The sequence below is a fragment of the Pseudomonas sp. MWU12-3103b genome (assembly GCF_023100615.1).
Taxonomy (GTDB): domain Bacteria; phylum Pseudomonadota; class Gammaproteobacteria; order Pseudomonadales; family Pseudomonadaceae; genus Aquipseudomonas; species Aquipseudomonas putida_A.
In genome coordinates this window covers 57,672-171,699 of record NZ_JALMEY010000014.1, presented here as the reverse complement: position 1 = coordinate 171,699, position 114,028 = coordinate 57,672, and the positions used below count along the sequence as shown (strand labels likewise).

Annotated in this window: 109 protein-coding genes and 4 pseudogenes (2 of these 113 only partly in view); 56 read left to right on the top strand and 57 right to left on the bottom strand. The window is 60.3% G+C overall.

Annotated elements, in window-relative coordinates; genetic code table 11:
• From M0808_RS21410 to M0808_RS21400, 3 genes are all read left to right on the top strand, one after another.
• Positions 1-421: the final stretch of an alginate O-acetyltransferase gene (locus tag M0808_RS21410; protein ID WP_135295000.1), read on the top strand. 752 nt of this gene lie to the left of the window's left edge; only the last 421 of its 1,173 coding nucleotides appear in the window; its start codon lies off the left edge, out of view; the stop codon is at positions 419-421.
• A gap of 15 nt (positions 422-436) precedes the next feature.
• A complete protein-coding gene (locus M0808_RS21405; protein ID WP_247842353.1) occupies positions 437-1,093 on the top strand; it encodes an alginate O-acetyltransferase AlgF in 657 nt (218 codons plus the stop codon).
• A 215-nt stretch (positions 1,094-1,308) separates the two neighbouring features.
• Positions 1,309-2,760, top strand: coding sequence for a mannose-1-phosphate guanylyltransferase/mannose-6-phosphate isomerase (locus M0808_RS21400; protein ID WP_103369095.1), 1,452 nt, complete (start codon positions 1,309-1,311; stop codon positions 2,758-2,760).
• Between the two features lie 75 nt (positions 2,761-2,835).
• On the opposite strand, the gene M0808_RS21395 is transcribed toward M0808_RS21400, so the two are convergent.
• A complete protein-coding gene (locus tag M0808_RS21395) occupies positions 2,836-5,688 on the bottom strand; it encodes an RHS repeat-associated core domain-containing protein (RefSeq protein WP_247842352.1) in 2,853 nt (950 codons plus the stop codon).
• A gap of 178 nt (positions 5,689-5,866) precedes the next feature.
• Between M0808_RS21395 and M0808_RS21390 the strand changes: the two genes are divergently transcribed.
• From M0808_RS21390 to M0808_RS21380, 3 genes and pseudogenes are all read left to right on the top strand, one after another.
• Positions 5,867-6,331 carry a multidrug transporter gene (locus tag M0808_RS21390; protein WP_098967290.1) on the top strand — a complete coding sequence of 155 codons (465 nt, stop codon included), beginning with the start codon at positions 5,867-5,869 and terminating at the stop codon, positions 6,329-6,331.
• A gap of 36 nt (positions 6,332-6,367) precedes the next feature.
• Positions 6,368-7,192 (top strand): SDR family oxidoreductase, encoded by an 825-nt coding sequence (locus tag M0808_RS21385; protein WP_097093075.1) that lies wholly within the window; start codon positions 6,368-6,370, stop codon positions 7,190-7,192.
• Positions 7,193-7,256: 64 nt separating this feature from the next.
• A pseudogene (locus tag M0808_RS21380) lies at positions 7,257-7,442 on the top strand (short-chain dehydrogenase); the annotation flags it as partial.
• Positions 7,443-7,542: 100 nt separating this feature from the next.
• Here M0808_RS21380 and M0808_RS21375 read toward each other — a convergent pair.
• The gene (locus M0808_RS21375; RefSeq protein WP_247842351.1) at positions 7,543-8,424 is read right to left on the bottom strand and encodes a LysR family transcriptional regulator; all 882 of its coding nucleotides are present in this window, start codon (positions 8,422-8,424) and stop codon (positions 7,543-7,545) included.
• Between the two features lie 109 nt (positions 8,425-8,533).
• Between M0808_RS21375 and M0808_RS21370 the strand changes: the two genes are divergently transcribed.
• Positions 8,534-9,904: an MFS transporter gene (locus M0808_RS21370; RefSeq protein WP_247842350.1), complete on the top strand. Its 1,371-nt coding sequence runs from the start codon at positions 8,534-8,536 to the stop codon at positions 9,902-9,904.
• Positions 9,901-10,299 (top strand): DUF4440 domain-containing protein, encoded by a 399-nt coding sequence (locus M0808_RS21365; protein WP_247842349.1) that lies wholly within the window; start codon positions 9,901-9,903, stop codon positions 10,297-10,299. The genes M0808_RS21370 and M0808_RS21365 overlap by 4 nt, the downstream gene beginning before the upstream one ends.
• Before the next feature lie 129 nt (positions 10,300-10,428).
• On the opposite strand, the gene M0808_RS21360 is transcribed toward M0808_RS21365, so the two are convergent.
• The 4 genes from M0808_RS21360 to M0808_RS21345 form a co-directional block, all read right to left on the bottom strand.
• On the bottom strand, positions 10,429-11,295 hold the full coding sequence (locus M0808_RS21360) for an HlyD family secretion protein (protein ID WP_027610912.1): 867 nt from the start codon (positions 11,293-11,295) through the stop codon (positions 10,429-10,431).
• A 10-nt stretch (positions 11,296-11,305) separates the two neighbouring features.
• Positions 11,306-11,506 carry a DUF1656 domain-containing protein gene (locus M0808_RS21355; protein WP_003221811.1) on the bottom strand — a complete coding sequence of 67 codons (201 nt, stop codon included), beginning with the start codon at positions 11,504-11,506 and terminating at the stop codon, positions 11,306-11,308.
• Complete coding sequence (locus M0808_RS21350) at positions 11,496-13,688, bottom strand: FUSC family protein (protein WP_247842348.1); 2,193 nt, start codon at positions 13,686-13,688, stop codon at positions 11,496-11,498. Before M0808_RS21350 ends, M0808_RS21355 begins: the two co-directional genes overlap by 11 nt.
• 213 nt (positions 13,689-13,901) lie before the next feature.
• On the bottom strand, positions 13,902-15,407 hold the full coding sequence (locus tag M0808_RS21345; RefSeq protein WP_247842347.1) for an efflux transporter outer membrane subunit: 1,506 nt from the start codon (positions 15,405-15,407) through the stop codon (positions 13,902-13,904).
• 297 nt (positions 15,408-15,704) lie between these two features.
• On the opposite strand from M0808_RS21345, the gene M0808_RS21340 reads away from it, so the two are divergent.
• The 4 genes from M0808_RS21340 to M0808_RS21325 all read left to right on the top strand — a co-directional run bounded on the left by M0808_RS21340 (position 15,705) and on the right by M0808_RS21325 (position 19,910).
• Positions 15,705-16,673, top strand: a complete 969-nt coding sequence (locus tag M0808_RS21340) for a LysR family transcriptional regulator (protein WP_027610909.1) — start codon at positions 15,705-15,707, stop codon at positions 16,671-16,673.
• A 151-nt stretch (positions 16,674-16,824) separates the two neighbouring features.
• Complete coding sequence (locus tag M0808_RS21335; protein WP_247842346.1) at positions 16,825-17,337, top strand: hypothetical protein; 513 nt, start codon at positions 16,825-16,827, stop codon at positions 17,335-17,337.
• Positions 17,338-18,277: 940 nt separating this feature from the next.
• Complete coding sequence (locus M0808_RS21330; protein WP_134785472.1) at positions 18,278-19,252, top strand: D-glycerate dehydrogenase; 975 nt, start codon at positions 18,278-18,280, stop codon at positions 19,250-19,252.
• A 148-nt stretch (positions 19,253-19,400) separates the two neighbouring features.
• A complete protein-coding gene (locus M0808_RS21325; RefSeq protein WP_139053814.1) occupies positions 19,401-19,910 on the top strand; it encodes a DUF2165 domain-containing protein in 510 nt (169 codons plus the stop codon).
• A gap of 19 nt (positions 19,911-19,929) precedes the next feature.
• Here M0808_RS21325 and M0808_RS21320 read toward each other — a convergent pair whose 3' ends face one another.
• Positions 19,930-20,832, bottom strand: a complete 903-nt coding sequence (locus M0808_RS21320) for a DMT family transporter (protein ID WP_027610905.1) — start codon at positions 20,830-20,832, stop codon at positions 19,930-19,932.
• A 254-nt stretch (positions 20,833-21,086) separates the two neighbouring features.
• On the opposite strand from M0808_RS21320, the gene M0808_RS21315 reads away from it, so the two are divergent.
• Positions 21,087-21,962, top strand: coding sequence for an AraC family transcriptional regulator (locus tag M0808_RS21315; protein ID WP_247842345.1), 876 nt, complete (start codon positions 21,087-21,089; stop codon positions 21,960-21,962).
• Between the two features lie 142 nt (positions 21,963-22,104).
• Here the strand turns inward: M0808_RS21315 and M0808_RS21310 are convergent, their stop codons facing one another.
• The 6 genes from M0808_RS21310 to M0808_RS21285 all read right to left on the bottom strand — a co-directional run bounded on the left by M0808_RS21310 (position 22,105) and on the right by M0808_RS21285 (position 28,514).
• Positions 22,105-24,534 (bottom strand): TonB-dependent receptor, encoded by a 2,430-nt coding sequence (locus tag M0808_RS21310; protein WP_247842344.1) that lies wholly within the window; start codon positions 24,532-24,534, stop codon positions 22,105-22,107.
• A 214-nt stretch (positions 24,535-24,748) separates the two neighbouring features.
• On the bottom strand, positions 24,749-25,738 hold the full coding sequence (locus M0808_RS21305; protein ID WP_247842343.1) for a FecR family protein: 990 nt from the start codon (positions 25,736-25,738) through the stop codon (positions 24,749-24,751).
• On the bottom strand, positions 25,735-26,301 hold the full coding sequence (locus tag M0808_RS21300) for an RNA polymerase sigma factor (protein ID WP_003221797.1): 567 nt from the start codon (positions 26,299-26,301) through the stop codon (positions 25,735-25,737). Before M0808_RS21300 ends, M0808_RS21305 begins: the two co-directional genes overlap by 4 nt.
• A 1-nt stretch (position 26,302) precedes the next feature.
• The gene (locus M0808_RS21295; protein ID WP_247842342.1) at positions 26,303-26,629 is read right to left on the bottom strand and encodes a DUF3325 domain-containing protein; all 327 of its coding nucleotides are present in this window, start codon (positions 26,627-26,629) and stop codon (positions 26,303-26,305) included.
• Positions 26,629-28,212: a PepSY-associated TM helix domain-containing protein gene (locus M0808_RS21290; protein WP_247842341.1), complete on the bottom strand. Its 1,584-nt coding sequence runs from the start codon at positions 28,210-28,212 to the stop codon at positions 26,629-26,631. The genes M0808_RS21295 and M0808_RS21290 overlap by 1 nt, the downstream gene beginning before the upstream one ends.
• A complete protein-coding gene (locus M0808_RS21285) occupies positions 28,209-28,514 on the bottom strand; it encodes a DUF3649 domain-containing protein (RefSeq protein ID WP_025109395.1) in 306 nt (101 codons plus the stop codon). Before M0808_RS21285 ends, M0808_RS21290 begins: the two co-directional genes overlap by 4 nt.
• Positions 28,515-28,692: 178 nt before the next feature.
• Here M0808_RS21285 and M0808_RS21280 point away from each other — a divergent pair, with 178 nt between their 5' ends.
• From M0808_RS21280 to fecA, 3 genes are all read left to right on the top strand, one after another.
• Positions 28,693-29,181: a sigma-70 family RNA polymerase sigma factor gene (locus tag M0808_RS21280; RefSeq protein WP_204896164.1), complete on the top strand. Its 489-nt coding sequence runs from the start codon at positions 28,693-28,695 to the stop codon at positions 29,179-29,181.
• Complete coding sequence (locus tag M0808_RS21275) at positions 29,178-30,110, top strand: FecR family protein (protein WP_247842340.1); 933 nt, start codon at positions 29,178-29,180, stop codon at positions 30,108-30,110. The genes M0808_RS21280 and M0808_RS21275 overlap by 4 nt, the downstream gene beginning before the upstream one ends.
• Before the next feature lie 177 nt (positions 30,111-30,287).
• Positions 30,288-32,618 carry a TonB-dependent Fe(3+) dicitrate receptor FecA gene (gene fecA, locus M0808_RS21270; protein WP_247842339.1) on the top strand — a complete coding sequence of 777 codons (2,331 nt, stop codon included), beginning with the start codon at positions 30,288-30,290 and terminating at the stop codon, positions 32,616-32,618.
• 282 nt (positions 32,619-32,900) lie between these two features.
• On the opposite strand, the gene M0808_RS21265 is transcribed toward fecA, so the two are convergent.
• Both M0808_RS21265 and M0808_RS21260 read right to left on the bottom strand, forming a co-directional pair.
• Positions 32,901-33,305 (bottom strand): HPF/RaiA family ribosome-associated protein, encoded by a 405-nt coding sequence (locus tag M0808_RS21265; RefSeq protein WP_027610895.1) that lies wholly within the window; start codon positions 33,303-33,305, stop codon positions 32,901-32,903.
• 200 nt (positions 33,306-33,505) lie between these two features.
• The gene (locus tag M0808_RS21260) at positions 33,506-34,453 is read right to left on the bottom strand and encodes a LysR substrate-binding domain-containing protein (protein ID WP_007914183.1); all 948 of its coding nucleotides are present in this window, start codon (positions 34,451-34,453) and stop codon (positions 33,506-33,508) included.
• Between the two features lie 135 nt (positions 34,454-34,588).
• Between M0808_RS21260 and M0808_RS21255 the strand changes: the two genes are divergently transcribed.
• The 3 genes from M0808_RS21255 to M0808_RS21245 all read left to right on the top strand — a co-directional run bounded on the left by M0808_RS21255 (position 34,589) and on the right by M0808_RS21245 (position 37,986).
• The gene (locus M0808_RS21255; protein ID WP_247842338.1) at positions 34,589-35,965 is read left to right on the top strand and encodes an L-serine ammonia-lyase; all 1,377 of its coding nucleotides are present in this window, start codon (positions 34,589-34,591) and stop codon (positions 35,963-35,965) included.
• Positions 35,966-36,051: 86 nt separating this feature from the next.
• Positions 36,052-37,353, top strand: a complete 1,302-nt coding sequence (locus M0808_RS21250; protein ID WP_115988185.1) for an HAAAP family serine/threonine permease — start codon at positions 36,052-36,054, stop codon at positions 37,351-37,353.
• Between the two features lie 315 nt (positions 37,354-37,668).
• On the top strand, positions 37,669-37,986 hold the full coding sequence (locus M0808_RS21245) for a DUF3509 domain-containing protein (RefSeq protein ID WP_247842337.1): 318 nt from the start codon (positions 37,669-37,671) through the stop codon (positions 37,984-37,986).
• On the opposite strand, the gene M0808_RS21240 is transcribed toward M0808_RS21245, so the two are convergent.
• Positions 37,983-38,483, bottom strand: a complete 501-nt coding sequence (locus tag M0808_RS21240) for a phosphate-starvation-inducible PsiE family protein (protein ID WP_003221775.1) — start codon at positions 38,481-38,483, stop codon at positions 37,983-37,985. The two genes, M0808_RS21245 and M0808_RS21240, sit on opposite strands and share 4 nt — an antisense overlap.
• A 325-nt stretch (positions 38,484-38,808) precedes the next feature.
• On the bottom strand, positions 38,809-39,528 hold the full coding sequence (locus M0808_RS21235; protein WP_183785872.1) for an autoinducer binding domain-containing protein: 720 nt from the start codon (positions 39,526-39,528) through the stop codon (positions 38,809-38,811).
• A 155-nt stretch (positions 39,529-39,683) separates the two neighbouring features.
• Between M0808_RS21235 and M0808_RS21230 the strand changes: the two genes are divergently transcribed.
• The 5 genes and pseudogenes from M0808_RS21230 to M0808_RS21210 all read left to right on the top strand — a co-directional run.
• Positions 39,684-40,238, top strand: a complete 555-nt coding sequence (locus tag M0808_RS21230) for an acyl-homoserine-lactone synthase (protein ID WP_027610891.1) — start codon at positions 39,684-39,686, stop codon at positions 40,236-40,238.
• A gap of 156 nt (positions 40,239-40,394) precedes the next feature.
• Positions 40,395-41,639: an AfsA-related hotdog domain-containing protein gene (locus M0808_RS21225; RefSeq protein ID WP_027610890.1), complete on the top strand. Its 1,245-nt coding sequence runs from the start codon at positions 40,395-40,397 to the stop codon at positions 41,637-41,639.
• Complete coding sequence (locus M0808_RS21220; protein WP_247842336.1) at positions 41,636-42,784, top strand: NADH:flavin oxidoreductase; 1,149 nt, start codon at positions 41,636-41,638, stop codon at positions 42,782-42,784. Before M0808_RS21225 ends, M0808_RS21220 begins: the two co-directional genes overlap by 4 nt.
• Positions 42,785-42,797: 13 nt before the next feature.
• Positions 42,798-43,568, top strand: coding sequence for an SDR family NAD(P)-dependent oxidoreductase (locus M0808_RS21215; RefSeq protein ID WP_247842335.1), 771 nt, complete (start codon positions 42,798-42,800; stop codon positions 43,566-43,568).
• Positions 43,569-43,756: 188 nt separating this feature from the next.
• Positions 43,757-43,996: pseudogene (locus tag M0808_RS21210) on the top strand (YebG family protein); the annotation flags it as partial.
• A 193-nt stretch (positions 43,997-44,189) separates the two neighbouring features.
• Here the strand turns inward: M0808_RS21210 and M0808_RS21205 are convergent.
• Complete coding sequence (locus M0808_RS21205; RefSeq protein WP_047597781.1) at positions 44,190-45,209, bottom strand: Glu/Leu/Phe/Val dehydrogenase dimerization domain-containing protein; 1,020 nt, start codon at positions 45,207-45,209, stop codon at positions 44,190-44,192.
• 172 nt (positions 45,210-45,381) lie between these two features.
• On the opposite strand from M0808_RS21205, the gene M0808_RS21200 reads away from it, so the two are divergent.
• Complete coding sequence (locus M0808_RS21200) at positions 45,382-46,185, top strand: transglutaminase family protein (RefSeq protein ID WP_027610885.1); 804 nt, start codon at positions 45,382-45,384, stop codon at positions 46,183-46,185.
• Positions 46,186-46,368: 183 nt separating this feature from the next.
• Here the strand turns inward: M0808_RS21200 and M0808_RS21195 are convergent, their stop codons facing one another.
• From M0808_RS21195 to hmgA, 4 genes are all read right to left on the bottom strand, one after another.
• The gene (locus M0808_RS21195) at positions 46,369-47,739 is read right to left on the bottom strand and encodes an aromatic acid/H+ symport family MFS transporter (RefSeq protein ID WP_247842334.1); all 1,371 of its coding nucleotides are present in this window, start codon (positions 47,737-47,739) and stop codon (positions 46,369-46,371) included.
• A gap of 161 nt (positions 47,740-47,900) precedes the next feature.
• Positions 47,901-48,536 carry a maleylacetoacetate isomerase gene (gene maiA, locus M0808_RS21190; RefSeq protein WP_247842333.1) on the bottom strand — a complete coding sequence of 212 codons (636 nt, stop codon included), beginning with the start codon at positions 48,534-48,536 and terminating at the stop codon, positions 47,901-47,903.
• 12 nt (positions 48,537-48,548) lie between these two features.
• Positions 48,549-49,853, bottom strand: a complete 1,305-nt coding sequence (gene fahA / locus M0808_RS21185) for a fumarylacetoacetase (RefSeq protein ID WP_247842332.1) — start codon at positions 49,851-49,853, stop codon at positions 48,549-48,551.
• Positions 49,854-49,856: 3 nt separating this feature from the next.
• Positions 49,857-51,161, bottom strand: coding sequence for a homogentisate 1,2-dioxygenase (gene hmgA / locus M0808_RS21180; protein WP_247842331.1), 1,305 nt, complete (start codon positions 51,159-51,161; stop codon positions 49,857-49,859).
• 165 nt (positions 51,162-51,326) lie between these two features.
• Between hmgA and M0808_RS21175 the strand changes: the two genes are divergently transcribed.
• Complete coding sequence (locus M0808_RS21175) at positions 51,327-52,112, top strand: IclR family transcriptional regulator (protein ID WP_097090409.1); 786 nt, start codon at positions 51,327-51,329, stop codon at positions 52,110-52,112.
• A gap of 31 nt (positions 52,113-52,143) precedes the next feature.
• Here the strand turns inward: M0808_RS21175 and M0808_RS21170 are convergent, their stop codons facing one another.
• The 6 genes from M0808_RS21170 to M0808_RS21145 form a co-directional block, all read right to left on the bottom strand.
• On the bottom strand, positions 52,144-55,626 hold the full coding sequence (locus tag M0808_RS21170; RefSeq protein WP_247842330.1) for a DUF6543 domain-containing protein: 3,483 nt from the start codon (positions 55,624-55,626) through the stop codon (positions 52,144-52,146).
• A 599-nt stretch (positions 55,627-56,225) separates the two neighbouring features.
• Positions 56,226-57,137: an SDR family oxidoreductase gene (locus M0808_RS21165; RefSeq protein ID WP_007968066.1), complete on the bottom strand. Its 912-nt coding sequence runs from the start codon at positions 57,135-57,137 to the stop codon at positions 56,226-56,228.
• A 201-nt stretch (positions 57,138-57,338) separates the two neighbouring features.
• Positions 57,339-58,241: an alpha/beta hydrolase gene (locus M0808_RS21160; protein ID WP_247842329.1), complete on the bottom strand. Its 903-nt coding sequence runs from the start codon at positions 58,239-58,241 to the stop codon at positions 57,339-57,341.
• Positions 58,241-59,023, bottom strand: a complete 783-nt coding sequence (locus tag M0808_RS21155) for a class II aldolase/adducin family protein (protein WP_027610878.1) — start codon at positions 59,021-59,023, stop codon at positions 58,241-58,243. Before M0808_RS21155 ends, M0808_RS21160 begins: the two co-directional genes overlap by 1 nt.
• Before the next feature lie 131 nt (positions 59,024-59,154).
• The gene (locus M0808_RS21150) at positions 59,155-59,841 is read right to left on the bottom strand and encodes an LrgB family protein (RefSeq protein WP_027610877.1); all 687 of its coding nucleotides are present in this window, start codon (positions 59,839-59,841) and stop codon (positions 59,155-59,157) included.
• A complete protein-coding gene (locus M0808_RS21145; protein ID WP_247842328.1) occupies positions 59,831-60,217 on the bottom strand; it encodes a CidA/LrgA family protein in 387 nt (128 codons plus the stop codon). The genes M0808_RS21150 and M0808_RS21145 overlap by 11 nt, the downstream gene beginning before the upstream one ends.
• A 94-nt stretch (positions 60,218-60,311) precedes the next feature.
• Here M0808_RS21145 and M0808_RS21140 point away from each other — a divergent pair, with 94 nt between their 5' ends.
• Positions 60,312-61,199 (top strand): LysR family transcriptional regulator, encoded by an 888-nt coding sequence (locus M0808_RS21140; RefSeq protein WP_134785455.1) that lies wholly within the window; start codon positions 60,312-60,314, stop codon positions 61,197-61,199.
• Here M0808_RS21140 and M0808_RS21135 read toward each other — a convergent pair.
• Entirely contained in the window at positions 61,189-61,644 is a 456-nt protein-coding gene (locus tag M0808_RS21135; RefSeq protein WP_247842327.1) for a flavodoxin, read from the bottom strand. The genes M0808_RS21140 and M0808_RS21135 overlap by 11 nt on opposite strands.
• Before the next feature lie 152 nt (positions 61,645-61,796).
• Here M0808_RS21135 and M0808_RS21130 point away from each other — a divergent pair, with 152 nt between their 5' ends.
• On the top strand, positions 61,797-62,273 hold the full coding sequence (locus tag M0808_RS21130; protein WP_210558909.1) for a PAS domain-containing protein: 477 nt from the start codon (positions 61,797-61,799) through the stop codon (positions 62,271-62,273).
• A 55-nt stretch (positions 62,274-62,328) separates the two neighbouring features.
• Positions 62,329-62,934: a hypothetical protein gene (locus M0808_RS21125; protein ID WP_027610872.1), complete on the top strand. Its 606-nt coding sequence runs from the start codon at positions 62,329-62,331 to the stop codon at positions 62,932-62,934.
• A gap of 3 nt (positions 62,935-62,937) precedes the next feature.
• Here M0808_RS21125 and M0808_RS21120 read toward each other — a convergent pair whose 3' ends face one another.
• Positions 62,938-63,897, bottom strand: coding sequence for a MerR family transcriptional regulator (locus M0808_RS21120; protein WP_096795375.1), 960 nt, complete (start codon positions 63,895-63,897; stop codon positions 62,938-62,940).
• A gap of 212 nt (positions 63,898-64,109) precedes the next feature.
• Here M0808_RS21120 and M0808_RS21115 point away from each other — a divergent pair, with 212 nt between their 5' ends.
• The 3 genes from M0808_RS21115 (at position 64,110) to M0808_RS21105 (ending at position 65,776) form a co-directional block, all read left to right on the top strand.
• Entirely contained in the window at positions 64,110-64,679 is a 570-nt protein-coding gene (locus M0808_RS21115; RefSeq protein ID WP_098967238.1) for an antibiotic biosynthesis monooxygenase, read from the top strand.
• 179 nt (positions 64,680-64,858) lie between these two features.
• Entirely contained in the window at positions 64,859-65,569 is a 711-nt protein-coding gene (folM, locus tag M0808_RS21110) for a dihydromonapterin reductase (RefSeq protein WP_135294973.1), read from the top strand.
• 21 nt (positions 65,570-65,590) lie between these two features.
• A complete protein-coding gene (locus tag M0808_RS21105) occupies positions 65,591-65,776 on the top strand; it encodes a GTP cyclohydrolase I (protein ID WP_247842326.1) in 186 nt (61 codons plus the stop codon).
• On the opposite strand, the pseudogene M0808_RS21100 reads toward M0808_RS21105, so the two are convergent.
• A pseudogene (locus M0808_RS21100) lies at positions 65,737-65,832 on the bottom strand (GTP cyclohydrolase I); the annotation flags it as partial. The gene M0808_RS21105 and the pseudogene M0808_RS21100 sit on opposite strands and share 40 nt — an antisense overlap.
• On the opposite strand from M0808_RS21100, the pseudogene M0808_RS21095 reads away from it, so the two are divergent.
• The 4 genes and pseudogenes from M0808_RS21095 to M0808_RS21080 all read left to right on the top strand — a co-directional run.
• Positions 65,829-66,008 (top strand): annotated as a pseudogene (locus M0808_RS21095) (GTP cyclohydrolase I); the annotation flags it as partial. The pseudogenes M0808_RS21100 and M0808_RS21095 overlap by 4 nt on opposite strands.
• Positions 66,009-66,380 (top strand): dihydroneopterin triphosphate 2'-epimerase, encoded by a 372-nt coding sequence (folX, locus tag M0808_RS21090; RefSeq protein WP_007968040.1) that lies wholly within the window; start codon positions 66,009-66,011, stop codon positions 66,378-66,380.
• Between the two features lie 96 nt (positions 66,381-66,476).
• Entirely contained in the window at positions 66,477-66,773 is a 297-nt protein-coding gene (locus M0808_RS21085; protein ID WP_007968038.1) for a DUF1244 domain-containing protein, read from the top strand.
• Positions 66,766-67,104: a HopJ type III effector protein gene (locus M0808_RS21080; protein WP_003221728.1), complete on the top strand. Its 339-nt coding sequence runs from the start codon at positions 66,766-66,768 to the stop codon at positions 67,102-67,104. The genes M0808_RS21085 and M0808_RS21080 overlap by 8 nt, the downstream gene beginning before the upstream one ends.
• Before the next feature lie 182 nt (positions 67,105-67,286).
• On the opposite strand, the gene trxB is transcribed toward M0808_RS21080, so the two are convergent.
• Entirely contained in the window at positions 67,287-68,249 is a 963-nt protein-coding gene (trxB, locus tag M0808_RS21075) for a thioredoxin-disulfide reductase (protein WP_003221727.1), read from the bottom strand.
• A 311-nt stretch (positions 68,250-68,560) separates the two neighbouring features.
• Between trxB and cysZ the strand changes: the two genes are divergently transcribed.
• The 3 genes from cysZ (at position 68,561) to M0808_RS21060 (ending at position 72,349) form a co-directional block, all read left to right on the top strand.
• Complete coding sequence (cysZ, locus tag M0808_RS21070; RefSeq protein ID WP_223008466.1) at positions 68,561-69,319, top strand: sulfate transporter CysZ; 759 nt, start codon at positions 68,561-68,563, stop codon at positions 69,317-69,319.
• A 174-nt stretch (positions 69,320-69,493) separates the two neighbouring features.
• The gene (locus M0808_RS21065) at positions 69,494-71,065 is read left to right on the top strand and encodes a family 20 glycosylhydrolase (RefSeq protein WP_247842325.1); all 1,572 of its coding nucleotides are present in this window, start codon (positions 69,494-69,496) and stop codon (positions 71,063-71,065) included.
• An 84-nt stretch (positions 71,066-71,149) separates the two neighbouring features.
• Complete coding sequence (locus tag M0808_RS21060) at positions 71,150-72,349, top strand: glycosyltransferase family 1 protein (protein ID WP_247842324.1); 1,200 nt, start codon at positions 71,150-71,152, stop codon at positions 72,347-72,349.
• Positions 72,350-72,460: 111 nt separating this feature from the next.
• On the opposite strand, the gene M0808_RS21055 is transcribed toward M0808_RS21060, so the two are convergent.
• The 3 genes from M0808_RS21055 to M0808_RS21045 form a co-directional block, all read right to left on the bottom strand.
• Complete coding sequence (locus tag M0808_RS21055; RefSeq protein ID WP_247842323.1) at positions 72,461-73,564, bottom strand: NADH:flavin oxidoreductase; 1,104 nt, start codon at positions 73,562-73,564, stop codon at positions 72,461-72,463.
• A gap of 141 nt (positions 73,565-73,705) precedes the next feature.
• The gene (locus tag M0808_RS21050) at positions 73,706-74,188 is read right to left on the bottom strand and encodes a glutathione peroxidase (protein WP_027610864.1); all 483 of its coding nucleotides are present in this window, start codon (positions 74,186-74,188) and stop codon (positions 73,706-73,708) included.
• Positions 74,189-74,310: 122 nt separating this feature from the next.
• Positions 74,311-74,796: a peptidylprolyl isomerase gene (locus M0808_RS21045; RefSeq protein WP_064586001.1), complete on the bottom strand. Its 486-nt coding sequence runs from the start codon at positions 74,794-74,796 to the stop codon at positions 74,311-74,313.
• On the opposite strand from M0808_RS21045, the gene M0808_RS21040 reads away from it, so the two are divergent.
• Genes M0808_RS21040 through M0808_RS21030 form a run of 3 tightly spaced genes read left to right on the top strand, consistent with a single transcriptional unit; the run spans position 74,765 to position 78,157 of the window.
• Positions 74,765-75,091 carry a DUF3565 domain-containing protein gene (locus M0808_RS21040; protein WP_247842322.1) on the top strand — a complete coding sequence of 109 codons (327 nt, stop codon included), beginning with the start codon at positions 74,765-74,767 and terminating at the stop codon, positions 75,089-75,091. The genes M0808_RS21045 and M0808_RS21040 overlap by 32 nt on opposite strands.
• Before the next feature lie 60 nt (positions 75,092-75,151).
• Positions 75,152-77,251, top strand: a complete 2,100-nt coding sequence (pta, locus tag M0808_RS21035; RefSeq protein ID WP_098967230.1) for a phosphate acetyltransferase — start codon at positions 75,152-75,154, stop codon at positions 77,249-77,251.
• Positions 77,252-78,157, top strand: coding sequence for an acyltransferase (locus M0808_RS21030; RefSeq protein WP_247842321.1), 906 nt, complete (start codon positions 77,252-77,254; stop codon positions 78,155-78,157).
• 786 nt (positions 78,158-78,943) lie between these two features.
• Here the strand turns inward: M0808_RS21030 and cysN are convergent.
• The 3 genes from cysN to M0808_RS21015 all read right to left on the bottom strand — a co-directional run bounded on the left by cysN (position 78,944) and on the right by M0808_RS21015 (position 82,784).
• Positions 78,944-80,842 carry a sulfate adenylyltransferase subunit CysN gene (cysN, locus tag M0808_RS21025; protein ID WP_098967229.1) on the bottom strand — a complete coding sequence of 633 codons (1,899 nt, stop codon included), beginning with the start codon at positions 80,840-80,842 and terminating at the stop codon, positions 78,944-78,946.
• Between the two features lie 9 nt (positions 80,843-80,851).
• Positions 80,852-81,769, bottom strand: coding sequence for a sulfate adenylyltransferase subunit CysD (cysD, locus tag M0808_RS21020; protein WP_003221715.1), 918 nt, complete (start codon positions 81,767-81,769; stop codon positions 80,852-80,854).
• Positions 81,770-82,025: 256 nt separating this feature from the next.
• Positions 82,026-82,784: a Nif3-like dinuclear metal center hexameric protein gene (locus M0808_RS21015; RefSeq protein WP_097090396.1), complete on the bottom strand. Its 759-nt coding sequence runs from the start codon at positions 82,782-82,784 to the stop codon at positions 82,026-82,028.
• Positions 82,785-82,887: 103 nt separating this feature from the next.
• Between M0808_RS21015 and algW the strand changes: the two genes are divergently transcribed.
• The 3 genes from algW (at position 82,888) to M0808_RS21000 (ending at position 86,967) form a co-directional block, all read left to right on the top strand.
• On the top strand, positions 82,888-84,042 hold the full coding sequence (algW, locus tag M0808_RS21010) for a Do family serine endopeptidase AlgW (RefSeq protein ID WP_096795365.1): 1,155 nt from the start codon (positions 82,888-82,890) through the stop codon (positions 84,040-84,042).
• Positions 84,043-84,129: 87 nt separating this feature from the next.
• A complete protein-coding gene (locus M0808_RS21005) occupies positions 84,130-86,235 on the top strand; it encodes a TonB-dependent siderophore receptor (protein ID WP_247842320.1) in 2,106 nt (701 codons plus the stop codon).
• Between the two features lie 12 nt (positions 86,236-86,247).
• Positions 86,248-86,967 carry a DUF4198 domain-containing protein gene (locus M0808_RS21000; protein ID WP_247842319.1) on the top strand — a complete coding sequence of 240 codons (720 nt, stop codon included), beginning with the start codon at positions 86,248-86,250 and terminating at the stop codon, positions 86,965-86,967.
• Positions 86,968-87,290: 323 nt separating this feature from the next.
• Here M0808_RS21000 and hisC read toward each other — a convergent pair whose 3' ends face one another.
• The 10 genes from hisC to M0808_RS20950 all read right to left on the bottom strand — a co-directional run bounded on the left by hisC (position 87,291) and on the right by M0808_RS20950 (position 95,244).
• Positions 87,291-88,343: a histidinol-phosphate transaminase gene (gene hisC / locus M0808_RS20995; RefSeq protein ID WP_247842318.1), complete on the bottom strand. Its 1,053-nt coding sequence runs from the start codon at positions 88,341-88,343 to the stop codon at positions 87,291-87,293.
• 2 nt (positions 88,344-88,345) lie between these two features.
• Complete coding sequence (hisD, locus tag M0808_RS20990; protein ID WP_247842317.1) at positions 88,346-89,671, bottom strand: histidinol dehydrogenase; 1,326 nt, start codon at positions 89,669-89,671, stop codon at positions 88,346-88,348.
• 125 nt (positions 89,672-89,796) lie between these two features.
• Positions 89,797-90,432, bottom strand: a complete 636-nt coding sequence (gene hisG, locus M0808_RS20985; protein WP_003221711.1) for an ATP phosphoribosyltransferase — start codon at positions 90,430-90,432, stop codon at positions 89,797-89,799.
• A gap of 127 nt (positions 90,433-90,559) precedes the next feature.
• Positions 90,560-91,825 carry a UDP-N-acetylglucosamine 1-carboxyvinyltransferase gene (gene murA, locus M0808_RS20980; RefSeq protein ID WP_027610854.1) on the bottom strand — a complete coding sequence of 422 codons (1,266 nt, stop codon included), beginning with the start codon at positions 91,823-91,825 and terminating at the stop codon, positions 90,560-90,562.
• 22 nt (positions 91,826-91,847) lie between these two features.
• A complete protein-coding gene (locus tag M0808_RS20975) occupies positions 91,848-92,087 on the bottom strand; it encodes a BolA family protein (protein ID WP_007953556.1) in 240 nt (79 codons plus the stop codon).
• 116 nt (positions 92,088-92,203) lie between these two features.
• Entirely contained in the window at positions 92,204-92,509 is a 306-nt protein-coding gene (locus M0808_RS20970) for an STAS domain-containing protein (protein ID WP_025109450.1), read from the bottom strand.
• Positions 92,506-93,159, bottom strand: coding sequence for an ABC transporter substrate-binding protein (locus M0808_RS20965; RefSeq protein ID WP_202370168.1), 654 nt, complete (start codon positions 93,157-93,159; stop codon positions 92,506-92,508). The genes M0808_RS20970 and M0808_RS20965 overlap by 4 nt, the downstream gene beginning before the upstream one ends.
• A gap of 11 nt (positions 93,160-93,170) precedes the next feature.
• Entirely contained in the window at positions 93,171-93,638 is a 468-nt protein-coding gene (gene mlaD / locus M0808_RS20960) for an outer membrane lipid asymmetry maintenance protein MlaD (RefSeq protein ID WP_007967220.1), read from the bottom strand.
• Positions 93,638-94,435, bottom strand: a complete 798-nt coding sequence (mlaE, locus tag M0808_RS20955; protein WP_027610851.1) for a lipid asymmetry maintenance ABC transporter permease subunit MlaE — start codon at positions 94,433-94,435, stop codon at positions 93,638-93,640. The genes mlaD and mlaE overlap by 1 nt, the downstream gene beginning before the upstream one ends.
• On the bottom strand, positions 94,435-95,244 hold the full coding sequence (locus M0808_RS20950) for an ATP-binding cassette domain-containing protein (protein ID WP_003221703.1): 810 nt from the start codon (positions 95,242-95,244) through the stop codon (positions 94,435-94,437). The genes mlaE and M0808_RS20950 overlap by 1 nt, the downstream gene beginning before the upstream one ends.
• 275 nt (positions 95,245-95,519) lie before the next feature.
• On the opposite strand from M0808_RS20950, the gene M0808_RS20945 reads away from it, so the two are divergent.
• The 10 genes from M0808_RS20945 to M0808_RS20900 all read left to right on the top strand — a co-directional run bounded on the left by M0808_RS20945 (position 95,520) and on the right by M0808_RS20900 (position 102,546).
• The gene (locus M0808_RS20945) at positions 95,520-96,494 is read left to right on the top strand and encodes a KpsF/GutQ family sugar-phosphate isomerase (RefSeq protein ID WP_027610849.1); all 975 of its coding nucleotides are present in this window, start codon (positions 95,520-95,522) and stop codon (positions 96,492-96,494) included.
• Positions 96,494-97,018: an HAD family hydrolase gene (locus M0808_RS20940; RefSeq protein WP_007967216.1), complete on the top strand. Its 525-nt coding sequence runs from the start codon at positions 96,494-96,496 to the stop codon at positions 97,016-97,018. Before M0808_RS20945 ends, M0808_RS20940 begins: the two co-directional genes overlap by 1 nt.
• An 8-nt stretch (positions 97,019-97,026) precedes the next feature.
• Positions 97,027-97,599 (top strand): LPS export ABC transporter periplasmic protein LptC, encoded by a 573-nt coding sequence (gene lptC / locus M0808_RS20935; protein ID WP_027610848.1) that lies wholly within the window; start codon positions 97,027-97,029, stop codon positions 97,597-97,599.
• A complete protein-coding gene (lptA, locus tag M0808_RS20930; protein WP_096795357.1) occupies positions 97,586-98,131 on the top strand; it encodes a lipopolysaccharide transport periplasmic protein LptA in 546 nt (181 codons plus the stop codon). The genes lptC and lptA overlap by 14 nt, the downstream gene beginning before the upstream one ends.
• Entirely contained in the window at positions 98,131-98,856 is a 726-nt protein-coding gene (gene lptB, locus M0808_RS20925) for an LPS export ABC transporter ATP-binding protein (RefSeq protein ID WP_007967211.1), read from the top strand. The genes lptA and lptB overlap by 1 nt, the downstream gene beginning before the upstream one ends.
• A 186-nt stretch (positions 98,857-99,042) precedes the next feature.
• A complete protein-coding gene (locus tag M0808_RS20920; RefSeq protein WP_027610846.1) occupies positions 99,043-100,536 on the top strand; it encodes an RNA polymerase factor sigma-54 in 1,494 nt (497 codons plus the stop codon).
• A gap of 73 nt (positions 100,537-100,609) precedes the next feature.
• Positions 100,610-100,918 carry a ribosome-associated translation inhibitor RaiA gene (gene raiA, locus M0808_RS20915; protein WP_025109458.1) on the top strand — a complete coding sequence of 103 codons (309 nt, stop codon included), beginning with the start codon at positions 100,610-100,612 and terminating at the stop codon, positions 100,916-100,918.
• Positions 100,919-100,930: 12 nt separating this feature from the next.
• The gene (ptsN, locus tag M0808_RS20910) at positions 100,931-101,395 is read left to right on the top strand and encodes a PTS IIA-like nitrogen regulatory protein PtsN (protein WP_027610845.1); all 465 of its coding nucleotides are present in this window, start codon (positions 100,931-100,933) and stop codon (positions 101,393-101,395) included.
• A 2-nt stretch (positions 101,396-101,397) separates the two neighbouring features.
• Positions 101,398-102,255 carry an RNase adapter RapZ gene (gene rapZ / locus M0808_RS20905; protein ID WP_027610844.1) on the top strand — a complete coding sequence of 286 codons (858 nt, stop codon included), beginning with the start codon at positions 101,398-101,400 and terminating at the stop codon, positions 102,253-102,255.
• A 15-nt stretch (positions 102,256-102,270) separates the two neighbouring features.
• Complete coding sequence (locus M0808_RS20900) at positions 102,271-102,546, top strand: HPr family phosphocarrier protein (protein ID WP_003221684.1); 276 nt, start codon at positions 102,271-102,273, stop codon at positions 102,544-102,546.
• A 51-nt stretch (positions 102,547-102,597) separates the two neighbouring features.
• Here M0808_RS20900 and M0808_RS20895 read toward each other — a convergent pair whose 3' ends face one another.
• The 6 genes from M0808_RS20895 to pmbA form a co-directional block, all read right to left on the bottom strand.
• Positions 102,598-103,491 (bottom strand): ZIP family metal transporter, encoded by an 894-nt coding sequence (locus M0808_RS20895; RefSeq protein WP_247842316.1) that lies wholly within the window; start codon positions 103,489-103,491, stop codon positions 102,598-102,600.
• 30 nt (positions 103,492-103,521) lie between these two features.
• Complete coding sequence (locus M0808_RS20890; RefSeq protein ID WP_115986705.1) at positions 103,522-104,133, bottom strand: superoxide dismutase; 612 nt, start codon at positions 104,131-104,133, stop codon at positions 103,522-103,524.
• 1 nt (position 104,134) lies between these two features.
• Positions 104,135-104,575 carry a hypothetical protein gene (locus M0808_RS20885; RefSeq protein WP_139053851.1) on the bottom strand — a complete coding sequence of 147 codons (441 nt, stop codon included), beginning with the start codon at positions 104,573-104,575 and terminating at the stop codon, positions 104,135-104,137.
• Positions 104,576-104,602: 27 nt separating this feature from the next.
• On the bottom strand, positions 104,603-105,979 hold the full coding sequence (locus tag M0808_RS20880; protein ID WP_247842315.1) for a class II fumarate hydratase: 1,377 nt from the start codon (positions 105,977-105,979) through the stop codon (positions 104,603-104,605).
• Positions 105,960-106,367: a hypothetical protein gene (locus M0808_RS20875; protein ID WP_027610839.1), complete on the bottom strand. Its 408-nt coding sequence runs from the start codon at positions 106,365-106,367 to the stop codon at positions 105,960-105,962. Before M0808_RS20875 ends, M0808_RS20880 begins: the two co-directional genes overlap by 20 nt.
• 242 nt (positions 106,368-106,609) lie before the next feature.
• Complete coding sequence (pmbA, locus tag M0808_RS20870; RefSeq protein WP_247842314.1) at positions 106,610-107,962, bottom strand: metalloprotease PmbA; 1,353 nt, start codon at positions 107,960-107,962, stop codon at positions 106,610-106,612.
• 102 nt (positions 107,963-108,064) lie between these two features.
• On the opposite strand from pmbA, the gene yjgA reads away from it, so the two are divergent.
• A complete protein-coding gene (gene yjgA / locus M0808_RS20865; protein WP_003221672.1) occupies positions 108,065-108,589 on the top strand; it encodes a ribosome biogenesis factor YjgA in 525 nt (174 codons plus the stop codon).
• A 51-nt stretch (positions 108,590-108,640) separates the two neighbouring features.
• Here the strand turns inward: yjgA and tldD are convergent, their stop codons facing one another.
• From tldD to M0808_RS20850, 3 genes are all read right to left on the bottom strand, one after another.
• Positions 108,641-110,083: a metalloprotease TldD gene (gene tldD, locus M0808_RS20860; RefSeq protein ID WP_007961588.1), complete on the bottom strand. Its 1,443-nt coding sequence runs from the start codon at positions 110,081-110,083 to the stop codon at positions 108,641-108,643.
• A gap of 4 nt (positions 110,084-110,087) precedes the next feature.
• Positions 110,088-110,948: a carbon-nitrogen hydrolase family protein gene (locus M0808_RS20855; protein WP_096795350.1), complete on the bottom strand. Its 861-nt coding sequence runs from the start codon at positions 110,946-110,948 to the stop codon at positions 110,088-110,090.
• 136 nt (positions 110,949-111,084) lie between these two features.
• On the bottom strand, positions 111,085-114,028 hold the 3' portion of the coding sequence (locus tag M0808_RS20850; protein ID WP_247842313.1) for a YhdP family protein. 860 nt of this gene lie beyond the right edge of the window; only the last 2,944 of its 3,804 coding nucleotides appear in the window; its start codon lies off the right edge, out of view; the stop codon is at positions 111,085-111,087.

The window sequence follows — 114,028 nt, the reverse complement described above, 5'->3', positions numbered from 1 at the left end:
GCCGGCGCAAGAGCCGCTGCAAAAGCGCAACACCGTGGCGGCCGAGCAGCCTGCCGGTGACGACGCGCTGTTCGCCAGCAGCGAAGTACCGGTCGCACTGATCGGTACCAGCTACAGCGCCAACCCCAACTGGAACTTCGTCGGTGCGCTGAAACAAGCGCTGCACAGCGACGTGGTCAATTACGCCGAGGACGGCCACGGCCCGATCCTGCCGATGCTCAGCTACCTGAAAAGCGATGACTTCAAGAACAGCCCGCCACAGGTGCTGATCTGGGAGTTTCCTGAACGATATCTGCCTGTGAACAACGAAATCGGCGACGCCGACCCACAGTGGGTCGCAGAGCTCAAACAAGCCGGTGCTCGCCAACAAAACGTAGCCATCAACACTAAATCCGAGACGCCCGATCGGGCGCAAAACTGAAAGAGAGGTAACACCATGACTTTCACAACTACTCCTCGTCGTCTCGCAAAACGCTTCGCACTGGTTGCAGGCCTCAGCGTGCTTTCCGTCCAGGCCTTCGCCGGTGGTGACGCCGCGCTGTACGGCCCGACCGCGCCGAAAGGCTCGACCTTCGTGCGCGTCTACAACGCCAGCAACGCCGAAGTCAGCGCCACCGTCGGCAGCACCAACCTGAGCGACGTTGCACCACTGGCCAGCAGCGACTTCAGCTTCATGCCGGGCGGTGACTACAGCGCCAAAATCGGCAGCCAGACCCTGCCGGTCAAACTCGCCGGTGACCACTATTACACCCTGGTCAACAACGCGTCCGGCGCGCCGCAACTGATCGAAGAACCACCGTTCAAGAACAAGCAGAAATCCCTGGTGCGCGTGCAGAACCTCAGCGACAAGCCGCTGACCCTGAAGACCGCCGACGGCAAGACCGACGTGGTGCCGAACGTGGCGGCCAAGGGCCGTGGCGAACGTGAAATCAACCCGGTGAAAGTCAGCCTGGCGCTGTACGAAGGCGACAAGAAAGTCGGCGACGTGAAACCGGTCGCGCTGGAGCGTGGTGAGGCAGCGGTGCTGTACGTCACCGGTTCCGGCAACAGCCTGTCGCCAGTCTGGGTGAAACGCCCGGTGTCGACTCGCTAACCAATTTCCAGACTGACCCCGCCCCCACTGTGGGAGGGGGCTTGCTCCCGAAAGCGGTCTGACATTCAACCGATATGTCGACTGATAAACCGCCTTCGGGAGCAAGCCCCCTCCCACCCTTGATCGGGTTGTCAGTTCGGATACGAGACAAAAACAAGAGTGAAACGACACAACGTTCGTGCCTCTAACCAATCGATTTTTATGGAGTAAACAATATGATTCCGGTGATCTTGTCAGGTGGTAGCGGTTCACGTCTTTGGCCGCTTTCGCGCAAGCAGTTTCCTAAGCAATTCCTCGCCCTGACCGGCGAACACACGCTGTTCCAGCAAACCCTGGAACGCCTGGTGTTCGAAGGCATGGACACGCCGATCGTGGTCTGCAACAAGGATCACCGCTTCATCGTCAACGAACAGTTGGCCACCCGTAACCTCGAATGCCAGCGCATCCTCATGGAGCCGTTCGGCCGCAACACTGCGCCAGCGGTAGCGCTGACCGCGATGATGCTGGTCAACGAAGGCCGTGACGAACTGATGCTGGTGCTGCCGGCCGACCATGTGCTGGAAGACCAGAAAGCCCTGCAACGCGCCCTCGCCCTGGCCACCGTCGCCGCCGAAAACGGCGAGATGGTGCTGTTCGGCGTGCCGGCGACCAAACCGGAAACCGGTTACGGCTACATCAAATCCACCGGCGATTCGCTGCTGCCGGAAGGCGTCAGCCGTGTCTCGCACTTCGTCGAAAAACCCGACGTCAAACGCGCCACCGAATACGTCGAATCCGGCGGCTACTACTGGAACAGCGGCATGTTCCTGTTCCGCGCCAGCCGCTTCCTCGAAGAGCTGAAAAAACACGATCCGGACATCTACGACACCTGCCTGCTGACCCTCGAGCGCAGCCAGCAGGACGCCGACACCGTCACCCTGGACGAAGCCACTTTCGCCTGCTGCCCGGACAACTCCATCGACTACTCGGTGATGGAAAAAACCCAGCGCGCCTGCGTGGTGCCGCTGAGCGCCGGCTGGAGCGATGTCGGTTGCTGGTCGTCGCTGTGGGAAGTCAACGAGAAGGATGCCAACGGCAACGTCAGCAAAGGCGACGTGGTGATCCAGGACAGCAAAAACTGCATGATCCACGGCAACGGCAAACTGGTGTCGGTGATCGGCCTGGAAAACATCGTCGTGGTCGAGACCAAGGACGCGATGATGATCGCCCACAAGGACAAGGTTCAGGGCGTCAAGCAGATGGTCAACACCCTCAACGAGCAGGGCCGCAGCGAAACCCAGAACCATTGCGAGGTCTATCGTCCGTGGGGCTCCTACGACTCGGTGGACATGGGCGGGCGTTTCCAGGTCAAGCACATCTCGGTCAAACCGGGCGCATGCCTGTCGCTGCAGATGCACCACCACCGCGCCGAGCACTGGATCGTGGTCAGCGGCACCGCCGAAGTGACCTGCGATGACAACGTGTTCCTGCTCTGCGAAAACCAGTCGACCTATATCCCGATCGCCTCGGTGCACCGCCTGCGCAACCCGGGCAAGATCCCGCTGGAAATCATCGAAGTGCAATCGGGCAGCTACCTGGGCGAAGACGATATCGAACGCTTCGAAGATATCTACGGTCGCTCCACCCCGATCGAACGTGGCGTGTCGGTGAAAACCATCGCGCAGTGATCACCCGGCAATGAGAAGCCCCCGTCCAGCCCGCTGCGTCCCCTATCCGCAGTGGGTTGGGCGGGGGCTTTTTTTTCAACTCAACGAATGTTGTCGAGTCAGCCTTGGCCGGGAATATCCCCCCAGCGATTGCTGCCTTCCCGCGTAAGGAGCCGGTGCGAGCAGTCCGATAAAGTCCTGGGTCCGCTGCAGGCTCTGCAGCGTACTGGACGTTTGCATCGACAAGTCGGAGACCGCTTCGAAAAGCTCCGGATCCGCGCTGCCGGTGGTTGCCAGCTCGGTAAGGATGGCCTGCGTCCTGAACTCGACCATGTCGATGCCTGCCGAAAGATGTTCGTAAGTGTTGCTTAACGCCTCAGCATTCAGTCCCTGCGCTGCATGGATGAATTCCCGCCCCGTCTGGAACAGCCCCCGAGTTTCTGGTCCCAGTTTTTCAGAGACTGCCTCGATCACTTTGCCCTCGACCTTGGCGCGCGCCATTTGGGTCAATCGTGATCGACCGTCGGCTGTGCGCGGATCATGCGCTGCCAATTGCAGTTTCACTGTGGCAAGACTCAGCTTCTTTTTCGGCTCGACGCTTTCAACCAGAGCCTTGGGATTCAATTCGCTGCCCTTGAAATGGATAGGTCGGTTCAACTGATAGGTGTCCACCACCTTGTCGATGGCTGCACCCGCCAACTTATCGGCGACCTTCGTGCCAATCTTGCCCCCAAGCGAACCGGCTACCGGTCCGAACACGGTGCCCATTGCAGTGCCAATCGTGCCCCCTGCGGCTTGAGCGCCTGCGCTGAACATGCTGCTGGCCAGTTGCGTCCCGACGCGCCTGACCAGGGCCTGAAACCGGTGTCGCGCCTGAGTGTGGTTGAGCAATGAGTTTCTGACGTCCGCTGCCGCCGAGGTCATCGTGCTCATTAATGCCTGCTGCTTTTGCACACTGTCAGCCAACTCAGATGTGGCGGTCTTCCCGCCCCCATCGGTGTCGACATGGTTCATGGGCGAGTTACCCACCATCTGATACAGGTTCGGCCCGTCGATAAAGCCTTTCGGATCAGGATTCAACCAACGCTGCAACCACGGCATGTAATAGCGATAGCCATAATAATAGAGACCTGTGGCATCGCGCTCCTTGCCCGAATAACGCAGGGTTTTGTAACTGGCCTCGGTGTCCTTGCTCCACGCCGTTTCACCGAACGGGAAGAAAGTTTCTTGACTGATGAGCCGGGCATCCTCGCCCAGTTCCAGGCAGGTCGATCCGAGATGATCCGTCAGCGTGTACCGATAATGGTCATTGGAACCGGTGGGCGGAGCACTTTCCCAGTGCAGCACGTGTACACGGCTGATGTGGCCCTCGACGCAGATCACTTGCAATTGCTCACCGGTGGCCGTGTCGGTGCGTAGCTCCAGTCCAGGCAAATAGCGCACCTGGGCCGTGACGCCGCGGGCATTCGTCTGTGACGAGCGAATCTTGCGCACACGTTGGCCGGCACCGTCGTAGCAATAGTGTTCACGGTCATTGGGGCCGCTGGCACGTTCGACCGGCGTGACCGATTGCAACTGATTACGCAGATTCCACGTCAATGAACTCCCCGCGTACAGCGCTCGCAAATTGCCACGGGGATCGAACGCCGCGGCAATCTCCTCTTCCGTCGGTGGCACGCCATTACGGTAAGGCAAACAGCGATTACTTGATCGCGCAGCTTTGAGCTCACGGCCATTGCGCACGCCAACATGCGTCAGCAGCAGCAGATTGCCGGATTCATCGTAGTCGAAGGTCTGTCGATAATTGCTCACTGCTGCCGGATCGTCACGTCCGATGGACGCCGGACCTTGAGTAGCAGCACCTGCTTCCCAACCGGTGGCCACATGCAACTGGTAGAAGCTGTCATAGTCGAAACGCCTGACAGGATCGATACGCTGGTTGGCGAAATACCGGATCGGCAGTGCCTTGTCCTCGATGCTCAGCAAGTTGCCCATCGGGTCGTAGTCGTAGATCAGATGTTGCAATACCTCGCCCCCGGCTTTCCTCGCATGGCGGGTTAGCAGAAGACCATCCTCGGGCTGATAGGTCAGCGTCGTCAGCACACCATTGCCCGCCAGTTCCTGAGTGACTTGCCCATCAGCGTTGTAACGAATGTCGCTCACCAGCGTTTGCGCTTTGGTCTGGTGCCGCAATTGCAGATGGCAGGCGCGCAACTGACCGTCCAGCGTCAACTCGCGGTCCTGTCGATTATCACGTGCATCGACTTGTTCGAGTACCTGCCCCAGCGGCCCGAAGCGCCAGCGGGTCGTTGCACCGTCACCGGGCTCCAGCAAGCGCTGGCGGTCATCAACGTTTTGCGGCCAATCGGGGACGCTGGGGTCGAGGGTGAAGTGCCGCGTGCTTTCAATGCATTGCCCACTGATTGCAAAGCTTTGCGAGCACACACTACCCGCCGGATCATCGTGCCGAATCAACTGGCCCAGCTGATTCCGGGAGGGATCACCCGCGCCGGGCTGACCGTAAGTGAAACGTTCGACGCACCGCCCAGGCTCGGATGCGCCTTCTTCGAACACGGCAATCGGACGCAGCAGCGGGTCGTGTTGCACCTCGCGCCAGGTTTCTCGACTGTCCCAGTCGCACAGCGTCTCGGCACCGAGCCCGTACAACGCCAACTGCGTACCGGCATCGACGCTGTCGGAGCGCAGCGTTTGCCCGATCAACGAATAAAGGGTGCGCAGATTCGCTGGCGTCAGCGACTCGGTCGTTTGCAGTGCCCACAGGCGCGGATCCCACTGTTCCACAACCCTTCCGGCAGCGTCGCGCGCCGTGCGATTGACGCGGGTTTGAGCTGGGCAAAGGTCGTCGGCACGCCAATAACCAACCGTCCGAACCTGCAGTCCGCGCGGGTCGCTTACTGAAAGCGTCGGTGTTTTGCCATGCTTGTTCATCAGCTTGCTCCCGGCACTAGCGTTATCCATGCTTCAGGGCATCAGAGCATCCGCGCTTTACGATTTTCAACTGTCAGAAATTACAGTACCGACTGACGGTACATTCGGAATACGCGCGAATGTCCATTGCGCCGACCCTCCGGTAGGATGGTACTCACGAACCAAGGAGCGTTCCCTCATGTTCATCGGCATCCTGCTGATCATCACCTGGTTGATTCTGCTGCTGCGCTATCCCGCCAAGGCTGTGCCGGTCTCCGTGGCCGCGGCTGTCGGTCTGGGCCTGGTGGCCATGTGGGTGGTGTGGCTGGACAACCGCGAGCTCAAGCAACTGGCGCGCCTTGAGATGCGCATCAGCTATGCACCGGAGCAATGCCCGGCAGATCGGCCGCTGCAATTGAAAATGAAAAACGGCAACGACGTGCCGCTGACTGAACTGCGCTGGCGTATCGCAGCTTACGCGCCGGGCGACACGGTCAATCTGGCCGACAACCAATACACCGCCCCGCGCTATCGCGGCCCCGGCGAACTGCAGGCCGGCGGCGACTGGGAAGACTGCCTGCCGATGCCTCCACTGCGTCCCGGTTATCGCCCACAAACCCTGGAGTTTCGTGCCGAGCGCTTGCAGGGCAGTTTCTCCGACTGATCCCCCTCCTCCCATTTTTTGCACAAGGAATGCGCCATGCCCGTTGCGTTGATTACCGGTTGCTCCAGCGGCATTGGCCGCGCCCTCGCTGACGCGTTCAAAGCCGCCGGTTACGAGGTCTGGGCCAGTGCGCGCAAGGCTGAAGACGTCGCGGCCCTCGCCGCTGCGGGGTTCAGCGCAATCGCGCTGGACGTCAATGACAGTGTGGCGCTGGAACAACTCGCTGAGCGCATCAACCAACAACACGGCGGCCTCGACGTGCTGATCAACAACGCCGGTTATGGCGCCATGGGACCGCTGCTCGACGGCGGCGTGCCGGCCATGCAGCGTCAGTTCGAAACCAATGTGTTCTCGATTGTCGGCGTTACCCGCGCCCTGTTTCCGGTACTGCGCCGGGCCAAGGGGCTGGTGGTGAATATCGGCAGTGTCTCAGGGGTACTGGTCACGCCGTTCGCCGGCGCCTACTGCGCCTCGAAAGCCGCGGTGCATGCGCTGAGCGATGCGCTGCGCATGGAGCTGGCGCCGTTCGGTATCCGCGTGATGGAGGTCCAGCCTGGGGCGATCCAGTCGAGCTTCGCCAAGAATGCCGGGCATGAAGCGGAGCAACTGATCAACGAGCAATCACCTTGGTTTCCGTTGCGCGAGGGGATTCGTGCGCGGGCCAAGGCATCGCAGGACAAGCCGACGCCGGCCAGTGAGTTTGCGGCTGAGTTGCTCAAAGCGGTGCAGCAGAACACGCCGCCACGCTTGATCCGCATTGGTAATGGCAGCCGCGCGTTGCCATTGCTGGCGACGTTATTGCCCAAGGGATTGCTGGAGTCGACGTTGATGAAGCGGTTCGGCTTGCGCGGCCAGCTCTGAGACCGGGTTGACGCTTTCGCGAGCAAGCCCGCTCCCACAGGAGAATGCATTCCAAATGTGGGAGGAGAAATCGACGCCGGCCAGTGAGTTTGCGGCTGAGTTGCTCAAGGCTGTGCAGCAGGGCACGCCGCCAAGATTGATCCGCATTGGTAATGGCAGCCGCGCGTTGCCGTTGCTGGCGACGTTGCTGCCCAAGGGGTTGCTGGAGTCGACGTTGATGAAGCGGTTCGGCTTGCGCGGCCAGCTCTGAGACCGGGTTGACGCTCTCGCGAGCAAGCCCGCTCCCACAGGAGAATGCATTCCAAATGTGGGAGCGGGCTTGCTCGCGAAGGGGTCAGATCAGCCAACACTCAGCCCCAGCCCTTCATGAAATCTATAAACGCCCGCACCTTCAGCGGCAAATGCCGGGTATCCGGATACAGCGCGTAAACACCCTGCTGAGCAAAGCGGTAATCGGCCAACAACCGCACCAAGCGCCCCGCCTGCAGATCCTCCTGAATCAGCCACTGCGGCAAAATCGCCACGCCTTGCCCGGTCAACGCAAACGCCCTGAGCGTCGCCGAGTTGTCGGCGACGATGGCGGTGGTCCCAGGTTTTGGCTGGTAGACATGCTCACGGCCGGCCGGGTCGGTCACGGTCATTTCCGGGACGCGGCCATGGCCCAGCGTCGGCATCGACTCCAGCGTTGCCAGCGTGGCAACCGGCGCGAAGCGCTCGACCAGTTGCGGCGCCGCCACCGCAAACACTTCGAACCTCGACAACTGCACCGCGCGCAAATTCGAGTCGTGCATGCGTCCCAGACGGATCGCCATGTCGAAGCGCTCGGAGATCAGATCGGCGTGGGTCGAGGATGTCGACAAGTGAATGTTCAGTTGCGGCTGTTGCTGGCGAAACACCTCCAGCGCCGGCACCACTTGGGCCAGGGCAAACTCCACAGTGGTGGTGATGCGCAACGTGCCCTTGAGTTGCGAATGCTCAGAGCGCGCTTCCTCAATCGCCAGTCGCGCTTCGTCGAGGGTGCGCAGGCAGCGCCGATAGAAGCGCTCACCGGCATCGGTCAGGGCCAGTTGCCGGGTGTTGCGTGTGAGCAAAGTGACGCCCAGTTCTTCTTCCAGGCGCTTGAGATTGAAGCTCACCACCGCACGGGTCTGGCCCAAGGTATCGGCGGCAGCCGTCAACGACCCGGCCTCGACCACGGCTTTGAAAGTGTCAAAACGGTCCAGGCTGACCATACCCAGCGCGCTCCCTGTCAAAAATATTTTGACAAACTAGCAGGCAAACCAGCGTTTTCCTAACGCCTGAAGCGCACTACCCTGCGCGTCTCATTACAGGGAAGCTGCCATGGCCTATCGCTCGAAAGTCGCGCTGGTGTATCTGTTCGGGTTCGCCCTCGACCTGCTGAACATGTTCGCCGCGAGCATCGCCTACCCGGACATCGCCCGGGAATTACAGGCCTCGGTGACGCAATTGGCGTGGATCACCAACGCCTACATGCTCGGGCTGACACTGATCATTCCGCTGAGCGTGTGGCTGGCGGTGCGGCTGGGCGAACGGCGGCTGATTCTGGGCTCGTTGCTGCTGTTCGGTATCGCTTCCGGTCTGGTGGCCCAGGCCGGGTCGATTGAAAGCCTGATTGTCTGGCGCCTGCTGCAAGGCCTCGGTGGCGGGTTGTTGCTGCCGATCGGTCAGGCCTTGGCTTATCGGCAGTATCCCGCGACACAACGCGCGCACCTGACCGGCGTGGTGCTGATGGTCGCGCTGATGGTGCCGGCCCTGTCGCCAGCAGCAGGCGGCCTGATCGTCGAGGCGTTGTCATGGCGCTGGATTTTCTACCTGAACATGCCGCTGGCGCTGCTCGCTTTCGGCCTGGGTCTGCTGTGGTTGCAAGCGGATCAACCCGGCACGGAACGCCCGACACTGGATCTGCGCGGCCTGCTGCTGGCGGTGGCAGCCCTGACACTGTTGTTGATTGCCGTGAGCCTGGCGAGCGCCGCCGCTACCCGACACCTCGCCGGCGGAGTTCTGCTGCTCGGCGTCCTGACCTTATGGCTGTACCTGCGTGATGGCTGGCACAAACCCGACGCGGTGCTCGACCTGCAACTGCTCAAGAGTCCGTCACTGCGTTTGGCAATGCTGATCTACCTGTTCGTGCCCGGGGTGTTTACCGGCACCAACATGATTGCCGTGTTGTACCTGCACGACCTCGGCTTCGGCGCCGCGCAGACCGGTGCGCTGATGCTGTCCTGGGCGGCCGCATCGGGGGTGGCGATCATGCTCGGCAAACGCAGTTTCAACCGCCTCGGCCCCAAACCGTTGCTGATCGCCGGGATGCTTTTGCAGTGCCTGGGGATTGTCCTGCTGATGCGCATCGAACAACCCGCCGCCGCGCCGCTGGTCATTGCCTATGCCTTGATGGGACTGGGCGGCAGCCTGTGCAGCGTGACCGCGCAGAGCCTGGCGTTTGTCGGCATCGCGCCAGAAAAAATGGGCCACTCCAGCGCTCTGTGGAACATCAATCGCCAGCTCGGTTTCTGTCTTGGCGCCGCGCTGCTCAGTTCGCTGTTGGGTGCACTGGGCGGCAACGGATTCAAATACTGCTTTGTCGCGGCGGCCTTGCTCACCTTGTTGCCCATGATCGCCGTGCTGCGTTTCGACGCCTCCACAGTGCTCGCCCTGCTGAGCCCACCTCCCCTTCAGGAAAAATCCACATGACTGACTACAACGAATATTTTGATGAAGTGATCCAGGCCCATCTGGTGATCGAACGCTGGTTTGCCGTGGAGCAGGATTCGGCCGAAATGGAGCGCTTGCTGAGCCGGTTCTCGGCGGATTTTTCCATGGTCACGCCGCTGGGCCGGACGCTGGATATCGAAGCCTTGCGTGCGCTGTTTCAAGCGGCAGGCGGGAAGAAGCCCGGGTTCAGGATCGAGCTCAGTGAGCTGCGCGGGATTGCGCTGCATGCGCATGGCGCGACCCTGAGTTATCGCGAGCAGCAGAGCGATGCGAGCGGGTTGCGCACCGATCGCCGATCGACGGTGGTGTTTGAAAAGACCGAGGCCGGGCGGGTGCTGTGGCGGCATTTGCAGGAGACGTTTTGCGCTGAGTGATTACTCGGTTTTGGTCTGAAAGACCGGGTTGTCCTTATCGCGAGCAGGCTCACTCCTACAAGGAATCTTCGGTGTGGCAGAGATCCAGTGTAGGAGTGAGCCTGCTCGCGATTCAGTCGGCGCGGTCTGTCAGTTATCCACAGACTCTTGCTTCACCACCACCGTGCAAGTAATCCCCGCCGCCAACAACACACCCTCCGGCACTTCGTCGATGTGAATGCGCACCGGCACCCGCTGCGCCAGACGCACCCAGTTGAACGTCGGGTTCACATCGGCGATCAGCTCGCGGCTTTCCGGGTTGTCGCGGTCGTAGATGCCGCGGGAAATGCTCTCCACGTGGCCCTTCAACACTTCGCCGCTCATCAGTTGCATGTCGGCTTTGTCGCCTACGCGCACATGCGGCAGCTTGGTCTCTTCGAAGAAGCCGTAGACCCAGAACGAGTTCATGTCGACCACGGCCATTTTCGCTTCGCCGATGCGCGCGTAGTCGCCGCGATGCACGTTGAGGTTGGTCACGTAGCCGTCCACCGCCGCGCGCACTTCGGTGCGTTTCAGGTTGAGTTCGGCGGCTTCCAGTTGCGCTTGTGCGTGTTGGTAATCGGCGAGTGCGGCGTCGGCGATGTTGCTGGCGTCGTCGCGGTTTTCCTTGGAGATCACCAGGTTGTCGAGGTCGGCGCGACGATGCGCGTTGACCTTGCGCATCTCCCAGGTCGACTTGCGCGACGCGACCAGCGACTGCGCCTGCTTGACCGCGATGCGGTAGTGCTCGGGATCGATCTGCATCAGCAAATCGCCCTTCTTCACCAATTGGTTGTCGCGCACCGGTACGTCGACCACTTCCCCGGTGACGTCGGCCGCGACGTTGATGATGTCCGCCCGCACCCGGCCGTCGCGGGTCCACGGGGTGTTCATGTAGTGCTCCCACAGGGTCCGGCCGATCCACAGTGCCAGGGCCAGCACCAGCAGGGTCGCAAGCAGGCTGAAAAACTTTTTCATCAGAACGTTCTCAACGGTAGACAGTCAGCGCCATGGCGCCGAACAGACAGGTAAACAGACTCAGACGCAAAAGCGCCGGGTGCCAGAAAAAGCGGTACAGGTCGAACCCCGAGAGGAACCGGTCCAAGGCCCAGGCCAGCGCCGCAGCGACAAAAAACATCAGGGTCATGGTCGGCATGTACACACCGTGGAAGGCGATTTCACGAGGCATGGGCAAGTCCTTCGGGCTTGGCGACGGCATAGGCAGCGAGTGGTGATTGCGGGTCGAGCAACGAGGTGCGGATGAAGTGCAGATAGCTCTTCACCCGGCGTAACGCGGACGTGTCGAAGTGCGGCGCAAACGGCTCGTCGGTCGCGGCGACCCGACTGATCGCGTGATCGACCGCCACCAGTGCGCGCTCCAGATTGCTCGGGTTCGGTTGCAGAAACAGTCGCACCAGCGCCCGGCCCATGACGCGGATCGCCTGACGCCACGGCTGCGATTCGGCATACGCCGGATACACTGGGAGGATCGCCTGTTCCTTGCGCAATTCGATGATCGCGTGGCCGACTTCGAGCACCACGAACATCCAGCGCAGCAGGTTCTTCTGCACGGTCGGCTGCCCGGCGGCGAGACCATAAGCCTGATGCAGCAGGTCACGAGTACGACTCTCGAAACTCGACGCCAGGCCCTTGAGTTTGCCGCTGATCGCGTACACCACCTGGCCACGCAGATCCTGCTCCAGGCGCTTCCACAACCAGCGGCTGTTGGGCGGCAGAATGATTGCGCCAGCAGCGGCGCAGACCAGCATGCCCATGACCATGGCGATGTAGTCGTTGATGAAGGTGTAAGGGTTGTAAATGGTCAGGTTGTCCGGCACCGAACCGGTGCTGAAGAAGATCAACAAACCGAGACCGACACCGGCATATTGCGGTCGCGAAGCGAGGAACGAGCCGAGCACGATCACTGGCGCAAGCATCACGCACAGCAGCGGAAAACCATCGATCCACGGGAAGATGAAAAACATCTCGACGAAGCCGATCAGCGCCCCGAGGAACGTACCGCAGGCCATTTGAAAAGCCATGCGTTTCGGGTTCGGCGTGGCGGCGGACAGGCCCACGGTCGCGGCAGCAATCAGGGTCATGGTCGCACCGCTCGGCCACGCGGTGGCGACCCAATAGCTGCCCAGCACCATCAGGATGAACGAGGCGCGAATCCCCGAGGCCGCGGCGGCCCACCAGTTGGTTTGCGGGGTGAACGGCTCGTCCCAGCGCTCACGTTCGTGGCGGTGATCGGCCAGCGAGGCGTGGGTCTGTGCATAACTGTGCAGGTCGTCGACGAAGCGATAGAGCAGTTCGTATGCAGTGTGGAAATCCAATTGTTCGGCTTCACTCGGACCGGTTTCCTGGAAAATGCCGCGCAAGGTTCGCACGCGCGTCGGCAGGCCTTCCTTGTAAGTGGCCAATGCCGTCGCCAAACGTGCCGCGTCCGGGCTGGTCAAGGCGCGGCCACTGAAGCCGTCGAGTACTTCGGCCAGATCCTGCAGACCCGGCCTGATCGCGGTCACCACGTGTTCTTCGTCATTCACGCGCAGGCGTTCCAGCAACTGATGCAGGGCGTTGAAGCGCGTGGTAATGCCCATGAACTCGCTGTTCAAACGGCTGAGGCGACCATTGCGCCGACGCATATGCGGGTCTTCGAAAACGGTGACGCTGCGCAGCCCTTCCAGGCCCACGGCTTCGGCGATAAAACGCACGTTGCTCGCTTCGAACGACTCGGCTTTGCTACGCCCGCGCAGGCCATCGGTGACGAACAACGCGAACACGCCGAAGCGCTGATACAAGGCGTTGCGCATTGCTGCGCTGGCGGTTTGCGGCAGGATCGCGGCGCTGACTACTGTCGAGCAGAGAATCCCCAGCGAGATCTCCAGCACTCGCCAGACGGCGGCCATGAACGCACCGTCCGGATGCGCCAGCGCGGGCAGTCCGACCATCGCCGCGGTGTAGCCGGCGAGGACAAAACCGTAGGCGCGGAAGTTACGGCAACGTGCCGCACCGGCCGAGCAGATGCCGACCCAAATCGCCAGCGAACCGAGGAACAACTCAGTGTTTTGCGCGAACAGCGCAATCAGCGTGACCATCATCGCCGACCCGGCCAGGGTGCCTAGGAAGCGATAGAAACTCTTGGCGAACACCTGGCCGCTCTGCGGCTGCATGACGATGAACACGGTGATCATCGCCGTACGCGGCTGCGGCAACTCCAGGCGCATCGCCAGCCACAGCGTGAGGAACGCGGCGAGCAATACCTTGAAGATATACACCCAGGTCACGCCATCGCTGCGCGCCCAGTCAAACAAACCCCGGCGCCATTCCAGGGAGTAGAGCCAGCGTAGAGGTGCGGGCAAGGGAGTCATTTGGTCTTGCTCAATGATTGAGGACTTAACAATTTTTGTGATGAACACAAACTCTGTGGTGAGGGGATTTATCCCCGATGGGCTGCGAAGCGGCCCCGAAACCTGCAAGCCGGTTCTGCCTGGCACACCGCATTTGCTTTTCTTGGGGCTGCTGCGCAGCCCATCGGGGATAAATCCCCTCACCACAAAGGTTTTGTGTAGTGGGTTGTGCGTTCACCGCAAAAGGGCCGGGGTTTTCGGGGCTGCCGTTTGCTCGGCTGTGGGCACATCATTGCCAGCCCCGAGGCCGCCACCCAACGCCGTCACCAGCTCGGCATGCGCACTCAAGCGCGCCGCCTGCACCTGCTGCTGCACCTGCTGTTGCTTGAACAGCAAGGTCTGCGCATTGAGCACGTTGAGGTAATCGGTGAGGCCACGCTGATAAGCGATCATCGCGATGTCGTAGGTCTTCTGCGCGGTGGCCACCGACTCGGCGGCGAAGGCTTGCTGCTTGTCCATCGACTCGCGGCGGATCAACTGGTCGGAGATGTTCTTCAGCGCATTGATCAGCGTCTGGTTGTAATGCGCCACGGCAATGTCATACCCGGCGGACGCTTCGCCCAATTCGCTGCGCAAACGCCCACCGTCGAAGATCGGCAAGGAGATCGCCGGGCCGACGTTGTAGTTGAGTTTCTTGCCGGTCAAAAACTCCAGCGCCCCGCCGCCGGTGGCCATGTAGCCGAGGCTGCCGACCAGATCGACGTTGGGATAAAACCCGGCATGCGCGACATCGATGCCGCGTGCCTGCGCCGCCACTTGCCAGCGACTGGCGACCACGTCCGGGCGCTGACCGAGCAACTCGGCGGGCAATGCCGATGGCAGTTTCAACGCAGCACCCAGCGCCAGCGTCGGCCGCTGCAACTGCGCGCCCGCGCCCGCGCCCGGACCTTTACCCGCCAGCGCGGCGATCTGGTTGCGGCTCAGGGCGATTTCTTCGTCCAGCGCATCCAGTTGCCGATGGGTCTCCGGCAACGGCGTTTCCGCCTGACTGACTTCAAAGTGCGTGCCGATGCCGCCGTCCAGACGCTTCTGCGCCAGATCCAAAATCTGCTGTTGCTGCTTGAGGGTCGCGGCGACGATGTCGCGCTGGGCGTAATGCAGCGACAGCTCGATGTAGGCGCGCACGATATTGTTCTGCAATTCCAGCTGCGCCAGCCGCGCTTCGGCGGCGCTCATGTGCGCCAGATCCACCGCGCGTTCGCTGGCATTGCTTTCCCGGCCCCAGAGGTCGAGGGCGTAGCTGAAACCCAGCGCGGCGTTGTTGTCCCAGGTGGTGGTGTTGGCCAGCTCGCCCGGGCCGTAGAACTGGTCGGTCGGCCAGTTGTGGCGCTTGAGCGTTGACTCGCCATTGATCTGCAACGACTCGGCGGCCTCGGCGACACCGGCCAGCGCCCTGGCCTGACGCACTCGTGCAGCGGCCATGGCCATGCTCGGACTGCCCTGCACGGCGAGGTCGATCCAGTGATTGAGTTGCGGGTCGCCGTAGGCTTGCCACCATTGTGCGGTGGGCCAGTTTGCGTCACGGGCGGCGTGGGCGATGGCGTCATCAGTGGCCAGTGCGTCGGCTTCCAATGCCGTGCTATGCGGGGCAATTCCTTGCGTTGAGATGCAGCCGCTGAGACCCAGGGTAAAAGCCAGAACACTGAGCGGCAAAAGCGCTCTGATGATGCGACGCGGCACAGCTGCGAATTCCTGAAAGAGGGGTAAGGCGGGGCGTGTTCCCTTCTGTAGGAGCTGCCGAAGGCTCGGGCCGCGTTCGGACGATCTTTTGATCTTGATTCCCTTAAAACAAAATCAAAAGATCGCAGCCTGCGGCAGCTCCTACAGGGAGCGGCGCAATTCTAGGTGGGCGCCTTGGTGGCGATAAGCTGGGATTCCTGTGAATCTTTGTTACCGTTAACGAGATAATCCGTTGGTCGGGGGTCTCAGCCCCTGAAACTTCGTGTCACAATTTGCCATCTCCCTTGAGAGCACCCCATGGACACATTGCAAAACATGCGCGCCTTCAGTTGTGTGGCCGAAGCCGGCAGCTTCACCGCCGCCGCCGTGCAACTCGACACCACCACGGCCAACGTCTCGCGCGCGGTCTCCAACCTGGAAGCCCACCTGCAAACCCGCCTGCTCAATCGCACGACCCGGCGCATCGCCCTGACCGAGGCCGGCAAGCGCTACCTGCTGCGCTGCGAACAGATCCTGGCCTATGTCGAAGAAGCCGAAGCCGAGGCCAGCCAGGCCCACGCCCGCCCCGCCGGCCAGTTGAAAGTGCACACCATGACCGGCATCGGCCAGCACTTCGTGATCGACGCCATCGCCCGCTACCGCAAGACCCACCCGGACGTGACCTTCGACCTGACCATGGCCAACCGCGTGCCGGACCTGCTCGACGAGGGCTACGACGTGTCCATCGTGCTCGCCAGCGAATTGCCGGATTCGGGCTTCGTCTCGCAACGCCTGGGCATCACCTACAGCATCGTCTGCGCCTCCCCGGCTTACGTGAAAGCCAACGGCTGCGCGCAAAAACCCGCAGACCTGCTGAACCACGCCTGCCTGCGCCTCGTCAGCCCGGTGATCCCCCTGGAAAAATGGGCCTTCAACGGCCCGGACGGCCAGGAAATGGTCACCATCAACAGCTCGCCGTTCCTGGTGAACTCCGCCGACGCGATGAAAGCCGCGATCATCAGCGGCATGGGCGTCGGCGTCCTGCCGGTCTACGCCGCCATCGAAGGCCTGCGCAACGGCACGCTGGTGCGGATGATGCCCAACTACCGCTCGCAGGAACTCAACCTGTACGCGATCTACCCGTCGCGGCAGTACCTGGATGCGAAGATCAAGACCTGGGTCGAGTATTTGCGCGGGTCACTGCCGGAAATCCTTGCCGCGCACCAGGCAGAACTGGCCGCCTACGAGCTAAGCGGCAGCCTGGCTGGGGCAAGAGTGGCAAATTGACGTTATTAAGGGGGGCGGCAAAGGAATGCCAAACCCTGCATTTTGAATACTCCCCACTTAAATATCACCTGTCAGATATGACAGTGGACAGGCAGATTCTTTCGGCGAAACATCCTGGGGCACGTCTCATTAACTCCACGGAAGAAAAGCCATGAATTTTTTTTACTCCCCCCCCGAAAACCACCTCGTCACCGCTGAAGGCGAACTCAACGCCACCATCCATAACAACTTTAAGTTCCCGGATTTCAAAGGTATTCCACAGTTCTTCGTCACTAATCAGAAGATCGTAGTCGTATCTGCACGACACCAAATAACGGAAAACCAATGGAACTCCATTACCGTAACCTTCCCCTATTTGGTTGAAAACAGACGGTATGAGTTTCAACTAAATAGCGCAGTAGAACCTCCTTTGTTCATCGAAAGTTGCCGAACAGCCGATGGCGGCTCCATGAATCGTCCACACCCGGCCAAAGACGACGTTGGTCATATCATTTTTGATTTCGATCCCAACGCCGGAACACTGGAAGCCACCTTCAACTACACCATCATCGGCGACCAATCGGAAGTGCACCAAGCGGTAGGAAACATAAAAATCAAAGGTCTGACGCACACAAACGGTTACTGCCTCGAAAAACTTTTCAGCGAGTCCAACGCTTCCAACTGAGCTGGTAAGCCTCATTTGTGATCTCGCTATCTGACAAGTTGGCCGAGCTGGCGGTTGAATCGGGTGCTGGATAATGTGGAAGTGAGCCAATCTGCAGCACACAGCTGAGCCATTGTGGGAGCGGGCTTGCTCGCGAAGGCGTCAGCACATCCAACACTTTCGGTGACTGACACACCGCTTTCGCGAGCAAGCCCACTCCCACAGTGGGATTGGGTGAGTCAGTTAGAGAGTGCTCGGCTCATAGGCCGCCATCGCTGGCAAGCCAGCTCCCACAGGGATTGGGTGAGTCAGTTAGAGAGTGGTCGGTTGTCAGGCCGCCATCGCTGGCAAGCCAGCTCCCACAGGGATTGGGTGAGTCAGTTAGAGACTGGTCGGCTGTCAGGCCGCCTTCGCTGGCAAGCCAGCTCCCACAGTGGGATTGGGTCAGTCAGTTGGAAACTGGTCGGCTGTCAGGCCGCCTTCGCGAGCAGGCTCACTCCTACAGAAAAGCAAAGCAGTCCAGACAGACCGCATGCTCTTCACCACTCAAATGGCCGAGTGTCAGCTCGCCGAAAGCTCTTGATCTTGCCGTGCCGGCCCCATCGGCAGGCTGAGTGGAGGGGTTTATCCGGGGGTAGGCGCGCAGCGCCATGCGGCGAAGCCGCATACATCGAGAGGAGGTGCAGCGAAGCAAACCGGAGGCGATGCCCCCGGATGAACCCCGCAACGAAGGAACCCGAGCCTAAGCGAGGGCCGAAGGCAGGGGCCAAGACCTTTGCTTCCTTTGGGGCGTTTGCCAAAGGGAGTCGCTGTAAGAGCGAAACCGCCAGCAGCAGCACCCGAAGCAACGGATATGTCCCCCATCAACCCAAAGCATGGTCGGCCCAGAGGCCGCCAAGACAACCCAAAACAGAAATGTTAGCTTGCTTGGCAATAAAGCCCAGAAGCCGAGCCCATAGCGATGAAAAAAACAGTCCTGGCCTTCAGCCGCATCACCCCGCCCATGATCGAACGCCTGCAACAAGAGTTCGACGTCATCGTCCCCAACCCGAAGAACGGCGACATCAACGCCCAATTCAACGAAGCCCTCCCCCACGCCCACGGCCTGATCGGCGTCGGCCGCAAACTCGGCAAAGCCCAACTCGAAACCGCCACAAAACTCGAAGTAGTCTCCAGCGTCTCCGTCGGCTACGACAACTACGACCTCGACTACTTCAATGAACGCGGGATCATGCTCACCAACACCCCCGACGTACTCACCGAAAGCACCGCCGACCTCGCCTTCGCCCTGATCATGAGCAGCGCCCGCCGCGTCGCCGAACTCGACGCCTGGACCAAGGCCGGCCAATGGCAGGCCAGCGTCGGCGCACCGTTGTTCGGCTGTGACGTCCACGGCAAAACCCTGGGCATCGTCGGCATGGGCAATATCGGCGCCGCCGTCGCCCGCCGTGGCCATTTCGGCTTCAACATGCCGATTATCTACAGCGGCAACAGCCGCAAGACCGAACTGGAACAGCAACTCGGCGCGCAGTTCCGCAGCCTTGACCAACTGCTGGCCGAAGCCGACTTCGTCTGCCTGGTGGTGCCGCTCAGCGACAAAACCCGCCACCTGATCAGCCATCGCGAATTGGCGTTGATGAAGCCGGGGGCGATTTTGGTCAACATCTCCCGTGGCCCGGTGGTCGACGAGCCGGCGCTGATCGAAGCCCTGCAAAACAATCGCATCCGTGGCGCCGGACTGGACGTCTACGAGAAAGAACCGCTGGCCGAGTCGCCGCTGTTCCAGTTGAAAAATGCTGTGACATTGCCGCACATCGGCTCCGCCACGAATGAAACGCGCGAAGCCATGGCCGATCGTGCACTGGCCAATCTGCGCAGCGCGCTGCTCGGCGAACGCCCGCAGGACCTGGTCAATCCGCAAGTCTGGCGCGGATAAAAAATGACGGGCAAGTGCAGAACCGCACTTGCCCGTTAGTTGCCGCCCTACACAACTTGAAATTGAACAACAAAGCCAATTTAACAACAGCATTATAAGCTCTGCCTGGCAATCGAATGATCGACCACTGCTATGGAGAGCTAATCCCGTGAACAACCTGACAACCGATAAAGTTATTCGCTACAGCAAAGTTATATTGATGGCTTACATCAGCTTCTTTGGTGTATTGGTGATGATTCACAACTTTACCGACTATGACTCGAACTACACGTACGTGGCTCATATCCTGAGCATGGACACTACCATCGCCAATGACTCCATAAAGTACCGAGCCATCGATTCACCGATGATTCATCACCGCATCTATTGGTTCATCATCACGCTGGAAGTGACGTATACGACGTTATGCCTGATAGGCACCTATCAACTCTATCGGCACATCAATGCGCCTGCAGAGGTATTCCACGAGGCAAAAAAGTTCTCGATCATGGGCATACTGGCGGCAATTTTCATTTATTACGTGTGCCTGCAAACCGTGGGTGTGGAATGGTTTGACATGGACACCTCACAATCATGGAATGCCAAGGACTGGGCCCGGCATATCATTGATTTCATATTCCCGGTGATGATTTACATCACCTTGAAAGTCGAGCGCTGATGTTCAGTGATCGTTTGTTTCATACCAACTTCCCCTGCACCGGCGCCACCAGCGTTTTCGGCTTACGAAACACCAAGACATTACCCAGCATCACCAACACCAGCCCGAGCAACGCCGGTGCCGTCCACTGATAACCTTCAGCAAACGCTGACACGTTCAGTGCCACCACCGGGAACAGCACGGTGCAATACGCCGCACGTTCCGGCCCCATACGCCCAACCAGCGTCAGGTACGCGGTGAAGCCGATCACCGAACCGGGGATCACCAGATACAGCAACGCCCCGACGTAACGTGGCGACCACTCCATGTCGAACGCAATGCCATTGACCAGACACCACACCGACAACATCGCCGCCCCGTAGGCCATGCCCCAGGCATTGGTGGTCAAGGGTTTCAAGCCTGCCTTCTGCTGCAGACTCGACAACATATTGCCCGCCGAAAAACACAAGGTGCCACACAGCGCCAGGCCAAGACCAAGCAACGTTTCGGGGCTGGCGTGATGGCCGGCCAGTTCCGGCCAGAACAGCATTCCCAGACCGAACAGGCCGAGCGCCCCGCCCATCAAAACATTGCGCGCGATGCGCTGACCGAAGAATACGCGTGCATTGAGCGCATTCCACAAAGTGGCCGTGGAAAACACCACCGCCACCAGCCCGCTGGGAATCCACTGGCTGGCGGTCAGAAAGCACATGAAGTTGACGCAGAACAGGCACAGCCCCTGCGCCACACAGATCAGATGGCCGCGCCGATTCATCGGTTGCAGCCGCCGACTGAGCAGCAACAGCACGAACAGCACCAGCGCGGCGAGACCGAAGCGATAAACGATCGACACCGGAATCGCCACCACGCCCAGTTGCCATTTCAGGGCAATCCAGGTGGTGCCCCAGATCAGCACGGTCAGCAGATACAGCGAAAGGTTCATGACGAAACTCCTGAGAACACCGGGCACTCTGTGGCAAGCGAGCTTGCTCGCGCTTGAGTGCGCAGCACTCACTGATGGGTCCGCTGCGCAGCCCGGCGGGAGCAAGCGCCCTCGCCACAGGGTTGTGTTGTATGGAGGTTCAGGGTGCGACAGCAACGATCGGGGCGCTTGCAGATTCTTGCGCTTTTGTCGCTCGACAGGCTGGCAGCGCGAAAGCTACGGAGTAGGATGCAAGGCGTTGGAGAGAACCGAATATGGCCGCTATCGATAACCTGCAAGTCTTCCAAGCCCTCAACCGTTCGCCGAATGCACGCCTGTTGCACAGCGCCGATCTCGGTGACGGCTTGTCTGCGGCCCTCTGGACCAACCACCACGATGCCCAGGAATACGAAACGCCGAGCCACCACACGCTTTCCTGCTACATCGCCGGGGGCACGGGCACGTTTCGCCGTGGCCAACCGGGGCGCAAGGGCGGACCGGACAAGTTGTGCATCCTGCCCGCCGATCACCAATCGGGCTGGGTGATCAACGGCGATCTGCGTCTCGCTCATCTGTATTTCAGCGCCGAACAATTTGCCTTGGGTTGCGTCACGCTGCTGGATCGCGAGCCGCGAGAGATGCAGTTGCGCGAGCAGACCTTTCTGGAAGATCCGCAGCAGGCCCGACGCTTTCGTCAGTTACTGACACTGAATTGGGACGAACCGGCCGAACGCCTGCTGACCAGCAGCATTGCGCATGAATTGATCAGCCATACCCTGCTCAGCCAGGTCGGCGCCCGGCAGGGTGTGCGCCTCAAGGGCGGACTGGCGCCCCATCAGCGGCGGCAACTGGTCGAGTTCATCGAGAATCAGTTGGCCGAGCCGATCAGCCTCGGGCAACTGGCCGGATTGTGTGCGCTGTCGGAATACCACTTTGCGCGGATGTTTCGCGTGAGCTTCGGCCTGCCGCCGCATCAGTACGTGCTGGCGCGGCGCTTGAACCGGGCGCGGGAATTGTTGCGTGGCACGGCGTTGCCGCTGGGGGAGATTGCACTGGCGTGCGGGTTTGCCAGTGCCAGTCATTTCACCAACCGGTTTCGGCAGGTGTTGGGTGGGACGCCTGGGGAATATCGGCAGGCGTTTTTGCGTTAGATCCGGGGTTTTTATTGCCTGTTCGGGCCTCTTCGCGAGCAAGCCCGCTCCCACAGGGTTCAGAGTGAACTCAGATTGTGTGAATAACACCATCCAATGTGGGAGCGGGCTTGCTCGCGAAGAACGATGACGCGGTCCTGGATCAGAACTCCAGCGTACTGGAGAGCGAAATCTGCCGCGAATCGCCCATCGACACAAAGAACCGGCTCGCCGCCGAGGTGTAGTAGGTGCGGTCAAACAGGTTCTTCACGTTGAGCTGAAACTTGACCTTCTGCCCTTCGAGTCTGGTGTCGTAAGTGGCAAACGCATCGGCCACGGTGTAGCTCGGCAGGTCGAAATCATTCACCGCGTTGCCCGCGCGCTCGCCGACATACCGCGCCCCGGCACCGACCCGCAGTTGATCGCCGCCGATCACGCTGCCGAAGTCATACACCGCCGACAATGAGCCGCTGTTCTTCGCCACGTTTTGCAAGCGATTGCCTTTGTAGTCCGGGTCTTCGGTGACCTCGGCATCGGTGTAGGCATAGGCGCCGATCAGGCTCCAGCGATCGGTCAACTGCCCGGTCAGGTCCAGTTCCAGACCCCGGGAACGCACTTCGCCAGCCGCGCTGTAAATGGTGGTCGGGCCTTCAGAATTGGAGACCAGCACGTTGCGCTTCTTGATGTCGAACAGCGCGATATTGCCGGTGATGCGCCCCGGTATATCCAGACGCGCACCCAGTTCCCACGACTTGGCTTCTTCCGGCGCGATGCTGCCGTCGAGCACGGTGCTGCTGCCGCTGAGCGGGGCGATGGTCGAATTGGGTTTGAACGATTCGGTGTAGCTGCCGTAGAACGACAACTCGTCGGTGTAGCGATACACCAGCCCCGCGCGAGGCACGAATTTCTGCCCGTTGCTGTCGGTGTTGGCCTTGAACGGCACGCCTTTGCCGGCGTACTGGTCGTACTCCTGGAAGCGTCCGCCGGCGACCAGAATCCACTGGTCGTTGAGGTGTATCGAGTCCTGCAGAAACACCGAATCGCTGCGCAGCAGATCGGTCTGCGCGCTGTCCGCCGGGCTGACCGTGGTGCCTTCGACTTCACGGCCATACACCGGATTGACATAGCTGAAGGTGCTCAGGCTTTTCTGGCGGATCAGGTCGGCGCGGTAGATTTTGCGGTACTCGTCGTCCACGCCGAACACCAGGTCATGTTGCATGCCCAACAGGTTGACCTTGCCCTCAAGGCTGGCGGTGGTGAAGCGGTCAGTGCTGATCGCGCCTTGCGTGCCGTCCATGCTGCGGGTCAGCGTGCCTTTTTTGGTGTCGATGGCGGTCACGCGCACTTGGCTGGCGTCGTAGGTTTCGCGGTTCCAGCTGTAGCCGAAGTGGGCCTTCCAGTCGTCGTTGAGTTCGTGGTCGGCCTCGAAATGGTACAGGTCCGAGCGGCCTTCCATGTCGTTGAACGGCTCGTCCAGACGCTCGTTGCGCGAGATGTCCAGCGGATGGTTGGTGCGTGGATCAATCACCGTGCCCCGGTCGAACGGGGTGAGGAATTCGCGATGCTCATAGCCGAACGACAGCTTGGTGCGCTCGCCGAACCAGGCCAGCGACGGCGCGATCAGCGTCTCGCGGTGAGTGCCGTAGTTGCGCCAGTAATCTTCGTCTTCATGGTCCAGCACCAGCCGATAGGCCAGCCCTGATTCACCCAGCGCACCAGTGCTGTCGAAGGTGCCACCGCTGCCATTCTTGCCGTCGCCGTAGGTGGAACCGCGCAGGGTCAGCGCGTTGTATTGAGTCAGTTCCGGCTTCTTGCTGACCAGGTTGACCACGCCGCCCGGATCCTGAATGCCGTAGAGCAACGAGGCCGGGCCCTTGAGCACTTCGACCCGATCGACCGTCGCGTTCATGCCACGGCCCTGCACGATCGGCATGCCGTCGCGCATGATCGAGCCATTGCGGTTGTCGCCAAAGCCGCGGGTCATCACCGAGTCTTGCGTGCTGCCCAAGGTGTTGCCCTGGGTGATGCCGCTGACGTTGGCCAGCGCATCGTCGAGATTGCGCGGGGCCTGATCGCGAATGACCTGGGCCGGGATCACGTTGACGGTCTGCGGGATTTCCTGCAGCGAAGCCGAGGAGCGCATTACCGAACTGGTCTGCGGCGGCTGATAGCTCATCGACTCGTCACGCATCGACGTGATGGTGGTCGCGCCAAGATTGAGTGCGCCTGCGCTGGGTTGCGGTTCCAGCGCCAGGGTGTGGCTGTCGGTACGGCGAAAGGTCATGCCGGAACCACTGAGCAGGCGTTGCAGCGCCTGTTCGGCGCTCATCTGGCCGCTGACGGCCGGGGCGTTGAGGCCGTACGGCGCTTCATCGGTGTAGACCACGCTTTGCCCGGTGACGCGGCTGAAGTCGCTCAGAGCCTGGGGCAGTGGTTTGGCGCTCAGGGAGAAACTGAACTGTTTCTGTGTCGGGCTGCTGACGGTTTCAGCGGCCAGCGCCACACTCAGCGGCAACAGCGCCAACGCCGAAAAACTCAATGCCGAAACACCCAACCACTGTTTGACCGAACCCGATTTTGCCCTGGACTTCATTGCTCAATGACCTGTGTAGAACCGCAACGGATGCGAATGACTCGCAGTTTCAGTCACTACACGGATGGGGCTGCGGTTTACCTCACCACAAATTTGAAAATATTTTTCGAGAGCAGTGTCGGTAGTTCTGACGCCTTCGCGAGCAAGCCCGCTCCCACATTCTGGAATGCATTCCCCTGTGGGAGCGGGCTTGCTCGCGAAGAGGCCAGTAGACCTAGCGCAAAATAATCAGATGCCCCAGCACCTGATGCTGCTCAAACCCCAGCACCCCTCGCAACGAACTCAGCACCGCCTGCGGATCCTTGCTCGGAAAACTGCCGCTGACCTTGCGCGCAGCCAACTCATCATTGAGCACAACAATCCGTCCCGGGTAATAGCGCCGCAGATCCTCCACCACATCGGCCAGCGACGCCTTGTAGTAATTCAGCCAGCCCTGACGCCAGGCCAGTTGCGCTTCGCTGTCCACCGCGTGCAGTTTTTCCGCACTGCCCTGCCCGTAAGCCACTTGCTGGCCGGCGGTCAGAATCTGCTGTTGCGCGTTGCGATTCGCCGTCACGCCAACGCGCCCGGACAGCACCGTGACCTGCGCACCTGCGGGCTGCAGACGCACTTCGAATTGCGTGCCGAGCACCCGCGCCTCGCCCTTCTCCGCCGCGACCACAAACGGATCCCCCGTATGCGTGACACTGAAAAATCCGGCACCGCGACGCAATTGCACATGCCGCTCGCCCTGACTGAAATCCACCGCGATGGCACTGTCGGCATCCAGCGTGACTTGCGATTGATCGGCCAGGGTCACGGTGCGGATCTCGCCCGGTGCCGAAACGTAATCGGCACCCAGATCATCGATCCAGCGCTGCGGCTGCCAACCCGTGCCAAGGCTGATGATCAGCATCAGACACGCGGCCATCGCCAGCGCGCCCGACCAGCGCAGCAGCGGTAAACGACGCGGACGATCCATCGCATTGAGGTAGCCCTGCAACGCCAACGCCTCTTCATCGGCCAAGGTACGCGCCGGACTTTCGCTCAACTCCCAGAGCACTTGCGCCTGGGCGTAGGCCTCGGCGTGGGCCGGGTCGGCGCGCAGCCATTGGCTGAAGGTCAGTTGATCGCCGGTGCTCGGGCGGTCGTGCAGCAGACTCAGCCAGGCGAGCGCGGCCTGCTCCTGAGCGGGCGTTGGAATGACACGGTCGTTGGCTTTCACGGTGCTTTCCCTGGCAGGCGTGGCGCGGGTTCGCGCAGGCTGGCCTTGCAGGCCTCGAGGGCGCGCATCATATGTTTTTCCACGGCGCTTTGGGACAGGCCCATGGCTTTGGCGATGTCTGCGTATTTGCGGCCGTGGATGCGATTGAGCAAAAAGATCTGCCGAGTGCGCTCGGGCAAGGCACGCAACGCCGCCTCGACATGGCGCAGATCATTGCCCGCTTCGAGCGCGGCTTGCGGTTCGCTGCCGTGACTGTCCGGCGCATCCGGTTGCCAGCCCTCATTGACCCGCACCCGCGTGCCTTCGCTGCGCAAGTGATCGATGGCGATGTTGCCGGCGCAGCGCAAAAGATAGGTGCTGAGTTCTTCGACCTGCACCAGCGGCCGTCGCCAGAAACGCAGAAACAGGTCCTGCACCAGATCCGCCGCCGTGGCCCGGCAGCCGACGCGCCGGTTGACCAGCGCTTCCATCTGCGACCGCTGCGACAGGAACACCTGAAGAAAATGCGCACGCGCGCCGTGCGGTTCGTCGTCGCGGGATTCCGGGGGATGACCGATCAGCATGTCAGACCTGCGCCCAGGCAGCGACCGGGCTGGCCAGCAGACTCAACCCGGCCAGTGCGATGGCCAGACGTGGGCGATACGGCAGCAACAGCACCAACGCCAAGGCGCTGAGCATGAGCACCGCGAACCAGTCGACCAGACCGAAACTCCAGCCGTGTGCAGCGACTGCCGCCCAAAGCGACAGCCCGAGCAACAGCCAACCGGCGAGTTTCAAAACCCGTGCGCGTCGGACCGAGAGTTTGTTGCCGAGCAGCTCATCGTGGTGCCGAGGCATCGACAGACACAACGCGCTGAACCCGGCGTAGCACATCAACAACGCCAGCAACATCAGCTGACCTCCTGCTCAAGCGCGATCGGTCGCGGCTTTTCGCGGGATGTTTTTTTCACGCTGACGGCGCCGCCGGCACGCTGCATTTTCCATGCGGCCCAGCCGAGGAACAGACCTGCGCCCAGGCAAGTCAGATCGAAACCCGCCAGCGTCCAGTCACCTTGCGCCAGCGTTACCCCGAGATTCCACGGTGTGGTCAGATTGATCAGCGGCACCGCGATAAACAGCACGGCAGCCAGCGCGAGCTGTTCGACCCAGGCCTTGCGCCCTTTGCGCAGCAACGCATGCACCACACTCAAAGCCCAGGCGATAAAAAACGCATTCACTTCCTGATCGGCGCGCCCGAGCAGATCTGTCGGCAACAGGCGATTGGCCAAAAAGAACACCGCCACCGCCAACACCAGCCCGGCCATGCTGGCGATGTTCAGCACTTCCACCAGACGCAATTCGAACGGCATCACGCCGCTCTTGGCGTGTTTGAGCTGGCGCTTGCCAAGCCAGATCACCAGCCCGGTGCCGATCATCGCGGTACTCGCCAGACCGCAGATGAAATACAGCCAGCGCAACGTCGCCCCGGCGAAGTGGCCCATGTGCAAACCGTAGAACGTGCCGCCGACGGCCATCGCCACTGGCTGCTCCGGGGTGCTGCCGAGGCGCTCGCCGGTGACGCCGTTGAACGTCACCGCGCGACCGAAATCGTGGACGACGCGGTCGCCACGGCGCGACAGCACCACCGAGGCATTCGCGTCCCCCGGGTTGTTCACTGTCAGCCGCGCGGTGCTGCCTCCCGCCCACTGCTCGCTCGCCTTGGCCAGCAGTGGTGCCATCGGACTTAGCGGCGCCGCCCGGTTGGCTGGCTCAGGGGTCTTCGATGCCGGAAAAACTTCGTCGTAAAAGGCGCGCACGTCGCCGTTATAGGACGCCAGAATGCTCGCCGGCATGACCATCGCCATGAAAATCACCAGGCTGCTGTAGGTGATCATCAAGTGAAACGGCAGCACCAGCACGCCGACCGCGTTATGCCCGTCGAGCCATGAACGCTGGCCTTTGCGCGGGCGAAAGGTGAAGAAGTCCTTGAAGATTTTCTTGTGGGTGATGATGCCGGTGATCAGCCCGACGAACATCACCATCGCCGCCATCGTCGCCAGCCAGCGGCCCCATGGATAAGGCATTTGCAGCTGGAAATGGAAGCGATAGAAGAACTCGCCGCCCAGGCTTTCGCGGGCCTGGACTTCACTGCCGGTCTGCGCGTCGAGTGTTCTGGATTCGAACTTGCCGCGCTCGCCCGGTGTGTTCGGCGCCTGCTGCCAGCGCACCGTCAGGCCCGGGTCACGGGCGTCGGGCAAGTCGATCAGCCAGCGCGAGGCGCCGGCGGCGTGTTGCTGCAGGTAACTTTGCGCCAGGGTCAGGCTCGCTTCGGCATTGATGGGTCGTGCGGGAATTTCCGGCTGCATCCAGTGGCTGATCTCATCCTTGAAATAGGCCAGCGTTCCGGTGAGGAAAATCGCAAACAGCAGCCAGCCGAACACCAGCCCCGTCCACGTGTGCAGCCAGGCCATCGACTGACGAAAGCCCTCTTTCATGCGTAACCCAAGCCCCGCGCGGCACCCGACACCGTCGCCAGAATCACGCTGGGCACCAGCAAACCGACCCACGCCGACCACGCCGTGCGGCAAGCGAAGCACCACAGCACCGCGACCAGATAGACCAGAAAGGAAATGGTCATACCGGTCACCACCGCTTCAGCGCGGCTCAACGGCAGCCACAGCGTCAGGGTGACACTGGCCAGCGCCGCGACCAGATAGCCGCCGAACACCGCCGCCAGCACCCGCGAGGTAACGGCCAGACGATAGGACATGGGAAGTGAGGCGAGTTTGCCTTTCATGTTTCGACCCTGAAACGAAAAAACGTCCGGCCGACAAGCCGAACCAACAGGCGAGCAATATTAATGATAAATATTCTCATACGCAAAAGCATCTGATTGCCGGACACCCTCGCCCGCCCCTACAATGCGAACAGTTCTTGTTCTCTAACGCATCGATCATGCGCCCGGAGTAATACCCTTGTCGTCCGCCCATCCCGTCGAATCGCTCTACCACGACCACCACAGCTGGCTCACCGGCTGGTTGCGGCGCAGACTCGGCTGCCCGGACAGCGCGGCGGATCTGGCGCAAGACACGTTCATCCGCGTGCTCAGCTCTCGCGAACCCGCAGTGATCATCGAGCCGCGCGCCTTCCTCACCACCCTCGCCAAACGCGTGCTGTTCAATCATTACCGTCGTCAGGATCTGGAACGCGCCTACCTCGACACCCTGGCGCAGATGCCGGAAATGGTTGCGCCATCGGAAGAAGACAAAGCGATCATCCTGCAAACCCTGATCGAGCTGGACCAACTGCTCGATGGCTTACCGCGTCTGGTCAAGCGCGCCTTTTTGCTGGCGCAGGTCGATGGCCTGACTTATCCGCAAATTGCCGCCGAGCTGGGCATCTCCGTAGCCACGGTCAAACGCCATCTGCACAAAGCCGCCCTGCGCTGCTATTTCGCCCTATGAACCGCGTCCCGGATTTCTCTGCGCAAGTGGCCGAACAGGCCGTGCACTGGCTGATGGAAATGCAGCAAGGGTCGTTCTCCCCGCGTCAGCAACAAGCCTGGCAACAATGGCTGGACGCCCACAGCGAACATCGTCGGGCCTGGGAGCACATGCAGCGGGTCAACCAGCGCTTGCGCGGCGTGGCGTCGCCATTGGCCCATGCCGCGTTGAACGGGCAGAAGTCTTCCAGTCGCCGTCAGGCGCTCAAATTGCTGCTGCTTCTCGGTGCCGGTTCAGCCGTCACTTGGGGCATGCGCGAGCACAATCCGCTGCCGACGCTGCTCGCCGATTACCGCAGCCCGCTGGGGGAGCGCCGCAAAGTTACGCTGGGTGCGGGCAGCCAGTTGCAGCTCAACACCGCGAGCGCAGCGGACGTGGACAGCACGCAACGGCTGATTAGTCTGCTGGAGGGCGAGATTCTGCTCAGCACCGTACAAGCGTTCGAAGTGCGCACGGCACAAGGGCTGTTGAGAACCGCTGCTGCCCGGCTCAACGTCCGGCAATTTGCCGATCGTACGCAGGTGGCGCTGTTTGAAGGCCAGGTCGAATTGACCCGCCACGAGCACGCACCGATGTGGCTGCCCGTCGCCCGTCAGCTGAGTTTCAGCGCCACTTCGGTCAGCGAAGCCAAGCCACTGGACGCCAACAGCGGCGCCTGGGCCGACGGTATGCTGGTTGCCGCGCACATGCGCCTGGGCGATTTTCTTGATGAGCTCGGCCGCTACCGTCGCGGCCAGTTGCATTGCGATGCGAAAGTGGCCGACCTGCTGATCTCCGGGACTTATCCACTGGACGACAGCGAGCGGATTCTTGATCTGCTGCAAATCAGTCTGCCGGTGAAAGTGCGGCGCTTTACCCGCTATTGGGTCAGCGTCGAGGCCCGGGTTTAGCAGCAAGATCAAAAGATCGCAGCCTGCGGCAGCTCCTACATTGGCTCGGTGTACATCCTGAAGGAGCTGCCGAAGACTGCGATCTTTTGCTCTCGAAAAATAAATGAGCCGTTTTTCAGATCTGGCGTGACAGAGAAGGAAAGCCCCCTTGATTCAACCTTCTCAGGATCAACCTTCATGCACCCCACCCGTCTCACGCCACTGGCCAGCCGCCTGCGCAACCTCATACTGGGCGCCAGCCTGAGCTTCAGCGCTCTGCCGGCCATGGCCGCCGAAACCAGGGTTTACCACATCGCCCCGGCATCGCTGGAAAACACCCTCAACCAGTTTGGTCGTGAAGCCGGCGTGCTGATTTCCTTCGGCTCGCAGATCACCCGAGGCGTGCAAAGCCGTGGCCTCGAAGGCAGCTACAGCACCGCAGAAGGTCTCGATGCATTGCTCGAAGGCACCGGCCTGCAAGCCCGCGCCGAAGGCAACAATGCCTTCAGCCTGCAACCGGTCGGCGACACGGCGCTGGAGCTGGACACCTCGAAAGTCGTCGGTGACTGGCTCGGTGAAGCGGCGCAGGTCAACGTGTTCGAACACCCCGGCGCCCGCGATGTGATCCGCCGCGAAGACTTCGAACGTCAAGGCGCGACTCAGGCGCGCGACGTGCTCAACCGCATCCCCGGGGTCAATGCCCCGGAAAACAACGGCACCGGCAGCCACGACATGGCGCTGAACTTCGGCATTCGCGGCCTCAATCCGCGCCTGGCCGCGCGCTCGACCGTACTGATGGACGGCATTCCCGTGCCATTCGCACCGTACGGTCAGCCACAGTTGTCGTTCGCGCCGATCAGCATGGGCAACATGGATGCCGTGGACGTGGTGCGTGGCGGCGGCGCCGTGCGTTACGGCCCGCAGAACGTCGGTGGCGTGGTCAACTTCGTGACCCGCGCCATTCCCGACGCGCCGACGGTCAAGGGTGGTTTCCAGACGGAAACCAGTCCGTCGTCGAGCCATGACGGCTTCAAGACCAGCGCCAACCTGCTGGCCGGCGGCACCAACGAAAATGGTCTGGGCGGCGCGCTGCTGTACTCCGGCACCCGTGGCGGTGACTGGCGTGAACACAGCGACAGCGAAATCGACGACCTGATCCTCAAGGGCAAATACCAGCTCGACGAGGCCAACAGCTTCAACGCCATGGCCCAGTATTACGAAGGCAAGGCCGACATGCCCGGCGGCCTCAGCGTTGCCGATTACGACGCCGATCCGTATCAGTCGACGCGCCTGAAAGACCAGTTCTGGGGTCGCCGCACAATGTTCAACTTCGGCTATCGCTATCAGGAAGATCGCCGCGAATTCACCGCCAACACCTTCTTCACCAAGACCCTGCGCAGCGGTTATCTGGATCAGGGCAGTTTCCTCTCGCTGTCACCGCGCGAATATTGGGTGCGCGGTTTCGAAACGCGTTTCGCCCAAGGCTTCGACCTCGGCCCGACCAGCCATGAAGTCGGCGTCGGTTACCGCTTCATCAACGAGGCCGGCCACGAGTTGCGCTATCGCACGCCGATCAGCAGCAACCAATACCCGACTACCGACAGCCGCAACGACCGCGACACCCGCGGTGGAACCGAAGCCAATGCGTTGTTCGTCGACGATCGCATCGACATCGGCAAATGGACCATCACTCCGGGCGTGCGCTACGAGATGATCGAGTCGCAGCAGACCAACAACCTGACCGACGTCAAATACAAGGGCGACTACAACACCGCGCTGCCGGCGCTGAACGTGCTGTATCACCTGAGCGACAGCTGGAATCTGTACGCCAACACCGAAGGTTCGTTCGGCAGCGTGCAATACAGTCAGATGCCCAACCGTGTGAGCAGCGGCGAAGTCAAACCGGAGAAGGCCCGCACCTGGGAACTCGGAACCCGTTATGACAACGGCACCCTGCGCGCGGAAATCGGTGCGTTCCTGATCAACTTCGACAACCAGTACGAAAGCAACCAGACCAACGATTCGGTGATCGCCCGAGGCGAGACCCGCCATCAGGGCATCGAGACCAGCGTCAACTACGCGCTGGATGACTTGAGCCCGGCACTCGCCGGTTTCGATGTGTACGCCACTTATGCCTATGTTGACGCGACCATCCGTGAGGACGGGCCGAACAAGGGCAATCGCGTGCCGTTCTCGTCGAAACACAAAGGCACGATTGGCGTCGGTTATACCGAGGGCCCGTGGAAACTCAACGTCGACAGCAGCTTCCAGAGCGACCAGTTCGCCGACAATGCCAACACCTCCAGGGAAAGCGCCGACGGCAGCACCGGCAAGATCCCCGGTTACATGCTGTTCAGCAGCCGCGCCGGTTATGACTTCGGCCCGCAATTGTCGGATCTGAACGTGGCGGTGGGGGTGAAGAACATTTTCAACACCCAGTATTTCACCCGCTCGTTTGATGACAACAATAAAGGCAAGTACGTGGGTGAACCGCGCACGGTGTACGTGCAAACCTCCCTCGCGTTCTGAGATTGAAAAAACCCTCACCCTAACCCTCTCCCAAGGGAGAGGGGACTGATTGCGGGATGCTTGCGAAGTACGCCGACCTGATTCTGCTTTGCCGAATCCATAGTCGAGTCGGTCTTTCAGGTCGATGTTTCACGTCAGACACCTCGGTCGGCCCCCTCTCCCGGAGGGAGAGGGCTGGGGTGAGGGGCCGCTTTCTGATGCCCTGCGCAAAAAACGCCACAAACAAAAACGGGCCTGCTTGCGCAGGCCCGTTCTCATGGGGTGGCTTGAAAAATCAGCGTATCAACTGTTGATCGCTGCCTGTTCGTTCTCGAGAAATTCTTCCTCCAGCAGTGCATCATTCGCCTTGCTGAATGGCACGATGGCGGCGCGAGGTTTGCCTCGCAGTTTGCCAAACAGGTGCTCCAGCGCGTGTTCCAGTTTTTCGGCTGCACCGTCGATCGCCTGTTCCAGCGAATCGGCTTTGTGGGTGACGGAAATCGGTTGATGGCCTTTTGGCCGCGCTTCCAGTTGGCAGCGCAAGTCATGGGGACCTGGTTTGTCGCCGTTCTCGTCGCTCAGGTGGACTTCGACACGGGTCAGGTCTTCTTCATAACGTTCGAGCGTGCTCTCAATAGTTGTACGTACCCACTCCTCCAGTCGCTTACTGCTTTGAATATGGTTATCGCTGTTGACTTGGATTTGCATAGTTCATCCCTTATTTCAGCTAGCTCGCCAGAGGCCTTGAATTGGATTTCCTGACCTCCTGGTTACAACAATCGGCCCGACCGACGAACATTTCAACCCCTGAAAAAAGATAAATATTCATTCGCAAAAAAAGCCGGACAACCGGGCAAGTCACTGGTAAGGTCGGGAGTTGGGTCGTTTCGCAACCCTGCAAAATCTGCTCACAATTGCCCGTCGTTCAACGGGTGCAAACTGCGGAAAATCCCCGCCTCCTCCACCAGCCAGTCATGCACCGCGCGCACGCCCGGATGGCTCAACGCCCCCGGCGCATACAGCAGCACGTAGCGTTTGTGGTTGGGCACCGACAGGCCGAACGGCACAATCAACGTCCCGCGCTCCAGTTCATCGTTGAGCAACGTGCGCCGGGCAATCGCCACGCCCATACCCGCGATCGCCGCTTCGATGGTCAGGTGATTGCGATTGAACGTGTGCCCACGCCGCACGTCGGCGCCTTCAAAGCCAATCGCGTTCAGATAAAACTCCCATTCCGCATATTCATAACTGCCGCGCCAGGCGGTGATGTCGTGCAACAACGGGAAATGCACCAGATCCGCCGGCCCATGCAGCGGCGGACGCCCACGCAACAGGCTCGGCGCGCACACCGGGAAAATCTGCTCGTCAAGCAAGGCTGTGGATAACAGCCCCGGATAGCTGCCGTCATTCAGGTCAATCGCCAGATCAAAGTCGCCCTCATGCAACGGCACGCTGCTGTCCTCGGCCACCAGCCGTAACTGGATGTCCGGATAGCGCTGTTGCAGACGCGGCAGGCGCGGGGTCAGCCATTTGCTGAGGAACGATGGAATCGAACGCACCCGCAGAATCCCGCTGATCATCCCCGCATCCAGTCGACGCAATTCAGCATCGATGCTGCCATAGGCCTCGTTGACCGTGATGGCCAGTCGCTGGCCTTCCGCACTCAACTCCACACCCCGCGCTCGTCGGTGGAACAGGCGAAAACCCAGTCGCTCTTCCAGTTGGCGAATCTGCTGGCTGACCGCTCCCGGAGTGATGTGCAGCTCTTCCGCACAACGGGTGAACGACAGGTGCCGCGCGGCACAGGAAAACACCTGCAGCCAGACGTAGGTCTGGGCATGCAATTGACGACTCATTGTTTAGTCCTGCTAAAGGCTTACTTAGGAAATTTCGTTAGTCACGTAGGACCGAGGTAGGCAGTATCGCCGACATTGCGCTTGTCCTACAAAAAATGGCAGCGATTCCTACTCCATTGCTTGTAAGGGTTTAGCATGGCTATCAGTGTTTTCGATCTATTCAAAGTCGGCATCGGTCCGTCCAGTTCCCACACCGTCGGCCCGATGCGCGCCGCCGCGACCTTCGCCCAGGCGCTGATCGAGCAACGCTTGCTCAACGATGTGCGTCGCGTGGAAATCCGTTTGTACGGTTCGCTGTCGGCCACCGGTGTCGGCCACGCCACCGACCGCGCGACGGTCATGGGCCTGATGGGCGAATGGCCGGACAGCATCGATCCGGCGACCATCGATCCACGCATCCAGCAACTGCGCGAAAGCGGCCTGTTGCTGCTGGCCGGCCAGAGAGAAATTTCCTTCAACTGGCAGCACGATCTCCTGCTTCTGGACGAAAGCCTGCCCTACCACCCCAACGCCATGTCGCTGACAGCCTTTGGCGAAAGCGCCGAGCTGTTCACGCAAACGTACTACTCGATTGGCGGCGGTTTCATCATCGAAGCGGCGGAAGCCGAGTCCGGTGTGGCGCCGGCCGGCGACGTGGTGTTGCCGTACGATTTTTCCAGCGCCGCCGAACTGCTGAGCCTGTGCAAGCAGCACAACTTGCGCGTGTCGGAGCTGATGATGGCCAACGAACGGGCCTGGCGCAGCGACGCTGAAATCCGTAACGGCCTGCTGCACATCTGGTCGGTGATGCGCGAGTGTGTCGAACAGGGTCTGCGCCACGAAGGCATCCTGCCCGGTGGGCTGAACGTGCCGCGCCGCGCGGCGAAATTGCACCGCAGCCTGCTGGAAATCGGCAAGCCGAATGTCATCAGTTCGACGCTGTCGGCGATGGAGTGGGTCAACCTGTTCGCCCTCGCCGTCAACGAAGAGAACGCTGCCGGCGGGCGCATGGTGACCGCGCCGACCAATGGCGCGGCCGGGATCATTCCGGCCGTTCTGCACTACTACATAAAATTCAATCCGGACGCGTCTGACGATGACGTCGTCGCTTTCTTCATGGGCGCCGCCGCCGTCGGCATTCTGTGTAAGAAAAATGCCTCGATCTCCGGCGCCGAAGTCGGCTGCCAGGGCGAAGTCGGTTCGGCCTGCGCCATGGCCGCGGCGGGCCTCGCTGAAGTGCTCGGCGCAACCCCGGAGCAACTGGAAAACGCCGCTGAAATCGGCCTGGAACACAACCTCGGCCTGACCTGCGACCCGGTCGGCGGCCTGGTGCAGGTGCCGTGTATCGAACGCAACGCCATCGCCGCCGTGAAGGCGATCAACGCCACGCAAATGGCCCTGCGCGGCGACGGCAAACACTTCATTTCCCTCGACCGGGTAATCCGCACCATGCGCGATACCGGCGCCGACATGCACGACAAATACAAAGAGACTTCACGGGGCGGCCTGGCCGTGAACTGGGTGGAATGCTGACGCGCATTGCCTGACCGTCCCGGCGGGCCGCAACTTGCGGCCCGCCAACCGTGAGCCCGAGCAAAAATAATAACGAGGCAAAAACGATGACCGATGTACGTACACCTGCTGCCGAAAATCCCGCTGTAGATCGCACACGTAACACCGAAATAGCCCACAAGGGCTGGAGCAAATCCGACACCACCTGGATGCTCGGTCTGTATGGCACCGCCATCGGTGCCGGCACTTTGTTTCTGCCGATCAACGCCGGCGTCGGCGGTTTCTGGCCGTTGCTGATTCTGGCGTTGCTGGCGTTCCCGATGACCTTTTTCGCCCACCGGGGCCTGACCCGCTTCGTCTTGTCCGGGCGTTCGGGCGACATCACCGAAGTCGTTGAAGAACACTTCGGCATCGGTGCCGGCAAGCTGATCACCCTGCTGTACTTCTTCGCGATCTTCCCGATCCTGCTGGTGTACAGCGTTGCACTGACCAACACCCTGAGCAGTTTTCTCGAACACCAATTGCACATCGCCCCGCCACCCCGGGCAATCCTGTCGCTGGTGCTGATCCTTGGCCTGATGGCGATCGTGCGCTGCGGGCAGAACGTGATCGTCAAAGCCATGAGCGTGCTGGTCTATCCGTTCGTCGCCGCGCTGCTGTTGCTCGGCCTGAGCCTTATCCCCAACTGGAACGGCGCGTTCTTCGCCAGCGCCAAGGAAGCGATGCCGCTGTCGACGTTCCTCAAGACCCTGTGGCTGGCGATCCCGGTGATGGTGTTCTCGTTCAACCACTCGCCGATCATCTCCGCCTTCGCGGTTGACCAGAAGCAGCGCTACGGCGCCGAGGCCGAACGCAAGAGCAGCGGCATCCTCGCCATGGCCCACGGGATGATGGTGGTGACGGTGATGTTCTTCTGCTTCAGCTGCGTACTGGCGCTGTCGCCGGCCGATCTGGCAGCAGCGAAGGCGCAGAACATTTCGATCCTGTCGTACCTCGCCAACCACTTCCAGACCCCGGTCATCGCTTACGCCGCGCCGCTGATCGCGCTGGTGGCGATCACCAAATCCTTCCTCGGCCACTACATCGGCGCCAGCGAAGGCTTTCAGGGCATGATCGTCAAGAGCCTGCGCGGTCGTGGCAAGGTGATGTCGGCGAGCTGGCTGAACCGTGCGACCGCGCTGTTCATGATCCTCAGCTGCTGGGCCGTGGCGACGTTCAACCCGAGCATCCTCGGCATGATCGAAACCCTCGGCGGGCCAGTGATTGCCTGCCTGTTGTTCCTGATGCCGATGTACGCCATCCGCCGTGTGCCAGCCTTGCGCCAGTACTCGGGACAGGCGTCCAACGTGTTCGTGGTGCTGATCGGCCTGATTGCACTGTCGGCGATCATCTACTCGGTTCTGCCCTGAAACGGGCCACAAATGACAAAGGCGAGCCATGGGCTCGCCTTTTTTATGCCGTATCCATTGTCCAACAATTTTCCCGGCACAGCCCTTGCTATGACCTGTGCAGGAGCTGTGTAGGAGCTGTCGAGTGCAACGAGGCTGCGATCTTTTGATCTTCATGACCGAAGTCAAAACAGCGCAGATCAAAAGATCGCAGCCTTCGGCAGCTCCTACAAAACGCAACAACACAGGCCACGGAATCGCCGATGATCAGGTATTGCGAACCAACCCGATCACGGCCGGTCAACAACTGCACGTTCAATCAGGCGGTGACGCATCATGGACAACCCTTTTCAGATCATTACCGATGCCTTCGCGCCGGACTATCAGATCAACCTGAGCATTCAGGGGCTGGACGGCAGCATCATGCTGACCCTGTCGAACAGCGGCCGAATCGTCGCCAAACGGATGATCAGCGCCGAACAGCGCAACGATCCGGTACGGCTCAAGCGGCTGGTGCAAAGCATTCAGTTCGGCATCGCCATCGAACAGGGCCACAGCGCCATGGCGATCCTTGAAGCGATGACCAGCGGTGACGGGCTGCCTCCGCCACCGCAGCAGAGCAACGGCCAGCCTCGGTCGTCGATGGGGCTTTAAAGCTCGCCCTTCTCGATCTCGGGGTGTTCACCGGAGCCGGCGCCGAGCTTGCGTTGCGGTTTTTCGATCTTCACCGACGGAAATTGCGACGAGGCGTAACGCACCACCAGGATCGAGAACGCCAGCAGCAGAATGCCGCCGCACAGGTAGATGATGCCCATGTCCGGCGGGTTGTGGTGCGAGACGTTGGAGATCAGCAGGCGGGTCAGCGCAGTGATCGCCACGTAGATCAGGAAGCGCACCGGCATGTGGTTGGTCTTGAAGTAAATCCCGACCATCGCCCCCAGTTCCAGATAGATGAACAGCAACAGAATGTCATCAATCTTGATGTGGCCTTCTTCGAGCATGCCGAGAAATTCCATCACCGCCGCCCATGCGGTCACCGCACCAATGGCGAACAGCGCCAGGTAATGGAAGGTCTCGACGAACAGGTTGCCCAGGGACTCGGCCAGTTGATGCACGTTTTGCCGCAGTTTCTCGGCCCAGTTGATTTTCACGATGATGTTCCTTAGCCCGATGCGAGCGGATGATGCCGGTTGGACGTGACGGTTTTCCGTATGCGCTATGCGCCATGCAGAAACGAGGCCACGCATCATGGCGAGCCGGCATGAAACCTGCGCCGTGGCGTTTGGTCGCACCGTTGAACAGGCACCGTCGTCAGGAATGTTTGTGACGCTATAACTGAAGTTTCTTGATGAATTCGTTACGCTTGAAAAGGCATTAGCTTATAAATGAAATATTATTAATCGGGAAAATCTGTGAACTCGCGCACAAACACTCCGGTTATTCACCAGTTAGTTATCCAACAAATTATCAGGGTAATTATTTCCACAGCAGGCCCATCAGCGAAGCTTTAACTGCAGCGGCGATCTTGTTTTGGCAACCGAGTTTTTTCAGGCAATGGTTAATATGGAAGTTTACTGTCCTTTTGCTGATACCGAGGATCACCGAAACATCGTCCGATGACTTTCCGTCAGCGGTCCATTGCAGGATTTCCTTTTCTCTCTGCGACAGTTCTATCGGCACCGGGAGCACCGAATCGGCGCCGCGCATCTGCAGGCGCGTCAGCCCCAGGTGAGTAATCTGGGCCAGCCAGGACAGCTGCGCCTGTTTGGTTTCGAGTTCCTGCGCGGTGATCGTCCCGCCGCCCCGGGCAAAGGTCACCAGCCCTTGAGCTTCGCTGTTGAGCAGCGTCTGCCCCCAGCCCTCCGAGAGCCCGTGAGCCTGCGCATCCTGCCAGAATTCGGGCATCTGAGCCTTGAGTTCAGCGTCCCACAGCACCGGTTTCACGCTGCGCATTGCGCGCTGGACGTAAGGATCGATGTCCAGGTAACGATTGGCGGAATAGGCAGCTTGCCAGGCGGGCGAATAATTATTGGCGAGAAAAAGACAGGGTTTGGTGATGGGGAAAAGCCGGCGTGACCCGTAAGCCACATAATCAAACTCCAACTGCCTGGCGACGGTCTTGATACTGTCGAACAACAACTCGACATCCGTTGCAGACATGGCGTTTTCCAACAGTTCAGCCTGCCAATATGACATAGAGATTCCTTTCCCACAGTTAATGCTGTCGGCCTCTTGCCAACATGCCTAGCATATTTCCAAATGTTTCCGCTAGCTGTCAAGGGTGACAGGTAGTATGCGAGCGCAGTGTGCACTTTAATCGCCACCCAACCAATCACTAAACGGAATCTGTGATGGATTACTTGTCAGGACGTTATGACGAGTTGACGACACTAAAGCGTCAACGCTTGGCTCAATATCGCTATCAGGTGTTCGTCGAACGCCTCGGCTGGCAATTATCCACGCCGGACGATTTCGAATTCGACCAATTTGATCACAGCGGCACCCACTACATCGTCGCCGAAGAACACGACGGCAACATCAAGGGATGCGCCCGCCTGCTGCCCACCACCCAGCCGTATCTGCTGAGTGAAGTATTCACTTCGTTGCTCGGCGACAAGCCTGCCCCGTGCGGCGATGACATCTGGGAGCTGTCGCGCTTCACCTCACTGGACCTCGATGCCGAGGGCGGCAAAAACGAACAGATGATGTCCGACGAAAACACCGTCGGCCTGTTCATGGCCACGCTGGAGTACGCCCGAACCTGCGGCGTTTCACATCTGGTGTCAGTGTCCCCGGTTGCCATCGGACGCCTGCTCAGACGTGGCGGCATCGACTACAAATGGCTGGCGCCGCTGCAGGTTCTGGACAACCGAACCCTGGGCGCCTGCTACATCACGGTGCAGTAACCCTGCCCGACACTCGATAACAAGAAAACAAGAAAACAAGAAAACACATCAACTGAAGCTGCTGACACGCGTCGAGCAGCACCTTTCGGTGTGGGTCGATTTCACGCCATGGATAGCAACTGCCTTACAACCAACGTTCAACACAGAGGGATGATCATGATCGACATGCACAGGAAAGTTGCTAAAGACATCGTCCACAAGGGCCACGATGACGACGTGCTGATTTACGACGCTCACCACTTGCTGCCGGCCTGGCTGCCGGCCGCCATCGTGCAACGGGCGAACCTTGATCCAATGGATCTGGAGATCGTCAATCAGGCCTATCGGCTCGACAGCGAGCGTCTGGTGCTGCGCTCGCTGCCAACCATCATTGACCTGGAAGAGCTCGAACAGGCAGGCCTGTCGGACTGTCTGCCGGAACTGCTGACGAATTACGAAAAGGCCACCGACCACCTGATCCTCAGCGGCATCTGGGTGCTGGAAAGCACCGAGGCCAAACTGGCTCGACTGCCCGGTTGCGGCAACGGCCTGAGCCTCGATCAGCGCCGGCAGGTACATGATGTCCTGAAAAACCTGGACGGCTGCCCGCAGCAGGGTCTGCTCTATTTCACCCTGTTCAACGACACCGCCAATTACTTTTTCTACCGCAAGCACCACGAGCACGTGCCCGGCCTGATGCTGATCGAAGCGGCACGCCAGGCGATGTACGCGCAGTTCTACGAGCACAGCGGTTATGCCCGCGGTGAGGTGTCGATTTCCATCGTTGATCTGCTGTCGAGTTTTCCCCGTTACACCGAGTCTTCGTTTCAGGTGGATGTGCTGGTTGGCGACTACGAAGGCATGGCCCAGCCGCGGGCGCGCAAGGTCGACAAGCGTGCGCGATTCTTCCAGCGTGGCGAGCTGGTGGCCGACATTCGCCTGCACGGTGAAGTGATCAAGATGCCGGTGTTCAAGCGCATGCGCAATATCAACATCGACCCCGCCTGCTGGTTCCGTCCGCTCAAGGGCATACGCCATGAAGTGCTGGTGCGCCTGGATTCAGGTCGTCACCTCTCCGCCCGCCTTGAGCTGCTGTCGATGGCCGGCCTGCAAGTGCAATGCGACAGCCCGCTCGAGGCTTCCGAGCGCGGACACGTCTACCTGTACCTGGAAAACGAAGGGATGATCAGCCTGCCGTTGCAATCGCTGCACGCCAGCGACGCGACAAAGGCCGGCACGCTCAAACTGCACCTGGCAGAGCTGGATTCGCCGTTGCGCTTCAAGTGGCGCGAAGTGCTCAAACAGTTCGCTTACTTCTCCCACGAAGAAACCGCCCCGGTTCCGGCGCCCGTCCTCGGCCAACCGTTGTGGATGACCTTCGACCAAGCTTCGGCGATGCCCGAACAAAGGAAGGAAGCATGATGCCGCGCTATCCCCACGTGCTGGAGCCCCTGCGGCTGGCCGGCGGGCTGGAGTTGCGCAATCGGCTGTTCTTCGCGTCGATGGGCGTGGACCTGGCCGATCACAGCGGGTGCGTGACGCCCGCCATGATCGAGTTCTATCAGGGCATCATGGAGGGCGGTTGCTCCATGACGTTTCTGTGCAACGCCACGGTCTCGCCGCAATCGCGTCTGCAGAGCACCGGGCTCGGTCTGTTCGAACAGCAGCAGGGCGAATCGCTCAAGGCGATGTTCGCGATGGCCGAGCAGGTCAAAACGCCGGTGGGTGTGCAACTGCAGCATTACGGCGGTCAGGGCACCACCACCCACACCGGCGTTGCCGTGCTGACCCCGAGCGGCGTGCCCTGCCCGCGCGTGTCGAAACTTGATCCGGATTATCGCGTGCGGATCATGGACGAAAGCGACATCGCCCTGGTGATCGAGCAGTTCGCCCACTCCGCCTGGCTGGCCTGGACCAACGGCGCGCGTCTGGTGCAGTTGCAGGCGTCCAACGGCTACCTGCTGAGCAGTTTTCTTTCGCCGCACACCAACAAGCGCACTGACCGATATGGCGGCAGCGAAGAGAACCGTGCGCGACTGTTGCTCGACGTGGTCAAGGCCATCCGCGAGCGCACCCAGGGCCAACTGATCGTCACTATTCGTCTGGGCATCGACGACCGTCTGGGCGCTGAAGGGCTGCAATATCCGGACCTCAAGGAAACCGTGCAGGCGCTCTGTCAGGCCGGCGTTGCCGCGCTGGAATGTTCGATGTGCATGGGCGCGACTTTCGGCCAGTTGATTGTGCATTCGGAGACCATGGACCACTACCTGCAAGCCGGAGTGCGGGCGATCAAGTCGGTGTCGACAGTGCCGGTGGGTTACGCCGGTTTCATCGACGGTCTGGACAAGGCCGAGCAGTTGCTCGCCGACGGCGTATGCGATTGGGTGGGGATGTCGCGGGCGCTTTTTGCCGACAACGACCTGATCAATAAAACCCTGCAGGGCCGCTCCGCCGACATCCACAAATGTCGATGGGACAGCCAGTGCTTCAGTGACAAAAGCAATCCGCGACTGGATCGGGTGTATTGCTGCGTAAACCCGAAATATTTACGCCCCGCGTTGGCATAAGGAGATGCGACATATGTACGATTTTCTGGGAAAAGTCTGCCTGGTCACCGGCGGCACCAGTGGCATTGGCGAAACCGTCAGCGAACGCCTGATCAAGGCTGGCGCCGATGTGATCGTGTTCGGCCGGGACGAGGAAAAAGGCGCGGCGCTGGCCGATCGGCTGGGTGAACACTGCCGCTTTATCGCCTGCGATGTCGGTGATCCGGAGCAGGTCGAGCAGGCGTTCGCGACCATTCGTTCGGCCTACGGCCGCCTCGATTGCGCGTTCAACAATGCCGGCGTGACTGCCAAGTACGGAGCACTCGCGCAATCGTGCCCGGAGGACTGGATGAAGGTGATGAACATCAACGTCAACGGCACCTACCACTGCATGCGCCATGAACTGCAACTGATGCTCACCCGCGGCACCGGGGCCATCGTCAATACCTCGTCCTGCGCCGGCGTGGTACCGATTGGCGGCCAGGTAGCCTATGTCGCCAGCAAGCAGGCGATCAACGGCATGACCCAGGTGGCGTCGATCGAGAATGCGCGACTGGAAGACGGCGGCTGCATTCGCGTCAATGCGGTCGCCCCGGGGCCGATCCTCGGCGGCATGAACAACGAGGCACGCCTGAAAGCCGCACCGGAAAACACCCAGCGCAAAATCAACGTGACGTCGATGAAGCGCTTCGGCACGGCGGACGAAGTGGCCAACGCGGTGCTCTGGCTGCTCAGCGATCAATCCGCATACGTCACGGGTGTGATCATGCCTATCGATGGTGGTTACGCCAGCGGCAAGTTCTGAAATCAAAAAAACCAACGACCCGCCGTGTGCGGGTCGTTTTGTTTGAGGCGCGTGCATCAGGAAAAATGCCGAATCCGGTCTACATTGAAAAGCCACTACCCAAAGCGCAGGGATTCGCTTATCCTTTCGCTGTATATAAATACAGTAGTCGCTAAGACAACTAAATGTGAAGGCATGTGAGGTGGTGAATGGCCGTCGAAGTGGTATACCGCAGCAGCCGAGATCTGGAGCGCTTGTTCATGGATAAAGCCGAAGCTGACCGTCATGACAAAATGCTCGAACTGGCCGAGATGCTGTCCGAAGTGTTGCAAAAAGCCGTGCCGTCGCTGAACGAGCAACAGGTTGAAGAAGTCGGGATCTACATGGCGAAGAACCGCGATGTGTTCGCCAAGGCCTTCAAGAGCCAGCCTGATGCGCTGTCGGAGCTGATCAATGCACCGGCAGAAGTAGTCGAAAAAGACGCAGCGGCTGAGCCGGAAGAAGCTCCAGTGAAGCCGGTTAAAGCGGCGAAAGCTGCCAAGTAACCACGTTTGAATCGAAAAGATCGCAGCCTGCGGCAGCTCCTACAGGGAATACGCATTCCATATGTAGGAGCTGGCGCAGGCTGCGATCTTTTGCTTTTCAGCGATATAGGACTTTCTCTGCCAACTCATCCGCTACCCGCGCTGGCGAACGCTTCTCGGCCTGCGCATGGGCAAACACTTCGGTCAGCCGCGAACTGATCTTCGACAGGTGCGCAGTAATTGTCCCCAGCTCTTCGCCGCGATGCTTGAGCGAGACATAAATCAACCCGCCCGCGTTGATCACATAATCCGGCGCATACAGAATCCCGCGCCGCTCCAGTTGATCGGCCACGTCCAGATGCGTCAGTTGATTGTTCGCCGAACCGGCCACCGCCGAGCAGCGCAATTGCGTCACCGTGTGACTGTTGAGCACCCCGCCGAGGCCGCACGGCGCAAGGATGTCGCAGGGTGTGCTGAGCAAGGCGTCGTTGGCGATCGGATGCGCGTTGAGCTGTTCCATCGCCAGTTGCACCTTGCCGTGGTCGATGTCGCTGACCAGCAATTCGGCGCCTGCCGCGTGTAGCTGCTCGGCCAGTGCATAACCGACGTTGCCCAAGCCCTGAATCGCCACGCGCAAGCCTTCAAGATTGTCGCTGCCCAGCCGCGCCATGGCGGTGGCGCGAATCCCTGTGAACACGCCCATCGCCGCATGCGGCGCCGGGTCGCCGGCCGAGGTGGTGCTGGTGACGTGCTGGGTCTGCTGGGCAATGCAATCCATGTCCGCCACCGAAGTGCCGCTGTCGATGGCGGTGATGTAGCGACCGTCGAGCTGCTCGATGCAGCGGCCAAACGCTTCGAACAACGCAGCGCGGTTTTCCACATGCGCCGGGCGCACAATCACCGCCACCCCGCCGCCCTGATCGAGCCCGGCCAGTGCCGCCTTGTAGCTCATGCCCTGCGCGAGGCGTATGGCATCCTCGACTGCGGATTCGTCGTTGGGATAGGCAAGATAACGGCAACCGCCCAGGGCAGGCCCGAGGCGACTGTTATGAATGGCAATGACCGCCTTCAACCCGGTGACCGGGTCAACGCTGAGGTGCAGCGATTCCAGGCGAGTGCTTTGCATGAGAGCGAACATCGGCAGGCTCCCGAATCACTTCTGGTAGACGCCAGTATAGGCTTGCGCCCAAAAATTGCTGAAGCGCACCGGAATAAGCGCCCGCTTCGACGGCGACTTTGCGGCATAACCTGGCCGGTACTGGACGAATGGCGCGGACGGGGCTAAAACGAGGCATTCCCCGGAGATTTCGATGAGTCCGCGCCAACGCTTTTTCGAGTGCCTGCACCGTTCACCGCCCGCGCTGTTCGAAGCGGCGCTGTGGATGGCTGCCGAGCACGAAAAAGGCCTCGATGTAGAAGCGCTGCAGCAGGACTTCAAGGAGCTGCAACAGCGCGTCAGCTACGGCTTGCCGATGCTGCCAGTCAGCGAACTGGCGCAACCGTTGCTGCGGCGGTTGAATGATCTGGGCTTCTCTCAGGACGATTTTCTGCCGCTACGCCCACAGGTCGCGTTGTTGCACAAAGTGTTGCAGACCCGCCGCGGCCAGCCGCTGACCCTGTCCCTGATTGCTCTGGAACTGGCCCGTGGTCTGGAGATTCCGCTGGTCGGGGTGAACTTCCCCGGGCATTTCCTGCTGCGGGTACCCGGTGCTGATCACCTGCTGGATCCCTGCGGTGGTCGGCGGCTGTACCCCAATGACTGTCGCGAGTTGTTGCAACGTCAGTACGGCGCGCACCTCAAACTCAACGCCGACCATCTGGCCACCGCCAGCCCAGAGCAGATGCTCCAGCGCCTGTCACGCAACCTGCGGCAGTTGCATCTGGCGCATGAGGATTACATTGCCGCGCTGATCGATGCCGAACGCGTGCTGGAACTGGGCGGTGCCAGCGCCGCCGATTATCTGGCCCGCGCCAGCCTGTATCAACGGCTCGACTGTCCGAACGCCGAGCGCTTCGATCTGGAACATGCGCTGCTGCTCAGTGATGATCCGATCCAGCGCCTGCGCCTGACTGAGCGGCTTGGGCACTTGCCACCGAATTCAGTCGTCCACTAATCCCTGTGTGGGAGCGAGCTTGCTCGCAAAGCGTGGTGTCAGCGATGAATGCATCGAAGCCTGAATCGCCTTCGCGAGCAAGCCCGCTCCCACAGGGTTCAGCGTGAACCCATTCTTCTGCATCACAACGATCCCTTGTGGGAGCGTGGCTTGCCCGCGAAGCAGGCGCCACCGTTGTTCCTGTCAGACTGCGTTATCGTTCTTCGCGAGCAAGCTCGCTCCCACAGGGGATTGCGGGCTGTCAGAGGGCGAGCGCACCTGGATAATCAGCAGCGCCGCAATGACCGCCGGTATCGCGCAGAAGAAGAAAATCTGCGTCACCGGAATGTGCATCGCCAGCAGCATGCTGCCGAACAACGGCCCGAGGATCGAACCGAAGCGCCCTACCCCCAACGCCCAGCCAGTGCCAGTGGCGCGTACATGCGCCGGGTAGAAGTTGCTGGCGAAGGCGTTCAACGTCAGTTGCCCACCGATGATGCAGAAACCGGCGGCAAACACGCAGGCCACCAGATAGCGTGGATTGTCGTGGTTCAAACCCAGCAGAATCGTGCACAGCGCCGCCCCGGCCAATACCGCGCAGAGCAGCCGCACCTTGCGTTTCAGGCGGTCGGCGAACCAGGCCATGCACACCGCGCCCAAGGTGCCGGCGAACAGGAACATCGAGGTCACCAGGTTGGCTTCATTGAGTTTCAGACCGCTTTCCAGCAACAGCGTCGGCAGCCAACTGATCATGAAATACAGCAGAATCAGGCTGACAAAAAACGTCGCCCAGATCAGCAGGGTCGGTCGTGCATAACCGTTGCGGAACAGCTCGACCACGGTCAGTTTGCTGCCCTGCTCGCGCTCGTTCTGTTCGACGGACGCGGCCGGCGGTTGCCAGTCCGGCAGCATTCGCGCGGTGACTTTGCGCAGGCGCACATAGGGCGGTGCATCGCGCAGCAGACGCGGCAGCGATTCTGGCAGCATCCACCACAGGAACGGGAACAGCAGCAACGGCGTGACACCACCGGCAAGGAACACCGCTTGCCAGCCAAAGCGGTCGATGAAGCCAGCGGCGACAAAACCACCCGCCGCACCGCCAAACGAAAACCCGCAAGCGGCCAGCGTCACCATCAGGGTGCGCAGACGAGGCGGTGAATATTCTGACATCAAGGCCATGGCACTGGGCATCGCACCGCCCATGCCGATACCGCAGATGAAGCGCGCGATCATCAAGGTGTTCAGAGAATCGGCGAACACCATCAACACCGTCAGGCTGGCGTAGATCAGCACGCAGGCGAGCAGGATTCGCCGCACGCCGAAGCGATCGGCCAGCGGCGTCACCGCGAGCGAGCCGAGCGTGAGGCCCAACAGGTTGGCGCTGAAAACCGGCCCGAACGCGGCTTTCTCCAGCCCCCAGTCCTGAGCCAGGGCCGGCACCACGTAACCGAGCACCTGGGCGTCATAGCCGTCGGTGACCAGCAGCAAGGCGAGCAGGATCAGCAATAACCATTGATAACGGGACACAGGACGGGCGTCGAGTGCCGCGCGAAAGCTGGCAATCTGGTTATGCATCGCAAGGTACCTGTTTTGTTTTTATGATTTTTTTGGCGGGCGCCGAATCTCCCCTGTGGGAGCGGGCTTGCTCGCGAAAGCGGTGTATCAGTCAGCATCCCGGTACCTGACACTCCGCTTTCGCGAGCAAGCCCGCTCCCACATTGGGGCAAGGTGAAGCTTTAAGGGGTATCCGGCTGGTTCGCCGGATGCGCCTTGATGAACGCCGGATGCTCAGCCGCCAACGCCGCCACCCGCCGGATCCGCGGGTAAGCCTGCAGCGAAACACCGAAGCGCTCGGCCGCATACAACTGCGGAATCAGATAAACATCCGCCACACACGGCCACTCACCGAAACAGAAACCGCTGTCACCGATCAATTGCTCGACGGCCGCCAGCCCCTGACTGATCCAGTGCGCGATCCACTCCACCACCTGCGGCTCTTCGTGGCCCAACTGGCGCAGGCGATTGAGCACGCTGACGTTGTGCAGCGGATGCACGTCGCAGCCGATCACCGCCGCCACACCGCGCACATGAGCACGGGCGGCGAGGTCTTCGGGTAGCAATGGCAGCTGTGGATAACGCTCTTCCAAGTACTCGATGATCGCCGGCGACTGAATCAGCAGCTCGCCGTCATCGGTGCGCAGGGCCGGCACCCGGCCCTGCGGATTGATCGCCAGATACGCCGGCTGGCGATGCTCGCCTCCCGACGGCGCGATCAGATTGACCGGCAACGCGGTGTAATCGAGCCCTTTCAGCGCCAACGCGATACGCACCCGATACGACGAGGTGGAACGGTAATAGGTGTAGAGATCCATGATCCGCTCCTGTCAGCGCGCCGCCAGCACTTTGCCGCGGCATTCGCCGAAGCCGATCGAGGCAAAACCGTCACGGGCGCAGCGCGCGCGCAGGATGATTTCGTCGCCGTCTTCGAGGAATTTGCGCACTTCGCCGGAGGCCAGTTCGATAGGCTTTTTACCGCCCTCGGTGATTTCCAGCAGGCTGCCGAACTGACCGCTTTGCGGGCCGGACAAAGTCCCCGAACCGAACAGGTCACCGGCCTGCAACTGGCAGCCGTTGACGCTGTGGTGCGCGACCATTTGTGCGACGGTCCAGTACATGTAGCGAGTGTTGCTCAGGGTCAGGCGATGGGCTGGCAGATTCTGTTCGCGCATGGCTTCGGTGAGCAGCAGCACTTCCAGTTCGATGTCAAAGGCACCGGCCTCCTGATCGCGCTTGTCGAACAGGTAAGGCAGCGGCTGCGGATCACCTTCCGGGCGCGCAGGTTGTGCCATACGGAATGGCTCCAGCGCTTCGGCCGTCACAACCCATGGTGAGACGCTGGTGATAAAACTCTTGGAGAGGAACGGGCCCAGCGGCTGGTATTCCCAGGCCTGGATATCGCGGGCCGACCAGTCGTTGAGCAGACAGAAACCGGCGATGTGTTCGGCGGCGTCACCAATGGCAATCGGCTCGCCCATGTCGTTGCCCTGACCGATCCAGATGCCCAGTTCCAGTTCGTAGTCCAGTCGTGCGCACGGGCCGAAGGTCGGCTCGCTCGCACCGGCCGGCAGGGTCTGGCCTTTCGGGCGGCGCACGTCGGTACCAGAAGCGCGCACGGTGGAAGCGCGACCGTGATAACCGATCGGCACGTGCTTGTAGTTGGGCAGCAGTGGGTTGTCCGGACGGAACAGTTTGCCGACGTTCTGCGCGTGCTCGATGCCGACGTAGAAGTCGGTGTAATCGCTGATGCGCGCCGGCAGGTGCATCTGACAATCGGCAGCCAGTGGCAGCAGTTTTGCGCCTTGGGCTTCGATGGCGCCGCGATGAGTGTTGCCCTCGCCGAACAATTCCAGCAAGCGGCTGCGCAAGGCTACGCGGGCTTCGCGACCGAGGTCGAAGAACGCATTCAGCACGCCACCGTGCATGGCTTCGACCGCGCTGCGTGCCGGGCCGTCGAACAGGCCGGCTTCAAGCGCCACCTGCAGATCGAAAATATGTTCACCGATCGCCACGCCCGCGCGCGGCGCCGAGCCGCCAGTGCTGAACACGCCCAGCGGCAGGTTCTGCAGCGGGAAATCCGCGTGGCCATTGGCCGAAGCAACCCAACTGCGGGTGATGGAAGTTTGAGTCATGGGTTATCTCCGGGTCGGGTCGAACGTGGCGGGCAGCGTGGCCCAGCAGGCGTCGTAAGTGGATTGCAGTTGCGGGCAGTCGAGGGCGAAGCGGCTTGGGCGCAGCACCTGACTGGTCTCGAACATGAAGGCCATGGTGTTGTCGATCTTCGCCGGTTTGAGTTCCGCGTTGATCGCTTTGGTGCAGGTTTCGCCATCCGGGCCGTGGGCGCTCATGCAGCTGTGCAGCGAGGCACCGCCGGGCACGAAGCCTTCAGCCTTGGCATCGTATTCGCCCTGGATCAGGCCCATGAATTCGTTCATCAGGTTGCGATGGAACCACGGCGGACGGAAGGTGTTCTCGGCGACCATCCAGCGTGGCGGGAAGATCACGAAGTCGAGGTTGGCCAGACCGTGCACGCTGGTCGGCGACGTCAGCACGGTGAAGATCGACGGATCCGGGTGATCGAAGCTCACGGTGCCGATGGTGTTGAAACGGCGCAGGTCGTATTTGTACGGCACGTTGTTGCCGTGCCAGGCCACCACGTTCAACGGCGAATGATCGAGCTCGGTGCCCCACAACTGGCCGAGGAATTTCTGCACCAGCGTGGTCGGCTGCTGCAGGTTTTCGTAGGCGGCGACCGGGGCGAGGAAGTCCCGCGGATTGGCCAGACCGTTGCTGCCGATCGGCCCCAGATCCGGCAGGCGTAGCGGCGCGCCGTGGTTCTCGGCAACGTAACCGCGCGCCTGCGGATCAAGCAGCTCGACGCGGAATTTCAGGCCACGCGGCAGCACAGCAATTTCCAGCGGCGCGACTTCGAGCACGCCGAGTTCAGTGGCAATTCGCAGCCGCCCCAGTTGCGGCACCAGCAGCAGTTCGCCGTCGGCGTTGTAAAACACCCGCTCCATCGAACGGTTGGCGGTGTAGTTATAGATGCTGATGCCGGCTGGTTTTTCCGCCGCCGAATTGGCCACCATGCCGACCAGACCGTCGATGAAATCGGTCGGCTCGGCCGGGATATCCAGAGGATTCCAGCGCAGGCGATTGGGCGTCACTTCACCCAACGGGCCGCCGGCCAGTTGCCGCTCCAGTTTGACGAACGCCGGGTGATTGGCCGACGGCTGAATCCGGTACATCCAGGTGCGCCGGGCTTCACTACGGGTCATGGTAAACGCAGTGCCGGAGAGCAATTCGGTATAGAGGCCGTACGGGGCTTTTTGCGGGGAGTTCTGGCCGATGGGCAAGGCGCCGGGCAACGCTTCACTGCTGAATTCGTTGCCGAAACCGGACTGGTACGCCAGCTCCGACGCGTTTGAATCGAGGTTCATGGAGCCTCCTGAACAGGGAGTCGGCAGTGGCCCATCGCTCTGGCTCAGAGCTTTGCGCACGCCGGGGTTGTTATTATCGTAATTCGATTACGCATAACGTAATTTGCTCGCTATCCAGCGTCAAGCTATAAAGACGCCCATTCGTTTTCGGATCCCGGCCGCACCATGGAAAAAACCAGCGACAGCAACGGCAAACAGAAAGTCCGCTCCGCCGAGGTCGGCACCGACATCCTCAAGGCGTTGGCCGAGTTGTCGCCCTCTACCTCACTGTCGCGTCTGGCCGAACATGTGCAGATGCCGGCAAGCAAGGTGCACCGCTATCTCCAGGCACTGATCGCCAGTGGTTTCGCCGAGCAGAACGCTGCCACCAACCATTACGGACTCGGCCGTGAAGCGTTGCGTGTAGGCCTGGCAGCCCTGAACAGTATGGACGTGCTGAAAGTCGCCGCCCTGCCCCTGTCCGAGTTGCGCGATGAATTGAATGAAACCTGCTTTCTGGCGGTGTGGGGCAATCAGGGCGCGACCGTGGTGCACATCGAACCGGCGGTGCGCGCGGTGACGGTGGTGACGCAACTGGGTTCGGTGTTGCCGTTACTCAGCTCGTCCACCGGGCTGGTGTTCAGTGCCTTTCTGCCGCATCGGGAAACCGATGAGTTGCGCGCGCAGGAAATCGCCGTCGCCGGCCATCCACTGGCCGATCAAAATGCCTACAGCGGTTTGTGCGAGCAGATCCGTGAACGCGGTCTGCATCATGTGCACGGCTTGTTGATGCCAGGTGTGGACGCGTTGTCAGCCCCGGTGTTCAACGCAGTCGGGCAGATAGCGGCAGTGCTGACCATCGTCGGCCCGACTTCACTGTTCCACGCTGATGAAGACGGCCCGGCGGCGCAGCGGTTACTGGCGGCGTCGCGGGCCGTGAGCTGGCGAATGGGGTATGAGCAAGCCGGTTGAGTCAGGCGATCTCCAGCCGCCAGCCCGGGGATCAGCGCACGATGGTCTGGCTGATGCTGGTTGCCCGATCCTTCATCAATTCAGTGAAGAAATCGATCAACTGTTGATCTGCCGCTTTATGACCCGCCGCCTCGGCGACGAATTGCGCCGCCGACCGTGCATCATCGACCAGACCGAGAAACGATCGTTGAACGTTGGTCACCTGCTTGATCACCTCTGCGCTCGCACCGGCTGTGGCCGCCTGGCCGAGCGTAAATAGTCCGATCAACGCGTCCGCGCCGTATCCCAGTGCCGCCGAGTAGTCACCGCGCCGTTGCGCCTGTGCTCCGTCGTAGACACTTTTCATCATCTGCACCGCAACGGCCACGGAGCCAATAGGCGGCACGGCGAGACTGATGACATTCACCACTTTGATCAGGCCATCGTAAACCAGTCCCGCGATAACCTCCTTCAAACTGGTGGTTCGCTCATCGATATCGCTCAATGCGCGACGCACTCTCCGATCATGGAACGTGAAGAGGTTGTTCAACTTGGCGCGTTCTTGCGTCTTGACCGGAGGCAAGGGTTTCCCGCTTGCGGCAAGATCGTCAAAATAATCATTGATTACTTTTTGATCGACGATTGCAACCCGGTCAAAGTAGTAATCGCGCATCGGTCCATATTGGAAACGAATCGATGGAATGAAATCGTTGATGGGTCGATAGGCAACGCCATCCGGCGCATCGGGCGTATATAACCAGTCGTGGAACTGGCCGATAATGTTCATCCGCAGGATGTAGACACCCGCAACCGTACGATCCCTCGACTTGGTCAAGCCTGTTTTCCCGATATTGAATTCGTAAAGACCTTCATCACCTTCTGCGTACGAATCATTGATCGGGTAGTGATAGACATCCTCTTTCAAATTCCCGACAACCCGTTGTAGCGCTAAAAAAATGTCAGACCCAAACCTGCCATCGATGTAGTTGGAGAGCAGATCGTAATGCATCTGACAGCGAATTTTTTTTGCGTGAACGGCGCGCTTGAATGCATAGCCAGGATGCTTCCCGTCCAGATAGTCGGTATTGAGCATTTCCGTATACCTGTCGCCAGGACGGAATGTTTTCGATAACGAGGACAGATCGCGAATATCCAGCTGATCGACTGCCGGATGGCCGTCCGTCAAAAAATACCTCGGGTCATACTTGCTCGGATATGCCGGATTGGCAGCTTCAAACGACAGCCCTTCGATGAGCAGATCCGTTACGCTTTTCTGAAAATCGTCAGTCTGGACAATAATCTGATCCGGACTGATCTCGACATTTCGTCCTCGCGAACGCAACAGGCTTTCAAGGTTCTGCTTTACCGCATCATGGGTAAAGCGTTCGAAAGAAGGGAACGCATTGTCCCTTGCCTCTACGGTGGAGAGCGCTTTCAATTCGGTATTCAATCGAGCGTAACGTTTGCGCGGCTCAATCCCGAGGTAGCGGTAAGGCGCAGGCGCAATGGTCTTGTGTAACGCCAGTTCAGACTGATAAGCGACTTTGACGTCATTGAGCAACGGCGCTGTGCCATTGGGGAAAAGGTCCGGGTATTGGGTATCCAGCTTATATAGATAATGGGTGGAGTGACGGCTGGCACCGCGCAACGATCCGGCATCGTGCAAATAGTCCGGATGAATCAATGACGCCGCGTATTGACGATCAGCGGTCATGGCCGATTCAAACCATTTGTTCAGAGCGAATGCATCCGCAAACGTCATGAAAACAGACTGGCCTGCAGGTGTTATCAGATAAACAAGATAGTTCCGAGTCTCCTGTGCCTGAAAAACCATCACACCTTTCAAGGCGGGCCCCGGAATCTGCAGGGTCAGTTTCAATCCGCGGATAGACACCGACGAGTCACCTGCCAGCGCCCTTTCGATTACCTTCGCTTCGGTTTCACTGAAGACGCCCGAATGGCGCGCAACGAAAAGCGCGAACTCGATGTTGCTGTGCAAGTGGTCGCGATACGCCTGTGCAAACTCCGGCGATGGATCAGCCGGAAGACTGGATACAAACTGCGAGCGCACGTTGATGTTGTTCAACCATTGCTCAAGTGCAGCAGCGGACAGCTTGCTGCCGGGCGGCATCCCGGTGAGGCTGATTTCGGCTTTATACCCCTCGTCATGCAGACCGAAGATGATGAATTCCGTCAGGGTCCGGTTATCGACCTGCTCTAGGGTGCGGCCCCCCAGTTGCATCTTGTGGACGCTGCGCACCTTTACCGTCTCGGCTTCCAGTTGCTCACCCAACGCGCTCATCGCCCACTCGGAAAAACAACGCAAGACATAATCTTTAAAAGAGAAACACCTGTCGAAAACCACCCGGTAGTCAGAGTGATATTTCTCCATCGAGTGCTCAAGCTCGACGTAACGCTGCTGAAGAGCGTTACCACCGTTCTTCAGCCAGAGTGGCCATTCGGTCCGCTTGAGTTCTGCCTGCACTTGATCGAATCGACGACCGATGTCAGCACGCATCACCGACAACATCTGATTGTCCTGCAATACCCGGCTGAACGCTCGAGTCTGGCCCTTGCGATCGCGCATCAGACTTGCAAGCGTATCAAGTTGTCCCTTCAAGTAAGCGTCGACACAATGAGCAGACACACTTTGCGTGGCTTTAGGGAAAGCGATTTTGCTACCGGACGCCGATACACGCGCCAGCAGCGTTGCATGCACGTCGAGATTCCTGACGAAGTATTCAAAACCGTTGCCTGGCGTGTGAGTGACATAACCGGTGGGCTCATTGAGCAGTTTCATTTGCGGATCCGCCCGCATCGCATTATCGAGGACAAACCCCGGAACAAGCGAAGTGCGAGAGTCGGATTCAGGACTCACCACAACGTTATAAGCGCCGGCGCCGTTTTCCAGATTCAACAAATAGCAATAGCGCGTCGCCATGCCGTGATCCAGAAATCCCGCCATGGCTTTTAAAGAAAGCTCCGCTGTCAGCACAACGTTATAAGCCTGCTGCAAGGCCTGTTTATTTGTCAGCCCGGTCTTTTCAGTTGTTGCGACTTTTACGGGAGCCGCCCAATACTTGGCCATCTCCGAACGCAGGCTGCTTTCCAGATTTCGCAGCGTATAAGTAATAACCTCCTCAGCCTCGATAATACTGAAGCCTTTGACTCTCATCTGTTCGCCAACGGTATCGGGCAGGTGAAAGACACCGTCCCCGCCGCCAGCCAGATAGCTCGGCAGCACATTATTATCAAGACAATGAAGCAATACCTCAGAGAGTTTCCCCGAAGGACGACGTTCAATCTCATTGGACTGATCGGTGATATTGATATAAACATTATCAATATCGATATTCTTCTGCCGCTGCTGCAATTCTTGCTGCAATGCCTGCCGAGCAATTTGCCGAACTGTCGGGATCGCCTCAACAATAGCGAACAAATCATTCTGCGCGGCAGCGGCCTTTACCCACTCAGCCCTCCAGGTTACTTCTGCACCTTCAGAACCTCGCATCAAACTTTTGTATAACTTATCCATATTCAAGTCCTATCTTTCAAGTTCAGTGAACGCAACCCCGCATCACTGCGATAGCGAAAGATAGTTTTATTTTTAACAAACAAGAAGCGCCAGTTCATTTCAACAAATATAGATTACAAGGTATTAACCGAAACAAAAAAACCACCTGTGAAAAATGACAAATTCACAGACAAATAATCCGCACAAAACTTTATACAAAGTCACTAACTCAGCCATCCACAATAGACAGCGAAGCGTTATTTCCGGACGCGAGCACTTTGCGCAGTCCGTGCACAGTCCTGTGGCGCGATCAAGACTGTTGCACGCCCCGTAACAGTGCATGTCCGGAATCGCTATTTTTCCTTCGGGTTCAAGTGCTTATTCTGAGCGGGCTTTCAGGCAGACGCCGCAAAGCACCAAGCCTTGGCTGCTGAGCAACTCGCGCCAGCGCTGACCGATTTCAGATGAGTCGATGCTTCGATTGATCGCCCCGGTGTTCACTGACGTTGATTTGTAGCTCCTTGATCCAACGTCTTACCTTGGCCGCTGCGTTTGCAGCGGCCTTTTTTATGGGCGAAGGCTTTACCGGCGGGATCGGTATTTGCGGGGCGTGGCAAACGTTACAGCGAATACTTCTGCAAATTCGCCATCATTTCCTTCAGCGCTTCAATGTTGTCCTTCGGATGCGCCGCGCCTTCGAAGTCGCAGATCTGCTGCCAGTGCGCCGCGACATCTTCCGGGGAGAAGCCGCTGCGGGGATCGAAGCCAGCACCGAGGCTGCGTTCCCAGCGCACCTTGCCCATCCAGCCGCCACCGACTTCAAACAGGCCGGACGTTTCCTGACACTGTTCACTGGCCAGGTACACCACCAGCGGGCTGACCAGCTCCGGTTTGAGCTGTTCGAACACTTGCGGCGGGATCAGGCCTTCGGTCATACGCGTGCCGCCGGTAGGCGCGATGGCATTGACCAGAATATTGTTCTTGCGACCTTCGATGGCCAGGGTACGGGTCAGGCCGTAGAGGCCGAGTTTGGCCATGCCATAGTTGGACTGGCCGAAGTTGCCGTAGATGCCCGAGGTCGAGGCGGTGAAGATCACCCGGCCGTAGTTTTGCTCGCGCAAGTGCGGCCACGCGGCGCGGGTCACTTTGTAGGCGCCCTCGACGTGGACGCGGTAAACCAGATCCCAGTCGGCGTCGTCCATCTTGTGAAAGGTCTTGTCGCGCAGAATCCCGGCGTTGTTCACCACCACATCGACACGGCCAAACGCATCGAGAGCGTTCTGTACCAATTTGTCGCCGTCAGTGACCGAGTCATGGTTGGCCTCGGCGATGCCGCCGGCTTCGCGAATCTCCGCCACCACACGGTCGGCGGCGGAAGCGTTGGCCCCTTCGCCCTGGGTCGAGCCGCCGAGGTCGTTGACCAGCACTTTGGCACCGTGCCGGGCGAACAGCAAAGCGTGCGCTCGCCCCAGGCCACCACCGGCGCCGGTGACGATCACGACTTTATCTTCGAAACGTACGGACTCATTCATCGCAAGAACTCCAGCAGGCCAGTAATGAGTCCGAGTGTCAGGCACAGGGCTTTGGGTCACAACGAATACGGCTGAGGCTGAATGGTGCGCGATAAGGGTGAGGGATGATGAGGGCGTCAAAAGATCAAAAGATCGCAGCCTGCGGCAGCTCCTACAGAAGATCGGTGTAGGAGCTGCCGCAGGCTGCGATCTTTTGATCTTTCAAGAGCACGCGACCTTGCGCGGCGGCAACTCCAGGCGCTCACGAAACGCCAGGTAATGCTTGAGCACCTGCACCGGCGCTTCGATCTGCGGATAGTGGCCGATACCTGACAGTAGCACCGTATCGGCGTCGGCAATCAGTTCGCGGTAACGTTCGACCATGTGCGCACCGGAAACCGGGTCAACTTCGCCATCAATCACCCGTAGCGGGATTTCATCACGCTGCATGGCCGCCACCCAGCGGTCGCGCTGCACACGGCGCTCGGGGATGTAGCCGATCAGTTTGTGCAGGATACGCGGGCCGCGATGGGTCTCGATCAGGCTCCAGAAATCATCCAGCTCACTTTCGCTGGGGCCGGTCTGCGGACCGAAGATCTGCCGGAAACTTTTCACCAATGCATCACGGGTAAACGCACGCCCGATCATCCAGCCCAGCGGGCTGAGCAGCAGCTTTTGCATCAGCACCGGACGATGGGTTTCCGGAAACAGCCCGCCATTGAGAAAGACACAACTGGCCACCTCGATGCGCTGTTCGTAATGCCGGGCGAGCAGTTCCTGGGCAACGCTGTCACCGTAATCGTGAGCCAGCACATGCACCGCTTGCTCGACCTGAAGATGCGCCAGCAGCGCCTGTTGCAAGTCGGCCTGTTCCAGCAGGCTGTAGCGGTGGTTCAACGGTTTGGCCGAGTCACCGAAACCGAGCATGTCACAGGCGATCACCCGATAACGCTGGGCCAGTGGCTGCCACAGGTAGTGCCAGTCCCAACTGGCCGTCGGGAAACCGTGGATCAGCAGCAGCGGCTCACCCTGCCCCGCCGTCCAGTAACGGATCGACAGGCCGCGAAAGACAAACGTCCGGCTGCGTTTGCGCCAGACACACAGAGGGATCTCGGCAAGAGGCATCAGAGTTTATATCCGGGGTCTTGTTTATCGAGTTTGCGCAGCAACGCCGGCCAGGCCAGCGCGCCGCCCATGCCTTGAGCACTTTTGGTGACGCCGGCGATCATCGCTTTGGCGCCCGCCAGGATCTGCGGTTCGATGGCGATCAGTTCAGCAGCGCCGGTCTGCGCCATGACCTGAATATCGCAGGCGCGCTGGAAGGTGAACATCATCAGAAAGGTGTCGGCGATGGTGCCGCCACAGGTCAACAGACCGTGGTTGTGCAGCATCAGGAAATTGTTCTCGCCCAGGTCGGCCTGCAAGCGCGCCTTCTCTTCATGATTCAGCGCCACGCCTTCATAGGCGTGATAGGCCAGGCTCGACAGCACGAACAGCGATTGCTGGCTGATCGGCAACACACCCTGTTTTTGCGCTGAAACGGCCACACCGGAGGCGGTGTGGGTGTGCAGCACGCAAACCACATCGTGCCGCACTTCGTGCACGGCGCTGTGGATGGTGTAACCGGCGGGATTGATTTCGTAGGGACTGTCCATGAGCTTGTTGCCGGCCTGATCGACTTTGACCAGGCTCGACGCGGTGATCTCATGGAACATCAACCCGAACGGGTTGATCAGGAAGTCTTCGGTGCCCGGCACCTTGGCGGAAATATGGGTGAAGATCAGGTCGTCCCAGCCATGCAACGCTACCAGCCGATAACAGGCGGCGAGATCGACCCGGGTCTGCCATTCCGCGGCACTGACCTGGTCTTTGACATCAAGGGACAATTGGACGGGGGCTACGCTCACTGTATGCACCTCTGCGTTCTTATTGTTCTGCACGTACGAGCAGTCTAGTCAGGCGCAGAGGATCGCGTAGTTGCATTGCCAGCCAGCTTGATGACTGAGCGGGTCAGCCAGGCAAACACCTTGGATCCATGTCAAAGCAACGACGCCAACAAAGGTGCGGCGAACAGATTGAGCAGCCCGGTCAGCACCATCACCAGCCCCGCAACCGAGCCTTCCTCACCACCCACTTCATGCGCCCGACTGACGCCTGCGCCGTGCGCGCCAACCCCGAACAACGCGCCGCGCGCCAACGCACTGCGCAACGGCAGCCACTTGAGCAATACGCCGCCGAGCATCGCGCCGAACACACCGGTAAACATCACGAACACGGCAGTCAGTTCCGGCACGCCACCGAGATCCTGCGCCAGCGGCATGGCGAACGGCGTGGTGATCGAGCGCGGTACCAGCGACATCGTCACCGAGCTATCCAGCGCCAGCGCCTTGGCCAGGCCGAACGACGTAGCGATCGACGCCGCGCTGCCGGCAAGCATGCCCAGCAACAGCGCTGACCAGTGCCGCACCAGCAGACGCCGCTGCTGCCAGATCGGCACGGCGAAGGCAACCGTCACCGGCCCGAGCACCAGCATCAACCAATGGGTGTTGCTGGCGTATTCGGCATAGGCGGTGTGCAACGGCACGGCGAGCGCCAGCAGCAGCGCCGGCACCAGGATCAACGGCGACAGCAAATAACGCCCGGTGCGCCGGTAAATCCAGCGACTGAACAGGTACGCCAACAGGGTAAAGGCGAGCCAAAACATCGGCATCCATTCAAGCTTCATGGGACCGCCTCAGGCGCACGGCCAGCTCCACGGTGAAGGCTGTCACCAGCATCACCATGAGGGTGCTGGCGCCGATCACCAGCAAAATCCGCCAGCCGTCATCGCGCAACAGCGCGCCGTAGTCGAGCAGACTCATCAGCGCCGGAATAAAGAACAGCAGCATCTCGGCCATCAGCAATCCGGCACCCAGTTGCAGCGCCGCCGGTTTGACCCAACCAAACGCAAACGCCAGCAGCAACAGGGCCATGCCGATCACGCCGCCGGGAATCGGCCAGGCCAACCACGCGGCGATCTGACAGCCGAGCAGGTAGAGACCGAGCAACACGGCCAGTTCGACACTGAGACGGGAAAGATACTTGAGGAATGCGGTGTTCATGATGGGCTCCTTACAGGGGCTTATTTTACGAAGCAGCCTGCCATCCCAGAAGCGAATTGTTAGACTCGACACTATTCCAAAACGGAATCGGATCATGGAATTCAAACAGCTGCGCAGTTTTGTCGAAGTCATGCATCAGGGCGGCTTCACCCAGGCAGCGAAAACCTTGCACATCAGTCAGTCGGCGGTAAGCAAACAAGTCGCGCAACTAGAGCAGAGTCTCGGCACGCCGTTGCTCGAACGACTCGGCTCGCAATTGCGCCTGACCGCTGCGGGCAGCGTGGTGCTGCAGCGCGCCGAGGGCATGTTGCGCCTGCGCAATGAATTGCTCAGCGAACTGGATGATCTGAGCCAACTGGCACGCGGCGAATTGCGCCTCGGTCTGCCGCTGTTGGGTAGTGATGCGCTGTTCGCCGGGTTGTTCGCCGAGTATCGCCGGCGCTATCCGAACATCAGCATTCAATTACTTGAAGGCGGCAGCCGCAATGTCGAGCAAGCGGTGCTCAGCGGCGAACTGGAGTTAGGCGGGAGCCTGCTGCCGAAAGATCCGCAGTTCGATTTCCAGCCGTTCTGCGATGAGAAACTCGATGCGTTATTGCCGGTGGATCATCCGTTGGCGGGGCGCGGCGAGATTGGCCTTGAGGAATTGGCCGACACGCCGTTCCTGTTGTATCAGCGCAGCTTCGTGCTCAATGACCGTTTACTGCAGGCCTGCCAGCAACTGGGCTTTACCCCGAAAGAAGGCGGGCGCAGCGGGCAGGCGGATTTTCTCGTGGCACTGGTGGCCGCCGGGCAAGGCGTGGTGCTGCTGCCCAGCGTGGTGGCCCGGGCACTGGAGCGTCCGGGCGTGGTGCGCCTGACCTTGCGCGCGCCAGATTATTTGCGCTGGGACATCGCCTTCATCTGGCGCCAGGGCGCCTATCTGTCGAAAGCCGCGCAGGCCTGGCTGGCTCTGCTGCGTGAGCGCGCGATCAGCCCTTGAGCGTGTCGATCAATTGCGCCAGCCATGGCTCGGCGTCGGTTTCCGGGGTCACGCTTTCGCTGGCGTCCAGACGTAGCATCTCCTGCACTTCGCGCACGCCCAGTTCGGCGAACAACTCACGCATCAGTTCGCCGCCGCCACAGAACGTATCGCCGTAACTGGCATCGCCCAAACCGATCACCGCGCCCGGCAAACCGCGCCACGCGGCTGGCAACTGGTCGCGAATCGCCGAATACAACGGCTGCAGGTTATCCGGCAATTCGCCCATGCCAGTGGTAGACGTCACCGCGAGAAACGCTTCAGGTGCGAACGCCTGGATATCCGCCAAGCTGGCGCGCGGGTTGTAGAAGGTTTCAAAACCGGCGTCTTTCAGCAGGTTCTGCGCGTGACGGGCGACTTCTTCGGCGGCGCCGTAAACCGAGCCGGAGAGGATGGCGACTTTCATCAATCTGATCCTGAAGCTGAAAAAAAGAGCGGCGATAGTAGCAGTCCGACGCAAAAGCCGCGATCCAGCCCCGATTCGCCGTGATAGCCAGTAGACAGCGGCGTTGGAACTTCTAGAATGCCAGCCATTATCGACACTGAAAGGATTCATTGATGATCAACGCCAGTCTGCTGCAAATGGTGATCAACGCGTCGAACGATGGAATCGTGGTGGCCGAAAAGGAAGGCGAGCAGGACAACATCCTGATTTACGTGAACCCGGCCTTCGAACGCCTGACCGGTTACAGCAGCGAAGAGATACTTTATCAGGACTGCCGCTTTCTGCAGTCAGGAGACCGCGATCAAGCCGGTCTGTCGCTGATTCGCGACACCTTGCACAACGGCGGGGCGTGCCGGGAAATCCTGCGCAACTACCGCAAGGATGGCACCCCGTTCTGGAACGAACTGTCGCTTTCGACGGTGAAAAACGCTGATGACGGCCAGACTTATTTCGTCGGTGTGCAGAAAGATGTCACGGTTCAGGTCAAGGCGCAGCAACGCGTAATTCAGCTCGAGGCTGAGGTCGCTGCGCTGAAAGCGGAACTGGCAGCGTTGAAAGCGACGAACGGCGTAAACAAAACTGCGAACTAAGTGTCAGTAACTACAATCACCAATGACTTTGTAACTATTTCTTTCGAGCCAGGCCATGCAACGCGACGCACTCCTGACCCAGGATGAGCTGGATTTTATCCAGACCATGCAGCACAACCCGCAGCTCAATGTGCGGGATGCGACGTCGAGCCTGTTGGTCAATGGAGGTTCGCAGATCCGTGACCTGCTCACGCGCCTGGCGGCTCACGAGCAAGTGACCATTCAGGCCAATTTCGAAAATCAGCAAATGACCTTTCCGCTGCACCTGGTGGAAGACGAATTCCACGCGTTGCACCTGCGCCTGGGCGTGCCGAGCATTTACGAAGACGGGCCGATGATTCGCCCATGGCGCCTGACTCTCGAAGAGCCGGTCGCGCTGGAAAATGCCAAAGGGCAACCGGGCATGATGTGGGTGCACGAGGTGTCGCACAAAGGCGTGCTGCTGGAAATGCGCAACAAGACCAAACCGCCCAAGCATTTCGCGCTGTGGTTCAGCCCTTCAGGTTACGAGCGGATTTCCCTGCGCGGCAACTTCGAGCGCGAAACCGAGCACGGCTTCTACGCCTACGAGCTGAGCCAGACCGACGCCGATGAAACCGAACGGCTGCGCCAGTTCATCCTGCAACAACACCGTCTGACCCACCCCGCCCTGCACACCTGATATTCAGGTATCCAGCGTACCTGCGAGAAATTGCGTCATGCGCTGACGCATCGTCGCTCCTTCATTGCCCAGACAACCGATCGACGATCCGGCCAGACTGTCCTGTGCCAGATCGGCAGCGTCGCCGGCGAGCATTACCTGACAGTCGAGACTCAAGGCCAGTCGATTCAGACGGCGCGGCAAATCCGCGGTGGGGGCATGGTTGGAAAACAGCACCAGCGCCTGCGGCTTGATCCGCTCGCACACCAGCGCCAACTCATCGAATGGCTGGCCGGTGGTCAGCACCCGCACGCCCGCATCATTGCCACTGAGAAACAACGCGGCAACCAGTAGCTCGAGTTCACGACACTGACCGGCGAGCGCACTGACAATCACTTTGCGCGGCTGGGTGCCGCGCAGCGCGACGATCCGCTGCAACACCCGCGCCCGCAGGAACCCGTCGAAAAACAGCCACTCGCTGGTCTGCCCGAAGGCATCCTGGCGCTGCAACATCTGCAGCCACAAAGGCATGAGAATGTTCTGAAACACTACCGGCAGCGAGTAGGACGAGAAAATCTGGTTGTAAACCTGATCCAGCGCGCGGTCGTCGAACGAACTGACGGCCAATTGCACCTGCTGCTGCCATTGCGCGTAATCGGCCTGGACCAGATCATCGGGGATGATATGGGCCAAGGCTTTCAGCGGCTCGGTCCTCGCCAGGATCTTGCCGACCTTGCTCACGGCAACGCCGCGATCAATCCAGTCGACAATGCTGCGCACGCGCTCGATTTCGGTCATCGAATACAACCGGTGCCCGCTTTCGGTGCGCGTCGGCTGGATCAAACCGTAGCGGCGCTCCCATGCACGCAGCGTTACCGGGTTGACGCCGGTCAGCCGCGACACCTCCCGAATAGGGAACAACTCTTCGCGCTCAAGTGCGACAGAAGCCTGCGAGGCAGGGTTAGCGTCCGTGATAACAGCCATGGTGCTGATGTGTCCGCTCGGTAAATTTGGATCCCATTCTACATCCGATGCCCTCTGTCGGTTCAACCCAATAAACAGAGACGAAAGTCTCTGAAACTGTCATCAAAATCGGGAATAATCCTTGCTTGTTGAAAAGCGCAGACCCCTACCCCGGTTTGCGCAATGCGAAACCTCCTACCCGGAGCGCCGCACTCGAAATATGGAGATACACAATGTCTACTTCCCCCGTCACGCTGATGGTTGCGCGTCGCGTCGCCGACGGCCGCTATCAGGACCTGATTGCCTGGCTGCGCGAAGGCGAACAACTGGCCACTGACTTTCCCGGTTACCTGGGTTCCGGCGTGCTCGCTCCGCCACCCGGTGACAACGAATTCCAGATCATTTTCCGCTTCGTCGACGAGCAGACCCTGCACGCCTGGGAGCACTCGGTCTCGCGTACCGCGTGGCTGGCGCGGGGCAGCGATCTGTTCGAGCATCCCAAGGAGCATCGGGTCAGCGGCATCGAAGGCTGGTTCGGCGCTGCCGGTCAACGGCCACCACGCTGGAAACAGGCCGTGGCGATCTGGCTGGCGTTCTTCCCGGTGTCGCTGCTGTTCAACTTTGTCCTCGGACCGCTGCTCGGCGAGATGAGCCTGCTGCCGCGGGTATTGGTCAGTACGGCGTGCCTGACGCCGTTGATGGTGTATTTCTTTATTCCACTGTCGACACGGTTGCTGGCGGGTTGGCTGAACAGCGTCCCGGCACCTCGACTGCCTGTTGAACCAGTGTCTCAAAACCGCTGAGCGCCCATGTGGGAGCGGGCTTGCTCGCGAAAGCGTCGTGTCAGTTGATGCATCCGTGCCTGGCACACCGCCTTCGCGAGCAAGCCCCGCTCCCACAAAAGCACAGCACCCGTCTTGCGATAGGTGGGCACCCCGCGTCACTGTTATAGTTTTTACTCCCACCGCGACGCGAGCCGTTCATGTCCATATCCTCCGCCCCGATCCTCATCACCGGTGCCGGCCAGCGTGTCGGTCTGCACTGCGCACAGCGTTTGCTTGAAGACGGCCATCGGGTCATCTTCACCTACCGCAGCGAACGTCCGGGCGTACAAGCCCTGCGTGATCTGGGCGCTGTCGCGGTGTTCGCGGACTTCTCCAGCGAAGCCACCATCCTCGCCTTCATCGATGAACTGAAAACCCACACCGACTGCCTGCGCGCCATCGTCCACAACGCCTCCGAATGGCTGGCGGAAACCCCGGGCAGTGAAGCCGAGGCCTTCTCGCGCATGCTCAACGTGCACATGCTCGCGCCGTATCTGATCAACCTGCACTGCGCCGACCTGCTCAAAGGCTCGACCCCGGCCGACATCATCCACATCAGCGACGACGTCACGCGCAAGGGCAGCAGCAAACACATCGGTTATTGCGCCAGCAAAGCCGGGCTCGACAGCCTGACCCTGTCCTTCGCCGCGCGCTACGCGCCGGCAATCAAAGTCAACGGCATCGCGCCGGCCCTGCTATTGTTCAATCCCGACGACGACGCGGCGTACCGCGCCAGGGCGCTAGCCAAATCCGCGCTGGGCATCGAACCCGGCAGCGAAGTGATCTACCAGAGCCTGCGCTATCTGCTCGACAACCCCTATGTCACCGGCACAACCCTGACCGTCAACGGCGGACGGCACGTCAAATAAGCTGCTGCGCGAGGATCTGCCATGACCCGTTCCCTGCCCGAGAATTACCGCGAGATCCTCATCGGCCTCGGCGAAGACCCCGACCGCGAAGGTCTGCTCGATACCCCGGTGCGCGCGGCCAAGGCCATGCAATACCTGTGTCACGGCTATGAACAGAGTGTGGATCAGATCGTCGACAGCCCCAGCACCTTGCCTGTCGGAATATAAGCCACATGGGCCTTACCGATGAAGGGCAGCAGGTGATGTTCGCACAACGAGTAGACAGGTCACCGATGCCGCCGGCGTCGCGGTGGTCATCGAGGCCCGGCACATGTGCATGATGATGCGCGGTGTCGAGAAACAGAATTCGACCATGAACACCTCGGTCATGCTCGGCGCCTTTCGCGACTCGAGCAACACCCGACAGGAGTTCCTGCAATTGATTGGACGGAGCAAGTAAATGTCACAACTTCAACCGGGAATGGCGCGCATCCGGGTCAAGGATCTGCGCTTGCGCACCTTTATCGGGATCAACGAGGACGAGATCCTCAACAAGCAGGATGTGCTGATCAATCTCACGATCCTGTACGCGGCGCAGGAAGCGGTGCGCGACAACGACATCGATCACGCGCTGAATTACCGCACCATCACCAAGGCGATCATCGCCCACGTCGAGGGCAATCGGTTTGCGCTGCTCGAACGCCTGACCCAGGAACTGCTGGATCTGGTGATGACTCATGCTGCAGTGCTGTACGCCGAAGTCGAAGTCGACAAGCCGCATGCGCTGCGTTTTGCCGAGTCGGTGTCAATAACGCTTGCAGCGAGCCGCTAGCTTCAAGCTTCAAGCGGCAAGCTGTAAACTTCGTATCAACGCCACCCATCTTGCAGCTTGAAGCTCGTCGCTTGAAGCTGTCTCGCAGAGACTCCCATGACCGAGCAACAACGCCTCGAACTCGAAGCCGCCGCCTTCCGCCGGCTGGTCGCCCATCTGGACAGCCGTAAGGACGTGCAGAACATCGACCTGATGAACCTCGCCGGATTCTGCCGCAACTGCCTGTCCAAGTGGTACAAGGCTGCCGCCGATGACCGTCAGATCGAGGTCAGCCTCGACGACGCCCGTGAAGTGGTTTACGGCATGCCTTACGCCGAATGGAAAGCCCAATACCAGCAAGAAGCCAGCGCCGAACAACAGGCGGCGTTCGCCAAAGGAAAACCCAATGAGTGATCTGAACACCCTGCGCGCCAGCCTCAAAAGCGGCGAACACGCTTTCGCCGACACCCTGGCTTTCATCGCCGCCGGTTACGACTACCAGCCTCAAGCGTTCAACAACGGTGGCGTGGAAAACGCCGCCGGGCAGAACGAAGGTTCGTGCAAGACCCTGGGTCTGGCGTTACTGGAAGGCTTGAGCGATGAAGAAGCGCTGCTGGCATTCGGCGAGCATTACCGCTCGGTGGTGGCGACGCCTGAAGGCAGCGACCACGGCAATATTCGCGCGCTGATCAAGCACGGTCTGGCGGGTGTGAAGTTCGAAACGCAGCCCCTGACCCGTCGCTGATTTCCATAGCCAACCCCATTCCCTGTGGGAGCGGGCTTGCTCGCGAAGGCGCCGTGCCAGGCGACTTTTCTTTGTCTGACACACCGCTTTCGCGAGCAAGCCCGCTCCCACAGGGTTATGCGATGTAGCGGAAATACGGGCATAAAAAAACCGGCCGAAGCCGGTTTTTTTGTGTCTGCGATTTAGAACGAAGCGTTCTGCAGACCGTCCAGGTAACGCTCGGTGTCCAGTGCCGCCATGCAGCCGGCGCCGGCCGAGGTGATGGCCTGACGGTAAACATGGTCAGCCACGTCACCGGCAGCGAAGATGCCTTCAACGCTGGTGGCAGTGGCGTTGCCGTCACGACCGCCCTGCACCACCAGATAACCGTCTTTCAGGGTCAACTGGCCTTCGAACAGCGAAGTGTTCGGAGTGTGGCCGATCGCGATGAACACGCCGTCGACTTTGATTTCGTCGAAGCTGCCGTCGTTGTTCTTGAGGCGCGCACCGGTCACACCCATGTTGTCGCCCAGCACTTCGTCGAGGTTGGCGTTCAACTTGAGGATGATCTTGCCTTCGGCCACGCGGGCGTTGAGCTTGTCGATCAGGATCTTCTCGGCGCGGAAGGTTTCACGACGGTGGATCAGGGTCACGGTGCTGGCGATGTTGGCCAGGTACAGTGCCTCTTCAACAGCGGTGTTGCCGCCGCCGACCACCGCCACTGGCTTGTTGCGGTAGAAGAAACCGTCGCAGGTCGCGCAGGCCGAAACGCCTTTGCCCATGAACGCTTCTTCCGACGGCAAGCCCAGGTAGCGAGCGCTGGCACCGGTGGCGATGATCAGGGCGTCGCAGGTGTAAGTCGCGCTGTCGCCGGTCAGGGTGTACGGCTTGGCAGCGAAGTCCACGGCGTTGATGTGATCGAAAACAATCTCGGTTTCAAAACGCTCGGCGTGCTCACGCATCCGCTCCATCAGGGCCGGACCGGTCAGGCCGTGCACGTCGCCCGGCCAGTTGTCGACTTCGGTGGTGGTGGTCAATTGACCGCCGGCCTGCATGCCGGTAATCAGCAGTGGCTTGAGGTTGGCACGGGCGGCGTAGACCGCAGCGCTGTAACCGGCAGGGCCGGAACCGAGAATAATCACTCGCGAATGACGGACTTCAGACATGACCTGCTCCTGTTGACCGGGCCGAAACACTGGCGCGGAACGCCGGACTGCCGGCGGGAATAAAAAAGGACTGTGGATAACCTTGGGGAAGGCATGAGCTCGACAGTCCTGTAAAAAGTTGGGTGCAGCGTATCGAGGGGGGCAAGATTAAGGAAATACGGATTAACAATCCAGCTCATAGGTGGTCTCTATACGCAGACTCCGACCAGATCGACGTCTTTGTTACAGTGAATGTCGATCGCTCTGCCGCGCTTTCGCACCTGTTGCAAAGTCGGTAAGGTCGGCGCGTTTTCCCTTGCTCGGAGCACCTTATGCCCGCCCCTGTTCTGTCCGGCCCGCAATACCTGCGCGAAGGCCTCAAACTGGTTCTCAGCCCGGGCCTGCGCCTGTTCGTGTTGCTGCCGCTGGCGATCAACCTGGTGCTGTTCGTCGGATTGATCTATCTGGCCGGCCATCAGTTCAGCCTGTGGGTCGACAGCCTGATGCCGTCGCTGCCCGACTGGCTGAGTTTCCTCAGCTACATCCTCTGGCCGCTGTTCGTGGTGCTGGTGGCGTTGATGGTGTTCTTCACCTTCACCATGCTCGCCAACGTGATCGCTGCGCCGTTCAACGGTTTCCTCGCGGAAAAAGTCGAAGTGGTGGTACGCGGCACCGATGATTTCCCGGCCTTCAGCTGGGGCGAACTGATTGCGATGATCCCGCGCACCCTCGCCCGGGAAATGCGCAAACTCGGCTACTTCCTGCCGCGGGCGATCGGCCTGTTCATTCTCTCGTTCATCCCGGTGGTGAACATCGTCGCCGCCCCGCTGTGGCTGCTGTTCGGCGTGTGGATGATGGCGATCCAGTACATCGACTACCCGGCAGACAACCACAAACTGGGCTGGAACGAGATGCTCGCCTGGCTGCGGCAGAAACGCTGGCAGAGCATGAGTTTTGGCGGGATCGTCTATCTGGCGCTGCTGATTCCGGTGGTGAACATTCTGATGATGCCGGCGGCGGTAGCGGGAGCGACGTTGTTCTGGGTACGCGAACAGGGAGAAAAGTCGCTGACGCCCCCGCCAATCTCTTGAGCGATTCTGGCGCAGACGCCTCGTATCACCGTGGCCTCTGCGCTGCAACCTGTTACTTATGACAGTTGGCAGTTGCCAATTTCCAGCATCAACTACACCCTCGGCTGATCCGTCATCGAGAGTGTTCCTGTTGTCCGGTCAAGTGAAGCCTTCATCCATTTGGAGATTGCACTTATGACCAGGATTTCAGCTGCCAAACCCCGAGAACTCGTCAGCACGGAGTATCCCTGGCTTGAAATGAGCCCTTGCGTACTGTTCGCCACCGGCCACACCGGCGTCCCCTACAACATTCTCGCGACCACACGTATCTACATCTCTCACGAGAGCCTGCGTCCGCTGGCTACCCGCCTGGCGCAGGGTTTTGTCGGAGCCGCCGAGCTGACCACACCGCCAGCAATCGTGCTGATGTCGGGCTCACCTGAACAAGCAGGCAGCGGTGACGTGGAGCTGAGGCTTGAGGTTCCCGACACCAGCGGCGTGGTAATCCCCGTGCACGGAGAACCAGAGAAATACCGAATCGATGTCACAGCGTTCATTCGCGTTGCAGCGTCCAACCTGACGGCCATGGCGCGAGCACTCACGACGTTGCATAAAGCCGTCAGAATCTCAACCGAGCTGACGCGATGCAAAGTCATCGATGCCCCGGCTTTTGCCGAACGCTCAGTGATGATTGATATGGGGCGTCGGCAATTCACCCCGGACTGGATGATCTGCCTGATTCAGGAAATGGCCTGGAACCAGCTCAACACCTTGCATTTGCACCTCACTGATAATGAGGGTGTCCGCGTCATCTTTCCTTCTTATCCTGACCTGTCGAGCAGCGATGCCTGGAGCGCCGCGGACCTCAAGCGCGTGCTCGACACGGCTGCCAGTTATTACGTTCAGGTGATTCCCGAACTGGACATGCCCGGCCACATGAACTGGATCCTGCGCAACCGACCAGAACTCCAGTTGAAACTGAGCAACGGAACGGTCGTCACCAAAGCCCTCGACTTCAGCCTTGCCGCCGCGAGGGCGTTCATGAAGACACTCTTCAGCGATTTGATGAACCTGTTCCCTGACAGTCGTTACATCCACCTCGGTGCCGATGAGTATTTTCTGAGCCCGATCACACCGGCAAATACCCCGCAACTGGCGGCCTACGCCCGTGCTGCGTCAGGCAATCCGAGCGCAACTTCGGAAGATGCCGTGCGGTATTTCGTCAACGATGTCGCAAACCTGATCAAGGGAAAAGGCAAAATCGCTCGCGTCTGGAACGATGGCGCCGTGCAAACGGTTCAACACATTACGCTGGATAAACAGGTGCAAATCGAGTGCTGGAGCATCTGGGGCAGCGTTCGCGGGAATTTGAACGTGAAGGATCTGGTCGATTCCGGGTACAGCGTCATCAACGCCCATGGTGATTTTTACTTTATCGTCAACCGGAGCTGGGACAACCGCTATCACCCCCTGCACTCACCACGTGGGATCCACGATGTGTGGCGCCCCAACCGGTTCATGGACGAAGCGGGAAACAAATACACCGAGATTGCCGTAGGGCATCCGGCAATGGTCGGGGGCGGCATTCAGTTGTGGATCGAGCGACCGACCTTCAGCTCCCCCGAGGAAATGTGGACTCAACTGGGACCCTGGCTATTGCCGCTAGGCCAGCGTACCTGGGGTTCACCGCATGCCGTCGAGCGCTTCAGAAACCTGCCGCTTCTGTCACGCGTCATGCAAACTCCACCGCCCGTACCTTGGTGGTGATGCCTGGCTGACGCCTGCACGAGCACTTCAACCGCCGTCTGGGCAGCAGTCATAAATCCATCATCCGAACGTCACAGGCACGACATGGCCTCAGCCGACACTGAGGTCATGACGACAGCTCTGCATATCACCCTGATCAGCGAAACCTTCCCACCGGAAATCAACGGGGTGGCCAATACCCTTGGTCGCTTGTGCGATGGCTTGCGCGCGCGTGGGCATCAGGTGGAACTGGTGCGACCGCGCCAGGCGGGAGATCCGCAGCGCGTCGAGGACGATGCCTTGCTGTTGTGTCGAGGCTGGCCGTTGCCGGGTTATCCCGGTCTGCAATGGGGACAGTCGTCGATGCACAAGCTGCTGCGGCGCTGGAAGCGTCATCGCCCGGACGTTTTGTACATCGCCACCGAAGGCCCGCTCGGTTTGTCGGCGTTGCGTGCGGCGCGACGCCTGGGGATCTCGGTGGTCAGCGGTTTTCACACCAATTTCCAGCAATACACCCACCAGTACGGACTGAGTTTGCTGACGCGCTTGCTGACCCATTATCTGCGCTGGTTTCACAATCGCTCGGCAATGACCCTGGTGCCGAGCGTCAGTCAGCGCCTGGAACTGGAGCGTCGGCATTTCGACCGCCTCGCCCTGCTCTCTCGCGGCGTGGACAGCCAATTGTTTCACCCGGCCAAGCGCCTGAACGGATTGCGTGAGCAATGGGGCCTGAGCGAGCAGGACATCGCGGTGATTCACGTCGGCCGGCTGGCCCCGGAGAAGAACCTCGGCCTGCTCAAGCGCTGCTTCGACACCCTGTGCAGCACTTATCCACAGCGCAATCTGAAGCTGATCGTGGTCGGCGACGGACCGCAACGTCTGGCGCTGGAAAAGCAAATCCCGCAGGCGATCTTCTGCGGCTCACAACGCGGCGAAGCTTTGGCGGCGCACTATGCGTCCGGCGATATCTTTCTGTTTCCGAGCATGACCGAAACCTTCGGCAACGTGGTGCTTGAAGCACTGGCGTCCGGTCTGGGGGTGGTGGCTTACGATCAGGCTGCGGCGGCGCAGCACATCCGTCACGGCTACAACGGCGTGTTGGCGATGCCCGGTGATGAGGAAGCGTTCTGCGATGCGGCGGCGTGGTTGCTGGAGGAAGATGAGACCTTGCGTTGTGTGCGCCTGAATGCGCGCCAGCATGCCAGTCGTCAGGGGTGGGCGGCGATCATCGAGCAATTTGAAAAGCATTTGCGTGGGGCGTGTGTACGGGAGCAGGTGTTGCCGAACGCGCAGACATTACCTTAGATCATCGTCGACTCTGATGCCCTCTTCGCGAGCAAGCTCGCTCCCACATTTGGAATGCCTTTCAAAATGTGGGAGCGGGCTTGCTCGCGAATGGGCCGTTAAAGGCGACGCTTAAACCAGGGTCATCAACGCCTCACGGCTGAACGGCAGAATATCCTGCTCACGCCCTTCACGGACTTTCAGCGCCCAGTCCGGATCCACCAGCAGCGCACGGCCAACCGCCACCAGATCGAATTCGTCGTTGTTCAGACGCTCCAGCAGTTTCTCCAGGCTCGCCGGTTGCGCGACTTTATCGGTGTTGACCATGAACTGCAGGAACTCGCCGTCCAGACCGACGCTGCCCACGGTGATGGTCGGTTTGCCGGTCAGCTTGCGCGTCCAGCCGGCCAGGTTCAGCTCGGAACCGTCAAATTCAGGCTCCCAGAAACGCCGCGTCGAGCAGTGGAAAATGTCCACCCCGGCGTCGGCCAACGGCTTGAGGAATTCGCCCAGCGCCTCCGGGGTCTGCACCAGACGCGCGGTGTAATCCTGCTGCTTCCACTGCGAAAAACGGAAGATGATCGGGAAGCCTTCACCGACTGCCGCACGCACCGCTTGAATCAGCTCGATGGCGAAGCGCGAACGATTGGCCAGGCTGCCGCCGTATTCGTCGGTGCGCTGGTTGCTGCCTTCCCAGAAGAACTGGTCGATCAGATAGCCGTGGGCGCCGTGGATTTCCACGCCGTCCATGCCGATGCTTTGCGCATCCTTCGCCGCTTGGGCGAAAGCACCGATCACGTCTTGAATGTCCTGTTTGCTCATGCCGTGCACCACGACCTGGCCATCCTTGAGTTTTTCCGTCGGGCCGTAAGCCGGGACGCTGGCGTCCGGCTCGGTGCCGATGCGGCGCACGCTGCCGACATGCCACAGTTGCGGAACAATCTTCCCGCCCTCGGCATGCACCGCGTCGACGACTTTTTTCCAGCCGGCCAGTGGCGCTTCGCCGAAGAACTGCGGCACATTCGGGTAACCGTTGGAAGCCTTGTGACCGACAGTGGTGCCTTCGGTGATGATCAGGCCAACACCGGCCGCAGCGCGGCGACGGTAGTACTCGATCACTTTGGAATTGGGTACGCCACCCGGGGAAAACGAGCGGGTCATCGGCGCCATCACCACGCGGGTCGGCAGTTCGAGGGCACCGAGGTGGAACGGTTTGAACAGGGCTTGCACCGGCATTGGAAGGCTCCACAGGGAATGACTTTATGACGGCGATAATATGAACAGTCAGCGCCTTTTAACAGCACTATTGATTTGAATGATTAAGGGTCAAAAGTCAGGCAAAAAAAATCGCAGCTCGATGGCTGCGATTTTTGTGTTTCAGCCCAGCGCTTTTTCAATCGCGTGGACAATGGTCGGATCATCCGGCGGCGTGCGCGGCGAGAATCGCGCCAATACCCGGCCATCCTTGCCGAGCAGGAATTTCTCGAAGTTCCAGGTGATATCCCCCGGAAACTCCGCACCCTCGCCCGCCAGCAAGCGGTATAGCTGATGACGATCATGGCCGTTGACTTCAAGCTTGCTCGACAACGGGAACGTCACGCCATAGTTCAGGCTGCAGAACTCCTGGATTTGCTGTTCGGTACCTGGCTCCTGACCGGCAAACTGGTTGCACGGCAGGCCCAGCACACTGAAGCCCTTGCCCTTGAATTGCTGGTAGAGGTTTTCCAGCGCCGCGTACTGTGGGGTCAAGCCGCATTTGGAGGCGACGTTGACCACCAGCACGACTTGGCCTTTGAAAGGCGCCAGCGGTAGCTCCTGACCATCCAGGGCTGTCAACTTAAGGTCGTGAAAAGCACTCATGACGGACTCCAGATTCCCGTGTTCTACTCGAAACAGCCACTTGGCGAGAGCACCAAGGACAGCCGCGGACTAAAAAGGCGCCCGCAGGCGCCTCTCCAGTACTCGAAGCTTAGCGCAGAAAATCAGTGGTGATGGCCACCTTCGCCATGGACGTGGCCATGAGCGACTTCTTCCTGGCTGGCGTCACGGATATCAACGACCTTCACTTTGAAGTTCAGGCGCTGACCGGCCAGTGGGTGGTTACCGTCAACGGTGACGTCGTCGCCGTCGAGGTCACGGATGGTCACGATCTGCATCTGGCCGTCCGGCGCCGAAGCGTGGAACTGCATGCCGACTTCCAGCTCGTCAACGCCTTCGAACATGCTGCGGCTCAGGGTGCTGACCAGCTCGGCAGCGTATTCGCCGTAAGCGTCTTCCGGCTCAACGGACACTTCCAGCTCGTCACCAACAGCTTTGCCTTCCAGAGCTTTTTCCAGGCCCGGGATGATGTTGCCTGCGCCTTGCAGGTAGACCAGCGGAGCGCCGCCGGCGGAGCTGTCGATGACCTCACCAGCGTCGTTGGTCAGGGTATAGTCGATGGAGACAGCCTTATTGGCGGCGATCAGCATGGGGCGAGACCTTTTGCAGAAGAATATAGAAAGGCCAAGTTTAGCGAAGCAATCGCGCGAAAGCGAACACAACCCGGACAAACGGGATTCGACGATCACCGGCTTCCATCAGGACGAGGTCGGTCACTGGGTGGTCGAGCTTTCCTGTGGCCACACCCAGCACCTGCGCCATCAGCCGCCATGGCAATCGCGGGCCTGGGTCCTTGACCCGGCGCAACGTATTGAAAAAATAGGCCAACCCTTTGCCTGCGGTTGGTGCGCACAAGGCTCGGTTAGCGATAACCTTGGCGACTGAATTGCGGTAGGCGGTCACGTATAGATCGCCACCATTGCCATGCACCTTTAGAGAATCCGCATGCAAACTTTTTTTATCGCGCCCACCGATTTTGGCGTGGGTCTGACCTCCATCAGCCTCGGGCTGGTGCGTACCCTGGAGCGGGCCGGACTGAAAGTCGGCTTCTTCAAACCGATTGCCCAGCCGCATCCGGGCGACACTGGTCCTGAGCGCTCCACCGAACTGGTCGCGCGCACCCACGGCCTGAAACCGCCGCAGCCACTGGGCCTGGCCCATGTCGAGCGGATGCTCGGCGACGGTCAGCTCGATGAGTTGCTCGAAGAAATCATCGCCTTGTATCAGCAAGCTGCCATCGGCAAAGACGTGCTGGTAGTCGAAGGCATGGTGCCGACCCGCAGCGCCAGCTACGCCGCGCGGGTCAATTTGCACTTGGCGAAAAGCCTGGATGCCGAGGTGATTCTGGTCTCGGCCCCGGAGAATGAAGTGCTCGCCGAACTTTCCGGTCGCGTGGAATTGCAGGCGCAATTGTTCGGCGGCCCGAAAGATCCGAAAGTCCTCGGCGTAATCCTCAACAAGGTCAAGACCGAGGAGAGCATGGACGCCTTCGCCACGCGCCTCAAAGAGCATTCGCCGTTGCTGCGCAGCGGTGATTTCCGTCTGCTTGGCTGCATCCCGTTCCAGCCCGAACTCAATGCACCGCGTACCCGCGACGTCGCCGATCTGATGGGCGCGCAGGTGCTTAACGCCGGCGATTACGAAACCCGGCGCATGACCAAAATCATCATCTGCGCGCGCACCATGCGCAACACCGTCGAGCTGCTCAAGCCCGGCGTGCTGGTGGTGACCCCGGGCGACCGCGACGACATCATTCTCGCCGTCAGCCTCGCGGCGTTGAACGGCGTGCCGCTGGCCGGCCTGTTGCTGACCAGTGACACCCTGCCCGATCCACGCATCATGGACCTATGCCGTGGCGCGTTGCAGGCCGGTCTGCCGGTGCTGTCGGTGAGCACTGGCTCCTACGACACCGCCAACCTGCTCAATGGCCTGAACAAGGAAATCCCCATCGATGACCGCGAGCGCGCGGAGATCATCACTGACTTCGTCGCCAGTCATCTCGACGCCAAATGGCTGCATCAGCGCTGTGGCACACCGCGGGAAATGCGTCTGTCGCCAGCGGTATTCCGCTACCAACTGATTCAACGGGCGCAGTCGGCGAACAAACGCATCGTCCTGCCCGAAGGCAGCGAGCCGCTCACCGTGCAAGCGGCGGCGATCTGCCAGGAGCGCGGCATCGCCCGTTGCGTGCTGCTGGCCAAACCCGAAGACGTCGAAGCCGTGGCCCGTGCGCAAGGTATCGAGTTGCCGCCGGGGCTGGAGATCCTCGATCCGGATCTGATCCGCGAGCGCTACATCGAGCCGATGGTCGCCCTGCGCAAAAGCAAAAGCCTCAACGCGCCGATGGCCGAACAGCAACTGGAAGACACCGTGGTGATCGGCACCATGATGCTCGCGCTGGATGAGGTCGACGGCCTGGTCTCGGGCGTGATCAACACCACCGCCAACACCATCCGCCCGGCCCTGCAACTGATCAAGACCGCACCGGGCTGCACGCTGGTGTCGTCGGTGTTCTTCATGCTGTTCCCCGAAGAAGTGCTGGTCTATGGCGACTGCGTGATGAACCCGCACCCGAGCGCCGCCGAACTGGCGGAGATCGCCCTGCAAAGCGCTGATTCCGCAGCAGCATTCGGCATCACCCCGCGCGTGGCGATGATCAGCTACTCCAGTGGCGAATCCGCCAGCGGTGAAGAAGTCGAGAAAGTCCGCGAAGCCACCCTGCTCGCCCACGAGCAACAGCACTCGCTGCTGATCGACGGCCCGCTGCAATACGACGCTGCTGCCAACGCAGACGTTGCCCGGCAACTGGCGCCGAACAGCCAGGTCGCCGGTCGCGCCACGGTGTTCGTGTTCCCCGACCTGAACACCGGCAACACCACCCACAAAGCCGTGCAGCGCAGCGCCGACTGCGTCAGCCTCGGCCCGATGCTGCAAGGCCTGCGCAAACCGGTGAACGACCTGCCGCGCGGCGCGCAGGTCGACGACATCGTCTACACCATCGCCCTGACCGCGATTCAAGCCGCCAACCGACCTATGGATGTGTAAATGCTGGACTTCCTGCCCGCCCCGATTCGCGGCGTGATCGCCGCGCTGCTGTTGGCACTCAATACGATTCTGCTGTGCTCGTTCCTGTTCTGCGTCGCGCTGATCAAAGTGCTGCCCTTCGACCTCGCCCGCCGCGCCTCACTGTGGCTGATGAGCCACACCCACGAAGCCTGGATCAGCAACAACAAAGCCTGGATGAACCTGGTGCGCCGCACCCGCTGGCACATCAGCGGCCTGCAAGGTCTGGACTACCAACACTCATACCTGATCACCAGCAACCACCAGAGCTGGGTCGACATCCTGGTGCTGCAATACGTGCTCAACCGCCGGATCCAGCCGCTGAAATTCTTCCTCAAGCAGGAGCTGATCTGGGTCCCGGTGATCGGTCTGGCGTGGTGGGCGCTGGGCTTCCCGTTCATGAAGCGCTACTCCAAGGCGTACCTGGAAAAGCATCCAGAGAAGAAAGGCAAAGACCTGGAAACCACGCGCAAGACCTGCGCGAAATTCCGCAACAACCCGGTGGGGATTTTCAACTTCGTCGAAGGCACGCGCTTCACCGAAGGCAAACATGCGCAACAGCAGTCACCGTTCGAATACCTGCTCAAACCCAAGGCGGGTGGCATCGCCTTTGTGCTGGACGCGATGGGTGAGCAACTGGAGTCGATCGTCAACGTAACTATTCACTACCCTGGCGGGCGTCCGGGTTTCTGGGATCTGCTGTGCGGCAACGTGCGCGACGTGGTGGTGCACTTTGAAGAACTGAAAATCCCGCCGGCCTTCATCGGCAAGAACTACGACCAGGACGGCGAATATCGCCTGCAATTCCAGGGCTGGATCAACCAGCTGTGGCAGGACAAGGATGCGCTGCTGGAACAGATGCACCGCGAATTCGCAGACAAACGCTAATCCCCTGTAGGAGCGAGCCTGCTCGCGATAGCGGTGGATCAGCCAAATCATTGGTGAATGACATTCCGCCTTCGCGAGCAAGCCCGCTCCCACAGTTTGAACCCGGCGTATTCCGGTAGAGATTGGTCGGCTGTGAGGCCGCCTTCGCTGGCAAGCCAGCTCCCACAGTTTGCACACGGTGTATTCAGGTAGAGATTAGTCGGCTGTCAGACCACCTTCGCGAGCAAGCTCGCTCCCACAGTTTGAAACCGGTGTATTCAGGTAGAGATTGGTCGGCTGTCAGGCCGCCATCACTGGCAAGCCAACTCCCACAGGAAAAGCTAAAGCCAGGCGCACGCTTTTCACCACTCAAATGGCCGAGTGTCAGCTCGCCGAAAGCTTTTGATCTTGATCCACGGGCGACGTCGGAAGGCTGAGCGTAGGGATTGATCCGGGGGTGGGAGCGCAGCGACCGTTTGGCGAAGCCAAACACAGCGAGAGGAGGTGCAGCGAAGCAAACCGTAGGCGCTGCCCCCCGGATCAATCCCGGAGCGAAGGGACCCCGAGCCCCAGCGAGCGGGCCGAACGCAGGAGCAAGCGTTTTTGGTTACTTTTTAGGCGTTTGTAAAAAGTGACCCGCCGTAAGGGCGGAACCGTAATCAGCAACACCCGAAGAAACGGATATTCACACAACCCACCCAGAGCATGGTCGGCCCAAAGGTCGCCATCGCCGAAAACCAAATCGCCCCCAATAAAAAAGCCCGCCGATGATCACTCATCCGCGGGCCTTTCATTTCCGGCTAAAGCTTAAATCGCGCCACGCTTGCGCAGCAGATCCAACACCTGCTTGACGCTCTCTTCCAACGACAGCGACTGCGTGTCGATCACCAGATCAGCATTCAGCGGCACGTCATACGGGAACGACTCACCCGGAATATTATCGCCACCCGCAGCATACAAGCCCTGCGGATCACGCTCGGCACACACCGCCGGCGAAGCCTGCACATAAACCGTCAGCAGACGCTCCTTGCCGATCAGATCCTTGGCCTGCTCGCGACCTTCGGCGCTCGGCGCAACAAACGCCGCCAGGGTCAACAGACCCGCCTCGTTGAACTGACGCGCCACATGCGCAGCACGCCGCCAGTTCTCGGTACGACCGGCACGATCCTGCGGCAGCCCTTTGTTCAGGTCGTGACGCAGATTCTGACCATCGAGCACAAACACCGCACGGCCCATGTCGAACAGCTTGCGCTCGACCGCATAAGCCAGCGTGCTCTTGCCCGCGCCCGACAGACCGCTGAACAACACAGTAGCCGGTTGCTGGCCAAAGCGCTGGGCACGTTCCTCAGTGGCAACGTGAGCCAGTTTGCCGTGGTGCGAGGCAGTCCCATGAGCCACTGGCTGAGCGACGATCATGCCGGCGCCGACGGTGCCGTTGGTCAGACGATCGATGACGATGAACGCGCCGGTGGTGCGGTTGCTGTCGTAACCGTCGAGGGCGATCGGCGCGTCGAGCGCGATCTTCACCTTGCCGATTTCGTTGAGCTGCAACGCGCTCGCCGGGCCTTCTTCGAGGGTGTTGACGTCGACCTTGTTGACGATGCTGGCAATCGAGCCCGGCACGTAACTGGTGGCGCGCTTGATGTCGTATTTCTTGCCCGGCAGCATCGGCTCTTCAGCCATCCACACCAGCATCGCTTCGAAGCTGTCGGTGACCGGCGGCACGTTGTCGGCATGCACTAGCAGGTCGCCGCGGGAGATGTCGATTTCGTCTTCCATGGTCAGCGTCACCGCTTGACCTGGGCCGGCCTGCTCCAGCTCACCTTCGAAGGTGACGATGGATTTGACGCGGCTGCTCTTGCCCGACGGCAGAACCACCACTTCGTCGCCCTTGTGCACGATGCCGCTGGCGAGGGTGCCAGCGAAACCGCGGAAGTTCAGGTTCGGACGGTTGACGTACTGCACCGGGAAACGCAAATCGGTGAAGTTGCGGTCGCCCGCCACTTCCACGGTCTCGAGGATTTCCATCAGCGACTGGCCTTTGTACCAAGGCGAGCGCTCGGACTTGTTCACCACGTTGTCGCCCTTGAGGGCAGACATCGGCACGAAGTGCATGCTGGTCGGCTTCATCTTCAAGCCTTCGGCGAACTTCAGGTAGTCGGCCTTGATCGACTCGAACACGCCTTCATCGAAGTCTTTCAGGTCCATCTTGTTGATGGCGACGACGATGTGCTTGATGCCGAGCAACGAGGCGATGAAGCTGTGGCGACGGGTCTGGGTCTGCACGCCGTAACGGGCGTCGACCAGGATGATCGCCAGGTCACAGGTGGACGCACCGGTGGCCATGTTGCGGGTGTACTGCTCATGGCCAGGGGTGTCGGCGATGATGAATTTGCGTTTGGCGGTGGAGAAATAGCGGTAGGCGACATCGATGGTGATGCCCTGCTCACGCTCAGCCTGCAGGCCATCGACCAGCAACGCCAGGTCGATGTCGTCACCGGTGGTGCCGACTTTCTTCGAATCACGGGTGATGGCTTCCAGGTGATCTTCGTAGATCATCTTGGAGTCGTGCAGCAGGCGCCCGATCAGGGTGCTCTTGCCGTCATCGACGTTACCGCAGGTCAAAAAGCGCAGCAGCTCTTTACGTTCGTGCTGGCCCAGGTAGGCGAGGATGTCCTCGCTGATCAAATCAGATGCGTGCGACATGACAACCCCTTAGAAATAACCCTGACGTTTCTTGTCTTCCATCGAGCCTGCGCCATCGTGGTCGATGACCCGGCCCTGGCGCTCGGAAGTTCGCGTCAGGAGCATTTCCTGAATGATGTCCGTGAGGGTTTCAGCCTCGGACTCCACCGCGCCCGTCAACGGGTAGCAGCCAAGGGTACGGAAACGCACTTTCTTTTTGACGATGCGTGCCTTGTCCTCGTCGGACAGGTGTTCAAGGATACGGTCGTCGTCGATCATGATCAGCGTGCCGTTCTTCTCGATCACTTCGCGCTCGGCGGCGAAGTACAGCGGCACGATCGGGATGCCTTCGAGGTAGATGTATTGCCAGATGTCCAGCTCGGTCCAGTTCGACAACGGGAACACACGAATGGATTCGCCCTTGTTGACCTTGCCGTTGTAGACGTTCCACAGCTCAGGGCGCTGGTTTTTCGGGTCCCAGCGGTGCTTGCTGTCGCGGAACGAGTACACGCGCTCTTTGGCACGGGACTTCTCTTCATCGCGACGGGCGCCGCCGAACGCGGCGTCGAAACCATGCTTGTCGAGCGCCTGTTTCAGGCCCTCGGTCTTCATGATGTCGGTGTGTTTGGCGCTGCCGTGGGTGAACGGGTTGATGTTCTGCGCCACGCCATCGGGGTTGATGTGGGTGATCAGGTCCAGGCCCAGCTCTTCGACCATCTTGTCGCGGAACTTGTACATCTCCTGGAATTTCCAGCGAGTGTCGACGTGCATCACCGGAAACGGCAGTTTGCCCGGGAAGAACGCCTTGCGTGCCAGATGCAGCATCACGGCGGAGTCTTTACCGATGGAGTACAGCATCACCGGGTTGTCGAACTCGGCGGCCACCTCGCGGATGATGTGGATGCTTTCCGCCTCCAGCTGTTTCAGATGCGTCAGTTTGTCGACCATGGCTACTCACGAAAGCTTTCTTATGAACGGCCAGCGGGCCGTGTTCGAGCGGGGAATCCTAGCACAGCGACCTCTTCTAATCAGGACGCCTACTAGATCGAAAGGGCATATGAATATGCCTGCCGGTTCGGCCGAGCAATGCTGTTCCTGTGGGAGCGGGCTTGCTCGCGAAAGCGGTGTGTCATCCAACATCGCCGCTGATTGAACCACCGCATTCGCGAGCAAGCCCGCTCCCACACTGAAATAAGGTTTAGCCTTAGATCGGGTTCGGGCAATCGATGAAGATGTGTTCGAGGGCGAAGCGCTTCGCCAGGTAGTCACCCAGCGCCTGCACGCCATAGCGCTCGGTGGCGTGGTGGCCGGCGGCGATGAAGCTGATGTCGTTTTCCCGCGCGCTGTGGAAGGTCTGCTCGGAGGCTTCACCGCTGAGGAACAGATCGACACCCGCCGCCACGCCCTGATCGATATAGCCCTGCCCGCCACCGGTGCACCAGCCGACCCGACGAATCATCCCACTGCCCTCGACCAGCAGCGGCTCGCGGCCCATGACGTCTTTAACCTTGCGGGCGAAATCACGCGCAGTCATCGGCTCATTCAACGACCCGACCAGTCCGACAATTTTAAGGTTGTCCGGATCCAGTGGCCCTTCGACGGTAATGTCCAGCTGACGCGCCAGTTGCACGTTGTTGCCGACTTCCGGGTGCAGATCCAGCGGCAGGTGATAGGCGAGCAGACTGATGTCGTGCTTGAGCAAAGTCTTCAAGCGCCGCTGCTTCATGCCGGTGATGCACGGGTTCTCGCCTTTCCAGAAATAGCCGTGATGCACCAGTATCAGATCGGCCTCGGCCTCCACCGCCGCGTCGAGCAGCGCCTGGCTGGCGGTGACGCCACTGACGATGCGCATCACTTGCGGTCGGCCTTCGACCTGCAGGCCGTTGGGGCAATAATCGGCGATTTTCGCACTGCCGAGGTAACGGTCGGCTTCTTCGACGAGGGTGCTGAGGGCGACGGCCATGAAAGACTCCTGAAAATCCCGTTCAGAGGCGCGCGCGGCCTCGTATAATGCGCGACATTATGGGCGGTCTGACCCCGCCTGCAACTTTTCCAGGACGTGCTTAATGCTCAAGGCGCTGCGTTTTTTTGGCTGGCCGCTGTTGGCCGGTGTGCTTATCGCTCTGTTGATTATTCAGCGTTACCCGCAGTGGGTCGGGCTGCCGAGCCTCGATGTCAACCTGCAACAGGCCCCGCAAACCACCAGCGTGCAGCAGGGGCCGGTGTCCTATGCCGACGCGGTGACCATCGCCGCACCGTCGGTGGTCAACCTTTACACCACCAAGGTCATCAACAAACCGGCGCACCCGCTGTTTGAAGACCCGCAGTTCCGGCGTTTCTTCGGTGACAACTCGCCGAAGCAGAAACGCATGGAATCGAGCCTCGGTTCCGGGGTGATCATGAGCCCGGAAGGCTACATTCTGACCAACAACCACGTGACCACCGGCGCCGACCAGATCGTGGTGGCGCTCAAGGACGGTCGCGAAACCCTCGCCCGGGTGATCGGCAGCGATCCGGAAACCGACCTCGCGGTGCTGAAGATCGACCTGAAAAACCTGCCGGCGATCACCGTCGGCCGCTCCGACAGCATCCGCATCGGCGATGTCGCGCTGGCCATCGGCAACCCGTTCGGCGTCGGCCAGACCGTGACCATGGGCATCATCAGTGCCACCGGGCGTAACCAGTTGGGCCTGAACAACTACGAAGACTTCATCCAGACCGACGCGGCGATCAACCCGGGCAACTCCGGCGGCGCGCTGGTCGATGCCAACGGCAACCTCACCGGCATCAATACGGCGATCTTTTCCAAGTCCGGCGGCTCGCAGGGCATCGGTTTTGCGATCCCGGTGAAGCTGGCGATGGAAGTGATGAAATCGATCATCGAGCACGGTCAGGTGATTCGTGGCTGGCTCGGTATTGAAGTGCAGCCGCTGACCCAGGAACTGGCCGAGTCGTTTGGCCTGTCCGGGCGTCCGGGGATTGTCGTGGCGGGGATCTTCCGCGATGGCCCGGCACAGAAGGCCGGCCTGCAACTGGGTGACGTGATTCTGAGTATCGACGGCGAACCGGCCGGTGATGGCCGCAAGTCCATGAACCAGGTGGCGCGGATCAAGCCGACTGACAAAGTGACCATTCAGGTCATGCGCAACGGCAAAGAACTGAAGCTCACCGCTGAAATCGGCCTGCGTCCGCCGCCTGCACCGGTGAAAGAAGAAGAGTAAAACTTTATTCGCGCCGAGTGCGCGAATGAAAGACACTCTCAACAGGCATGTTATATTGTTTCAATTTAACGATTGGAACAACATAACATGTCGTCTCGAAAAAAGGCTTCGCTGCTTGGCCTGACCCTGGGCCTGCTGGGCGATCCGGTCTTCGCCGAAGATCCGCAACCCCTCGAACTCGACGCCATCAGCGTCACTTCCGATTATGAATCCCCCAGCGGGCCGGTCAGCGGCTACCGCGCGACGCGCTCCGCCAGTGCAACCAAAACCGACACCGCCATCCGCGACATTCCCCAAGCGATCAGCGTGGTGCCGGCCAGCGTGCTCAAGGATCTGGGCAGCCACAATGTCGAACGCGCACTGGAATTTGCCGGCGGCGTGTCGAAGCAGAACAATTTTGGCGGCCTGACGCTGTACGAATACAGCGTACGCGGCTTCACCACCTCGGAGTTCTACAAGGACGGTTTCAGCGCCAATCGCGGCTACCCGAGCACGCCGGACGCGGCCAATGTCGAGCGCATCGAAGTCCTCAAAGGCCCGGCCGCGAGCCTGTATGGCCGTGGCGATCCTGGCGGCACGGTGAACATCGTCACCAAAAAGCCGCAGCCCGAAGCGTTCACCACCCTGCAGACCAGCGCTGGCAGCTGGGATCGTTATCGCACGGCACTGGACGTCAACACGCCGCTCGACGAGCAGGGGGACGTGCTCTCACGGATCAACCTCGCGGTCGAAGACAACCACAGCTTCCGTGATCACGTCGACAGCCAGCGGGTCTTCGTCGCACCTTCGATCAGTTGGCAACTGAGCCCGGACACTTCGTTGTTGGTGGAAAGCGAAATCGTCCGGCACAACTCCACGTTCGACCGAGGAATCGTCGCGCCGAACAACAAATGGAGCGGCGTTTCGCGCTCGGCCTTCCTCGGTGAACCGAACGACGGCAACATCGACAACCACAACAACCTGCTCCAGGCCACCCTCGAACATCACCTCAGCGACAGCTGGAAACTGCGTCTGGCCAGCCACTACAAGGAAGGCAAACTGTGGGGCGACGCGTCTGAAAGTCGTGCGCTGAACGCCGATGGTCACACGGTCAACCGACGCTACCGCGAACGGGACACTAACTGGCACGACAGCATCACCCAATTGGAGCTGCGCGGTCTGTTCGACCTCGGCCCATGGCAGCACGAACTGCTGATCGGCACCGAATACGAGAACTTCCGCAAGAACGAACGCGTCACTACCATCGCTGGCGGTCCCTACGCCATCGACATCTACAAGCCGATCTACGGCCAACCGAAACCCAACGGCCCACGCTCGGGTACTGACTTCTTCGAACACGTCGAAAGCCACGCACTGAACCTGCAGGATCAAATCATCTTCACCGACAAACTGCGCGGGATGATCGGCGCACGCTTCGAACACTTTGATCAACGCATCGACGATCACACCCGCGATGCCAAAAGCCAGCAGACTCACGACGCCCTCACCCAACGCGCCGGCCTGCTCTATCAGTTGACGCCGAACACCGGCCTGTTCGCCAACGCCTCGACCTCGTTCAAACCGAATAACGGCCTCGACGCCTCCGGCAAATCCTTCGATCCCGAAGAAGGTGTCGGTTACGAAATCGGCATCAAGAACGAACTGTTCGACGAGCGCCTGAGCAGCACCCTCGCCTTCTTCCACATCGACAAGGAGAACGTCCTCGCCCTCGATCCGAACACCGATACCAGCCGCGCGATGGGCAAGGCGCGCAGTCGCGGTTTCGACTGGCAAGTGACCGGGCAAGTGACCGATGCCGTGCGGGTGATGGGTGCCTTCGCTTACATCGACGCTGAAGTGACCAAGGGCGACGCGGCAATCCCGACCGGCAGCCGCATCCTCGGCGTGGCCAAGCGCAGTGGCAGCCTGCTCGGTGTGTACGAATTTCAGGACGGCCATTTGCGCGGCTCGGACGTCGGCGCGGCGTTCACCTATGTCGGCGATCGCTCCGGTGAAGCCGGCGGTGATTTTGAAATGCCGGCCTATCACACCGTCGATCTGCTGGCCCATTACAAGGCCAGCGACAACGTCACGGTTGGCCTGAACCTCAACAACCTCTTCGACGAAAAATATTACGAGCGCTCCTACAGCAATTACTGGGTCAACCCCGGCGAGCCGCGCAATTTCACCGTCAGCCTGACACTCAACCTGTAAAAGGACGTCACTATGCAATACGGCAAAACCCTACTGATCATCGCCGCTTTGTTCGTCACTCAAGCCTCGGCCCATGGCCTGTGGACAGAACAACGGCGCGGCAATATCGAAGTGATCTACGGCCACGGCGCCGAGGACAATGCCTTCAAGGCGCAGAAAATCAGCGGCGCCTGGGCCTATGACACAAGCGGCAAAATGATCCCGGTTAGCGTCGAACGCCTGCCCGATCACGCGCGCCTGAAGCCGCTAAAAACACCGGCGGTCATGGCCGTCGCACTGAACAACGGCATGTGGTCGCAAACCGCCGACAGAAAATGGATCAACGAAGGCCGCAGCAAAGTGCCGGGCGCTGTCGAAGCCACCGAGACGTTCAAGTACAGCCTGGCGATTTATCAACCGGGGGCGAAGTTGCCCAGGCTTGAGCAGATCAAGTTGCTGATTTTGCCGGAGGTCGACCCGCTGACCGTCGGCCCGGGCAATTCACTGCCGGTACGGGTGCTGCTCGATGGCAAGCCGGCAGCGGGCGTGAAGCTGATTGGCGACTATCGCAATGCACCGAACACCCTGAGCACTGAAACGGACAAGGACGGACGCGCGCAGGTGCTGGTGCGTAATGAAGGGTTGAATGTGATTGCGGCGCAGGTGGAAGTGCCGGTGAAGGACAGCGCTGATGTGAACAGTCGCGGGCTGTTCAGTTCGCTGACGTTCCTTGGCGAACCGCATCACGAGTAAAAGCGCACCCTCACCCCAGCCCTCTCCCTGAGGGAGAGGGAGCAGACCGAGCTGTCTTGCGAAGTACATCGACCTGAAAATCCGAGTCGATTATGGATTCAGTACAGCACTCTCACGTCGGCGAAACTCTGCAATATCCCCCAATCAGCCCCTCTCCCTCTGGGAGAGGGAGCAGACCGAGCTGTCTTGCGAAGTACATCGACCTGAAAATCCGAGTCGATTATGGATTCAGTACAGCACTTTCACGTCGGCGAAACTCTGCAATATCCCCCAATCAGTCCCCTCTCCCTCTGGGAGAGGGCTAGGGTGAGGGGCTTTGGCTTTTAGAGGTTGCCGAGGCCGTCGATCAGCGCCTGGTTCTGCTCCGGCGTACCGATCGAAATCCGCAGGAACTGGGCAATCCGCTCCTGCTTGAAGTGGCGCACAATCACGCCCTGCTCGCGCAGCTTGGCCGCCAGACCCGCTGCATCGTGTTGCGGGTGCCGGGCGAAGATGAAGTTCGCCGCCGACGGCAGCACCTCAAAGCCCTTGGCCTGCAATTGCGCGATCACCCATTCACGGCTCTCGATCACCAGACGGCAGGTCTTGTCGAAATACTCGCGATCCTCGAACGCTGCCGCCGCCCCGACAATCGCCAGGCGATCCAGCGGGTAGGAGTTGAAGCTGTTCTTGATCCGCTCCAGCGCTTCGATCAGATCCGGATGACCCACCGCCAGACCGACGCGCAGGCCGGCCAGCGAGCGCGACTTGGACAGGGTCTGGGTCACCAGCAGGTTCGGATAACGGTCCACCAGGCTGATCGCGGTTTCGCCGCCGAAGTCGATGTAGGCCTCATCCACCACAACCACCGAATCCGGGCTGGCCTTGAGGATCTGCTCGACCGCTTCCAGTGCCAGCAGGCAACCGGTCGGTGCGTTCGGATTGGGGAAAATGATCCCGCCGTTCGGTTTGGCGTAGTCCGCCGGGTTGATCTGGAACTGCGCGTCCAGCGGCACGGCATCGAACTGGATGCCGTACAGACCGCAATACACCGGATAGAAGCTGTAGCTGATGTCCGGGAACAGCAGCGGCTGCTCGTGTTGCAGCAGACCGTGGAAAATGTGCGCGAGCACTTCGTCCGAACCGTTGCCGAGGAATACCTGATTGGTCTGCACGCCGTAGTAGTTAGCGACGGCGTTTTTCAGCAGATCGCTGTTCGGGTCCGGGTACAGACGCAGGTTGTCGTTCAGTTCGGTCTGCATCGCCGCCAGGGCTTTTGGCGACGGGCCGTAGGGGTTTTCGTTGGTGTTGAGCTTGACCAGTTTGGTCAGCTTTGGCTGTTCGCCCGGCACATACGGCACCAGACCCTTGACGAACGGGCTCCAGAATTTACTCATGATCAGTTCCCCTTCTGCTCAGCTTTGATGCGGTATTCGGCGCTGCGTGCGTGCGCACTCAGGGATTCGCCACGGGCCAGCACCGAAGCGGTCTTGCCCAGCTCGGAAGCACCGGCCTCGGAGCAGAAGATGATCGACGAACGTTTCTGGAAGTCGTACACACCCAGCGGCGAGGAGAACCGCGCAGTGCCGGACGTCGGCAGCACGTGGTTCGGGCCAGCGCAGTAGTCGCCCAGCGCTTCGGAGGTATGACGGCCCATGAAGATCGCACCGGCGTGACGGATCTGCGGCAACCACGCTTGTGGATCAGCGACCGACAGCTCCAAGTGTTCCGGGGCGATACGGTTGGCGACTTCGATGGCTTGCGCCATGTCGCGCACATGAATCAGTGCACCGCGACCATTGATCGAGGTTTCGATGATGGTTGCGCGGTCCATGGTCGGCAGCAGCTTGTCGATGCTCGCAGCAACCTTGTCGAGGAACTCGGCGTCGGGGCTGACCAGAATCGCCTGGGCGTCTTCGTCGTGCTCGGCTTGGGAGAACAGGTCCATGGCGATCCAGTCCGGATCGGTCTGGCCGTCGCACACCACAAGGATTTCCGACGGGCCGGCGATCATGTCGATGCCGACCTGACCGAACACGTGACGCTTGGCGGTGGCGACATAGATGTTGCCCGGGCCGACGACCTTGTCCACCTGCGGCACGCTTTCAGTGCCGTAAGCCAGCGCGGCAACCGCTTGCGCACCGCCGATGGTGAACACCCGGTCAACGCCGGCAATGCACGCCGCCGCCAGCACCAGTTCATTGAGCTCACCGCGCGGGGTCGGCACGACCATGACCACTTCGGTCACGCCGGCGACCTTGGCCGGAATCGCGTTCATCAACACCGAAGACGGGTACGACGCCTTGCCGCCCGGTACGTACAGGCCGGCGCGATCCAGCGGCGTGACCTTCTGCCCGAGTACGGTGCCGTCGGCCTCGGTGTAGCTCCAGGAATCCTGTTTCTGTTTTTCGTGATAGCTGCGCACTCGCGCCGCGGCTTTTTCCAGCGCTTCGCGCTGTTCCACGGTGATGCGGGTCAGGGCCAGTTCCAGACGCTCGCGCGGCAGGATCAGGTCGGCCATCGACGCCACTTCGAGGCCGTCGAACTTCTGGGTGAACTCGACCAGCGCCGCGTCACCGCGCTCGCGCACCGCCTTGATGATGTCCAGCACGCGCTGATTGACCGAGTCGTCAGACACACTTTCCCAGCTCAGCAGATGATCCAGATGATGCGCGAAATCCGGGTCAGCAGCGTTGAGTCGGCGAATTGCAGTCGGTGCGGTCATAGCGAGAGCCTCATAGGAATGGCAAAAACTCAGGCGCCCTAACTTAGCAGTCGTTTCCGCTTGGGCACCTGAGATTCTGGCTATGAGGCGGATAGACGGGCGCGACTCAAGGTCGCGCAGGTACATCAGCCGCGGTGTCGCGATTCCACTGCCTTGCGCAGGGTATCGATCAACGCCTGGATTCGGGCGTGTTGCATCTTCATCGAAGCCTTGTTGACCACCAGGCGCGAGCTGATCGTGGCGATCAGTTCCTGAGGTTCCAGGCCGTTGGCGCGCAGGGTGTTGCCGGTGTCGACCACGTCGATGATCTTGTCGGCCAGACCGATCAGCGGCGCCAGTTCCATCGAGCCGTAGAGCTTGATGATGTCGACCTGACGACCCTGTTCGGCATAGTAACGCTTGGCAACGTTGACGAATTTGGTCGCCACGCGCAGACGACCCTTGGGCTCGGCCGCGCCGATCTTGCCGGCGGTCATCAGCTTGCACTGGGCAATCTGCAGATCCAGCGGCTCGTACAGGCCCTGGCCGGTGTATTCCATCAACACGTCTTTACCGGCGACGCCGAGGTCGGCCGCGCCATGCTCGACATAGGTCGGCACGTCGGTGGCACGCACGATCAACAGACGTACGTCATCCTGAGTGGTGGGGATGATCAGCTTGCGGCTCTTGTCCGGATTCTCGGTCGGCACGATGCCGGCTTCAGCGAGAAGCGGCAGAGTGTCGTCAAGGATGCGGCCCTTGGACAGTGCGATGGTCAACATGGGAAACGTCAGTCCTTATCAAGGTACTCATGCCCGGTCGCAATCGGCGCCGGACACACATCGAGCCGGATACCGGCTCGACTCGAAACAAATTCAGTGGACACGTCCCTGTGTCCGCATGCAGCAATCAGCCCGGAACGCGACGGATCTTGGCGCCCAGCATCTGCAGTTTTTCTTCGATGCACTCGTAACCACGGTCTATGTGGTAGATGCGATCGATCAGGGTGTCGCCTTCGGCCACCAGTGCCGAGATCACCAGGCTGGCCGAAGCACGCAGGTCGGTGGCCATCACTGGCGCGCCCTTCAGGACTTCAGTACCGGTGACGATCGCGGTGTTGCCTTCGACCTGGATCCTGGCGCCCATGCGGTGCAGTTCGTACACGTGCATGAAACGGTTTTCGAAGATCGTCTCGATCACTGCACCGGTGCCTTCGGCAATGGCGTTGAGCGAGATGAACTGCGCCTGCATGTCGGTCGGGAACGCCGGGTACGGCGCGGTACGCACGTTGACCGCTTTCGGGCGCTTGCCGTGCATGTTCAGCTCGATCCAGTCTTCACCGCAGGTGATTTCCGCACCGGACTCACGGAGCTTTTCCAGGACCGCTTCAAGAATGGTCGGATCAGTGTCCTTGACCTTCACACGGCCACCGGTGACCGCAGCGGCCACCAGGTAGGTGCCGGTTTCGATACGGTCAGGCATGACTTTGTAGAAGCACGAACCCAGACGCTCGACGCCATCGATGGTGATGGTGTCGGTGCCGGCGCCGGAAACCTTGGCGCCCATGGCGTTGAGGAAGTTCGCCAGGTCAACCACTTCAGGCTCACGCGCAGCGTTCTGCAGCACGCTGCGACCCTTGGCCAGGGCGGCTGCCATCATGATGTTTTCGGTACCGGTCACGCTGACGGTATCGAAGAAGAAGTGCGCACCGCGCAGACCGCCTTCAGGCGCCTTGGCCTTGATGTAGCCGCCTTCGACGTCGATCACCGCGCCCATGGCTTCGAGGCCACGAATGTGCAGGTCGACCGGACGCGAACCGATGGCGCAACCGCCAGGCAGGGCGACTTCGGCTTCACCGAAACGCGCAACCATCGGGCCCAGTACCAGAATCGAGGCACGCATGGTTTTCACCAGTTCGTACGGCGCGATCAGGGTCTTGATGGTGCGTGGGTCGATTTCGACGCTGAGCTTCTCGTCGATCACCGGCTCGATGCCCATGCGACCGAACAGCTCGATCATGGTGGTAATGTCGTGCAGGTGCGGCAGGTTGCCAACGGTCACCGGGCCATCGCACAGCAGGGTGGCAGCCAGAATCGGCAGGGCGGAGTTCTTCGCCCCGGAGATACGGATTTCGCCATCAAGACGAACGCCACCGGTAATAATCAATTTATCCATAAGAATCTCGACGCCCTAGGGCTCAGGTGCGCTCGGCCCAGGCCGCGCTGCTGAAAAATTTCATAGTGACCGCGTGGATGCTGCCATCGGCGATCCAAGGGTTCAAATGGGCATAGATGCTTTGCTGACGCTTGACCGGGCTCAACGCCGCCAGTTCATCACTAATCACGTTCAGCTGGAAGTTGCAGCCTTCGCCTTCAACTTCCACCTGCGTTCCTGGCAGCTTTCCTTCAAGGAAGCTCTTCACTTCTACGGCCTGCATGCTCAACCTCAATCGGCGCCCTGTGCGCACGGGTCGGACATCATACAAAAAAGCCCCGCGCCTGCGAACCCCGCATTGGCAGGACTCTGACGGGGGGCTTGTTTATCGATGCGGGTTCAGGGGTGCGCCAGCAACTCGGTCAGTTCACTGACCTGAGCGATTTCGCGCATGTCTTCCGGCATCGCACGGATGCTGACGGCCTTGCCGGCCGCCTGGGCATCGCGCATGAAGCACAGCAGCAAGGACAAGCCGACGCTGCTGGACTTCTTCACTGCCGAGCAATCGATGACCAGCGCTGCCGCCTTGCTGGACTTGATCAGCGCCTGGCCTTCCTTGCGCAGGTCGGGACCTGTGCGATAGTCCAGCACTCCGCTGAGCAATAGCTCGTCGACATCACTCATACGAACTGCCGCCTCATTCATTGCGCTGGCTTCGCGGCAGCTTTGTCGGTTTCTTCCTTGGCTTTGGCGACTTCACCGGCCCAACCATTGATGGTCTTGTCCAGATCGTTGCCATTGCGCTGCATCGCGTCGGCGAACTGATCACGGAACAGCTTGCCGATGTTGATGCCGTTGATGATCACGTTGCGCAGTTTCCACTCGCCGTTGATCTTCTCCAGCGTGTACTGCACAGGGTAGATCGCGCCGTTGTTGCCCTTGACGGTCATGCCGACGCTGGTGCGATCGCCGGACTCATCCTTGGCAGGATCAACCGTGATGCCCTGGTTGTTGTACTCGAGCAAAGCGTTGCCATAGAACTGGAACAGACCGCGCTTGAAGTTCTCCTGGAAAGTCTGCATCTGCGCGGGCGTGGCCTTGCGCGAATACTTGACCGTCATGATGCTCTTGGAAATGCCTTCGGCATCCACCACAGGTCCGACGATGGTGTTCAGCGCCGTGTAGAAGTCCTGCGGATCCTTCTTGTACTTCTCTTTATTGGCCGACAGGTCGGCCAGCATCCGGTTCGTGGTGTCCTGAATCAGGTCGTGCGCCGACTGTCCGGGCGCAGCGTTAGCCAGCATCGGCAGTGCCGCGAGCAACACCAACAGGCCACGTCGCAAGGTAGAGATCATTCAAAAGCTCCTCATTTGGCGTCTTTGCTAACGGTATTGAGCAGGAATTTACCGATCAGGTCTTCCAGTACCAGAGACGACTGCGTGTCGTGGATGGTTCCACCATCCTTCAGACGGGTGTCTTCGCCGCCCACACTGATACCGATGTACTTCTCGCCCAACAGGCCAGCGGTCAGGATAGACGCTGTGGAGTCGGTCGGCAGGTTGTCGACCTTTTTATCCACTTGCAGGGTTACCCGCCCGGTGAAGCTGTCGCGATCCAGATCGATGGCAGTGACCTTGCCGATGGTCACACCGGCCATGGTCACTTTGGCTCTGACCGTCAAACCGGCGATATTGTCGAAGTAGGCATACAGTTTATAGGTGTCGGTGGTCGAAGTCGGAGACAGGCCACTGACCCGCAGAGCAAGCAGCAACAAAGCCAGGATCCCTGCCAGCAGGAACAGGCCGACACCGATTTCCAGGGTGCGGTTTTGCATCAGAAATCTCCAAACATCAAAGCGGTCAGAATAAAGTCCAGGCCCAGTACCGCCAGCGAGGCGAATACCACGGTCTTGGTGGTGGCGCGACTGATGCCCTCGGAAGTGGGCTCACAGTCGTAGCCTTGGAAAACGGCGATCCAGGTCACGACGAAGGCGAAAACGACACTTTTGATGACGCCGTTGAGCACATCGCTGGTGAAGTTCACGCTGTTCTGCATGTTCGCCCAGTAGGAGCCTTCATACACGCCAAGCCAGTCGACAGCCACCCACGAACCGCCCCAGATTCCCACCACGCTGAAAATCATCGCCAGCACCGGCAGGGAAATGAAACCGGCCCACAGACGCGGGGCAATAATGTATTTGAGCGGATCGACACCGATCATTTCCAGGCTGGAAAGCTGTTCGGTGGACTTCATGTTGCCAATTTCTGCGGTCAGCGCCGAACCGGCACGCCCGGCAAACAGCAACGCCGTCACGACTGGCCCCAGTTCACGCAGCAACGTCAGGGCGACCATCTGCCCCACGGCCTGCTCCGAACCGTAGCTCGACAGAATACTGAAGCCCTGCAGCGCCAGCACCATGCCGATGAAAATCCCCGACACGACGATGATCACCAGCGACATCACACCGACCGAATGCAGCTGCTTGACCAGCAGGCCGAAACCGCCGCTGATGCCGCCACGACCGAGCAGGGCGTGAAACAGGAACAGGGTCGCGCGGCCAAACACCGCGACGGCGTCGATCGCCGCCTCGCCGAACCGGCGTACGCGTTCTATTAATGAAATTCTGCGCATCAGCGCTTCCCCAGAAGATCTGCGCGGTAATCCGTCGCTGGAAAATGATACGGCACCGGGCCATCGGGGTTGCCGGTCATGAACTGGCGAATACGCGGTTCATCCGAATTCATCAATTCGTCCGGCGTGCCCTGCCCCAGCACCTGACCATCACCCACTACATAGATGTAGTCAGCGATGCTCGCGGTTTCGGCCAGATCGTGGGAGACCACGATGCTGGTGATCCCCAGCGCATCGTTGAGCAGACGGATCAGGCGTACCAGCACGCCCATGGCGATCGGATCCTGACCGACGAAAGGCTCGTCATACATGAGAATCTGCGGATCGAGCGCAATCGCCCGGGCCAGGGCGACCCGACGCTTCATGCCGCCGGACAGCTCGTCGGGCATCAGCTCGATGGCACCGCGCAAACCGACCGCCTGCAATTTGAGCAGGACGATGTCGCGGATCATTTCATCCGGCAATTGCGTATGAACGCGCAGGGGGAAGGCGACGTTCTCGAAGACATCGAGATCGGTGAACAGCGCGCCGCTCTGAAACAGCACACCCATGTGCTTGCGCGCATCGAACAGATCACTGCGCGACAGCGTCGGCAGGTTCTGGCCGTTGACCCAGACTTCGCCGCTGGATGGACGCAACTGCGCACCCATCAGGCGCAACAAAGTGGTCTTGCCGCACCCGGAAGGTCCCATGATGCCGGTAACCTTGCCACGCGGGATGCGAATATCGACGTTATTGAAAATGCTGCGCGCACCGCGCTTGAAGGAGACTCCCTTCAGCTCGACCGCGTAGGCGTTATCGGCACTCATCTAAACTCCTTGCGATGCAGCCTCTCACTCGGACGCCTGGCTTTCCGCAGAAAGCACAAACCTCCCGGGCAGGCCGAACTGGCGGCGAACTATATCACTGCAAAGGCCAAGCGCCCAAGGCCCATGCCCCCCTGTGTTCAGCGATATGACAGGCGCGGCCGCGCTTTTTCAAGGTTTTGGTTACGAGGAATGACAAAGCACGACGAACTTGCGTGAGGCTTTTCAACATAACCGCTATAATCGCCGCCTTTTCATCGGGCTATACGATTTCTGACATGAGCCAATCCAGCGACCTGATTCAATCGGCACAACGCACCATTCGCCTCGAAGTGGAAGCCGTACAAGGCTTGTTGCCCCATATCGACGCCGATTTCGTACGCGCTTGCGAGATGATTCTGGCCAGCAAAGGCCGTGTGGTCGTGGTCGGCATGGGCAAATCCGGGCACGTCGGCAACAAGATTGCCGCGACCCTGGCCAGCACCGGCACCCCGGCATTTTTCGTCCACCCGGCCGAAGCCAGCCATGGCGACATGGGCATGATCACCCGCGACGACGTGATCCTCGCCCTCTCCAACTCCGGCTCGACCAACGAAATCGTCACCCTGCTGCCACTGATCAAGCGCCTCGGCATCCAGTTGATCAGCCTCACCGGCAATCCGCAGTCGCCGCTGGCCAAAGCTGCCGAAGTCAATCTCAACGTTCATGTCGAACACGAAGCCTGCCCGCTGAACCTGGCACCGACTTCCTCGACCACCGCCGCGCTGGTCATGGGCGATGCCCTGGCCGTGGCGCTGCTGGAAGCGCGTGGTTTCACCGCCGAAGATTTTGCCTTTTCACACCCGGGCGGCGCTCTGGGTCGACGCCTGCTGCTGAAAGTGGAAAACGTCATGCATGCCGGGCAAGAGCTGCCGCAAGTGCAGCGCGGCACCCTGCTCAAGGACGCGCTCATGGAAATGACCCGCAAGGGTCTGGGCATGACCGCGATCGTTGAAGCCGATGGCAAACTGGCCGGAATCTTCACCGACGGCGATTTGCGCCGCACGCTGGACCGCAGCATCGACATCCGCAGCGCCACCATCGACCAGGTCATGACCGCACACGGCAAGACCGCACGGCCCGAGATGCTCGCCGCCGAAGCCCTGAAAATCATGGAAGACCACCGAATCAACGCACTGGTTGTCGTGGACGAAGAAGATCGCCCGATCGGCGCCTTCAACCTCTCCGATCTGCTGCGTGCAGGAGTGATGTAATGACCACCGATCTGCTGCAACGCGGCAAAGCGATCAAACTGGCGGTGTTCGACGTCGACGGCGTCCTCACCGACGGGCGCCTGTACTTCCTTGAAGACGGCAGCGAATTCAAGACCTTCAACACCCTCGACGGCCAGGGCATCAAGATGCTGATGAATGCCGGTGTCGAGACTGCCATCATCAGTGGCCGCAAGACGCCGGTGGTTGAACGCCGGGCGAAGAACCTCGGTATCCCGCACCTGTTTCAGGGTCGCGAAGACAAATTGGTGGTTCTGGACGGCCTGCTTGCGCAACTGGGCCTAAGCTATGAACAGGTCGCCTACCTCGGTGACGACCTGCCTGACCTGCCGGTGATCCGCCGCGTAGGCCTGGGCATGGCCGTTGCCAATGCTGCCGATTTCGTGCGCGAACACGCCCATGGCGTCACTCGGGCCCGTGGTGGCGAAGGTGCCGCCCGTGAATTCTGCGAATTGATCCTGCGCGCCCAGGGCCGCCTTGATGCGGCCAACGCCGCGTACCTGTGAGCCAAATCATGTTTAGCAAAAAATTTCGCAACTTCCTGCTGTTCGGCTGCATCGCTGCGATGTTTGCGGCGGTCGGCTACTGGAACATCAGTCCGGAACGTTTCCTCGACAAGCCTGTGGCCAAGGTCGAAGACACTGCCATCGACTGGTACGCCACCAATACGCATACCCTGCAATACCTGCCGGACGGCAAAGTGCAGTACGAAATGACGTCGGACAAGGCCGAACACCTGAAAGCGACGGATGTGACCCTGGTTACCAAACCCGACCTCAACATGTATCGCGGCACCGAGTTTCCGTGGCACGTGACCAGCGAGCGCGGTGAAGTGAATCCGGACGGAACGCAGGTAGAATTGATCGACTCGGTACGCATCAAGCGCACCGATGAAAAGAAACGCGACACCCTGATCACCAGCACACGCATGACGGTGTTCCCTCAGCAGCAATATGCGCAGACCGAGCAACCCGTTAGAATCGACGGCGCTGGCGGTGTATCGACTGGCGTGGGAATGAAGGCGTATTTGAAGGAAAGCAGGATACACCTGCAATCGAACGTAAGAGGACAGTATGAGGCTCGTTAAAACCCTCCCTATTTTGCTCAGTCTGGGCGCAGCACTGGGAAGCGTGAGCGCCTGGGCTCTGCCGAACGATCAGCAGCAACCTATCCGCATTCAGGCCGACGACGCCCAGCTGGACGACAAGAACGGCATCGCCACCTATAAAGGTGATGTGATCATCACCCAGGGCTCGATGATCGTTAAGGGCAATACGGTGACCATCACCCGTACTCCGACCGGCGATATCGACGTGGTGACCTCGGTGGGCAACCTTGCCTACTTCGAGCAACTGCAAACCCAGGGTGACGCCAAGCCTGTTCAGGGCTGGGGCGTGACGATTCAGTACCACGCCGCGCAAAACCGCGTCGTGCTGATCGACAAGGCCAAGGTTGTCGACAAGGACAACAACACCACTCAGGGCGAGAAAATCGTCTATGACACGGTGAAGAAACTGGCCAGTGCCGGTCGCGCTACCGGCAGCAAAGTCACCGAAGCGCGTCCGCGTATCGACATGGTGATCCAGCCGAAGAAGAAAACCGACGAGAAAACCCAGTAATGGCAACTCTGAAAGCTCAACACCTGGCCAAGGCCTATAAAAGCCGCCAGGTTGTGCGCGACGTCAGCCTGTCGATCGACAGCGGCCAGATCGTTGGCCTGCTCGGCCCGAACGGTGCCGGCAAGACCACCTGTTTCTACATGATCGTCGGTCTGGTGCAGGCCGATCAGGGTCGCGTGCTGATCGATGATCTGGACGTCAGCCATCAGCCGATGCACGGCCGTGCCAAGGCCGGTATCGGCTATCTGCCGCAAGAAGCGTCGATCTTCCGCAAATTGTCGGTGGCCGATAACATCATGGCCATCCTCGAAACCCGCACGGAACTCGACAAGGCTGGTCGTCGCAAGGAACTGGAAAGCCTGCTGCAGGAATTCCACATCAGCCACATCCGCGACAACCTCGGCATGAGCCTGTCCGGTGGTGAACGCCGCCGGGTGGAAATCGCCCGCGCCCTGGCGACCGCACCGAAATTCATCCTGCTCGACGAACCGTTCGCCGGTGTCGACCCGATTTCGGTCGGCGACATCAAGCAGATCATCCATCACCTCAAGGCCAAGGGCATCGGTGTTCTTATCACCGACCACAACGTGCGTGAGACCCTGGATATCTGCGAAACCGCCTACATCGTCAACGACGGTCAACTGATCGCCGAAGGCGATGCTGCGACCATCCTTGCCAACGATCTGGTGAAGGAAGTGTATCTGGGCCACGAGTTCCGCCTGTAAGCACCAAGGCACTTGGCCAGCCTCCGGGTGCTGTATCGATGAAGCAGGCTTTTATACGCTTTTATTGTTACAGCGCTCTAGGCAAACACGACAGTTTCAGGCATATAATTTGCTTAAGTTTGGCGCTCCGGCGCCCTGTAGTGGATGGCGCATGCGCGCCGGCGAATAAGGTGTTAAGCCCCTGCCATGAAACCATCGCTAGTCTTGAGAATGGGCCAGCAGCTGACGATGACACCGCAGCTGCAACAGGCCATCCGCCTGCTCCAATTGTCGACCCTGGACCTGCAACAGGAAATCCAGGAGGCCCTGGAATCCAATCCGATGCTCGAACGCCAGGAAGAAGGCGACGACTTCGACAATACCGATCCTTTGGCCGACAACGCCGAACAAAAACCCAACACCGACATTCAGGAACCGTCCTATCAGGAAGCCGCCCCGACGGTGGACAATCTGGAAGATGGCGAATGGAACGAGCGCATTCCTAACGAACTGCCCGTTGATACCGCCTGGGAAGACGTCTACCAGACCAGCGCCAGCAGCCTGCCCAGCAGCGATGACGACGAGTGGGACTTCACCACCCGCACGTCCGCTGGCGAAAGCCTGCAAAGCCATCTGCTGTGGCAATTGAACCTGGCGCCGATGTCCGACACCGACCGCCTGATCGCCGTGACCCTGATCGATTGCATCAACAATCAGGGCTACCTGGACGAAACCCTCGAAGAAATTCTCGACGCCTTTGATCCGGAGCTCGACATCGAGCTGGACGAGATCGAAGCCGTTCTGCACCGCATTCAGCAGTTCGAACCGGCCGGTATCGGCGCGCGCAACCTCGGCGAATGCCTGCTGCTGCAACTGCGTCAGCTCCCGGCCAAGACCCCGTGGCTCAACGAAGCCAAACGTCTGGTCAGCGATTACATCGATCTGCTCGGCAGTCGCGACTACAGCCAGTTGATGCGGCGTATGAAGCTCAAGGAAGACGAGTTGCGTCAGGTCATCGAACTGGTGCAAAGCCTCAATCCGCGTCCGGGCTCGCAGATCGAATCGACCGAAGCCGAGTACGTGGTGCCCGACGTCATTGTGCGCAAGGATAACGAACGCTGGCTGGTCGAGCTGAATCAGGAGTCAGTGCCCCGTCTGCGGGTCAACGCGCAGTACGCCGGTTTCGTCCGTCGCGCCGACACCAGCGCCGACAACACCTTCATGCGCAACCAGTTGCAAGAGGCACGCTGGTTCATCAAGAGCCTGCAAAGCCGCAACGAAACCCTGATGAAGGTGGCCACGCAGATCGTCGAGCATCAGCGCGGCTTCCTGGAGTATGGCGATGAAGCCATGAAGCCGTTGGTCCTGCATGACATCGCCGAGGCGGTCGGCATGCACGAATCGACGATTTCCCGGGTCACCACGCAGAAATTCATGCATACCCCGCGCGGTATTTATGAACTGAAATACTTTTTCTCCAGCCACGTCAGCACCTCCGAAGGCGGTGAATGCTCGTCGACGGCGATCCGCGCGATCATCAAAAAACTGGTTGCAGCGGAAAATCAGAAAAAGCCGTTGAGTGACAGCAAGATCGCTGGTTTACTGGAGGCACAAGGCATTCAGGTGGCTCGCCGCACCGTCGCCAAGTACCGCGAATCCCTCGGGATCGCGCCTTCGAGCGAACGCAAGCGGTTGATGTAAGCCACGTTACAGCGTTCCAGTGGCAGGCTCTTCGGCCTGCCGCTTTATGCACTGGCAACGAAGGAGAAGCTGTATGCAAGTCAACATCAGTGGACACCAACTGGAAGTGACCGAACCTCTGCGCACCTACATCAACGAGAAACTCGAACGATTGGAGCGCCATTTCGACAAGATCACCAACGTGCAAGTCACGATGTGCGTCGAAAAGCTCAAGCAGAAAATCGAAGCCACCTTGCATATACCCGGCAGCGAAGTGGTCGCTAACGCAGAAGATACTGACATGTACGCTGCGATCGACTCACTGACCGACAAGCTGGATCGCCAACTCAAAAAGCATAAGGAAAAGACCCAGAGCCTCCTTCAGGGCGCGACAGGTCGTTAACACTCCCAACCCATGATCCGACTTGAAAGTATCCTGACCCCCGGCCGTTCCCTGGTGAACGTGCCGGGCGGCAGTAAAAAGAAAGCCCTCGAACAGATTGCCAACCTCATCCATAAAGAAGTGCCGGATCTGGCCATGCAGGATGTTTTCGAGAGCCTGGTAGCCCGTGAGAAACTCGGATCCACCGGTTTCGGCAACGGCATCGCCATTCCCCACTGTCGCCTCAAAGGCTGCGAAGCGCCTATCAGCGCGTTGATGCACCTTGATGCCCCCATCGATTTCGATGCCATCGACGGCGCACCGGTCGACCTGCTGTTTGTACTGCTGGTCCCGGAAGCGGCCACCGATGCCCACCTGGAATTACTGCGCCAGATCGCCAGCATGCTCGATCGCAAGGAAGTGCGTGAAAAACTGCGCAGCGCACCGAGCAACGAAGCCTTGTATCAGGTCGTCCTGAGCGAGCAGAACGGTCATTAATCATGCGCTTGATCATCGTCAGCGGCCGCTCCGGCTCGGGTAAAAGTACCGCCCTGAATGTCCTTGAGGACAACGGCTACTACTGCATCGACAACCTGCCGGCCGGTCTGCTGCCGGAACTCGCCGAACGCGCCCTGATTCACACCGAACTGGCCCAGCCGCTGGTGGCCGTGTCGATCGATGCACGCAATCTGCCGAGCCACCTGTCGCGTTTCCCCGAACTGCTTGAAGAAGTCCGTGCCCGGCACATCCAGTGCGATGTGCTGTATCTGGATGCCGACGAAGAAACCCTGCTCAAGCGCTTCTCGGAAACCCGCCGGCGCCATCCATTGAGCACTGCCAACCGCTCGCTGGCCGAAGCGATCGAAGATGAAACCGCCCTGCTCGGCCCGATCGCCGACCTGGCCGACCTCAAGGTCAACACCACCAATCTGAATCTGTACCAGTTGCGTGACACCATCAAGCTGCGACTGCTGAACCAGCCGGAACCGGGCACGGCGTTTCTGGTCGAGTCGTTCGGCTTCAAGCGCGGCATGCCGGTGGACGCGGATCTGGTGTTCGATGTGCGCTGCCTGCCCAATCCTTACTGGAAACCGGAACTGCGTGCACAATCGGGTCTCGACGCACCGGTCGCCGAGTACCTGGCTGCACAACCGGAGGTTGAGGAGATGTTTCAAGACATCTACGGCTACCTGTACAAATGGCTGCCACGCTTTGCCGCGAGTAATCGCGCCTATGTCACCATTGCCATTGGCTGCACCGGCGGGCATCACCGCTCCGTTTACCTGACCGAACGTCTGGGTCAGGCCCTGCAGAAAACCCTGAAGAACGTCCAGGTTCGCCACCGCGACCTCACTTAAAGGATTCACACCGCGATGCCTGCTCTGGAAATCGAAATCATCAATAAACTGGGCCTGCACGCCCGAGCGTCGGCCAAGTTCGTCGGGGTGGCGGGCCAGTTCCCGGATTGCACGATCAGAGTGGGTCGCACGCCAGAAACCACAGTGGATGGCAAAAGCATCATGGCGATGATGATGCTCGCCGCCGGCAAGGGTACGAAGATCTATCTGAGCACCGAAGGCCATCAGGAACAAGAAGCGCTGGATGCGCTGGTGGCGTTGATCAACAACTACTTCGATGAGGGTGGTTGATCGTTTAAAGATCAAAAGATCAAAAGATCGCAGGCGGCGATCTTTTGATATTCAACCCAACGCCGTATCCATCACCATCATCAGACAAAACCCGATCAGCAAGCCAAGACTGGCCAGCTTGTCATGACCATTGCGGCGCGATTCTGGAATGACTTCGTGCGTCACCACCAGCAACATCGCCCCCGCTGCCAGCGCCAGCCCCAACGGCAATAACAGCTCCGCAAGACTGACCAGCCAGGCACAGAGCAGTGCAAACACCGGTTCGACCAACCCTGAAGCCGCACCGATCAAGAACGCCCTGACCCGCGACATTCCCGCCCCCGCCAGTACCAGCGCAATCACCAATCCCTCTGGCACATCCTGCAAGGCGATGCCCATCGCCAGACTGTCGGCATCCGGCATGCCGCCGCCAGCGGACACCCCCACCGCCATGCCTTCCGGGATGTTGTGAGCAATGATGGCGAAGACGAACAGCCAGATGCGCGGCGGAATCACTGGGTGTTCCAGGGTGCCGACAAGCATTTCCGGTGAGGCGCCGGACAGTTTCAGATCCACCAGATACAAACCGAATGCACCGAGCATGATGCCGAAGCAAATCAGCACGCTGGCGGCCAACGGTGTCAGGCCCAGACTTTCGGCAGCAGCGATGCCCGGCACGATCAGCGAAAACGCGGTCGCCGCCAGCATCACCCCGGCGCCGAAACCCAGTAGCGTATCGCTGAGCCTCTGCGGCATACGCCGGATCACCAGCACCGGCACCGCGCCGAGCGCCGTGCCGAGGGCGCAGATCGCGCCGCCCTGCAATGCGCGTGACAATCGCGGCTGCAGATCCAGCCATTCCAGCCCGTGCACGGCCAGCAGGGTCATGCCCGCCAGCAGCAACAGCGACCCGACCGCGTAACGAAACATGCGCCCACCGCCAATCGCCAGTGTTTCAGTGCCCATAGTCAGCCCTGGATTGTTTTTATAGAAGACTTAAACCAGTGCAGCCTGGTACCGCGCAGCAACTTCCGGCCAGTTGATCACGTTGTAGAACGCGTTGATGTATTCCGGGCGACGGTTCTGATAACGCAGGTAATAGGCGTGTTCCCAGACGTCCAGACCGAGAATCGGCGTGTTGCCGTTCATCAACGGGCTGTCCTGATTGCCGCTACTTTCCACGACCAGTTTTTTCTCCGGGGTCACGCTGAGCCAGGCCCAGCCGCTGCCGAAACGGGTCAACGCGGCTTTGGTGAAGGCTTCCTTGAAGCTGTCGAGGCCGCCCAGTTGCGCCTCGATGGCCTTGGCCAGCGCGCCGTCCGGCTTGCCACCGCCGTTGGGCACCATGACTTCCCAGAACAGCGAATGGTTGGCATGCCCGCCACCCTGATTGATCACCGCCGCGCGGAGTTTTTCCGGCAACTGCTGAACGCTGGCGACCAGTTTTTCCACCGGCCATTCGGCGTACTCAGTGCCTTCGACGGCGGCATTGAGGTTGTTGATGTAGGTCTGGTGGTGCTTGGTGTAGTGGATCTCCATGGTTTGCGCATCGATGTGCGGTTCCAGGGCATCGTAGGCGTAAGGCAAGGCAGGCAAGGTAAAAGCCATTTCAGTGGACTCCATGGTGATGTGAGACTGAGGCGCGGCGTGCATTGCCGGTGTCCGGGTGCAGCAGGCGCTGGGTGCGCGGGTATTCGCCGTGTTCGCTGATGAAATTCAGCAGTTCGACGTAGGTCTTGCTGCTCTGGCGCAACGCCGCTTCACGCAGGGCCGGGCGCAGGCGCTCGTCCTGCATGGTCTGCAACAGCCGTTGATGAATCGCGCAGAGGTACTCGGCGCTCTCCTCCGGTTGATTCAGGCGCAGGTGCAGATCCGCCAGGTTGTGGTGGGAGACGACGCAGGCCGCCACCGCTTCGTCGGCATCGGCCCAGCGCTCGAACAGCACTTGCGCCAGGGCCAGGGCTTGCAGATAAGCTTCACGGGCATCAATCAGCTCGCCCAACATGAAGCAGCGATTGGCCCGTTCGATCGTGCGTTTCCAGTGCTCCATGGTGAGCCTCCAAAGCGGTTGCGGGGTTTACACGCCGCCGGCGGTGAGTTTCTCGGGGTTGAGCAACTCTTCCAGTTGGCTGCGCGACAGGTCGGTGTGCTCCAGCGCGACGTCGATCACCGGGCGGCCCTGCTTGTAGGCCTGCTTGGCGATTTCGGCGGCTTTCTGATAGCCGATGATCGGGTTGAGCGCCGTGACTAGGATCGGATTACGCGACAGCGCTTCTTTGAGCCGCGACTCGTTGACCTTGAAGCTGGCAATCGCCTTGTCACCGAGCAGGCGGCTGGCATTGGCCAGCAGCTCAATGCTGCTGAGCAGGTTCTGGGCGATGATCGGCAGCATCACGTTCAGTTCGAAGTTGCCCGACTGGCCGGCGATGGTGATCACCGAATCGTTGCCGATCACTTGCGCAGCGACCATCGCAGTAGCTTCCGGAATCACCGGGTTGACCTTGCCCGGCATGATCGACGAACCCGGTTGCAGCGCTTCCAGCTCGATCTCGCCAAGGCCGGCGAGCGGACCAGAGTTCATCCAGCGCAGGTCGTTGGCGATTTTCATCAGCGACACGGCGGTAGCCTTGAGCTGACCGGAGACGGCGACGGCGGTGTCCTGCGAGCCGATCAGGGCGAACAGATCCTTGCCCGGAGTTAATTGCACATTCGTCAGTTGGCTGAGCTGGCGACTGAAACGCTTGGCAAACTCCGGATGCGCGTTGATCCCGGTGCCGACCGCCGTACCGCCCTGCGCCAGCGATTGCAGGCTCGGCAGCAAGTCCTGCAGATGACCGATGTTGGCCTTGAGCTGCTGCGCCCAGCCATTGAGCACCTGACTCATGCGCACCGGCATCGCGTCCATCAAGTGCGTGCGGCCGGTTTTGACGTGGTGGTGCACCTGTTCGGCTTTGTTTTCGATGACCTGCACCAGATGCAACAGCGCCGGCAGCAGTTGTTCGTGCAACGCCAGGGCGGCGCTGACGTGGATGGTGGTCGGAATGATGTCGTTGCTGCTCTGGCCGCAGTTGACGTGATCGTTCGGGTTGACCGGCTCGCCAAGCAGTCGGCTGGCGAGGGTCGCGATCACTTCGTTGGCGTTCATGTTGGAGCTGGTGCCGGAGCCGGTCTGGAAGATATCCACCGGGAAATGCTGCATGAAGTCGCCTTCGAGCAGGCCTTGGGCCGCATCGCTGATGGCTTTGCCCTGGCCGGCGCTGAGCTGGTTGAGCTCGACGTTGGCCCGCGCGGCGGCGGCTTTGGCGAGGATCAGCGCACGGATGAATTGCGTTGGCATCGGCTTGCCGCTGATCGGGAAGTTATCCACTGCACGCTGGGTCTGCGCGCCGTAGAGAGCGTCCACCGGCACCTGTAGTTCGCCCATGCTGTCGCGCTCAATACGAGTCTTGGTCATCGGTAAATCCTTGGACTAATTCAATGAGAGGAATCGAGGGAAGCAACTCGCAGGTCGCCAGTTGCCAGGTGTAGCGCTGCCAGCGCTGGAGCCGACAGTTGCACAGAGAGAGGCGCTCCATTTCACGCAACGGACGCCAGGCTTGATCGAGACACAGGCTGCGCCAGTGCCACGGCAACGCGATGTCGGTGGCTGTGTCGAGCAGCAGACGGAAGGAGGTTTCAGCGATGGTCCACGGGGAAGTCGCCGTACAGCAGGCCAGATAACGGCCTTCGGCCAGGTAATGTTCGATCAGGCGTGGTTCGTCAGGATCCATCGCGCAACGGATCTGGCGACTCATCCAGCGCCAGCTTTCGAGGTACGGCTGCTCGTGCAAGGCAGAACTCATGATCCGGGACTCGTTCGGAGATGAGATTTATTATTAGATGATAATGAGAACCAAAACAAGGGCACCTGATTACACAGACTTCATTGGGGCAGCGAGCCTGCTCGCGAAGGCGTCGTGTCAGTCACCGCTGGGGTCGGCCGCTTTCGCGAGCAGGCTCGCTCCCACAAGGTTTTGTGTGGAGCCAAGAAAAAAGGCGCGCCACCCGATGAGGTGGCGCGCCTTTCTTGTCTGACCGCTGGGGCTTAGCTGCCCGCGACAGTCATCCGCTCGATCAACACCGAGCCCGTACGAATATTGCTGCGCAGTTCCAGATCATTACCGATTGCAACGATCTGTTTGAACATGTCGCGCATGTTGCCGGCGATGGTCACCTCCTGCACCGCGAACTGGATTTCACCGTTTTCGACCCAGAAACCCGCCGCCCCGCGCGAATAATCGCCTGTGACCATGTTCAAGCCATGGCCCATCAATTCGGTGACCAACAACCCACGGCCCATGCGCTTCAACAGCGCCGCCTGGTCTTCATCACCGTGAGTGACGAACAGGTTGTGCACGCCACCCGCGTTGGCGGTGCTCGGCATGCCGAGTTTGCGCCCGGAGTACGTGCCGAGGATGTACGAAACCAACTCGCCCTTCTCGACGAACGGTTTGGCGTAGGTGGCCAGACCATCACCGTCGTAGGACGCACTGCCCATGGCGCGCATCAGGTGCGGACGCTCGTCGATGGTCAGCCATTCCGGAAACAGTTTCTGCCCCAGCGTGCCTTCGAGGAACGACGATTTGCGATACAGACTGCCGCCAGAAACCGCCGACAGGAAGCTGCCGAACAACCCGCCCGCCAGTTCAGCGGAAAACAGCACCGGCACTTCGCAGGTCGGTACCGGACGCGCGCCCAGACGGCTCGCGGCGCGTTGCGCGGCACGCTGGCCGATGCTCACCGGATCCGCCAGCAGGCTGCCCTGACGATTGACGTCATACCAGTAATCGCGCTGCATCTGGCCGTCGGCTTCGGCGATCATCACGCAGCTCAGGCTGTGCCGGGTCGACGCGTAACCGCCGATGAAACCGTGGCTGTTGCCATATACACGGCAGCCCTGATGGGTGCTGAGGGTGGTGCCGTCGGCGTTCTTGATTCGCGCATCGGCGTCGAACGCGGCGGCTTCACAGAGCAACGCCTTCTCGATGGCCTGCTCCGGGGTGATGTCCCATTCGTGGAACAGGTCGAAATCCTGCACATCCCTGGCCATCAGCGCGGCATCGGCGAGGCCCGAGGCTTCGTCTTCAGAGGTATGTTTGGCGATCGCCAGTGCAGCGGCAACGGTTTCACGAATCGCGTCCGGCCCGGTGGCGGACGTGCTGGCCGAGCCTTTGCGCTGGCCGACGTATAGGGTGATGCCAAAGCCCTGGTCGCGGTTGAACTCGACCGTCTCGACCTCACGCTGACGCACCGACGTCGACAAACCCTGCTCCAGCGACACCGCGACTTCGCAGGCACTGGCGCCCTGACGCTTGGCTTCGGCGATGATCTGCTCGACCTGTTCCTGCAGTGCCGGCAATGCTTGCGGGCCGACGCTTTGAACTGCACTCATGCTCATCTCCACTCAAATTCTGCTTTCGGCTGGGGCCATCGAGCGACCGGGCCGGACAAGCGGCCCCCGACTGGTTATCATGGCGGCGTTTCTTTGCGGACTGCCACCATGGTTGATTCTTACGACGACTCCCTCGATACGGGAGAAAAAAGCAAATCTCAGGTCAAACGCGAGCTGCATGCTCTGGTTGACCTTGGCGAGCGCCTTACAACACTCAAGCCCGACTTGCAGGCAAAACTGCCATTGACCGACGCCTTGCGCCGGGCCCTGGCTGATGCGCCGAAGCACACCGCGAACATCGCGCGTAAACGGCACCTGCAGTTCATCGGCAAGCTGATGCGCGATCAGGACACTGACGCGATTCTGGTCCTGCTCGATCAACTCGATGCCTCCACCCGTCAGTACAACGAGCGTTTCCACAACCTCGAACGCTGGCGTGACCGCCTGATCGCCGGTGACGATGCCGTGCTGGAGAAATTCGTCGTCGAATACCCCGACGCCGATCGCCAGCAACTGCGTTCCCTGATCCGTCAGGCTCAGCACGAGGTTGCGCAAAACAAACCTCCTGCTTCCAGCCGCAAGATCTTCAAGTACATCCGTGAGCTGGACGATACCCAACGCGGCCTGCGTTGATACTCGCCATCGGGTGGCCGCCCTGCGCGCCACCCGCAGCTCCACCTCTTTTTATGCGCCCGTGCCACCCACGGTAATCGCATCGATCTTCAGCGTCGGCTGACCGACACCCACCGGCACCGACTGCCCGTCCTTGCCGCACGTGCCCACACCGCTGTCCAGCGCCAGATCGTTACCGACCATCGACACCCGGCTCATCGCCTCGGGGCCGTTGCCGATCAACGTCGCGCCCTTGACCGGCGCGGTGATCTTGCCGTCCTCGATCAGGTACGCCTCGCTGGTGGAGAACACGAATTTGCCGCTGGTGATGTCGACCTGACCGCCGCCAAGGTTGGCGCAGTAGATGCCCTTCTTCACCGACGCGATGATTTCCGCCGGATCGCTCTCGCCGCCCAACATGTAGGTGTTGGTCATGCGCGGCATCGGTAAATGTGCATAAGACTCGCGACGACCGTTACCGGTACGGGCCACGCCCATCAGGCGCGCATTGAGCTTGTCCTGCATGTAGCCCTTGAGCACGCCGTTTTCGATCAGCGTGGTGCACTCGGTCGGTGTGCCTTCGTCGTCGACGCTCAGCGAACCGCGACGGCCGCTCAACGTGCCGTCATCGACAATGGTGCAGAGCTTGGAAGCGACCATTTCGCCCATGCGCCCGCTGTAGGCCGAACTGCCCTTGCGGTTGAAATCGCCTTCCAGACCGTGACCGACCGCTTCGTGCAGGAGCACGCCGGACCAGCCCGAACCGAGGACGACAGGCAAGGTGCCGGCCGGTGCCGGAATCGCTTCGAGGTTCACCAGGGCCTGACGCAGCGCTTCACGGGCATAACCCATGGCACGGTCTTCGGCGAGGAAATAACGGTAGTCGGTACGCCCGCCGCCGCCATGTCCGCCGCGCTCGCGACGGCCATTCTGCTCGACGATCACGCTGACGTTGAAACGTACCAGCGGACGCACATCAGCGGCCAGGCCACCGTCGGTGGACGCCACCAGAATCCGTTCCCAGACCCCGGCCATGCTCACGCTGACCTGCTGAATCCGTGGATCGAGGGCGCGGGTAGCGACGTCGATGCGCTTGAGCAGCTCGACTTTCTCGGCGCGGCTCAGCACTTCCAGCGGGTTGTCCGGCGCATACAACTGCGCGACATCCTGAGTGCTGAACGCCTGCACCGTGCCGTTCTGCCCGGCGCGGGAGATCGAACGCGCGGCACGGGCCGCAGCGCCGAGGGCCTCAAGGGTGATCGCATTGCTGTAGGCAAAACCGGTTTTCTCGCCGGACTGCGCACGCACGCCAACACCCTGGTCGAGGTTGAAGCTGCCTTCCTTGACGATACCGTCTTCCAGCGACCACGATTCGGAGATCTGGCCCTGGAAATACAGATCGGCAGCATCGATGCCCGGGCCGGCCAGATCGCCGAGCACACCTTGCAGGCTCTCGATGGTCACGCCGCCGGGCGCCAACAGGTGATCACTGACTGAGGACAACAACTCGCTCATAGGTTTACGCCTTAAATTCATGTTCTGAAGCAGGCCGCTGGGCGCCCTGCGAGAAAAACCGCCGATGACTCGTCACCGGCATTCGCGCCCTGATAGACGCTTGTTCATCACTGTCGCGTGCGGCCAACAATACCGCCTCGCCTTGATCCTGATGCGCCAGCACACGGCCCCACGGGTCGACAATCGCCGCATGACCGAAGGTTTCACGCGGTCCCGGGTGAGTCCCGCCCTGCGCTGCCGCCAATACATAACACTGCGTCTCGATGGCCCGGGCGCGAATCAGCACATCCCAATGCGCCGCACCGGTCACTGCGGTGAAGGCCGACGGGGCGGTAATCAACTCGGCACCGGCGGCGCGCAATTCACTGTACAGCTCCGGAAAGCGCAGGTCGTAACACACGGTCAGGCCGACTCGGCCAACCGGCGTGTCTGCGACCACCACGCCACTGCCATAAGCATAGTCATCGGATTCACGGTACCGCCCGCGATTGTCCGCCACATCGACATCGAACAGGTGCAGCTTGTCATACCGCGCCACGGTTTCACCCTGATCGTTGACCAGCAGCGAGCAGGCGTGGGACTTGGCGTCCGGTTGCCCGAGCGGTGGCAACGGCAAGGTGCCGGCCACTATCCATAACTTGAGGTCGCGGGCGGTCTGTTTCAACCATGGCAGGATCGGTCCTTCGCCAAGCGCTTCGGCACGGCCGATGTCGGCGATGTCGCGACGGCCCATGGCGGCGAAGTTTTCCGGCAGCACCGCCAGCTTCGCGCCGCCGGCCGCGGCCTGTTCGAGCAGGCGTCGAGCCTGCGCCAGATTGGCCAGCACATCACTCTGGCTGACCATTTGAATCACCGCTAAAGACATGGCTGCTTCCTGACAGGGAGTCCACTTATCACTGTAGGAGCTGCCGCAGGCTGCGATCTTTTGATTTTGCTTTTAAAAACCAGATCAAAAGATCGCAGCCTGCGGCAGCTCCTACACGGGGAAAGCCTCATGCTACTCAAAAAGGCTTGTCGAAAGTGATTTTCGGCTCTTTCCACGGGCCTTTGACGGTGTACTTGACGCTGGCGAAGCGTGCCACGCGGTCGCCGATCAGCTTGTCGATCAGGAACAACGCCCCGCCGACCGCCGGCGCGCCGACGATCAACGCGGCAATCGGCAGGTTGTTGGTGACCGGCAAGGTCACCAGCAATTTGGCGTCGACCTGATCGCCGACCAGATCCAGCGTACCGTCCAGCTCAAGGTTGCTCGAAGGACCGGTCAGGCGAATCGGCTCGCGGGTGACATACACGCCGTTATTAGCCACCAACAGGCCCTTGACCCGATCGTAGCTCAAGCCTTTGCCAAACAAGTCGGAGAAGTCCAGGCGCAGACGACGGCCGATGGAGTTGAAGTTGAGCAGACCGAACACCCGCAACGCCTGCGCGCCGCCCTCCACTTCAACGAACTGACCTTTATTGAGCGAGGCATCCAGCGTGCCGGAGAAGCGCTTGGTTGCCAGCCATGCCGGCGAGCCCGGCCAGCGGCCATCGACATCCATATGGAACTCTTCACTGGTCACGCTCGGCGCAAAGCCCCAGCCCTTGAGCACATCGGCAAGGTTTTTGCCGCTGATCCGGCCCTTGAACCAGCTGTTGGTCGAACCCGGCGCCCCTTCCCAGCCGCCATTGCCCTGCAACAGGATGCCCTTGAGGCCCATATCGAGATTGTTCAGGGCAATGCCTTTGGCCGTCGGTCGAACCTTGAGCGACCAGCCGCCCACCAGATCCTGGCCCAGAAACAACTGATTGATGGTGATATCCAGCGCGGGAATCTTGGTCGGGTCGACCGAAACCAGCGGATCAGGCGAGTTCTCGTCAGCCTGCACCGTCGGATCCGGCGCCGGCAGGCGTACGTATTGCAGATTGACCGCGATCGGCGCGCCCTTGGCATCGGGCAGGCTGGCCGAACCCTTGGCCTGCTGGCTGTCGAGCGCCAGATTCCACGCCCATGGCTTGCGATTGACCTGTACAGCAGCCTGATCCAGCGTGGTGCCGAAGGCGGTGAGCTTGCCCACCTTGAAGTCGGCACTGTTGAGCAATTGTTTGGCACTGCCGCCCGGATCGTTGCCGGCGTATTTGCTGACCAGATCCTGCCACGGCGCGACGTCCAGCTCCGACAGCACACCGCGAATGCGCAAGCCCTTGGCCTCCGGCAGTACGGCGTCGCCCGTACCGAGGAACAGCTCACCGCGACCATCGGCGATATTGCTCGGCGGCGCGGCGAAGGTGAAGCTCGCCAGCTGATCGTAGTTGACCCAGTAACGCCGCTCCGCACCTTGCAACGTCATGCGGAACACCGTGTCACGACCCTGCTCGGCCGACATGCCAAACGGTGCCGGCAGATCCACTGCCACGCCTTTCATGCTGGAGCTGACAGTGAGCTGACTGTCAGTGCCGTCAAGGTTGACCTGCAACTGATACGGAAGGGTCCCGGACACCGGCAACGGCTGAGTCACGCCCAGCCAGTCAGTGAGCTTCTTGACCTCGACCTGCCCGGAAGCCGCGACCCGAGTCTTGAGCTTGTTCGGGCTGCCATCAGCGAAAATCTGCGCGGTCACCGGCTTGTCGAAGGCCCTGGCGGCGATGTTCTGCCCGCTCAGCCCCTTGGCGCTGTCAAAACGGAAATCGCCCTTGAGCTGGCTCAATTCCAGCTTCGGCTCTGCCAGTTTCAGGCGCGCATTGGCGGTTTTGAAATCGACGAGAATCTTCGACAGATCGCCCTTTTCCAGCGGAATGTCGAGTTTGACCTTGCCCTGCAAATCGCCCTCGCCTTCCCAGCCGGCAAAGGTTTCGCCGGTACCGATCGGCGCGGTCTGCAGAATCTTCAAGCCATCGCCCAGCCCGCCGACAAATCCGCCGTCGAGCAACAGATGGGTGGGCTGCCCGGCCGGCACATGGGGAATGTTGACGAAAACGTCGCTGACCTGGGTGTCGAGCAACTGGCCCTTGTCGGCCACGATGCGCACGCCGCTGTCCTCGATGAACACATCGCCGCTGACCTTGCTCACGTGCGGCCAGCCCGGCTGGAACGCCAGCTCGGCGTCATGCACCTTGAAGAACAGGCTGATGCTGCGATCCACGTCCTTGGCGTTTTTGCTCAGCGAACCCTGGTACTGGAAGAAACCCTGATCCACGGCGCCCTTGAGGATCGCTGTACGCAGCCACTCGTCGAGGGCCGGGCTCAAGACTTCGGGCAGGTATTTGGCGGTGTAGCGACCATCGCCATCGACCAGCCCGACGCGCAGGTCCATGTAGTCTTCCTGGCTATGGTCGAAGTGCAAGCGGATCAGGAAGTCGCCGGCAATTTTGCCCTCTTCGCCCAACACTTTCAGGTACGGCGCGATCAGGGTGAAACCTTCTTTATCGAGCTTCCAGGTCAGTCGGGCATTGGCCTGGATGTATTGCCATGGCTTGGCGAAGATCGGATCGAGGTGCAGGACGAAATCCTTGCTGTCCAGGCGCAACTCGCCACCGTCGAGGTTGCCGCTGAGGCTGCCACTGACGTTTCGCGCCGCCGGGGCACCGTGATAGGCATCGAAACCGACATTATCGAGGTTGGCCGCAAAGCCGAATTTCGAGCCGTCGGTGGCATTGGGACGAAAATCCAGCAGCACGTTGCGCAGTCCACCCGTCACCTTCAGGTGGTCGACGACCGTAGCGACGTTTTCGGGCAACGGCCCCAGCGCATTGAGCAACGGCGTGATCGGTGTCAGGTCGAGGCGGTCGGCCTGCAAGTGCCACAACTCATCGGTTTTATCGGCGGCCACCGTCTGCTTGAGCTGCACATGGGATTCCCAGCGGGTCTCGCCGAAGTTCATCGCCAGCGAATCGAGAGTGACAATCGCGCCCTCGTCATCGCGCTGGTAATAGCCGTTGAGCGCCAGATTGTTGATCTTGATCGGC

Coding starts and splice junctions, on each gene's coding strand:
- M0808_RS21405 (WP_247842353.1), top strand. CDS start 437: ATGACTTTCACAACTACTCCTCGTCGTCTCGCAAAACGCTTCGCACTG.
- M0808_RS21400 (WP_103369095.1), top strand. CDS start 1,309: ATGATTCCGGTGATCTTGTCAGGTGGTAGCGGTTCACGTCTTTGGCCG.
- M0808_RS21395 (WP_247842352.1), bottom strand. CDS start 5,688: ATGAACAAGCATGGCAAAACACCGACGCTTTCAGTAAGCGACCCGCGC.
- M0808_RS21390 (WP_098967290.1), top strand. CDS start 5,867: ATGTTCATCGGCATCCTGCTGATCATCACCTGGTTGATTCTGCTGCTG.
- M0808_RS21385 (WP_097093075.1), top strand. CDS start 6,368: ATGCCCGTTGCGTTGATTACCGGTTGCTCCAGCGGCATTGGCCGCGCC.
- M0808_RS21375 (WP_247842351.1), bottom strand. CDS start 8,424: ATGGTCAGCCTGGACCGTTTTGACACTTTCAAAGCCGTGGTCGAGGCC.
- M0808_RS21370 (WP_247842350.1), top strand. CDS start 8,534: ATGGCCTATCGCTCGAAAGTCGCGCTGGTGTATCTGTTCGGGTTCGCC.
- M0808_RS21365 (WP_247842349.1), top strand. CDS start 9,901: ATGACTGACTACAACGAATATTTTGATGAAGTGATCCAGGCCCATCTG.
- M0808_RS21360 (WP_027610912.1), bottom strand. CDS start 11,295: ATGAAAAAGTTTTTCAGCCTGCTTGCGACCCTGCTGGTGCTGGCCCTG.
- M0808_RS21355 (WP_003221811.1), bottom strand. CDS start 11,506: ATGCCTCGTGAAATCGCCTTCCACGGTGTGTACATGCCGACCATGACC.
- M0808_RS21350 (WP_247842348.1), bottom strand. CDS start 13,688: ATGACTCCCTTGCCCGCACCTCTACGCTGGCTCTACTCCCTGGAATGG.
- M0808_RS21340 (WP_027610909.1), top strand. CDS start 15,705: ATGGACACATTGCAAAACATGCGCGCCTTCAGTTGTGTGGCCGAAGCC.
- M0808_RS21335 (WP_247842346.1), top strand. CDS start 16,825: ATGAATTTTTTTTACTCCCCCCCCGAAAACCACCTCGTCACCGCTGAA.
- M0808_RS21330 (WP_134785472.1), top strand. CDS start 18,278: ATGAAAAAAACAGTCCTGGCCTTCAGCCGCATCACCCCGCCCATGATC.
- M0808_RS21320 (WP_027610905.1), bottom strand. CDS start 20,832: ATGAACCTTTCGCTGTATCTGCTGACCGTGCTGATCTGGGGCACCACC.
- M0808_RS21315 (WP_247842345.1), top strand. CDS start 21,087: ATGGCCGCTATCGATAACCTGCAAGTCTTCCAAGCCCTCAACCGTTCG.
- M0808_RS21310 (WP_247842344.1), bottom strand. CDS start 24,534: ATGAAGTCCAGGGCAAAATCGGGTTCGGTCAAACAGTGGTTGGGTGTT.
- M0808_RS21300 (WP_003221797.1), bottom strand. CDS start 26,301: ATGCTGATCGGTCATCCCCCGGAATCCCGCGACGACGAACCGCACGGC.
- M0808_RS21295 (WP_247842342.1), bottom strand. CDS start 26,629: ATGTTGCTGGCGTTGTTGATGTGCTACGCCGGGTTCAGCGCGTTGTGT.
- M0808_RS21290 (WP_247842341.1), bottom strand. CDS start 28,212: ATGAAAGAGGGCTTTCGTCAGTCGATGGCCTGGCTGCACACGTGGACG.
- M0808_RS21285 (WP_025109395.1), bottom strand. CDS start 28,514: ATGAAAGGCAAACTCGCCTCACTTCCCATGTCCTATCGTCTGGCCGTT.
- M0808_RS21275 (WP_247842340.1), top strand. CDS start 29,178: ATGAACCGCGTCCCGGATTTCTCTGCGCAAGTGGCCGAACAGGCCGTG.
- fecA (WP_247842339.1), top strand. CDS start 30,288: ATGCACCCCACCCGTCTCACGCCACTGGCCAGCCGCCTGCGCAACCTC.
- M0808_RS21265 (WP_027610895.1), bottom strand. CDS start 33,305: ATGCAAATCCAAGTCAACAGCGATAACCATATTCAAAGCAGTAAGCGA.
- M0808_RS21260 (WP_007914183.1), bottom strand. CDS start 34,453: ATGAGTCGTCAATTGCATGCCCAGACCTACGTCTGGCTGCAGGTGTTT.
- M0808_RS21255 (WP_247842338.1), top strand. CDS start 34,589: ATGGCTATCAGTGTTTTCGATCTATTCAAAGTCGGCATCGGTCCGTCC.
- M0808_RS21250 (WP_115988185.1), top strand. CDS start 36,052: ATGACCGATGTACGTACACCTGCTGCCGAAAATCCCGCTGTAGATCGC.
- M0808_RS21245 (WP_247842337.1), top strand. CDS start 37,669: ATGGACAACCCTTTTCAGATCATTACCGATGCCTTCGCGCCGGACTAT.
- M0808_RS21235 (WP_183785872.1), bottom strand. CDS start 39,528: ATGTCATATTGGCAGGCTGAACTGTTGGAAAACGCCATGTCTGCAACG.
- M0808_RS21230 (WP_027610891.1), top strand. CDS start 39,684: ATGGATTACTTGTCAGGACGTTATGACGAGTTGACGACACTAAAGCGT.
- M0808_RS21225 (WP_027610890.1), top strand. CDS start 40,395: ATGATCGACATGCACAGGAAAGTTGCTAAAGACATCGTCCACAAGGGC.
- M0808_RS21220 (WP_247842336.1), top strand. CDS start 41,636: ATGATGCCGCGCTATCCCCACGTGCTGGAGCCCCTGCGGCTGGCCGGC.
- M0808_RS21215 (WP_247842335.1), top strand. CDS start 42,798: ATGTACGATTTTCTGGGAAAAGTCTGCCTGGTCACCGGCGGCACCAGT.
- M0808_RS21205 (WP_047597781.1), bottom strand. CDS start 45,209: ATGTTCGCTCTCATGCAAAGCACTCGCCTGGAATCGCTGCACCTCAGC.
- M0808_RS21200 (WP_027610885.1), top strand. CDS start 45,382: ATGAGTCCGCGCCAACGCTTTTTCGAGTGCCTGCACCGTTCACCGCCC.
- M0808_RS21195 (WP_247842334.1), bottom strand. CDS start 47,739: ATGCATAACCAGATTGCCAGCTTTCGCGCGGCACTCGACGCCCGTCCT.
- maiA (WP_247842333.1), bottom strand. CDS start 48,536: ATGGATCTCTACACCTATTACCGTTCCACCTCGTCGTATCGGGTGCGT.
- fahA (WP_247842332.1), bottom strand. CDS start 49,853: ATGACTCAAACTTCCATCACCCGCAGTTGGGTTGCTTCGGCCAATGGC.
- hmgA (WP_247842331.1), bottom strand. CDS start 51,161: ATGAACCTCGATTCAAACGCGTCGGAGCTGGCGTACCAGTCCGGTTTC.
- M0808_RS21175 (WP_097090409.1), top strand. CDS start 51,327: ATGGAAAAAACCAGCGACAGCAACGGCAAACAGAAAGTCCGCTCCGCC.
- M0808_RS21170 (WP_247842330.1), bottom strand. CDS start 55,626: ATGGATAAGTTATACAAAAGTTTGATGCGAGGTTCTGAAGGTGCAGAA.
- M0808_RS21165 (WP_007968066.1), bottom strand. CDS start 57,137: ATGAATGAGTCCGTACGTTTCGAAGATAAAGTCGTGATCGTCACCGGC.
- M0808_RS21160 (WP_247842329.1), bottom strand. CDS start 58,241: ATGCCTCTTGCCGAGATCCCTCTGTGTGTCTGGCGCAAACGCAGCCGG.
- M0808_RS21150 (WP_027610877.1), bottom strand. CDS start 59,841: ATGAAGCTTGAATGGATGCCGATGTTTTGGCTCGCCTTTACCCTGTTG.
- M0808_RS21145 (WP_247842328.1), bottom strand. CDS start 60,217: ATGAACACCGCATTCCTCAAGTATCTTTCCCGTCTCAGTGTCGAACTG.
- M0808_RS21140 (WP_134785455.1), top strand. CDS start 60,312: ATGGAATTCAAACAGCTGCGCAGTTTTGTCGAAGTCATGCATCAGGGC.
- M0808_RS21135 (WP_247842327.1), bottom strand. CDS start 61,644: ATGAAAGTCGCCATCCTCTCCGGCTCGGTTTACGGCGCCGCCGAAGAA.
- M0808_RS21130 (WP_210558909.1), top strand. CDS start 61,797: ATGATCAACGCCAGTCTGCTGCAAATGGTGATCAACGCGTCGAACGAT.
- M0808_RS21125 (WP_027610872.1), top strand. CDS start 62,329: ATGCAACGCGACGCACTCCTGACCCAGGATGAGCTGGATTTTATCCAG.
- M0808_RS21120 (WP_096795375.1), bottom strand. CDS start 63,897: ATGGCTGTTATCACGGACGCTAACCCTGCCTCGCAGGCTTCTGTCGCA.
- M0808_RS21115 (WP_098967238.1), top strand. CDS start 64,110: ATGTCTACTTCCCCCGTCACGCTGATGGTTGCGCGTCGCGTCGCCGAC.
- folM (WP_135294973.1), top strand. CDS start 64,859: ATGTCCATATCCTCCGCCCCGATCCTCATCACCGGTGCCGGCCAGCGT.
- M0808_RS21105 (WP_247842326.1), top strand. CDS start 65,591: ATGACCCGTTCCCTGCCCGAGAATTACCGCGAGATCCTCATCGGCCTC.
- folX (WP_007968040.1), top strand. CDS start 66,009: ATGTCACAACTTCAACCGGGAATGGCGCGCATCCGGGTCAAGGATCTG.
- M0808_RS21085 (WP_007968038.1), top strand. CDS start 66,477: ATGACCGAGCAACAACGCCTCGAACTCGAAGCCGCCGCCTTCCGCCGG.
- M0808_RS21080 (WP_003221728.1), top strand. CDS start 66,766: ATGAGTGATCTGAACACCCTGCGCGCCAGCCTCAAAAGCGGCGAACAC.
- trxB (WP_003221727.1), bottom strand. CDS start 68,249: ATGTCTGAAGTCCGTCATTCGCGAGTGATTATTCTCGGTTCCGGCCCT.
- cysZ (WP_223008466.1), top strand. CDS start 68,561: ATGCCCGCCCCTGTTCTGTCCGGCCCGCAATACCTGCGCGAAGGCCTC.
- M0808_RS21065 (WP_247842325.1), top strand. CDS start 69,494: ATGACCAGGATTTCAGCTGCCAAACCCCGAGAACTCGTCAGCACGGAG.
- M0808_RS21060 (WP_247842324.1), top strand. CDS start 71,150: ATGGCCTCAGCCGACACTGAGGTCATGACGACAGCTCTGCATATCACC.
- M0808_RS21055 (WP_247842323.1), bottom strand. CDS start 73,564: ATGCCGGTGCAAGCCCTGTTCAAACCGTTCCACCTCGGTGCCCTCGAA.
- M0808_RS21050 (WP_027610864.1), bottom strand. CDS start 74,188: ATGAGTGCTTTTCACGACCTTAAGTTGACAGCCCTGGATGGTCAGGAG.
- M0808_RS21040 (WP_247842322.1), top strand. CDS start 74,765: ATGGAGACAGCCTTATTGGCGGCGATCAGCATGGGGCGAGACCTTTTG.
- M0808_RS21045 (WP_064586001.1), bottom strand. CDS start 74,796: ATGCTGATCGCCGCCAATAAGGCTGTCTCCATCGACTATACCCTGACC.
- pta (WP_098967230.1), top strand. CDS start 75,152: ATGCAAACTTTTTTTATCGCGCCCACCGATTTTGGCGTGGGTCTGACC.
- M0808_RS21030 (WP_247842321.1), top strand. CDS start 77,252: ATGCTGGACTTCCTGCCCGCCCCGATTCGCGGCGTGATCGCCGCGCTG.
- cysN (WP_098967229.1), bottom strand. CDS start 80,842: ATGTCGCACGCATCTGATTTGATCAGCGAGGACATCCTCGCCTACCTG.
- cysD (WP_003221715.1), bottom strand. CDS start 81,769: ATGGTCGACAAACTGACGCATCTGAAACAGCTGGAGGCGGAAAGCATC.
- M0808_RS21015 (WP_097090396.1), bottom strand. CDS start 82,784: ATGGCCGTCGCCCTCAGCACCCTCGTCGAAGAAGCCGACCGTTACCTC.
- algW (WP_096795365.1), top strand. CDS start 82,888: ATGCTCAAGGCGCTGCGTTTTTTTGGCTGGCCGCTGTTGGCCGGTGTG.
- M0808_RS21005 (WP_247842320.1), top strand. CDS start 84,130: ATGTCGTCTCGAAAAAAGGCTTCGCTGCTTGGCCTGACCCTGGGCCTG.
- M0808_RS21000 (WP_247842319.1), top strand. CDS start 86,248: ATGCAATACGGCAAAACCCTACTGATCATCGCCGCTTTGTTCGTCACT.
- hisC (WP_247842318.1), bottom strand. CDS start 88,343: ATGAGTAAATTCTGGAGCCCGTTCGTCAAGGGTCTGGTGCCGTATGTG.
- hisD (WP_247842317.1), bottom strand. CDS start 89,671: ATGACCGCACCGACTGCAATTCGCCGACTCAACGCTGCTGACCCGGAT.
- hisG (WP_003221711.1), bottom strand. CDS start 90,432: ATGTTGACCATCGCACTGTCCAAGGGCCGCATCCTTGACGACACTCTG.
- murA (WP_027610854.1), bottom strand. CDS start 91,825: ATGGATAAATTGATTATTACCGGTGGCGTTCGTCTTGATGGCGAAATC.
- M0808_RS20975 (WP_007953556.1), bottom strand. CDS start 92,087: ATGCAGGCCGTAGAAGTGAAGAGCTTCCTTGAAGGAAAGCTGCCAGGA.
- M0808_RS20970 (WP_025109450.1), bottom strand. CDS start 92,509: ATGAATGAGGCGGCAGTTCGTATGAGTGATGTCGACGAGCTATTGCTC.
- M0808_RS20965 (WP_202370168.1), bottom strand. CDS start 93,159: ATGATCTCTACCTTGCGACGTGGCCTGTTGGTGTTGCTCGCGGCACTG.
- mlaD (WP_007967220.1), bottom strand. CDS start 93,638: ATGCAAAACCGCACCCTGGAAATCGGTGTCGGCCTGTTCCTGCTGGCA.
- mlaE (WP_027610851.1), bottom strand. CDS start 94,435: ATGCGCAGAATTTCATTAATAGAACGCGTACGCCGGTTCGGCGAGGCG.
- M0808_RS20950 (WP_003221703.1), bottom strand. CDS start 95,244: ATGAGTGCCGATAACGCCTACGCGGTCGAGCTGAAGGGAGTCTCCTTC.
- M0808_RS20945 (WP_027610849.1), top strand. CDS start 95,520: ATGAGCCAATCCAGCGACCTGATTCAATCGGCACAACGCACCATTCGC.
- M0808_RS20940 (WP_007967216.1), top strand. CDS start 96,494: ATGACCACCGATCTGCTGCAACGCGGCAAAGCGATCAAACTGGCGGTG.
- lptC (WP_027610848.1), top strand. CDS start 97,027: ATGTTTAGCAAAAAATTTCGCAACTTCCTGCTGTTCGGCTGCATCGCT.
- lptA (WP_096795357.1), top strand. CDS start 97,586: ATGAGGCTCGTTAAAACCCTCCCTATTTTGCTCAGTCTGGGCGCAGCA.
- lptB (WP_007967211.1), top strand. CDS start 98,131: ATGGCAACTCTGAAAGCTCAACACCTGGCCAAGGCCTATAAAAGCCGC.
- M0808_RS20920 (WP_027610846.1), top strand. CDS start 99,043: ATGAAACCATCGCTAGTCTTGAGAATGGGCCAGCAGCTGACGATGACA.
- raiA (WP_025109458.1), top strand. CDS start 100,610: ATGCAAGTCAACATCAGTGGACACCAACTGGAAGTGACCGAACCTCTG.
- ptsN (WP_027610845.1), top strand. CDS start 100,931: ATGATCCGACTTGAAAGTATCCTGACCCCCGGCCGTTCCCTGGTGAAC.
- rapZ (WP_027610844.1), top strand. CDS start 101,398: ATGCGCTTGATCATCGTCAGCGGCCGCTCCGGCTCGGGTAAAAGTACC.
- M0808_RS20900 (WP_003221684.1), top strand. CDS start 102,271: ATGCCTGCTCTGGAAATCGAAATCATCAATAAACTGGGCCTGCACGCC.
- M0808_RS20895 (WP_247842316.1), bottom strand. CDS start 103,491: ATGGGCACTGAAACACTGGCGATTGGCGGTGGGCGCATGTTTCGTTAC.
- M0808_RS20890 (WP_115986705.1), bottom strand. CDS start 104,133: ATGGCTTTTACCTTGCCTGCCTTGCCTTACGCCTACGATGCCCTGGAA.
- M0808_RS20885 (WP_139053851.1), bottom strand. CDS start 104,575: ATGGAGCACTGGAAACGCACGATCGAACGGGCCAATCGCTGCTTCATG.
- M0808_RS20880 (WP_247842315.1), bottom strand. CDS start 105,979: ATGACCAAGACTCGTATTGAGCGCGACAGCATGGGCGAACTACAGGTG.
- M0808_RS20875 (WP_027610839.1), bottom strand. CDS start 106,367: ATGAGTTCTGCCTTGCACGAGCAGCCGTACCTCGAAAGCTGGCGCTGG.
- pmbA (WP_247842314.1), bottom strand. CDS start 107,962: ATGAGCATGAGTGCAGTTCAAAGCGTCGGCCCGCAAGCATTGCCGGCA.
- yjgA (WP_003221672.1), top strand. CDS start 108,065: ATGGTTGATTCTTACGACGACTCCCTCGATACGGGAGAAAAAAGCAAA.
- tldD (WP_007961588.1), bottom strand. CDS start 110,083: ATGAGCGAGTTGTTGTCCTCAGTCAGTGATCACCTGTTGGCGCCCGGC.
- M0808_RS20855 (WP_096795350.1), bottom strand. CDS start 110,948: ATGTCTTTAGCGGTGATTCAAATGGTCAGCCAGAGTGATGTGCTGGCC.